This is a genomic window from Vibrio paracholerae, assembly GCF_037672085.1.
Lineage (GTDB): Bacteria > Pseudomonadota > Gammaproteobacteria > Enterobacterales > Vibrionaceae > Vibrio > Vibrio cholerae.
The window spans coordinates 173,015-288,357 of the sequence record NZ_JBBHLM010000001.1; the positions used below are offsets into that span (position 1 = coordinate 173,015).

A 115,343-nucleotide genomic window follows, 5' to 3' on the forward strand; every position below is an offset into this window, starting at 1 on the left:
TGGGGATAAGAAGAGAGGGAATGGACGTAGGAGGGTGAATCAATGGCAATCCTTTGCCATCTGAGACAGTCTTGATCGACTTAGTCGCGATTGCTTTCACGAGTTTTGTATTGGTAGTCAACCTTAACAATCGAACGATACTCAACGACACCTGGCTGTTTCGCAAAAGATTGAACCACAACTTCAGTACCATCAATCTTGACACTCTTTGGCACAACGCTGTTTTGCCATACTGAAAGTTCATTCGCTAATTTGTTGCTGGGCAGAGCTTGTAACTGCTCGATTTTCTTAAATCCAGCGGCGTAAGCTTGTTCTTGGCTCGCGTAAACACCCGCATTGATTGAGCGTGCTTTGTGGTTGGTATCGATAGACGCAAACGCACCAGCGCTAAGAGTAAGAGCGGTAACGGCGAGAATAATCTTTTTCATAAGTTTTCCTTATTGAGTTTGAAAGCTGTAATGAGTTTCTAAAAGTAATTTGTTTTCTCTTATTGAGAGAGGTCTTCATACTATCAATGGTTATGTAAAGAGTCCGTCAAGCAGGGTAAAGCTTTTGAAAAGGTATGGTTGGGTTTCTTTACATAAACTGACTTAAGCTGGGTTTTCATGACACTGTTAAGTCTCCATTAGCCTCAGTTTTCTGATTTAGCATCGTTACACAGGGCTCTGGCTAAGGGAGTTTGAAGTGCCTCGAAGAGCCCAAGTAAGCCAAGACTGTTGCATGTCGTTACTGGAAAGTAGGCGGCAAATTGACGATTTCACGCGTGGCTTTGTGCCGAAATTGACACGTTATTTTGGGGTTATTGCTAGCTTTTGTTGGCCATTTTTAAACAGAAATGGCGAATAACAAGAGTCACAATCAAGAAGGAATAACCATGAAATACGGATTAAAAATCAGTGCGCTAGGCTCAGTCATACTCGGGGCTTTGGCGGCTCCGCAGGTACAAGCGCATGGTTGGGTGGAATTCCCAAGCGCAAGACAAAACACCTGTTATCTCGACGGCGGTTTTTGGGATAACGCGATTCCAAATCAGGCTTGTCAGGCGGCCTATGATGTTTCCGGTGCTTTTCCGTTTGTGCAGCGCAATGAAATATCGGCCAATGTGCAGAAGTATCGGGATATGGGCGCAGTAAAAGCGGTGGTGAAAGATGGCGAGCTCTGTTCGGCGGGCGATAAAGCCAAAGCGGGCTTGAATGTGCCTTCTGCCCATTGGCAAAAAACCGGAATCACCCTAGATGCCAATGGTCAAATTGAGGTCGTGTTCCATGCGGCAACCCCTCACAATCCCTCGTATTGGCAATTTTATTTAAGTAAAGCGACTTACGACCACACCAAGCCACTGACGTGGGATGACTTGGAATTGGTTGGCAGCTCGGATGATGTCGCCGCGGGAAGAGATAAGAAATACCGTTTTAAAGTCACCTTGCCACAAGATCGCAGCGGTGATGCGATTCTTTACACGCGCTGGCAGCGGGTTGATGCAGGTGGTGAAGGCTTTTATAACTGCAGTGACATCACCTTTGGCGGCACTACCACGCCACCAGATCCGACGGACCCGACCGATCCGGTTAAGCTCACCGCTTTGGGTTACTACGTACCGCAAGGGTTTGGCCCTGTTGAAGTCGGAGATAGTGTTCGCTTGCGAACATTTGATGCGACAGGTATGGAAACGACAGATATTGCCTTGCCAATCCGTGCCAACAATTTGGAGACTTGGCCTGCCGAGCTCGCTGGTCAGTTTAATCAACTCAAAAACGGCGAATGGTTTATTGGTATTTGGCACCAAGAGATGAACCACTACATGTTTGATACGCAAAATCTGTACGCCAACCAAGTCTTTGCGCCAAACAGTAACCTCACTTACCGTTTATCGCTCACCAAAGGAGATACCACTCCACCGACTCAACCCGAAAATGCATGGGATAAGAGCAAGACTTATACCGCAGGCGCGGTAGTCACTCATAAAGGTAAGAGCTGGACTGCCCAGTGGTGGACACAAGGTGAAGAGCCGGGAACCACAGGCGAATGGGGTGTGTGGCGCTAAGCGTGCTGCCTCTTTGACGAACTGAGCGTTTATATGCAGTCAAAAGGGCTGTCACTCGCCAAAACAGGTTGTCTCGCACAACCTGTTTTTCTTTTTAACCAAGCAGGTTGCCGCTATTGGGCGGCACGCAAGCGGATCTCAAAGCTCATGCCCGCATCAGGATTATTCGTTGCCACGATACTGCCTTGCATATCTCGCAGGCTATTGGCGACAATCGCTAGGCCAAGCCCTAATCCTTCGCCCATTTTCTTGCTGGTTTGAAACGGCTCAAACATGGTGGTGAGAAGCTCAGGGGCAATCCCACAACCGTTGTCACTTACGCGCACGATCACTTGATCTTCTTCACTCACGGCGCTAATGCTGAGCTTCGGTTCTAAGGTTTGACTCATCGCATCTAACGCGTTCGACACCAAGTTACCGAGCACTTGGCGCAAGCGTTGCTCTTCTCCCATCACCAACGGCAGATCGCTAGAAAGCCGAACTCGAACATCCACCGGAGTTAAGCGTGCTTGATGAATGCGCAAAATCTCCTGTAACGCATCGGGCAGCGAGATGGCTTGCAAAGCGTCGGGTCGATTGAACGCGAAGGATTTGAGTTGGGAGGTCATCGCCGCCATGCGATCAATCAAAGAATGCACCAGCTTGGTATTGGCTTTCAGTAGTTGAGTTTCACCGCGTTCAAGGAGTAATTCGTTGCTAGAAAGTAGGGTGCGCAAACCGGTGAGGGGCTGATTGAGCTCATGGGTGATCGCACTCGACATACGCCCCAGTGCGGCCATTTTGCTCGCTTCAATCAACTCTTGTTGAGCGGATTTCAGTGCTGCGGTGCGCTCTTCTACTCGCTGTTGCAAATCGCGGTTGGCATTCTGAAGTGCGATTTCCGCTTTCTTGCGTTTACTGATATCAATCAGTGTCACCAAATAGTGGCGGCGATCTTTCCAACTGACCGCAATCAGGGAGAACAGCACCGGAAACAAACTGCCATCACTGCGCCGCGCGACCGTTTCCACGTTGGTGATGTCGGCCAGCTCTTGATGCTCGGTGAGATTTTTCAGCAGCAGTGGCACGGTGGCATTTGGGTTTCCAGTATCAAACAGCGACCACGCTTGTAGCTGACGCACCATACTTTCCGAGAGGCTAAAATAGCGCTTCGCCATCGGATTGATCTCTTCAATGCGGCCTTGTCCATCGATCAGCAGCAGTCCAACATGAGTTTTGTTGATCATATTGCGTTGGCGCTCTTCGGCCTCAAACAACACGTGTTGAATCTTGGCTTCACTGAGGCGTTTTTGATACTGCTCGTAACGCAGACGCATCAGTAATAGCAGCAATAATACGCCGACCATGGCACTGGTGCTGATCCAGTTAACCGTGGCATTAAGATTTTTCAGCGGCGTGAGGTAAGTGAGCGTCCAATTTAGATCATCCAGCGTGACGGATTGAGCAAGATAAGGCGCTTGTTCAACTTGCCACAGTGTTAGGCGCGTACCATTAAATAGACTACGTTTTTGCGCCGCCGCGACCACTTCGGGGTGAGTCGCTATCCAGTCTGCGCTGTAAACTGAACTGCTGGAGAGAAAAAAATGGCGTTGAGCATTTTGAAAAAGGATCAACTCATCACTGGCAAACCATTGATCGGCAAGCACGTTTAAATCCACTTGTACGGCAACCGCGCCGACGATCTCGACATCCAGATAAACTGGCGCAGCAACAAAATAGGTCGGTGTGCTGCCAACGGATTTGGTGACAATCGAAATCCCTTCGCGCTGCTGCAAAATCTTATGGATGATGGCTTTGCCATCAGAGAGCTTCCAGTTTTCAGCATTTTTACTGGCCGTTACCAGTGAGCCGGAAAGCGTCAGTATGTACCAACCTTTGGTATTCGCTGCTTTATCGAGTTGCGCCAATTGTTGCTGTAATTGGGCTTGCGGGCGATCATCGCCCTGAAACAGTTTGAGTGTGTTGGCTTCATTGGTCATCAAGTAGGGCAAATGATAAAAGCGGCTTAGGGTGCGCCTCACATCACTGATGTAATCGAGCAAACGCTGCTCGCCGTGACGCTGCGCTTGCCCCAGTTGCCAGTTTTCACTGACAGCATGCGAACCCCATCGCACCGCGATCAGCAGTAAAATTACCAACACTATCCAACTTGCTTTATTGAGCTTCAAAGCATTTCCCTATTTAAAACGATCACCGAGCTTGACGGTTCAACTTAGCAACGAAAGCGATAAATGTTAATGACGGGTAACTCAGAAGTGAGAGGCGGCTCCTTTCCAAGCTCGACAAATTTGCTTACTTTAGCCGCACTATAAATAGAACAGAGAATAAAGCGTGGAAAGCCAACGGATTGCATTGATTGAGGACGACGACATTGTGCGTCAAGCCACAGGCCAGTGGTTACAACTGGCGGGGTTTGACGTGGCGATGTTTGCTGATGGCGCATCCGCGTTAGCGGCGATTGAGCAGCAGAGTTTCGCCGCCGTGGTGAGTGATGTACGCTTGCCCGATACCGATGGGTTGAGTCTTTTGGTGGCGTTGAAAAATGTGCAGCCGCTAACGCCAGTAATTTTGATCACTGGACATGGCGATGTCGATATGGCGGTGAAAGCGCTGCATCAAGGCGCGTTCGATTTTATCGAGAAGCCATTTCAACCAGAACGCCTTGCCAACACGGTGGCGCAAGCGGTCAGTCAGTACCAAAACGCGTTGTCATCACAATCGCGTGCCCACTATCTTGCCTCTGCCAAAGGGTTAGAGCAGATCTTGATTGGGCAGTGTAAGTCGATTCAACTGCTGCGCGAGCAAATCGCCAAAGTCGCAGCGATGGATACCAACGTGATCATTTACGGCGAAACCGGCTGTGGCAAAGAACTGGTGGCGCAGTGTCTGCATCAAGCCAGCGAGCGTCAGCGTGGTCAGTTTGTGGCGATCAACTGTGGCGCGATCCCAGAAAACCTGTTTGAAAGCGAACTGTTCGGCCATGAAGCGGGCGCGTTTACCGGTGCGGTGAAGCGGCGGATTGGCAAGCTGGAACTGGCCGATAAAGGCACGCTGTTTCTGGATGAAATCGAGAGCATGCCGCTGGCCATGCAAGTGAAAGTGCTCCGCGTGCTGCAAGATCATGTGGTGGAGCGGGTGGGCAGTAATCAGCCGAACACCATTGATTTACGTGTGATTGCGGCGGCTAAGGAAGAGCTGCGGCAGCACGCGGAATTTCGCCAAGATCTGTTCTATCGTCTCAATGTCGCGCAGTTGTATTTACCGCCGCTGCGTGAGCGAGGCGACGATATTTTGCTGCTGTTTGAACACTTCTGCGTACAAGTGAAACCGACTTGGCGCAGCCTGAGTGAAGCGGATCGGTTGGCGCTGCTCACTTATCGTTGGCCGGGCAACGTGCGCGAGCTGCGTAATGTCGCGCTGCGTTATGCGCTGGATGACAGCATCAGTGTTGGGGAAATTCTGGCTTCACGTCCGGGAATGACTGAAGAAGAAGCCTCGGCGGGGTTACCGCTGGCGATTCAAGTACACAATTTTGAACGTAAAGTGATCGCTCAGGCGCTGCATCGCCATCAAGGTAATATCAGTGAAGTGATGAAAGAGCTGGATTTGCCAAGGCGCACCCTAAATCAGAAAATGCAGAAGTTTGGTTTGCTTCGCGGTGATTTTACTGCGCAGGAGGAATGAGCAAAATTTTGCTCATCACTTTTCAATGGTTTTTATTAACATCGATCACATTTAGTTAACCTTGCGTGATCGCTCTCCTGATTTTTGAGCCTAAAACACGCGCGATGATCGGCGGTTTTTTGCTGATGTACTTGAGGCTCAATCAGCAAAATTTTGCTCATTGTTATCTGTGTTGAAAATTAATAACTTATAAAACAATGAATTAATTTTTGGCATCTTCTTTGCTGTTAGTGATATTGCCAATGCTGTACGCCAGCCGTATTTGGAAACGGTGCAGCATCGAAAAATAATCACAACATGGAGAGTCACGATGAAACAAAAGCGCCTTACGCAAACCCTATTAGCCGCCATCACTTCGTTTGGCCTAATTAGTGGTGCTTACGCAGCCGAAGAACGCAGCTACATTCTTGCCACCGCGTCAACCGGAGGAACCTATTACCCCGTAGGTGTCGCTCTGGCGACCCTGACCAAAGTCAAACTCACCCCGAGCTACCACTTTTCACTCTCCGCGATTAGCTCGGCCGGATCGGGTGAAAACGTGAAGTTGATGAACGATAACGAAGCGCAGTTCGCGATTTTGCAAGGTTTGTACGGTGCTTGGGCATGGGCGGGCGAAGGCCCGTATGCGGAGCGTCAAAACCAATTACGTTCGGTCTCTATGCTGTGGCAGAACGTGGAGCACTTTATTGTGCGCTCTGATCTCGCGCCAACTGGCACCATTGCCGATCTGGCCAGCATGAAAGGGAAAAAGTTCTCGATTGGTTCGAAAAATTCGGGCACGGAATTTTCGGGTCGGCAGATCATGCAAGGGATTGGCGTTGACCCTGATACCTTTAATCTGGCTTATTTGGGCTACGGAGGCAGTGCTAGTGCGCTGCAAAACGGCACCATTGATGGCATGAACACGCCAGCGGGTGTGCCAGTGGGCGCGGTGACTCAAGCTTTTGCAGCGATGGGCAACGACATCAAGATCCTCTCTTTTACCGATGAGCAGATTAAACAAGCCAACGGTAACTACAACTTATGGACCAAGTTTGATATTCCGGCGAACACCTATCCGGGCGTCGATAAAACCATCACCACCATTGCTCAGCCGAACTTCCTCGCGGTGCGCACCGACATTTCGGAAGAGGATGTATATCAGCTCACTAAAGCCATGTACGAGAACTTAGCTTTCCTACAAGGCATCCACAAAGCGACCAAAGATATGGCGATTGAAAAAGCCATCGAAGGTTTGCCCATGCCCCTGCATGCCGGTGCGGCGCGTTACTACCAAGAAGTGGGGATTAAAATTCCAGCCCACTTGATGCCACAGTAAGTTCGGCGAACGCGAAAGACTGCTCGGGAGCGGGCAGTCTTGCCCTTTCAACATGAAGTCAATCTAAAGAAAGGGCATCTCTGTTTTCTTCGTCTATCCCCAAACCGCTGGAAGTAGTTGCAATACGGCCGCTTCCTGGGGATATGGCTTAGTTGTCTCGCTGTTGGAGTAACGCAATGAGCAATTCAGTAGAACAAGAACTGGAAAAGTTCGAAGTGCCGACCCGTACCCGTTTTAGCTGGGTAACGCGCACGATTTCCGTATTGTGTGTGCTGCTGTCACTGGCGCACATTTGGTTTAATACGTTATCCACGTGGTCAGAATTGTGGATTTCGGCTATCCACTTCGCGGGGTTCGCGATGATTTGCGCGCTGTGGTATCCCGCCTTACCTCGTTGGCGTGAGAGCAAAGTTGCGCTGGCGTTTGATGTGTTGTTAGCGCTGCTGGCGCTGGCGTGCTTGATCTATTTGATGCTGGCAGAAGATGCACTCTATGAGCGCGGCGTGAAATTTGTCACCAGCGATTGGGTGTTCTCAATTCTCGCGATCTTGATTGTGATGGAGATGATCCGCCGCACTATGGGTTGGTTTATTCCCACGCTGATTTTGATCTGTCTGACCTATGTCTCGGTTTGGGGCAAATGGGCAGGCGGCATTTTCCATTTTCCCGGCTTAAGTGCCGAAACCCTGCTGTATCGCAGTTTCTATTCCTCGGAAGGCATGTTCGGTTCGATTGCAGCGATCAGCTGGAGCTTCGTGTTCATGTTCATCCTGTTTGGTGCCTTCTTAGTGCGCTCTGGTGTCGGCGATTACATTATGGACGTGTCACGCGCTGCGGCAGGTAAAGTGGTGGGGGGGCCTGGTTTTATTGCTGTGCTGGCTTCGGGTTTGATGGGGTCGGTTTCAGGCTCTAGTGTCGCGAATACAGTATCTACGGGCGTTATTACTATTCCCATGATGAAGAAAGCCGGCTTTCCTGCACGCTTCGCCGCAGGGGTGGAAGCCGCGGCTTCGACGGGTGGGCAACTCATGCCGCCGGTGATGGGGGCTGGTGCGTTCATCATGGCGTCGTACACGCAGATCCCGTATGTGGATATTGTTGCGGTGTCGTTTATTCCGGCGCTCATCTATTTCCTTTCCGTCGCGTTTTTCGTGCGGATTGAAGCCAAACGTATGGGCGTACAGATTGTCACTACGAGCCAAGAGCCGTTTATGAAAGTGCTGCTGTCGGGTTGGCATAACTTGATCCCACTCGCCGTGTTAGTGACCTTGTTGGTGGTAGGCTTTACCCCAACGTACGCGGCGGGCTTGTCGATTCTGTCGGTGATTGTTGCTTCGTGGTTTTCCAAAAATCACAAAATGGGTCCTAAAGCGATCATTGAAGCGTTGGAGCAAGGGGCGAAAAACATGGCGACCACCGCGGTATTGCTGGTCGGTATCGGCTTGGTGATTAACGTGATTAGCACAACGGGCATCGGCAATACCTTCTCATTGATGATCAACAACTGGGCAAATGGCGATCTGCTGACCATGCTGGTGTTGATCACTTTGGCCTCTTTAGTGCTGGGGATGGGGCTGCCAGTAACGGCGGCGTACATTGTGCTGGGTACGCTTTCGGCTCCTGCGCTGTACAAACTGCTGGCCGAAAGCCAGTTGGTGGATTTGATGGTTTCGGGGCAATTGCCGGAACAAGCCAAAGCGATTTTCATGCTGGCGGCACCGGATCAACTCAGTTTGCTCAATGCGCCTATGGCGGCGGAAAATGCCCATGAGCTGATTAGCCTTGTGCCCGCGGATTTTGTGGAAACCTTGCTACAACAAAGCTTAGGGTTAGAAGCGATTGGTCTGGCTCTGCTTTCGGCGCACCTTATTATCTTCTGGCTCTCGCAAGACAGTAACGTGACGCCACCGGTGTGTTTGACGGCATTTGCCGCGGCCACCATCGCCAAAACCCCGCCGATGCGCACCGGATTTACCGCGTGGAAAATTGCTAAAGGCTTGTATTTGGTTCCCGTGTTGATTGCCTATACCCAACTCATCAGTTGGGATGCGACCACGGTTGTCACCATCGGCATCTTTGCGATTTTTGGCACTTACGCCATGATTGGCGCGATTGAAGGCTATCTGGAAGGGCGGCTGAATCTCTTATGGCGTTTGCTGTTGGCGGTGATCGGTGTGCTGCTGGTGTGGCCAAGTTTGCCGATTTGGATCCGTTTAGTCTGTGTGGCGCTGTTTGTGGTGATTTTTATCTACACACGAAAATCTTCAACTCGCGTTGAGCGAGCAAATTCGGCGGTGCAGGAGGCGAAATCTGCATGATTTATGATTACGTGATTGTCGGAGGCGGCATTGTCGGCGTCTCCACCGCTTGGCAACTGAAACTGCGTTATCCGAAAAAATCGGTGCTGTTGATTGAGAAAGAGGCGGGGTTTTCCCGCCATCAAACTGGTCACAACAGCGGGGTGATCCATGCGGGAGTTTATTATGCTCCCGGCAGTTTGAAGGCTGATTTTTGTAAACGCGGAGTCGAACGCACTTTGGCGTTTTGCGCGCAACACAATATTCCAGTGGAAAACTGCGGCAAGTTACTGGTGGCCACCAATGAGCCAGAACTCGAACGCATGCACGCACTCTATGATCGCTGCTTACAAAATCAGATCGACGTTGAAAAACTGGATGCCGCACAGTTGAAGCTGGCGGAGCCCAATATTCGTGGCTTGGGGGCGATCTTGGTGAAAGCGACCAGTATCGTCAATTATCGTCTGGTGACTGAGAAAATGGCCGAAGCCTTTATGCAGTTGGGTGGGGATGTGAAAATAGGCACGGAAGTGGTGGGCTTGGAAGAAACGCCATCCTCGGTCACGCTAACTTGCCAACAGAAGAACCAACGCGTGAGTTATCAGGCCAAATTTCTGGTCACCTGTTCAGGCTTAATGGCCGATCGCTTAACCAAGATGCTCGGTTTGCCGACCGATTTTCAGATCATCCCTTATCGTGGCGAATACTACCGTTTGGCACCCAAGCATAACCAAGTGGTGCGTCATCTTATCTACCCGATTCCGGATCCTGAATTGCCGTTTCTCGGCGTGCATTTAACCCGCATGATTGATGGCAGCGTGACCGTTGGCCCCAATGCCGTACAAGGTTTTAAGCGTGAAGGTTATGGTAAATGGAATGTTAGCCTGCGCGATGTGTGGGAGATGGTTTGCTTCCCCGGCTTTTGGAAAGTGAGTGCCCAGCACTTTAATACGGGTATGGTCGAAATGAAAAACTCATGGTGGAAAGCGGGCTACTTACAATTGGTACGTAAATACTGCCCAAGTATCGAACTCTCGGATCTTGAGCCTTACCCTGCAGGCATTCGTGCCCAAGCGGTATTAAGTGATGGTACGCTGGTGCACGATTTTCTGTTTGCCGAAAGTCCGCGCAGTTTGCATGTGTGTAACGCCCCTTCTCCAGCGGCCACTTCCGCAATGCCAATCGGCGAATATCTGTGCGACAAAATCGCGGAAAAATCGCTCGCTTGAGCCTCTCAATGCCCATCAATGAAGGTGGGCATCTTCTTCACCTCGAATTGTAAAGTACTTACATATCATCATCTTTAATTGATTGTTGTGTAACTATTTGCTGATTTTATGTGTGATCATTTGCATATTTTTTGGCACAGAGTCTCATTTCCAAGAAGCCATCTTCACAGAGTTGGAACCCTTATCTCGTTGTGGAAGCAGCGATTCTACCGAAATGCCATTCGGTAACTAATAATAAATCCGTAACTCGGTTGTCTATGTCCGGAACCTATTGTGGTGTGAATACCCTAGGTTTCGAGGGTTACTGCGGCCGAAATTCAGGTCGCATCACGCACGCTAACCACAAGAAAAACAAAATGAGAAATCCAATCATGAACAAGAAACCATTAACGCTTCTGATAGCTGGGCTATTGGGAAGCACATCGGCGTGGGCGCAACATGAGCTCACGCTAGTGCAGATCGGCGAAAAAACCGTTGAGCGGCTAGAATCGATTAAAGCGATGGCCGAACGCGGAGAAGGGGTATTTGAGCGCAATGGCGAACGCTGGATCCGTTACAAAGGGACGGACTATCGCCTGAGCTACAAAAATGATCTGCAGTTCCCTTTTCTGCCTTATCAAGGCGGCGATGATACGCCTTATCGCAACGTGATTGACTTTGTCGATCAGAGTTGGGAATTCATGATGTATGACGGCGGTTTTTATCTCATGAGCCGCGAATTTGGTGTTTACGAATCAGACGAGCAAGGCTGCTTTATTGAATACATTCCTGCGTCACACGGCTCTAAGCGTGCCGATGGCAGCTACATTTGGGAGCGCGATGCCATCTATCGCACCGAAACCAATGATTGCGGTACGTTAGTCAAACCAGAGATTAGTTCGTTAACCGTTTCGAGCCTGTCTGATGTCGGTGTGTCATTTGACTGGCTTGGGCAAAACGAAACGGACTCAGTGACACTCACGGTTACCAACCTCAGTGATCACAGTGATGTTCGTCGTTATGACCATGTTTCCGCGGGATTCTTTGTGGGTGGGCTTAAGCCAGAAACCCAGTATGAAATTGCCCTCAGTTCCTGCAATCAGGTCGATTGCGCTGAGCCGAAAGTGGTGCGCTTCACGACTCAGGAAGCTCGAGTTGGTTTTGCTGATGAGATCCCAACCCCGAACCATTTGCAAGGCAGTTTAGAAGGCGGGTTGAGCATCACGCAAACCCATACTTCGGTTGCGCCCAAGGGCAATGAGCTGACTGGGCAAGGCCATCTCGATGCGATCATGAACCGTGAAGCTTTACTGCTGTTTACGCCGCAGCAAGGTGAGGAGATTAACCAAGTCCGCGCCGAAGTGTTCCTCGATGGCGAAGTAGTGCAAACCATCTTGATGCTGCCGCCAAGTGCTTTGGCCGCATCGGATCAGCCAGAGAATGGTCGCATGAAAGTGGTGTTTTCGCATCATGCATGGTCGCTGCCCCTGCAATGGGATTGGATGAAGCCGGGACTATCGCTGCGCCTGACTGACAACTTAGGCCGTGAGGGGGGGCTCAGCCAAGGTGAAATCCAGTTTGGCGGTGCGCCTGAGTTGGTGATCCAGAACATCGATATCGGCATGTTAATGCCACCACGGGATCGCAACACCATGATCCAAAACTTGCCTACGCTTGCGGCGGATTATTTCCAGAAAATTCCTGCCTCTAAACTGGTGATGGCCGATTATACCCCTGCGCATTTCCCCGTCGTGACCATGCCAAATGGTGTGGTGTATACCGATAAGAGCGCAAGTACGGGCGGTTGGCACAGCGGTGATATGCGTGAAGCGATCGGTAAAGCCATGGTCTCTACGGGTATCAACAATGCCAACGTCGGTATTGTGAGCAGTGCGGGTTATTCGCAGCAGTACAATCGACGTTTTAACCACATCACTGCCCATACCAATGTGGGCATCTACACCAAAAAAGACACGGATTTACCGCAAGTCGTGGTGCATGGCGGCAGTGGTGGCGGCGGCATCGTGACACTGGAAGCGACGACCGGTAACGAGTGGTCTCATGAGCTTGGGCATAACTATGGCTTAGGTCATTGGCCGTACATGGCCTCGATTCACGATCTGGAGTCCGGTTGGGGGTGGGATGCGTTCCACCAACGCTTTATTGGTAACTTACACTGGAAAGGCGATGTTTATACTCAACAGCAAGGTGATGATATTGTGCCACCGTTTAAAGATGCCTTCCGTTTCTTACGTGATGCGCAAAATGGCGGAGAGCAAGAGTACGTTGGCACCATCAGCCGCTTTACCTTGGAGCATCCGGCTCAGTCGCGCAAAGCACAGCGTTGGATGAACAACGGCTTCAACCTAGATAGCCACAGCCCAAGCGGCTATGTGCAATGGGATCAGGCGACGCAACGTTATAAAGCCGTCGAAACGGATACAGCCAAACCCCAGCAAGTGGGTGTGCCGGTAGTGACCTTATTGGGGATTTACGATCCGCAGAATGAGAACCCTAGCCAAATCTATCCTCTGGTTTATTCAAATTATGGCAACGTGTTTGAACTGCCACAGCCAGAGCAAGGTGAGTATCAGCTAGAAGGTTGGCAAGCAGCCGAGCACTTGACGCAGGCACAGCTCGATAGCGATATTTGGCAAACATTGCGCATGGATGGTGAGCAGCAACGTGTGTGTAAGTTTACCTTCCAAGCGGCAAACGGTGACAGTGCTGTCTTTGTTGGCGGCGTGGATCAGAGCACCGATCGTTGTTCATCTGGACGTGATATGAAGTGGAATATCAATATGAACATGACTTCTGCGCCTGGCGATTATGAGCTGCTCTCTAAATATGGTCGTGGTGCGGTGACGTACACCCCGACGGCCGATGTTGGTGAAGTCAACCTATGCACACTCAATAAGTCAGGACAGGATCACGATGGTGCCGGATTTGTTGTCGGTAACCAATGTGAACAGATCGCAGGGGTGATGCATAAAAATGGTCAAACGTGGCGATATGCGCTCCGTGGCAATGAGGTGTTGCGTCCAACTTATCAGGCTCAGGGCCAGTGTCAATTAGATGTTGAGTTTGCTGGCGGCGTGCGTGAGCAAGTGCAATTGAGTGCCTCTCGTCATGCTGGTAATGAAAGTAACAAGTTCCACGTTAACTTATCGATGGAGCATGGGGTTCCCACACAAGTGAGCCTGCACTGTTCTAAGCGCGAGGGTGAGACGGAGTTGACTCGAATGACGCCAGATCAGAATCCGCCGCTGGATAAGCTCAAAGGGCCAATCATCATCGGTCAGGAATACGGTTACAGCCAAGTCATCGATATGACGAAAACCTTCGCCCAGAACCAGACTTTGCTGAACACGGATTTTGCGACCATCGCTGAGTTTGATGCCTTTGTGGCCGAACACTATGGGCGCGGCGTGCTCAACAATGGTGTGACAAAAGCGGAGCGCCGTGCAGGGGCGTTGTATGTTTACCCGAATCCAGAAACGGGCACGCGCGACTACTTTGTGATGCGAACGCTTGAAGCTGGGGCGTTCCCGACCGACCAAACCAGTGATCAAGGTTGGAAATACCTTGGCTCGGCAGATGACCACATTAACTTTGCTTTCAACCCAATCAAGCTCAACAGAGCCGAGGGTGTGAGCGTTGAAGCACGCGTTAAAAGCTACTTTGGTGTGTCACGCTTGCTGACATGGGATGAACGCTCCTCAACCACGTGGGACAACGCTTCTAGCGAGGTGTTTGTTGGTCAAATCGAGGGGGAAAACCATTACTTCATCCAAAAGCGTCCGGGCGAAGGGGAGACATTCCCAACGCGCGGAGCGTCAAACCAAGATTGGATTTGGCTAGGCAGTGACTCTTCAATTCAAGAGACTCTTACTGAGCTCAATCGCGATCTGGCTAGCTTTGAACGGATGCTGCTGGAATGGTATCAACAAGATGCGATGGGCGTGTGGGGCAGTGATGGCCAGCGTGGCAACGTGAACGATATTTATCAATATGCGTTTAGAGGTGGCTACCACTACTACCGCTTAAAAGTGACGAAATACGGTTATTTTCCTTACCCAACCGATCCCAATCCAACCAATGGACACTGGGAATATATAGGCCAGTTTTAAACCTCGCTCAAGCTCAAAGCCAGTCAAACGACTGGCTTTATTTTTTCGCCAAACATTGTTTTTGCAACTATCGGCCTTGGTTTACAACTGGGAGAGAAAACACTATCTTACGCCGCGTTATTTTTATTCAACTAATGCTCCAAGGAAACCATGGCTGTTCTAGAGATTCTTACTGCACCCGATCCAAGACTTCGTGTTCAATCCAAACAGGTCACGGATGTGGCCTCAGTACAAACCTTAATTGACGACCTGCTTGATACCCTGTACGCCACGGACAACGGTATTGGTCTGGCAGCGCCGCAAGTGGGCCGCGAAGAAGCGATTGTGGTGATTGATTTGTCAGATAATCGTGACCAGCCACTGGTGCTGATCAACCCAAAAGTGGTCAGTGGCAGCAATAAAGAGATGGGTCAAGAAGGTTGCCTATCGGTGCCAGACTACTACGCGGATGTGGAGCGTTATACTTCTGTCGTGGTGGAAGCGCTGGATCGTGAGGGTAAGCCACTGCGCATCGAAACGAGCGATTTCCTTGCCATTGTCATGCAACACGAAATTGACCACCTTTCTGGCAATCTGTTTATCGACTATCTATCACCACTAAAACAGCAAATGGCGATGAAAAAAGTCAAAAAACATGTGAAAAATCGCGTACGTTAATCACGACATACCGATTGTTTCAAAATAGAAAGGCCGCCTGTATAACGGGCGGCCTTTTTGATCTTTACTCAACTTTACCCTTCTGCGACAGCGCTTTACAGTAGTCTTTTAATCTAAAACAGGTTAACAACATCATCACTGACGGTAAGAGATGGCTTGGCAGCAAACTACTTCTGCGCCTTTTTCTGTTTGGTCGAGTCTTGATTACGCCAGAAAGTATAGCCGGCTTGTTGTGTGACTTTACCCAGTAAATGAGCCGCAACGGGAGCGGTCAGAAAAATAAACAGCATGATGCCAACCAGTCGTGATATTACGCCAATCTCAGGCATACAGAGCGCGACAGCAAGGAGCAATAAAGACAAGCCTGCGGTACCGGCTTTGGTGGCGGCGTGCATGCGAGTATAGAGATCGGGCATGCGCAAAATGCCTAGGCTCGCAAATAGCGTGAATAAGGTGCCGAGAACCAGTAAGAGGGCCGCTAACATCGACATTAAAGTTCTCCTTTTCGTTTAGCGATAAATCGTGCAAATGCTATGGTGCCAAGGAAAGCCACTAAGCCTAGGGTTAAGGCAATATCCAATAGCGTTTGCTGACCACTGTCTAAGCTATAAACGACAATAAAGCCTATGGTGATAAAGGAAATTAAATCGAGAGCGACCACGCGATCGGCGAGCGATGGGCCTAACACTAAGCGGATAAACGCCATTGCCAAGCTAAGCAAAAGCCCTAGATAGGCGAAGTGAATCGCCAGCGGTAATGAATTATCCACGAGTGACCTCCAGTATCCGTTTTTCAAGACCATTTTTGATGTCGTTGATCACCGTTTGGTGCTCTGGTGCAAACATCGCGTGAACGATTAAATATTGTCTATCTTCGCTAACATCGAGACTTAAAGTGCCGGGAGTGAGCGAAACCATGTTGGCCAAAAGGGTAATCTCAAGATCGCTGCGGGCATCTAATGGCACGTAGACAATATCAGGATCGCTCAGATGCTTTGGCGTCACGACATCCCATGCGACTCGTGCGACAGAGACGATCATCTCGTAGATGAAATAGAGAATTAAAGTGGTGATGGCTCTAAAACGGCGAAAGTAAGTGGTTTTTAAGCCAAATGGCTGGCTGAGGCGCAATGCCCAAAAACCCACCACGAATCCCAATAAGAATTGCAAGCTGGAGTAGTCACCATTGAGCAGCATCCACGCTGTGGCAAGAAAGAGGTTGAGGAAGAGATAAATCATTTTGAGCCTCCCAAAACAGCATGGATATAAGCGGTTGGCGTTAATAATTGTTCTGCCGCTAAGGTTGCAAATTGGTAAAACGGCTGCGCAGCCAAACCAATCACTAGGCTAAACAGAGTGAGCACGAGGATCGGCAGTGCATAAAGACCGAGTGTTGAGCGGGCTAACGTCTCCTGCGGTAGAGCGGTAGGAGCATCTTTCCAAAACACTTCATTCCAAATTTTGGTCATCGAGAAAATCGTTAGCAGGCCAACCAATAGCGCAATTGCGGCAAGCCAATACAGCTCAGCAGCCAAACTCGCTTTGATGACTAGAAACTTACCCCAGAAACCCGACAGAGGAGGGAAGCCCGCCAAAGAGAATGCGGCGAGCAAGAAGCCAAAGGTAAGCCAAGGCATCGCGCGATAGACTCCACCAAGCTGCGTCAATTGTGTAGTGCCGTACTTTCTGCCAATCAGGCCACCAATCAGAAATAGGTTCCCCTTTACTAAGATATGGTGAATAACATAAAAAATCGCTCCTGTGATGGCCAAAGGGGTATAAATGGCCAGTCCCATAATCATGTAGCCAATTTGGCTAATGATATGAAAAGAAAGAATCTTTTTAATGTCATATTGGCTTGCTGCACCGAGTACGCCAGTGAGCATGGTCAGCGCCGCAATCCCCAGTAGGATCGGTTGCCAACCACTGGCATCGAGCGGAAACACCAGAGTGAAGACTCGCAGCAAAGCGTAGACACCGACTTTGGTGAGTAAAGCGGCAAACAGGGCAACAATGGCGCTCGGCAAGGTGTGGTAAGACGCCGGTAGCCAAGCAAACAGAGGAAACAGCGCTGCTTTGATAGAAAACGCGAACAATAGCAATCCAGCGAGCATGGTTTTCATCTCAGGAGCGAGGGATTGAGCTTTGTCATGTAAATCTGCGAGGTTTAAGGTTCCTGTGGCACCGTAAAGCAGTCCTATCGAAAGTAAAAATACCAAGGTAGAGATAAGATTGAGCAGCACATATTTGATGGCGCCATCGATTTGCTGCTGGTTTGCATCCAACACCATCAAGCCGAAAGAAGCGATCAGCATGACTTCAAACCAGACATAAAGGTTGAAAATATCCCCCGTTAAGAAAGCGCCATACACACCAGCCAGTAGAACATGCAACAGCGCGTGGTAGCGCGCGTATGAGGGTTTGGCGCTTAAATCGGCAATCGCATAGATAACGCTAACCAAACCAATAATGGCCGTCACCATGACCATAGCGACGCTCAATAAATCAGCGACAAAAACGATGCCAAAGGGGGCAGGCCATTGCCCAAAGGCAATAGATGCTGGGCCATGAGTGTAAATAGTGATCGTGAGTAGAGCGCCAGTAAAGAGATTGATGACACTGCAGAACACACTCAAACCGTTGGTCAGCCAACGATTACGCCCCGCTAAAAAGATCGCAACTGCGGTGAGCAGTGAGATCACAACGGGTAAGGTCAACCCAATCGCGGTCATTCTTCCTCCTCTGAGCGACGCATCTCATCGACGTCCGCGCTACGAGTCTCAAAATAAGCTCGGTAAAACAGCATCAAAGCAAAAACCAGTAAGCCAAAACCGATCACAATGGCGGTTAAAATCAGCGCTTGTGGCAGCGGGTTAGCCGCACCTTCTGCTGGTAACAAGGCTCCTACCTCAATTAATGGTGGAGAGGCGGGGGTTAAGCGTCCTGCGGTAAAAATGGCCAAATTCACCGCACTACTGAGGAGGATCAGCCCAAACAATAAGCGCAGTAAGTGTCGCTCTAGCATTAAGTAGATACCGGCGGCGACAAAAACACCGACAACAATGCTCCATAATTCTTCCATTAGTCGAGTTCCTCCTTAACGCGCAGCAACATACTCATGACACCGCCGATGATCGCCAGATAGATGCCGACATCAAAGAGCAGTGGGGTGCCAAGCGGTAAAATTTCTTTCCACCATAATCCAGTTAGGAAAGGTAAACCGACCGCGACACTCATGGCTCCTGCCATAAAACTGAGCAGAATGCCAAACAGAGCAATATTGAGTGGTGAGAAGTGGAGACGATCTCTCACGTATTGGGGCGATTCGGCGAAAAGGAGCAGCGAAAAGCCGATCACCGCGATCAATGCGCCGATAAAGCCCCCGCCGGGAGCATTGTGTCCTCGCAGCAGTAGATAGAGGGAGAACATCAGCATCAAGGCAGTCACAATATGTGCGGTAGTGGCAAAGATTAGAGAATGAATCTTCTGTGGTTGCTCGGTTCGTTTAGGCAAGAGGCTAATCGCGACAAGGCTCGCCATGACGACCACAATGACTTCTCCCAAGGTATCAAAGGCACGAAAATCGACCAAAATGACATTGACGATATTGCGGCCATGACCGCCGGGAACGCTCTGCTGCGCAAAATAGTCAGACAAAGTGGTATCGATAGGATGCGCCGTGATATTGAGCAGGATTAAGGTTACGGATGCACCAATCACAATGGCTATCACCGCATTCAATGTGCGACGCGGTACAGAATGGCGAGCGACCGTCGACAAATAGGGCATATGGCGCATCAAAAGCACCACAAACACCACCATCAGCGTTTCGACCAGCAAGAGGGTTTTGGCAACATCAGGAGCGCTGTAAATCATAAAGACCAGCGTCGTCATGAATCCAGCCATACCGAGCGCTAATACCGACAGCAAACGTGACGTGCTCAGCACACACAACAGCGCAGAAGCGATGAGCGCGAGCGCAATTGCGGCTTCATAAAAATGCACATCAAACAGCGAGGCGCTGAAAGTGGCTGGTAAAGGTAGCGGCTGATAGAGCAGCATTAAGGCTAAAACGGCAAAAAATAGCAGCATATAACCGCTTGAGCGTTTTTGTTGCAGCATTTGCGTTTGCCAGCTTGCCAATGTCGCTAAATAAGCCAGCACGGCATCAAACATTTGCTCAGCTTTGGGCAGCGGCTTCACTAGGCGTGTGAGCCATGTGACTAGGGTTGCGGAGTTCAGATACAGCACGCCCCCTAACACAAGCGTGATACCACTCAAAGCCAGCGGGATATTGAAGCCTTGCCATAATTTTGCGGCTTGTGGAACGCTGTTTGGATCCATCGCCATGACTGCTGGTATGACTAAATGCTGGTTAATCCAATCCAGGGCAAAAACAGGCAGTAGGAAACTGGCGATAGCCAATCCCATCGCAGGTAGCCAAAGGGATTTTTTCTGTTCGATCGCTTTGGGTGGGTGGCTTTCACTCTCCTTGGTCGCTTGGCCAAAAAAGGGTTTGTAAAGTAGTGCGATGGCTAACGCCACCATCAGCGCATTAATCAGTAATAAGACCAGCGAAATCCACGCAATGCCAGATTCCACACTGGATTTGTACATGTACTCCTTGCTCAAAAATCCGAGCATAGGCGCAACACCAGATTTGGATAAAGCGGCAATAACCGCAGCAATAAGGCTCAGCAGCAAGACGGATTTTAAGTTGCTGAGCTTTTCTCGCTCTCGAGTGCCCGTCGCTTTATCAATATTGCCGACCACCATAAAGAGTGCGGCTTTGTAAAATGAGTGGGCGAAAATAAACAACACAGCAGCGGTCAGCGCGACCTCGGTACCTAATCCCAGCAGCAGGGTCAATTTGCCTAATGCAACATTGGTGCTGTAGGCCAACATCAGTTTTAGATCGGTTTGCTTGAACGCCAGTAGCGCGCACCAAAGTGCCGTTACCGCGCCCACAATGGTTAAGCAGTAGAACCAAAAATCACTACTGGCATAAATCGGTGATAAGCGGGCCAAAAGATAGATTCCCGCCTTAACCATAGTCGCGGAATGCAAGTAAGCGCTCACCGGTGTCGGTGCGGCCATGGCATTGGGTAACCAGAAATGGAATGGAAATTGCGCAGATTTAGTGAATGCACCGAGTAAAACTAAAATCAGCGAAGACATAAACCACGGATGTTGCGCGATGTGATCCGCGTGTTCAATGATGACGCTGATTTGATAACTATTGGCCATCAAGCCAAGTAAAATCAGTCCGGCTAACAGCGCGAGTCCTCCGGCCCCCGTGACTAAAAGTGACTGTAGGGCATTTTTGCGTGAAACCGGTTTGTCATGATTAAAACCAATCAGCAGATAGGAAGTGATGGTGGTCAGTTCCCAGAAGATGAACAGCAGTAAAATATTGTCGCTTACCACCACGCCAAGCATGGCGAGCATGAAGAGAGTGAGGTAGAGATGAAATGAGAAGCGCGCTGCTTTCTCTTTCATATAAGCGAGGGCATAGATTTGAATCAAGGCACCGATGCCTGTGATCAGCGAGGCAAAAAGAAAAGAGAGCCCGTCAAGTCGGAAACTGAGATTCAGATCCAGCCCAGGAACCCAAGTGACTTGCCAAGCGTTACCGCCGGTTTGATGCCAATAAAACACCCACCCAAATAGAAGGATGGGTAAAACGGCGAAAGGAAGTAATCTCGCCGACACTGTATTTGGGGTGAGGGATGTATGCTTATCGAGTCCTGTCTTCAAGATGGCAGCCTCTTCGATGTCATATTAACGCCGCTCAGTGCGTCCTTGTTGCGACGTCCTGAGCGGGTACAGGTATCTACTACTTTGAAAAGTATAGGCTAATTGTTGATAGCGTCGAGTTCGTTGGTGGAAGCGTGACGCATGATCTACTTTGATTGTGAGTCAAAGGGTGTAGGTCGCTCATCAAAATGGCTGCGTTCTGAGTCAAAAGGCAGGCTGACGAGAGGCAGCTCATTCGTGAGCATGGCGTCGTAAACACAATCACCGATCGCATTTCTTGGGCAGATATAGAGGTTGGCACGCTCCAACATTTCACAGTGGCAGTGTGGGCAGAACTTTTTCATCACATCCTCCTTAGACTAAGGATCACAACGGTCTCGCCAACAGATGAAGGTCGGTTGACCCAATGTGGCATTACTTACTCGTTTTTGATCGGCGAAACGAATCCTTCTGGTTTAAGAGCGACTAAAGAGCACTCAATCGACTGAACGATGTTTTCTGCCGTATTGCCAATCACAAAGCCTGCAATACCGGTTCTAGCGAGAGTCCCCATCACTAGAATATCGATATTCTCTTGCGTGACCCATTCGGGGATCAGTTCATCGGGTTTACCGTGCAGATGGTGTATCACCAACTCGCCTGTAATGCCTGATTCATCAATCAGTTGACGTAAGGCTTGCTCATGTCTGATTTTTGCTTGTGCGATTTCTTCTGCTATTTGCTCCTGCTCAACTTGAATCCATACCTGATCATGCAGGTAGTTTTCTAAATAGTATTCCCAGCAGGAAACAATATGCAGGCGACTGTCACACGTGTTGGCAATTGAGCGTGATAATTCGAGTAAACGCAATGCTAGGGCCTTTTGCTGCTCGGTCGTGGTGATAGGGTCGATAGCCACCGCAACACGCCGATTGGCTTTTGGCTTGGCTAACGGGCGATGCAACCAAAGTGGGCAAGGGCATTTTCTCAGCAGTGTCATATCCAAAGCTTTAAAACCTTGCTGACTATGAGTCATAGGTTCCGCTTCTTTGATCAACAGGTCGATATGATGGTTGAGTGCTGACTTAATGATTGCGACCGCGGGTTGCTCGCTGTGCTCAACCATTAAAGGAAAAGGAACCTCATCTTTATGGATGTGGTGCTGTGAACGGCACGCCTCTACGGTTTCCATCAAAGTGTTCAGATAGGATTGCTCGTAGGGTTCTTGATAGCGTTGTAGATCGGCAGGAAATGCTGGAAATGCAATCAAACCAGCAAGTTGACCGCGGTTATTGTAAGCAAGTTGAATCGCTTGCTCCAATGCGTCACTGTGTCCGGGTAAGCCTTGAGTTGCAAATAAGAGATTCTTAAATTTTTTCATAGCCAGCTCCTTGGTTGATTAAAGATTAGTCATATTGCTGGCCTATGTCATAGCGAGTAATTGTAAGGGTTTATGTAATGCTGAGATTAGATCTCATCGATATGCTTGTCTGCGCTATAAAATAGGGAAGCCGCAGCGATACGTAAGAAATTGTTTCGCTGCGGCTTCTTTGTATTGATGGCCGCTTTTGAGGTTATCCCTTAAACGCAGGTAACAAATTGGCCATCGCCATCATATGAAAAACCGCGGTAAGCACACCAAAGATCAGAACAAGTCCAAGAGCTAGATTGCCTCCCGGTACGACAAACCCCTGCGCACCATTGGCTAAAGTGCGCGATTTACGCGCAAGCAGTACAGGGATAATACAAGCCCAAATGGTTGCGGCTGCGCCTGCGTAACCGATCGCAATGATAAAGCCGAATGGGAACAATAAAGAGAGAATGAGAGGCGGCAAAAAGGTCACCAGCCAAGTTTTGGTACGCCCTTGTTTGCAGTTACTGAACTGGAATAAATCGGCCAGAAAATCAAACACACCTAAACCCACACCAATAAAAGAAGAGAGGATAGCCGCCATCGAAAAGGCGTTGATCGCTTGTGAGACTGTCTCTGATTCCACCACAGAACTTAAGGCTTTTAAAAGTACATCCACATTCCCACCTTGTTGTATGACGGGCGCAAAATCGGTGCGAGGTAAATTGCCAAAGATGCTAAACAGCCAAAGCGCATAAAGGCTCAAAGCAATCACTGTTCCCCCCAAAATAGCGTACTTGGCTTTACGTTCTTCGCCGTAATAGGCACGCATGGATGAGACGGAGTGATGGTAACCAAAAGACGTCAGCGCAACGGGCAGCATTGCCATCGCATAAGGTGCGTACTCACCACTTTGATTTAGGGTGTCAAATAGGATGGATGTTTTCACATTGATCGCTAATCCTGAAACACCAAAAATAAAACTCAGAACCATAAATACGATCAAAATAACTGAGATGCGATCCACTGCGCGAGTCGAATGCCAAACGAAAGCGGAAAATACCGCCACGAACAGTATCGAGGCTATTTTGCTATTGATATGCAGTAAATCCTGCAAAATCAAACCAGAAGAGGTGATGTAGGCGTACAACAAAATGCCGCCGACAAAGTAAACGGTCAGGTTGTTAAAGCGATTGATATGGCTGCCTAGCATATCTTTGGTCACGGTATTAAACGAGACTCGAAGATCATAGTGTTTAAAGGCTTCAAGTAGCATCCAGCCTGAAAGCGTCATGACCGCCATGGTTAAAGCGAGCGCCAACATAGACCAGAGAGTCCATGCTCCGGCACCTGCGCTGGGGAGACCAAGCATACCAGCACCTACGCAGACGCTGGCAATAATGCAGGCTCCCCCAAACAGTGAGGGTTGTTTCGACATGATAAAATCCTTGAGTTTCACATTATTGTTGATTTTGTTGTTATGTTTTTCAGGTCAAAAAAAGGCAGCCTATGCAGGCTGCACTTTTTCAATACCGTATTAGGCTTTTTCTTTTAAGCGAGCCGTAAAGTGGCGTAGCACAGGTGGCTCGTAAGTAAACTCCAATCCTTTGACGTTACGAGCATTGGCTTTCACCTTCTCAAATGCTTCGATGATGAAATCCATGTGCGTTTGCGTATAAGTCGCGCGTGGAATGGTTAAACGGAGCAACTCGGCTGGGCAAGGATGCTGTTTTCCGGTTGCAGGATCGCGTCCTAATAGTAATGAGCCAATTTCTACCGCGCGGATCCCAGCCACTTTATAGAGCTCACAAGCTAAAGCGTGAGCAGGGAATTGATCTGCTGGGATGTGAGGCAGCAGTTTACCCGCATCGACAAACGCAGCATGGCCGCCGGCTTGTTGACAAATAACCCCAATCGCTTCTAAACCATTGACCAGATACTCAACTTGGTTAATGCGATAAGCGAGCCAATCTTGGCGCATACCGTCATACAAGCCAACCGCTAAACGCTCCATCGCGCCGCCTTCTAAGCCACCGTAAGTTGGGAAGCCTTCTTGCACCACACACAGGGTTCGGCATTCGGTGTACACGTCAAAGAAGCTTTCGTCTTTGAAGCAGAGTAAGCCGCCCATTTGCACCATGGCATCCTTTTTAGCCGACATCGCGAGTCCATCGGCGTATTTGTAAGCTTCACGCGTGATTTCTTCGATACTCCAGTTGCGGTAATCGCGCTCACGTTGCTGAATAAAATACGCATTTTCAGCAAAACGAGCAGAATCCATGATTACGGGAATGTCGTAACGCTGAGCAATCTCATACACAGCTTTTAAGTTGGCAATCGAAACCGGTTGACCACCTGCAGAGTTACAGGTGATGGTACTGACAATATATGGGACGTTAGCAGGACCCGCTTCAAGGATGGCTTGTTCGAGTTTTTCTAAGTCGAAATTGCCTTTAAAATCGGCTTTGACACCGGTATCAAACGCTTCCTCGGTGTACACGTTTTTAGCAACACAGCAGTTAATTTGGGTATGACCTTGAGTGGTATCGAAAAAGTAGTTAGATAAGGCGACCATTTTATTGCGATCGAGTCCTTTTTCTTTTTCACGCTTTTTAATCAAAATAGGAATATAAATCTGCTCTGCACCACGTCCTTGGTGAGTCGGAATCGTGTATTCATAACCAAAAATATCTTTAACCGCTCTAGCGAGTGCGTGGTAGCTGCGGCTGCCGCTGTAGGCTTCATCACCACGGAACATCGCTGCTTGCATCTCCTGCGTGATAGCGCCAGTACCGCTGTCTGTGAGCAGGTCAATAAATACGTCTTCACTATCGAGTAAAAAGGGGTTCATTCCGGCATTTAAAATCGCCTTTTCACGATATTCTCGTGTGGTACGTTTTACGGGTTCAATAACACGAATACGGAAAGGTTCTGGTAAGTGTTTAAAGTTTTCCATGCTGGGTATTCCTAAAAATTAAAATATAAAGTATTGCAAGGAATGAATTAAATTCCTTGTGCTGAAATTTATTCACTATGCAGCTATGACATAAATAATATCCACGTCGAAGCGAATGCATATTTAATGCTTACAAGGCTTAAAACGCATATTTATATTTTCTTCAATAGCTTAACTAAACACAGATAAACACCAATATAAGTCATTAGATAGACTTAAAATTGTCGATATCTGGCAGTAAGCGATATCCACTTCCTACTTGCAATTCCAAGTAGTTTGGGTATATAAAGCCATGCGTCAAGTGAGTAAGAAAGCGGAATAACAAAACCGGATTGCAGTCGATTGACTGAAAAAGCATGCCTAGTCATCCACGCGAGAAGGGATTACGCAGGAAAGAAGAAAGCGATTTTATAATCGAGGGTAAACCAGATACTAGAGTTGTTGTGCGTTCTCATATTTTCACCTATTTGAAATGATTCATTTCAAACCCACTTTGATTATGAATGAAAATAGCCATTCGTCATCTGATATATGAATAAATTGAGAATGCGCTAACAAAAAATAAAACAGTGGGTGGTGAATCACATTTATTCCGCTATTTTCTCTGCATCCAGATGCAGGATCATATTTACTTTTCTCACGCTTCGCTTTAGTCTGCCCGCTGAGTTATCGACGATATTCAATATTACAATGTTTGAAAAAGCCCATCTTATAAAATTGGCGAAAATGAAAATGCCATTTGGTAAATACTCAGGTCGAGTTTTGATTGATTTGCCAGAACCTTATTTACTTTGGTTTCAAAAACAAGGTTTTCCAGAAGGGGAGCTAGGCGTGTTACTGGAGCTCTGTCTAGCGCTCAAAATTGAGGGGTTAGAATCCTTAGTCAAACCCCTAAAGTAGTCAACGAGCTCATTGCTGCATTCAGCGGTGGCGATCTGCTTGTCTGCTTTTCAGCCTTGACCAACCAACTTACCACTCTATATGGATGGGTACGCCGGGCTGAACTAGGCTTAAAAATTCATCCATTTCTTGATTGGTGATCGCAATGCAGCCATTCGTCCAATCAAAGCTTTGCACAAAGATTGGGTCTCTCTCATCACCATTTTTTAAGCCATGAATCTTAATATCACCACCGGGATTTACGCCGCGCAATTGAGCGAGCTGCTGATCGCGAGTATTGGGGTAGCTAATGTGTATCGAACGGTAAAAACTCGAATCTTCAATAATAAAGTCTAAAAGATAGTGCCCCTCTGGTGTGCGTTGATCGCCTTCTTGCTGCTTATGCCCTTTAGGGGATTTTCCTAGAGCAATACGATACTCACGAATGACTTCATTGCCTTGGAGCAGATACATACGCCGTTTTGATTTATCCACTTTGACTAAATCGACTTGTGCATAACTCAAGTTAGGGAAAATCAGCAATAACAGCAGCACGGCAGAGAAAAGACGCATAGGAGGCCCAAGATGGAAACAAACTGTGCCTAATTCTAGCAGATATCTTCTTGCTACTTGAAGCTATGGTTGTGGTTAGCCATGCTGACTTCACACTTAGCACAGCGCTTAAGAGAGAGCGTCTACCTCAATGTCCAAATCGTTCGGGAAAGGATATGAAAAAAGCTATTACAAGAAACAGTAACCACACAAAACTGACTCATTAATGAGAAAACCTTCAAAAAGGCATGCTATTGATGTAATAAATGGAAACAACCTCGCAAAAATGCTGGCTGTGCCGAGGATGCGATCAGTTATCTAAAAAAAGTGCGGCGTAGTTAACAGCCAGAAGGATAACCAATTGATTGCTTATCAGAATTTCGGCCATGATTTCGCATAAAACAAAGATTAAGTCAGGCTGCGCATGTTTCCTCGAACCCTACTCAAAAGAGTTACCTCAAGTCGTAATTATCGAATGTTGGCCGAGACCACGTTTGAGTACTTAACGACATTTTTATTATCGCAATCAGCAGGGATCGTACGAGCACCATCTCAAGACGTGGCAGGTCACACCTTACTCTCTTCCAACACATTTACGCCGCTAGAAGCGTACCCTGAAGCCTTTTGGGCATGGGCTGCGCAGTTTGATACTTCCGATGGCTTGATCCCTTTTGCCATCAATACCTGTCGCTGGAACTATTTGCCAGTGATGGGCGGCGAGTCGTTTATTTTTATGCTGGATAATCATCCTCAGCATCGGACTTATCTGATCATTCAAGCGGCATGCGTCGATAAAGTACACCTGAGCACTCAATCCGGTGAGTTGGATTTTTTACAGTTAATTGCAGCGAAATGGCAATGCTTACGAGCGGAAATTGAAGCATCGAAAGAGTTTAAAAATCGTGATTTACGTGAGGCGCAGTACCTTAGTGAAATTCGTCAGCGAGAGCAGTTTATTGACAACATGAAGCTGGTGCATCAAGTCGCGCTCGAGTTATCCAACCCCGCCAATCTTGATGAGCTACACCGCGCATCGGTCGAGGCTATGCGACATCGTCTCGGGTTTGATCGCTCCGCGCTCTTGTTGCTTGATATGAAAAAGCGTTGCTTCAGTGGTACTTATGGTACCGATGAGCACGGTAATACGATTGATGAACAGCACACCCAGTATGATCTGCACCAATTAGAACCTCAATATCTCGAAGCTTTATCCAATGAAGAGTGTACCTTGATGGTGGTGGAGGATGTCCCGCTATACACTGTGGGACAGGTGGTGGGACAAGGCTGGAATGCCATGCTGATTTTGCGTGATGGTAATGACACCATAGGTTGGATTGCCATCGACAACTATATCAATCGACAACCGATCACTGAGTACCAAAAGCAGATGCTCGAATCGTTTGGCTCACTGCTCGCGCAAATTTATATTCGTAAAAAGCAGGAACAAAACGTACGTATGCTGCATGCCAGCATGGTCGAACTGTCTCGCTGTATGACAGTCAGTGAAGTGTGTAAATCGGCGGTCACTTTTGCGATTAACCGAATGGGGATTGATCGCATGGCGGTGTTTTTGACGGATGAAGCTTGTTCTTACATTCAGGGGACGTGGGGGACGGATATTCAAGGCAACATCGTCGATGAATCCTATTTCCATGGTTCAACCCATGAAAACGATATTGTTGATCTCGCCAAAGTTTACCCAAACGAAGTGGTGTTTAAAGAGAGTGTTCCCATCTATCACGACTGTAAAATTGTCGGTTATGGTTGGACGGCGATGACCATGCTCACCGACAAAGGCACCCCGATTGCCTTTATTGCGGCGGATAATTTGATCAGGCGTTCTCCCTTGACTTCACAACTGCGCGAAGTGATTCGCATGTTTGCCTCAAACCTCACCGAAGTCTTGATGCGAGCCAAAGCACAGGAAGCGATCTCGGTACTCAATGAAACGTTAGAGCTTGAGGTACGCAATCGCACTCGTGATTTACAAAAAGCCAACGAAAAACTCGACTTAATGGCGAAATTAGATCCGCTGACTCGTTTAGGTAATCGCCGTATGCTTGAACATCAACTTGAGCAAACTTGTGAACAGACCATCAAAGAGGTAGTCAATTATGGTGTTATCTTGCTTGATATTGACCATTTCGGGCTATTCAACAACTGCTATGGGCATCTTGAAGGCGATATTGCTCTGATGCGGATTGGTAATATCCTCAGTCGACATGCGCAATCTGAGCATGAACTGTTCTGTCGTATTGGGGGGGAAGAGTTTCTGCTCTTGGTGGCGAATCGCAGCGCCGAGGCGATTCGGTTACTGGCCGAAAATATTCGTAAAAGTATCGAAGCGGAATGCATTGAACACTGTGAAAATCCCAGTGGTGGGCTGCTCACAGTGTCGGTCGGTTATGCCGCGTCTCGCTACAAACCACGAGAGATTCAATTTGATCAGCTCTACGCAGAAGCAGATAAAGCTTTGTACAGAGCGAAAAGCCAAGGACGTAATCAGGTTGTTGGCGTTATTGTTGAAAATATCGACTGTATCGGGGTGGAAATGTAGAGTTATCCGGCAGATTTCTCACTCTTTGGCAAATAACACAAATAAATGTAGCGTTTCGAAAAAATACGTGTATAGTTTACCTCGGCTCTTAGGTAAGAGTTGTTAATGTTAAATTCAGTGAAAGTTCAATCTCAGATCGTTATCGATTTCTCGTTAAACCTGCGTCAACTTTGTCTTGATATACCATTCAATAGCTTTCGTTATCAGCCAAATAAACTCATAGCAAATATATATCAGAGGTTACTATGTCTCAGAAAATGACTGGTTCAGTAAAATGGTTCAACGAAACTAAAGGTTTTGGTTTCATCTCTCAAGACAACGGCGGTCAAGACGTGTTCGTACACTTCAAGTCAATCGTTTCTGAAGGCTTCAAAACTCTGGCTGAAGGCCAGCGTGTAAGCTTCACCGTTGAGCAAGGCAAAAAAGGCCCACAAGCTGCTCAAGTTACTGCGCTGTAATTAGCTCAGATTGATTCTAAAAGGGGCGTGGTGAAAACCACGCCCCTTTTTACTTTTAATAGATTGTTTTCTAACATTTTTTTCTAACAAAAATTGCTTTCTAAAAAATGAATTTCTAATGAATGGCTTTCCATTCATTTTTTGCTTTCGATGAATGCGCTCTTATCCCAAACACCCTAGTGTTGCTGGTCAGTGAGTTCATCCCCATCAGCCTCATCCCTATCAGCATAGACAAGACGTGATTCTCATCTTGCCCACACTGTTGCTGCGATAAGTGGTTAGGGTGTATCAATCGGACAGGTAATACTCAACGGTGGTGACCACGCGTACATTTTTGATGTATGGCGTATTGTTATCACGATCAGTAATGGAAAACTGTCCTTGTGAAGCCGTTTTGATCTTGCCTAGGGTGCTTTGCGAATCTTTTGCAAACTTCTGCGCGACTTCTCTTGCCTGCTTCGTCGCCTCTTCAATCATGTCTGGTTTGATGTCATTTAGCCCGGTGAAGCTAAATTCAACGCGATTGTTGTAAGGATCTTGGTTAAAAACCACGCCTTGCTTACCCAACTGACCAATTTCGCTAATGATTTTGCGTACTTGATCGACTTGTTTGCTGTACACGGTCAAGGTTTGAGTCGCTAAATAGCGAAACTCAGCGCGGTCTTCACCATATTGTTGAGCTTTTTTATCGATCACTGCAGGTGCTGAAAGGGAAATCGCTGCGCGATCCACGCCTTTTTCCACTAAGAATTGGGTAATAAGCTGAGTTTGCTGATCCACAGTGGTAAACAGAGAAGAGAGTTGATTATCCGCAACGGTAAACTGAATGGGCCAGATGACGGTATCGGCCACCACTTCACGTTCAGACAGCCCTTTCACCGCCACAACGCGCTCGTACTCTTTAAACTTAACCGCCATTTGTTGTACCAAGAAGCCCAGTGCGGAAAGCCCGATAATCAGGCTTAGTCCGAGCACAGTGGCGGCTTTGGTATTGATATTGGTCATGGATGTCCTCCCAGTGATTGACCTTAACCGACAATAGAGAAGTGCCATGTTTGGTCACATTCTCCACCATTTTTCATCGCGCTCTAAATTACTCTTACCACGCTTAACAAGCTATCCCTCGAGGACATGAAATTGTCAGCCTCCTGTCAAAGCCAAGGTTATAACGGCGGTAACGTGGATGAACGGCTACGCTGCATTTTTCCTTGCTGTTTCTGTTTAGCCACAAACCAATTTTTCAAGGGATTGAAATCCGGTTGCTCTGTCCGCTCCGAGAAACAAGCTTGCTGTAATGTATGGACAAGAGCCGTCAGGGTTTGCTCCTCTTCTTGATTCAGCATCACTTCCTTTTGCCAAGTACGTAACGCTGGGCTCAGAGCCAGTAAGTCTTGTTGCTCGATAGCTTGTAGCACGGCTTGATAGGCGCAAGACGGTGCGTTAGAGGCCGCTTTCGTTTTATGGTTCACCTGAGAGTCGGTGTGCTTGTGACGCCACAACATCCAAGCCAAGAAGGCCGTACTGAGCCACAGCAGCGCAAACAGCAGAGTGATATATGGCCAATAGCCAGCGTTGACGACCTGCTGGATCTCAGGAGTACTCGGCTGGCTCGGCGTGGGTAATACAGGCGTTTCTTCGCTGGGTTTGACTTGCAAAGTCATGCCTGCCACTTGGCTGGTCTGCTCCGCTTGTGTTTGAGTGTTCCACCAGTTGAGGCTGAACTCGGGTAAGTGAATATCTCCTGCCTGACGCGGGATCAGCACTTGCTTGAAGGTCATTACGGTATCGCCATTATCCAGCGTACTAAATTGCGGCTTCTCAGCATAGACGCTGATGCTCTCTGGGTATGGGATGTGTATGTTTGGCAATTGTTGTTGAGTCAACCCACTGACTTGCAGACGAATCTCGCGAGTAATGGCATGGCCAACTTGAGTCGAGTAGGCAGTGGTTGAGTCGAGCTTTTGTTGCCCATCCTGCCACTCTTGAGTCAGGCTCAGCTTGGCGGTGGGCAGCCAAGTGCCCTGATAGTGTTTGGGTTTTTCTAATACTTGGATTGAGTAGTTTTTGGCCTTAGTCAGTATTGGGATTAAGCGAGTATTGCCACTGTATTGGTTACCATGCAATACGCCGGCCTTAAGCACAGGCTCACTTAAGGTAAACTGGCCGGCCTGCTCAGCGGTGATGCGAAAGGATTGTTCGACAATCGTCACTTCTACCCCATTGAGCACACTCGGATACTGTTTCGGCTCGCTCGCCGATTTTAAACTCATGCCCTCGACTTTCGGTGGGGTAATCTTGGGGTCGCGCAGGCGACGAATGTCTTCCTTAATGATCAACTGCGCGTGGAATAGTGTGCTTTCACCAGGATAAAGCTCTGTTCGTTCTAAACGGCTGCGTACCTCCGCCAACTCTTCCTGGGCGGGTTGGTCTTGATCTTCAGTCACTTGGATCGCGATGGGGGAGGTTTGGTGACTCCCTAACTGGAAACTTGGGATAGTCACTATGCCTACTTTTTGCGCCGCAAGAGCAACGGTCCATTCACTGCGTTGTGAGTAGTTGCCATTGATGATATTGGTCGAGGAGGCAAAACTCGGCTGGCCAACGAAAAAGTCAGGCTCTAGTTGGGAAAAATCGAGGGCATCAGCAGAGACTTTGTCATGGCTGACAATTCGCAGCTGAAATACTTCATTTTTGACCACTTTATTTTTGCTGACACTGGCCACTAAATCAGCGGAATGCGCGGGAAGTGCCAGCAAACCTACCAACAGCGTTAGCCAAAAAAGTACGGATTGAAACGGTGCGTGTATCTTTACCATGGCTGATCGGGTTCCGTGGGTTGAGGTTTACGTTGGGCTTGCAGAATAAATTGCGCGCGCAGTAGTGCGCTCGGATCGCGAGCACTCTCGACTTGCTCCAACTTACGTAACATAGGGTCAAGATTGGGATCAGAAGAGGTGGTGACCGACGCGGAGGACTGAGCTGCATTGGCTTTGTCACTCTGCTCATCGTTTTGCTCGGTTCCACTTGGCTGCCCATTTTGCGGATCTTTTGATTGCTCCTGGTGCGCGCTGGGTTCCCCAGCTTGCACATCATCCACAGTGCTTGGTTGCTCCTGTGGTTTTGCATTCGCTTTGGGCTCAGTACTCTCTTGTAGATCCTGCTGTGGGTCAGGCGCCGATGCGCCTTTTGTGTGAGAGCTCGCTTCTTGCTCCTGAGCTGTATTTGAGGGATTTGCTGATGAGCCTTCTTGCGCTTCTTGACCGGAGGAGCCAGATGACGAATCCTGCTGTTGCTGTTGCTGTTGCTGTTGCTGTTGCTGTTGCTGTGCAGCTTTGACCACGTCTAAATTGTGTCGTGCATCTTGATGATTCGGCTCTTGCTTGAGAACTTGTTCGTACAAATCTTGCGCTTTTTGTAACTCTCCTGCTTGCGCATAAGCATTGGCGAGATTGTACTGCGTGGCAGTATCAGGGTTAGCGATTTGGGAATAGGCGTCAATTGCCCCTTGGTAATCTTTGGCATAGTAACGAGCCGCACCTTGCCAGCGTGGATCGCGAAAGGCTTCAGCGGCTTGCGCATATTGCTCATTGTTGAACATGCGCATCGCTTGCTGATCTTGATTTAACCATGCAGAGGCCCAAGCCTGCTGGTTGGGCAAACTCACACCGAAAAGCAGCAGTAAGCTGAAAATCACCCCACGGCGAAATAGGCATAAAGCGGCGATCAGGAGGGGTAATACTAACCAGTAACCGTTATTGACGCGCTCCGTGATGGCTTGACGAGAAGTCGATTCGGCAATATCAATCGGCTGCTGAGTCAGGCTGAGGATGTGCGCCACATCTGCGCCATCCGCACGATACGCGGTCAGCACGCCTTGAACGCGTTGTGAGAGCTGCTGTAATTGGTCAAATGCGGTTTTGGCAATCACGGTCTGGCCTTGACGATCTTTTAGCAGGCTACCATCACCTAAAGGAATAGGTGCGCCGCTAGGAGTACCAATCGCAAGCGTCACCAAACGCCATGGGCTACCTTGTAACAACGAGATCAATTTTTCTCGTTCTGTAACACTCATATCATCGGTGATAAGAATAAGATCCCCTTGCTGATGACCCGATTGCTGGAGCATGGTGATCGCTAAACTCACTGCGGCAGCGGCATCTGAGCCTTGATAGGGCATGATGTCTGGGGAGAGATTCGGCAGCAGATTGGCGAGCGTTGCACTGTCACTCGTCAGTGGGCTCACCACATAGGCATCGGCAGCGTAAGCCACTAAGCCCGTGCTGCCTTCTTGCCAACCTTTTAGGAGATCAAGTGCCTTATAACGCGCCTGGGTTAAACGGTTTGGCGTTAGGTCGGTTGCGTACATTGAGCGTGACATATCCATAATTAACACACGTGCGGCGCTATTTTGCACACTCGGACGTTCAGCGGATTGCCAGCTTGGGCCCGCCATCGCAATGGTAGCGACGATCCAACTGAGTGCCAATACCCCCCAAAAAGAGCGCCGCGTGCGAGTTTCAATCCCCAACGCTTGCGCGAGATGAGGGGCAATCAATCCCCGTTGGTTTTGGCGCAGCCCTCGCCAAGCGGCGAGCAACAACAGAGGCACCAACAACCCTAACCAGTGTGGGTAGAGAAAAATCAACGATGACATGTTATCTCCTCACGATAACCAAAATGACCGAGAGCAGCAGTGCCAAACCCAGTGGATAGAAAAACCACTCGGTTTGTGGACGCCAAGTTTGATTGGATTGGCTAATTGGCTCCAGTTGGTTAATGGTGTCATAGATGTTTTGCAAATCTTGTTGATTACGGGCGCGGAAATAGTGTCCACCTGTGTTGGTCGCGATGGTTTGCAGTGTCTTTTCATCCAGATCTTGCGCGGTATTCACCTTACGACTGAACAGAAAATCTTTGACCACCATTTCACCTGCACCGACGCCGACGGTATAAATCGTGGTGTGGTACTGTTTGGCGATGTCGGCGGCTTCAAGCGGGTCAAGCACTCCCGCGGTATTGCTGCCATCACTGAGCAAAATCATCACGCGTTGCGGCGCATTACTGTCGATAAAGGTTTTGGTCGCAAGTCCAATCCCTTCACCAATCGCGGTTTGAGTGCCGATAAGTTTAAGTACCGCTTGATTAAGCTGGTTAGCGACGGTTTGTCTATCCAACGTCAAAGGCGTTTGCAGATAGGCGTGATCGGCAAACAGGATCAGTCCGATACGATCGCCTTCGCGCTTGGCGATAAATTCAGACAATACCTGTTTGACTGCAGTTAACCTATCCACCATCTGCTGGCCGGACTGCATATCCTCTTGACTCATCGAGTAGGAGAGGTCGACCACCAGCATTAGGTCGCGATGTGACGTACTGGTGCTGATGGGATCTCCGTACCACACGGGTCTTGCCGCAGCGGTGAGCAGCAAAAACCATACACCAACCGCGAGTAATCGAGGAAGCCAAGTCGCGGGGCGTGAACCTGATGTGCTGGGAAGGTAGGGCAGCTTAATCGCCGCCCGAGGTTTGAGGGCTGGAGTAAAAAAATAGATAACCCAAGGCAGTGGTAGAAAAAACAGCATCCACCACCAAATAAACTCAAAACTTGCCAATGCCTGATTTTCTCCGCTTTTTCGGCGGCAAGGCGCTTTCTACCCAAAGGTAACAGTGGTGAACCAGCTCATCAGCATTATTCACTTTTTGTTTCTGGTATAAGGCTTGCTGCCACAAGGTTTCGTTGGGTACGAAGAGTGGATGACCCACTTGGGTATCTAAAAAGGCGTACCAATCTGTACCGGTTAAATGCGCAATCTCCTCGCGAGGGTAGTAGCACAGCGCCGCCTGACGAACCAATTCAATAGCAGAAGAGGGCGTTTGCGGAGTCACTGTCAAACTCAAAAGGCGTAATGCGGTTTTTTTAGGGGCCAGCCGACGGCGATGCCAACGCACTGCCAATCCGATAATAAGCATCACGATAAGAATGCCGGCTAAACTTGCCCACCATCCCCAAGCCAATGGAAACCAGCTAGGGAGTTCAGGCAGATGTAGGCCGTTGAGATCCAGTGATGTGGTTGACGATTCCTTCATTTCTTATGGTCCGATAATTGTTGCAGCAAAGGTATCCCGCTTGAAACTGAGCGGTAGTCCATTTCCAATAATAGACAGAGTGATTTTAGTTTTTCTTTTTGAGTTTCAAAGGCTTTTTTGATACCTGCCCGCGTACTATTTATCGAAAAGTTGAGCCAGCGCGTCTCTTGGTTATTTTGTACTTGCTCAATACCACGAAATGAGGTGTCTCCTTGCTCTAAAGGATCATGAATCTGTACCAGCCGCACGCGATTGTGGCGACAGAGTTGACGCAGCGATAGTGCGTGTTGCTCGGTATCCAAATCGACAAAATCGCTGATCAGCACCACGTCACTGCCTTTCGGGCACAAACGGTTAAGGGTACTGAGCACCTCATGCAGCGCCAGTGTGCGCGTCGTGGGTTGTGTGGGTAGAGTTTGCTGCGCTTCAATGCATGCTGCTAAGATGGCGAGCACGCCACGCTGACGGCTACCGGGTTTGATTTCGATCAGCCGATGCCCCAAATCAATCACTGCACCAACTCGGTCTTGTTGTTTCACGGCAAGCCAGCTTAGCAAGCTTGCCAAATGCGCCGCTTGCACCGATTTCAGCAGTAAACAGGAGCCAAACTGCATCGAGGGACTGAGATCGATATAGAGCACCACCGTTCTTTCGCGCTCTTCACTGAACAGCTTAGTATGGGGTTTACCTGTTCGTGCAGTAACTCGCCAATCAATCGAACGAATATCATCACCCGCTTGATATTGGCGCACTTCCGAGAAATCCATCCCACGTCCTAAACGCCGACTCTGATGCTGGCCGACGCGCTGTGACCAAATTTGACGTGCCGGGGGTAAAAAATGCACGGTCTGCTGCTCATAAGCGAGCAACTCCTCCAAACACAAAGACACCCCATTAGCATGTAAGGGGAGGGCGTGCGGCATCGTCATGATTTATGCACTACCAACCAGTGACAACAGGTGCGAGATGATTTGATTTGGGTGAATTCCTTCCGCTTGCGCCTGATAGCTGAGCAACAGTCGATGGCGCAGCACAGAGAATGCCATTACTTGTACATCATCCGGCGTGACAAAATCGCGTCCTTGTAACCAAGCGCGAGCACGGGCGCAGCGATCCAGCGCAATCGTCGCGCGTGGGCTGACTCCCATCGTCAGCCATTGTGCCAGTTTGGCATCGTAGTTGACAGGATGGCGCGTCGCCATCACCAGTCGTACGAGGTAGTTTTCAATCGCTTCAGCCATATGCACATTGAGCACCTCTTGGCGAGCACTAAACACCTGCTGCTGGGTTAGCAAAGGTTTATTGATGGCTTGTTGCCCTTTTGCCTCACCTCGGTTGAGGCGCAAAATCGCCAACTCATCTTCCGCATTGGGGTAGTTCACCTCTAAATGCAGTAAAAAGCGGTCGAGCTGAGCCTCGGGAAGCGGATAAGTCCCCTCTTGCTCAATCGGGTTTTGGGTTGCCATCACCAAAAAAAGTTCAGGTAAACGATAGGTTTTACGGCCTGCAGAAATCTGTTTCTCCGCCATCGCTTCGAGCATTGCCGCCTGCACTTTGGCGGGGGCACGGTTTATCTCATCGGCCAGCACCAAGGCGTTAAAAATGGGGCCAGATTGAAAGACAAATTCGCCCGTTTCTGGACGATACACATCGCTGCCAGTTAGATCGGCTGGGAGTAAGTCAGGGGTAAATTGAATGCGGTGAAAATCACCTTCAATACAATCAGCCAGTGATTTGACGGCACGTGTTTTCGCCAGCCCCGGCGGGCCTTCCACCAGAATATGTCCATCAGCCAGCAGAGCAATCAGCAGTTGGTTGATTAAATCCGTTTGACCTATGACTTGTTGGTTTAGGTAGTGCTGCAAAGTTTGAAAGGATTGAAACGACATGAAAACTTCTACTCCTAGATTTCTCAGCGATTAGTGTTGCGTAACATCCAGAAAGTTCCACAAAAAATCCCACAGCTAGCATGGGTGTTGAAAAAATGCGCATTTGTATGTGGTTGAACATAAAAAGCGACTATTTTAGTGAATGCTATACCCTTCCTACTTGAAGCTGCAGCGGTGTTGGCTACGTTCGTTCACCCCAATCACATAGTGTATCTATGCTCATGGGGATGAACTCACTTGCCGCCTACCTGCAACTCCAAGTAGTTTGGGTATAAGCAGCGATTTATAAACGACACTTGGGTATTTTCAGTCGAAAGTGTGATGTATAGCAACTTTGAATCTGGGTTTTGTGAGAATTTTCTTAAGTGGCGTGATCTTAAGTCGATAATGTAGAGGTTTCGTAGATAGCCATGATTAGGCGGAGAATATGTTCAAACTGCATCAGATGAGTATTAAGCAAAAGGTTGTGTTAGGGGTCACTCTCGCCGTACTGGCATCCACCCTGATTGTGGGTGTGATGGCACAGCGCCAAGCGCGGGAGGTGCTAGAGCATCGCTTAGTCGATTTAGAGCTACCCAATATTTTGAAGTTGATTAAAAGCGATATTGACCATGAAGTGCTACAACTGCTTGCTTCTGCCCAGCAAATTGCCAGCAATGAGTTTGTGCAGCAAGCAATTGCTACCACAGAAAGAGATCCGGCAACAGAAGCGTTATTAGTGAAGCAGTTGAACAACTTACGCGATCAATACCGCTTGAATGATGCGTCGGTAGCCAACCGAAAAACGGCGTATTACTGGAACCAAAACGGTTTTCTGCGCGAGCTGAATCAGCAGCAAGACGGGTGGTTTTTTGGCTTTATCGGCTCAGGAAAGCCGACCATGGTCAGCATGTTCCAAGAGGCGAATGGCGAAGTCAAAATGTTTGCCAACTACCAGTTGGTGAATGGCAATACCATGTCTGGTATGTCTAAGTCGATGGATGACATGGTGCGTCTGCTTAACAGTTTTAAAATCGAAGACACCGGTTTTGTGTTTTTGACCAATGCACAGGGTGAGGTACAAATCCATCGGCAGAAAGAGCAAGTGAAATCGAGCTTGCAGCAAATTTATGGTTCAGGGGCGAGTGCGCTGCTGAACAAATCCGGCTTCAACTTGATTTCGACGGACTATCAAGGTGAAGAAGTCATGGTAGCGAGCATTTACATCGAGAGCATGGACTGGTTCTTGGTCGGCACCGTGCCTGTGCATGAGGTGTTTGCGGAATTGGATGCCGTAGCACAGCGTATGATGCTCACGACGCTGGCGGTAGCTGCCATCTTTATTTTTATGGGGATTTTCCTGGCTAACAGTATCGCTATGCCGATCAATCAGATAGCCAAACGCTTTACCGATTTGGGCAGAGGGGATGGTGATCTCTCGCAGCGTATTGAAGTGAAAGGGAATGATGAAATCGCTCAGCTTTCCAAAGGCTTTAATGGTTTTATTGAGAAGATCCATCAATCGATAAAAGACGTTGCCCAAACCAGCCGCGAGTTGCAAGTGGCCGCCGAAGGGGTATCACGCAAAGCGTTAGTCACCCACGACAATAGCCAGCAGCAGCGCGATCAAACGATCCAAGTGGTTACCGCCATCAACCAAATGGGGGCGACGATCAGTGAAATCGCCTCTAATGCGGCGACTGCGGCCGAAACGGCGAATCAAGCGTCTGGTAATGCGGATCAAGGGCGCAATGTCGTCAATAAAGCCAAAGAGGCGATCAGCCGCTTAGCTCACGATATTGAAAACACGGGCAAAGTGGTGGAGCAATTGGCGTCGACCACTCAAGAGATTGGGTCGATCTTGGATGCGATCCGCGGTATTTCAGAGCAAACCAACTTGCTGGCACTCAACGCGGCGATTGAAGCCGCCCGTGCTGGCGATCAAGGCCGTGGTTTTGCGGTGGTGGCCGATGAAGTGCGTAACTTAGCGAGTCGTACGGCATCCTCGACGGAAGAAATTCAGAAGATGATTAACCAGCTGCAAAATGATGCTAAGAATGCTGTATCGGCAATGGATGCGGGTAAAACGGTGACTCACCAAGGGGTTGCCGCTTCTGATGAGGCAGTACAGGTGCTGATGAGTATTTCGGATCGAATCCACGATATTTCAGATCGCAACACACAAGTCGCTACAGCAACCGAAGAGCAATCGACCGTTGTGCACACCATTAACCAAAATATCGAAGAGATTAACGCGATTAATGCAGTGACCACCTCAACGGCAGAAGAGCTGGCTGATGCGAGCAAATCATTGCGTGAACTCTCTGGCCGCTTAGATAAATTGGTGGGCAACTTTAAACTCTAGAAACCTTGCCGGGAGTTCGTTACACTTCCGGCCAGTAAAAACCAAGTAGGTAATGAGTGATGAACGATTTCGAAAAAGAGCTGGAGTTGATGTCTCAGCAAGTTGCAGAAGAGCCAGAAACGCAACTGCCCAGTCTGGATGAGCAAAAAGCGATTGCAGAAAAACTCAAACAGTTGGAAGCCGAAGGCAAATTGACCCCAGAAGTGCTTGAAGCCTATTTTGGTCAGTACTACGCGAAAACGGAAACGCCTATTCACTAAGGTGGATAGCGAGTTAGTCCAGATGTCATCATCGAGCCGCTTAGTGCTCGCGATCCGTTTTTGTGGTCAGGCGCTGCAACACATCCAGCAAAATATCGCTGGTTTGTGCACCTGAGATTAAATATTTCTGCTCAATGATCAAGGTCGGCACGGCATGAATGCCTGCTTGTAGCCACTGTTGCTCAGTATTGGCTACTGCGTTCGCCCATGATTCATCGGCGAGGATCTGCTGGCAGGCGGTACGGTCTAAACCCACCGTCTGCGCGATTTCCAGCAGTACCTCATGCTCATCTATCGCTTTGCCTTGCTGAAAATAGGCTGACCAGAGGGCTAAGGTGAGAGGCAACTGCTTGTCTTGCTGATGAGCCCACAGCAGTAACTGGTGGGCTTTGCGTGTGTTGTAGATGCGCATTTCATCAAAAAAGTGAAACGCAAATCCCACGTCGTTTCCAAGCTCAGTCAGCGTTTTACGTGCTTGCTGGCTCGCCTCAAGGCTGGTGCCATATTTTTTATTCAGGTGCTCGCGCAGGTTTTCTCCGCCCATGGCTAACCTTGGGTTCAGTTCATAAGGATGCCACCTGAGTGTGACATCGACCTCTGGCAGCCGAGCGAGGGCATGGCGCAATCTTAAATAGCCAATCACGCACCAAGGGCAGACGATGTCTGAGACAAGATCTATCGTTAGCTTGTGCATCGTTTCCTCCTTAATCAGTGCTAATGAAAAGTATAGGCTTTCTGATTAAATGTACAGCGAGTGACGGTGTGAGTGACTTGCAACTCCGAGTCATGGGGATAGCGCTGAAAAAACGCCTCACGGCTTCTTTGAAACACGTGAGGCGTTGACACTGACGTTGTTAGTAATGGTTATTCAGAATAATCAAATTGAATTAAAGCTAGGCTGCTTCGCACTTTTATGCCAGCTTGTTTTTCGACCAATCGATAAAAGAATGCAACTTTGTGATATGTGTTCCATTCAATAAGTAACAAGTTCTTGAACTGTCATGATAAAGAGCCATTTTTGTAAAGCGCTGCATGCCTAGTGAGCGATGAGATAAAAAATACCCGAAATAAACGTTTGCGCGAAAAAATGTGATGAAACTCATTTTTTTATCGTTATACTTTGCGCCCGGCTAAGAGCCGGTTGCTCTGCCAGTACAAGCCGTCACAAGGAAATGTGAATGACCCCAAGGACAGGACCAGCTATTTCCCAGCTTGTATCTGTTGATGTTGATGGCCTGTGAGCAATAAAACTTTATTCCCTCCTTTTGAGGTTGCCTCTGCCTACACACTGATCAAGCCATGGGTTTCCCTGTTTTTACTCACATTTTTCTAGGTAAATTATGGCGATTTTGTTTGGAATCATCGGTGTTACGGTACTGATCTTATGCGCGTATCTGCTCTCTGAAAGCCGCAGTGCGATTAATTGGAAAACCATTTCCCGAGCCTTGTTGTTGCAAATTGGTTTTGCGGCTCTTGTGCTTTATTTCCCATTGGGGCAAACCGCGCTAAGCAGCTTGAGTAATGGGGTTTCTGGTTTGCTCGGTTTTGCCGATGTCGGCATTCGCTTTCTGTTTGGTGATCTTGCCGATACGGGCTTTATTTTTGCTGTTCGTGTATTACCTATCATCATCTTCTTCAGTGCGCTGATTTCTGCCCTTTATTACCTCGGTGTGATGCAAAAAGTGATCGCCCTGATCGGCGGTGGCATTCAACGCTTCTTAGGCACCAGTAAGGCGGAATCACTGGTCGCGACAGGCAATATTTTCCTATCACAAGGCGAATCGCCACTTTTGGTGCGCCCCTTCCTTGCCAATATGACACGCTCTGAACTGTTTGCGGTCATGGCGGGCGGTATGGCATCGGTAGCAGGCTCTGTGCTGGGTGGTTACGCAGGTTTAGGGGTTGAGCTGAAATACCTGATTGCAGCGAGTTTCATGGCGGCGCCGGGCAGTTTAATGATGGCGAAAATCATTGTTCCTGAGCGTGGTGTGCCAATCGATCAAAGCCAAGTCGAGTTGGATAAAGCGCAAGACAGCAACTTGATTGATGCTCTCGCTAGTGGTGCGATGAATGGTATGAAAGTCGCCGTTGCAGTGGGCACTATGTTGATTGCGTTCGTCAGCGTGATCGCTATGGTCAACACTGGCCTTGAAAATCTGGGCGATCTGGTTGGGTTTAGCGGCATTACCTTACAAGCCATGTTCGGTTATCTGTTTGCTCCTCTAGCATGGGTGATTGGTATTCCAAGTCACGAAGTGCTGGCGGCAGGTTCCTACATCGGTCAGAAAGTGGTGATGAACGAATTTGTGGCTTTCATTGACTTTGTTGAGCATAAAGCGCTGCTTTCTGAGCATAGCCAAGTCATCATCACGTTTGCATTGTGTGGCTTTGCCAACATTGGCTCTATCGCGATCCAATTAGGCTCCATTGGCGTGATAGCCCCTGAGCGCCGCTCGGAAGTGGCGAACCTAGGCATAAAAGCGGTCATTGCTGGCACTTTAGCCAACCTAATGAGCGCTTGCTTAGCGGGGATTTTCATCTCGCTATAATCGCTTCAACAAGCAACCTATTGAGCCTATCCTATCGGATAGGCTTTTTTATTTGCTAAGCCGTTTGGTTGCTAACTCGTTTAGGTATCGCTGATTTTGATTAATCGGTGAAAAACTGATTTGTAACAACTCATCGGCGCTGAGAATACGTAGTATGGGGTGCAATTCACTGCTTATGCTCCCTTTCAGCGAGGTTAAATCAACGCTGCGTATTTGAATGATGAGTGCTTGTTTATGAAAAATCTTGTTGGGCGCTTTATGCGCTATGTCACTTTTGATACTCAATCTAAACCGAAAAACCATCACTGCCCAAGCTCTACGGGTCAGAAAGTCTTTGCCCAAGCGCTGTATGAAGAGCTACTTGAATTAGGCTTAAGTGATGTTTCGCTGGATGATCATGGCTATGTGATGGCCAAACTCCCATCGAATGTGAACTATCCAGTGCCCGCGATTGGCTTTATTGCCCACATGGACACCTCTCCAGATGCTTGCGGTAAGCATGTTAAACCGCAAATCGTTGAAGATTATCAAGGTGGTGATATTGCCCTTGGTAAAGGGGACGAAGTGTTGTCGCCCATTCAATACCCTGACTTGCATCTGCTGCATGGCTATAACCTCATCACGACCGATGGCACAACCTTATTGGGTGCAGATAATAAAGCGGGGATTGCAGAAATCATCACCGCGATGGAAATCTTGCTTGCTGATCCTTCGATTCCCCATGGCGATATCTCGATTGCATTCACGCCAGATGAAGAGATTGGCCGCGGTGCCAATCATTTTGATGTGGCGAAATTTGCGGCGCAGTGGGCATATACCATCGATGGCGGCCCGATTGGAGAGCTGGAGTATGAGAACTTCAACGCCGCCACAGCGACGGTTGTTTGTCATGGAGTGAATGTGCATCCGGGGACAGCCAAAGACAAAATGGTCAACGCTATGCACATTGCAGCGCAGTTTATTTTGATGATGCCAGAAAACGAAACGCCTCAGCATACCGAAGGCTATCAAGGTTTCTACCATCTTTCTGGCGCGACCATGAGTGTTGCCAAATCAGAGCTCAAATACATTTTGCGTGACTTTGAGGCGAGCGGTTTACAAGCTCGCCAAGCGTTAATGCAAGCTAAAGTAGCCGAGCTCAATCAGCAGCTTAAAAAAGGTCGTGTCGAGGTGAGTTTCGAGCAGAGCTACTCCAATATGAAGGAGAAGGTGGAGCCGCATCCACATATTATTGAGTTGGCCAAACAGGCGATGGTGGCTTGCGATGTTGAGCCGAAAATTAAACCGATCCGTGGTGGGACGGATGGGGCGCGGCTGTCATTTATGGGATTGCCTTGTCCAAACATTTTCACTGGTGGCTATAATTTCCACGGCATTCATGAGTTCATCACCATTGAAGGGATGGAAGCCGCGGTACAAGTGATTGTGAAACTTGCACAGAAAACGGCACTGCATTATCGGCAATAACCGTTTTTCCTTTGAAAAGCCGCATTAAGCGGCTTTTTTTATGATGAAATTTGCCGAGCAGCCAAGAGTTTGGGGATAGCGCTTGTCAGGCAAGGGGATTCAATGTTGAAATTGCGCGACACGCAACACCACGAGATAAAGCGGCGGGTTAAGCCGTAGTAGGAGAAAGAGATGGAACATCTGAGCATAGCGGTCGATTTTTTGCTCACCCATAAGTTGCTGCTGACAGCGTTGATTTTATTGGGCGTGATTTCAGTGCGCCGCCTTGTTTTAGAACATATTCGTGGTGATGCGGCGCTCATCACCGAAAAGCAACGCAAATGGATGTCACGTACCAAAAACGGCGTATTTACGGTCACTTTGCTTGCCCTGTTCATGCTTTGGCAATCGGAAATTAGCGAATTTGCACTCTCGGTGACGGCGATTGCAGTAGCGATTGTGGTGGCCTCAAAAGAGATCATTTTGTGTTTCACCGGATCGATTCAGCGCGCGAGTTCTCGTTCATTTCGGATCGGGGACTGGATTGAAGTAGGGAGTGTGTGTGGCGAGGTGATTGAGCACAACCTCATGGCGACTGTGATCCAAGAGATCGATTTACACCACGGCCAGTATAACTACACCGGAAAAACCGCGACGTTACCGAACAGTATGTTTTTCTCTTATCCGGTGAAAAACCTCAATTTTATGAAGCGCTATGTGTTCCATAACTTCAAAATTGTGGTGCCCGAATTTGTGAATCTTTTCCCACTGGTGCCGATATTGCACGAAAGGATTGAAGGGCATTTTGCCCACTTTATGGAAGTGGCACGCCGCTACAATACGGTGATTGAGCGCCATGCTGGGGTGGATTTGCCCAGTGCTGAGCCGCACATTGAAATCAGCAGTTCATCAACGGGAGAGCAAGTGGTGCACGTGATGATTTTCTGCCCGACCGAACGCGCGAACCAACTTGAACAACTGATCCGGCGTGATTTTATGCAGGAGTATGAGCGTGCATTTCCGCGCTCAACTCCCACGCCGATAGTGCCTGTGCCTAGCGCCAGTTAACGAGACCTTTCTATTGAGTGGCTACGGGATACAGTAATGCCGAGCCGTTTGGCCAGCCGTGTCAGGTTGGCTCTGTCGGTCTGGAGGCGGCGTGCCGCCTCTGCCCAATTAAAGTCAGCTTGGGTGAGGGTTTCGCTGATCAAATGGCGTTGAAATTCATCCGTCGCGTCACGTAAACCCAATTCACCAATCCATTCACCCAACATAGGTTCATCTTGCGCTGTCGATTCAACCATCGCTGCTCTTGGCCCTTGTAATTCCCCTAAGTCTTCAACTTTTAATGTCGTGACTGGGCGCCCCCGCTGGCGTGCTTTGGCTTTGAGTGCCGCGCGGTTAATTACATGCTCTAGCTCTCGCACATTCCCCGGCCAAGGGTATTGGATAAGCTGACTTAACACATCGCCATGCAGCTTTAGTTGAGTGATACCGAGTTTACGTCGCGCTTGTTCTACGAAGTATCCCGCGAGTAGGGAGAGATCGCCTTTGCGTTCACGCAGTGGCGGCACGTAGATCGGATACACGCTCAATCTGTGATAGAGATCGGCTCGAAAACGGCCAGCTTCGACCTCTTTTTTCAAATCACGGTTGGTGGCCGCTAGAATCCGCACATCGACGGTTTGTACTCGATCTTGGCCAACAGGTTGAATTTCATGGTTTTGCAGTGCGCGCAGAATTTTGCTTTGCGCACTGAGGGGTAATTCACCTATCTCATCGAGAAACAGTGTGCCGCCATCCGCCAGAGCAAACTTACCCATTCGCGCGCGGTCAGCTCCGGTAAACGCCCCTTTAACATGGCCAAACAGTTCGCTTTCCAACAGGTTTTCAGGGATAGCGGCGCAGTTGACATACACCAGAGGCTGCCGTTTGCGATTTGAGCGCTGGTGTATGGTACGAGCAACCAGCTCCTTACCTACACCGGTTTCACCGTGGATCAGAATATTGAATTGCGAGGGTGCAACCACATCAATATCCGCTTTCATGGCGAGCATGGGGCCGCTATTACCAATAATTTCGACACTGTCACGGCTCCATGCTTCTTGGTTAAGCTCTTCCAGGCGTAATTGTGTCTGTTTGGCTTGGTTTTCCAGCTCAGAAAAGGTGAGCGCCATTTTCAACGTTGCTGCCGCAATGGCCGCAAGTATTTCTAAACTGCGAGGTGAGAGATGATCAAACGCATCGGGCTTTAAGCTATCGAGCGTCAATATACCCAGTAACTGCTCGCCAAAATGGAGGGGTAAGCCCATACATGAGTGCATAGGCAGATCGTCTTCGCTGTCGAGTAGCAGTCCATCAAAAGGGTCGGGGAGTGGGCAATCCGCCGCAAAACGGACGGGTAAATCCGCGCTGCAAATTTGAGCCAATCTAGGATGTTCACTGACTACGAAACGGCGGCCTAGGGTGTCGCGAGTTAATCCCTGCATCGCCAGAGGAGTTAAGGTGTCGTTGTGCAGAGACATCAGAACGACGCAGTCACAGATCACCGCTTTGCGTACTGCATCCAGTAGGCGATGAAAACGCTCTTCGTTGTTGGCTCCGCTGGCGAGCCCGACGGTCATTTCTAACAAAGTACTCAAGCAGAATTCTTGCATCTTGGCTTCTTAGGTTCGGATTTTTTGATATTGTAGTGTCAAATCGACACTGTGAGAAGAGTTAAATTGACCTGTTAAAAAATGGCTTATTGTTATTTTTCAATAAATTAGGTTTTGGCATGCAATCTGCTCATTAAGAAGGCTTGTGTAGAGTGGCTCAAGCCACCGTTTTGCCTATCGAGGAGAAGTTATGCTCACCCAAGAACACATCAATATCATTAAAAGCACCATTCCTTTACTAGAGTCAGCAGGTCCTGCGCTGACGCAACATTTTTACCAACGTATGTTCAGCCATAATCCAGAGCTGAAGCATATTTTTAATATGACCCACCAGAAAACAGGACGTCAAAGTGTTGCGCTGTTTGAAGCCATTGCGGCTTATGCCAAGCATATCGATAATTTAGCCGCATTAACCAGTGCCGTTGAGCGTATCGCCCATAAACACACCAGTTTTAATATTCAGCCAGAGCATTATCAGATTGTCGGGCATCATCTGCTGGAGACTTTGCGTGAATTAGCCTCAGATGCCTTTACCCAACCGGTTGAAGAGGCTTGGACCGCCGCGTATTTCTTTTTGGCTCAAGTTTTTATCGACCGCGAAGGCGCACTCTATTTAGAGCGCAAACAAGCTTTAGGTGGATGGCGTGATGGCCGAACCTTTGTTGTACGCGAGAAACAGGTAGAGTCTGCTTACGTGACCAGTTTTGTGCTTGTACCCGCTGATGGTGGTGCGGTACTGGATTATCAACCAGGGCAATACATTGGGATTGAAGTGACGCCAGAGGGAAGTGATTATCGAGAAATTCGTCAATACTCCTTGTCGCATGCATCGAATGGTCGTGAGTATCGCATTTCGGTTAAGCGCGAAGGGGGGGGCAGTGATAATCCAGGGCTGGTTTCTCACTATCTGCACAACAACGTCAAAGTTGGGGATAGCCTTAAACTCAATGCTCCCGCCGGAGATTTTTTCTATGTTGAGCGTGAGCGGCCTGTGGTTCTGATTTCGGCTGGTGTTGGCGCGACGCCCATGCAGGCTATCCTGCACACCTTAGCCAAGCAAAATAAGCCTGGAGTGACTTATCTTTATGCGTGTAATTCTGCTAAGGAACATACTTTTGCTCAGGAAACCGCGCAGCTCATTGCGCAACAGGGATGGATGCAGCAAGTGTGGTACCGTGATGAAAGTGCAGATGATGTCTTACAAGGTGAAATGCAGTTAGCCGAGCTTACTCTGCCGATTGAGGATGGAGATTTCTATTTGTGTGGTCCGATCGGTTTTATGCAGTATGTGGTCAAGCAGTTGCTGGCGCTTGGTGTGGATAAGACGCGAATTCATTATGAAGTGTTTGGTCCACATGCACAGCTTGCGGCGTAAGAGTCTCTGTCTTTTGGAGCATCTAAGCCATTAAGTCACGGCCGATGTCCCTTTTCTCATCGGAGCTTTTGTAAAATCGATATATTTGTAAAATCGATATAAAAGAAGCATAAAAATAGCCAGCCTAGTGAGGCTGGCTATTAAAATCTTTGGCAAGTCTATTACAGAACTTTGATGCTTTCAGCTTGTGGACCTTTCTGGCCTTGAGTGATCACGAATTCCACTTTTTGACCTTCAGCCAGAGTGCGGAAACCGTCACCTTGGATTGCGCTGAAGTGAGCAAAAACGTCAGGACCGTTTTCTTGCTTGATGAAACCAAAGCCTTTAGTTTCGTTGAACCATTTCACGGTACCAGTAACTGGAGTAGACATAATAAATATCCTAAAAACATTTTTTAACGTAGGCCGATTACGGCGCGGATAGCGTGGAAAAGTAGCTTGCTATTGCGTACGACACGGACGGTTACGAATAATCCAACCAAGCGATGTGTATACAAAGAACTCTTTCTAGCCGCGATCGAGTCTAGAGTAAACCATTGGCTTGTCAATCGAATCTTGAACAGAGTCGAAACCCGTTAACAAAAATAGTCCAAAATTTTGCACTGAATGCCATTTCTATGTAACTAAGTTTTCTCTTTGTTCCGCTCATTTATGAGTTGACACTGCTTAAATTGCCTACAAAATGTCGTGACTGCCGAAATGTGGCAGTAAATTGTATGGAGCTCTATCAATGAAAAACAAACCAGAAGTAATACCAGTATCGACGTCATCCGTAGGAGATACGGAGTGTGGGCGTGGTGTAGTGAAAGACAATGCTTTGAAAGCCGTCGTCACCAGTACCTTATTTCGCTGCCGAGTGGAAAAGGCGAAAAAAGGTAAAGGTAGCTATTCACGTAAAATGAAGTACAAAGGCAAAGAGCCTTACGCAAACCTTACGGATTTCGTTGTGTTTGCGTAAGGCTTTTGAGCCTATATCCCGCCCTGTATTCGTCTACCGCTTCCCCATCCCTTTTTAGTCAGTTTTCGCTGATAAAGCACACCAATAAAGATGCTGTGAAACAGCTTTTACATCTCAGAATAGAGAAAATCTGGCAAGTCCAAATGTAACTTTTTTGTTTCAAATGTTTCATTTTGTTGCTTTTGATGCTTTGTCTTCTCTTTTGCCTAGTATTTCAGGTCATTTACATTTAACCATTGTGTAACAATAGGTTTCATTAAAATTTGGATATAAATTCTGTATGTTTTTTGAGCTTGAAATAATTTTTTGAAGGTTCAAAATTAACTAGAAATGAGTTTTCAAAAATGAATGGATGCTTTTAGTGGTAATTTAAGGTAGGTGCATCATGAAACTGTTTTTAATTCTCATGCTTTCTGTATTGGGTGGTATCGCATCAGCGGATCACATCCAATCATTTATTCTCGGTTTCGGTGTGGCTTCCTTAGCCGTTGGCAGCTGTTACTGGCTTGCGTTTCGTAGTACGCGTTTTCCACAACTCGCCGTTTTTCTGCTCCTGTGCGGTTTCCTTGCTAAGGTTGCTGTGACCGTCGTGGGCGTGATGTGGGGAATTTCAAATGAACTGATCACCTCGCCGTTTGTCTTTGCGTTGTCTTATCTCTTCTTCTCGATTGTCGCGACTTATTTCTGGTTCCGCTATCGTGAGTTGGCAACAAAACTCAAAGACAAAATTACCGCAACACAGCACCAATCGCACTCTCATTAACCATTAGCTTTTTAATTAACAGCACTTACCAAACAATTAATCAAAGCCACTGAGCTCTGCTTTTTGCTTTGCGTAGCGATTCTATGGATTGTCTATTCTCTTTCGACGCCGACTTGAAACTGTCGCCACGCTTACCGGCTTGGCTCATCTTAATCACCTCACTTTGTTCATCTCACCATCAGGTCAAGGTGGCGTAAGCCTTAGACTTTTGTACAACAGCCAAATCTCAGCACAATGATTACACTGAGGAAAAGTGAATCAGAGGGAATGATCATGGAGATTGTGCTGTTTTGGGTTGAGAAACTGATTCTGGTTAGTGGAATTTTGCTCGTTTTGACTGGTGTGATGCGTTACGGCCGTCGCAGTCAAGATTGGAAAGGGGTGGTGACTATGTTTTATAAACGCATCCCAATGACGATTGAAGAGTATAAGTGGTATCGGCTCGGAGTGAGTTGTATTGTGTTTGCCATTATCTTACGAATTGCCCTGTTGACTTTCTGGCCCGCCATTTGATTTACGATCCCACCACCTTTTACCTAGCTGTAGTGTGAATTTTGGGTATACACTTTAGTTACTGATAAAACAAATAAGGTGGTGGCATGTCTTTCCCTGTTCTCATCTGTGATGACTCTCCACTCGCGCGCAAACAGATGGCGCGTTCGCTTCCCGCATCGCTTAACGCAGACATTACCTTTGCGGTACATGGTTTGGATGCGATGGGCATTTTAGAGAAGCAAAGTTTCAAGCTCATGTTTTTGGATCTCACAATGCCGGAGTTAGACGGCTTCGAGACATTAGAAGCAATGGGGAAAAAAGGCTACACGACGCCTGTAGTGGTGGTATCGGGGGATATTCAACCGAAAGCCAAAGAGCGGGTGTTAGCGCTCGGAGCCAAAGCCTTCATTCAAAAGCCCATCGATAAGAATGTGCTCAATGATGTGCTGAAAATGTTGGTGGAGCCACCCACTCAGCCACGCATTGTCACTCCGGTTTCGGTTGAGTTGCCGATTTTAAAACGGCGCGATATTTACATGGAAGTCGCCAACGTGTCGATTGGTCGAGCCGCTGATGCCTTGGCGCGCCATTTTGATGTGTTTGTTGAGTTGCCTTTGCCTAATGTGAACATCTTTGAGGTGAGTGAGTTACACATGGCACTGCGTGATTTGGCTGAAAACAGTCAAGTCTCGGGGGTGTGTCAGGGTTTTAGCGGCGAAGGAATTGCTGGTGAAGCACTGGTGTTATTGAGTGACTCTAGTGTGGCGGATCTCAAAAAATTAATGAAGGTTCCGGTCGATAGTGAAGACTTGCAAGAGTTAGAGCTGCTGATGGATGTCTCTAATATTCTGGTGGGCTCATTTCTAAATGGTTTAGGCCACCAAGCGGAAGTGCGTTTTTTCCAAAGTTCGCCCGTTTTATTGGGGCAGCATATCTCTATTGATTCTGTGATTCAGTCGACCGAAGGGGCATTTAAGAAAACCATGACCTTTGAGGTGAGTTATAGCATTGAGGGCAGCTCGATTCGTTGTGATTTACTGTTTATGTTTGTTGATGAGTCACTGCCGTTACTTGATAACAAGCTTTCCTATTTAATGGGGGATTGATGATGCAAGGTTTCTCAACGGATTTTGAGCAATTCCATTGGATGGTCGATATGGTTCAGAATGTCGATATGGGATTGATTGTGATTAACCGAGACTACAACGTGCAAGTGTGGAATGGGTTTATGACCCATCATAGCGGTAAGCAAGCTCATGATGTTATTGGTAAATCTCTGTTCGAGATTTTTCCAGAGATCCCTGTGGAGTGGTTTAAGTTAAAAACCAAACCGGTGTACGATCTGGGTTGCCGTAGTTTTATTACTTGGCAGCAGCGCCCTTATTTGTTCCATTGCCGTAATGTGCGTCCAGTGACTCAGCAAGCCAAATTTATGTATCAAAACGTCACGCTTAACCCAATGCGTACGCCGACAGGCGCGATAAATTCACTCTTCTTATCTATTCAAGATGCAACAAGTGAAGCCCTTGTTTCTCTACAGGCTTCTTCTCAATAAATATGAAACGGCCATCTGATGGCCGTTTTGTCAGCTGTTGGACACCATTATGCCGTTACCCACTCATTTTTATACTACGCAGCAGCTCAAACAAGGCGAACAAGATGCCGCGAGTGAGCGAGGTCTTGAACTCTTTCATTTAATGGAACGCGCAGGACAAGCGGTATTCACCATCGCTTTTGCTCAGTATCCCACCAGCCATCACTGGTTAATTTGTTGCGGTGGCGGAAATAATGGTGGGGACGGTTATATTGTCGCGGTATTAGCCAGACATATGGGGATGGATGTTACCGTATGGCAGTTAGGCGATCCTGAAAAACTGCCAGCCGATGCCCATCGTGCTTATCTGCAATGGAAAGAGTTGGGTGGTGCGGTCTACGCTCCACAGTCTGAATTGCCCGAATCGACGGATGTCATTATTGATGCGCTGTTTGGCATTGGTTTAAAAGAGGCGTTACGCCCGCAGGTGGTACCGCTCGTCGAGTTACTCAACCAAAGTGGCAAGCCGATTGTGGCGGTCGATGTGCCTTCAGGGCTGTGTGCCGATACCGGTCAAGTGATGGGGACATGCATTAAAGCGCAGCATACGGTGAGTTTGATTGGGTTAAAACAAGGCTTGGTGACTGGCCAAGCCCGCTGTTATGTTGGAACGTTACACTATGCCGGGCTTGGGGTTGAAGAAATATTTGCCCAGCACAATACGCCATCCTTAGTCTCCATCGATGGCAAGCTAAGACACAGTTTATTGCCGCCACGTCAAGCTTGTACTCACAAAGGCCAAAATGGCAAAGCTTTGATCGTTGGAGGCAATGAAGGTATGGGCGGAGCCTTGATTTTGTGTGCTTCCGCTTGTGCTCGTTCGGGAGCTGGGCTGAGCGCGGCAATGACCCATCCCGATAACGTTACCGCTATGCTGACGATTACACCGGAAGTGATGAGCACGAGCTGGAACAAACAGCATTTATTTGAAGAGCGCATTGAATGGTGTGATGCCCTTGCTTTGGGGCCCGGATTAGGGCGAGATGCGCAAGCGCAGCAGATTATGCAGCGCTTAAGTAGCTTGAAGGTTCCGAAAGTGTGGGATGCGGATGCACTCTATTTTCTAGCGCATAACCCCAGCTATGATGCGCAGCGGATCATTACACCGCATCCCGTCGAAGCGGCGCGTTTATTGGGCTGTGAAGTGGAAGAGGTGGAGCAAGATCGTTTTGCGGCGATTCGCCAGCTTCAGCAACGCTATGGAGGCGTTGTCGTGCTCAAAGGTGCGGGGACTTTAGTGGATGATGGGAAAGAGATCGCGGTCTGCTTACAGGGGAATCCTGGAATGGCCAGTGGGGGGATGGGCGATGTACTTACTGGCATTATTGTGGCGCTATTAGCGCAAAAAATTCCCTTAGCGGATGCGGCAAAACTCGGGGTTTGGCTACACAGTAGCGCTGCGGATCTCAATACCAAATCGCATGGCCAGAGAGGACTTCTGGCCAGCGATTTATTGCCTCACCTGCGTGAGTTATTGAATTAATTCATTACCCGATGCTTGATTGTCAAAAAAGAGCTGGATGTTATTGAGCGTAGTTTGCGCAATATTGTTCAGTGCATCTTCGGTCAAAAAGGCTTGGTGGCCAGTGAACAGCACGTTATGACAAGCAGAAAGGCGGCGGAATACGTCATCAACGATCACATCGTTGGACTTGTCTTGGAAGAACAGATCTTTCTCATTGTCATACACATCCAAGCCGAGCGCGCCGATTCTGCCTCGTTTCAATGCTTCAATTGCGGCCACAGAATCAAGCAATTCCCCACGGCTGGTATTAATGATCATCACTCCATCTTTCATCTGATCGAACGCTGACTCATTGAGCAAATGATAGTTCTCTTTGCTCATCGGGCAGTGCAGGGTGATCACATCACTTTGCGCGAAAAGTTCGGACAACTCTACATAGCGCGCACCCAGTGCAATAGCATCGGGATTGGGATAAGGGTCAAAACAGAGGATCTGCATACCGAGCCCTTTCAAAACACGCATGGTTGCCACCCCGATTTTGCCTGAGCCGATCACCCCGACCGTTTTGCCGTGGAAGTTAAAACCGACCAAGCCATCAAGAGAGAAGTTGGCATCACGGGTACGCTGATACGCTTTATGGAAGCGGCGATTCAAGCACAGCATCATCCCCACCGTATGTTCGGCCACCGCTTCTGGCGAATAGGCTGGCACTCTGACGACTTGCATTCCAAGTCGCTTCGCCGCTTCAAGGTCGACTTTATCAAAGCCAGCACAGCGCATGGCAATAAGACGAGTTCCCCCTTGGTAAAGCTGTTCTAATACGCTGGCGTGAAGCTCATCATTGACAAAAGCGCAGACCACTTCGCAGCCTTTTGCCATCTGGGCCGTTTTATCGGTCAATCGGAAATCATGAAAGTGCAAAGACAGCTGGGTTGGGTCAACCAATTTGCTGAAAGAGGCGATATCGTAGTGCTTTGCACTAAAAAAAATGACGTTGAGCATAGTAATTCCTGTCTCTTAGAGTATCTGGCCTATAGATATACCCATTAATGGGAAAAATAAACCCCAAAATCATTAGGTATAAATGTGCAACAAATGGATGTTTGGACGTCTAGACTGTTGACATGCATCCGGCTTACCTTTAGGCTTTGCGCCCAATTTCGTCACCATGATTTGATATTTGCATGCACTACACTTCGTCTTCAAAGCCTCAACAACCGAATGCCTTTGCCCTATTACCACTTATGGTTTTCTTACTGCTTTTTATGGGCGTAGGGAGCTATCTCACTTGGCAAGGGGTTGAGTTTGCGTTCTATCAACTGCCGGCCCCTGTTGCTGTTCTGCCCGCGGTCGTTTTGGCGATTGCCTTGAGCAAAGAGCCGCTCAATCGAGCCATCGAGCAGTTTTTACGTGGTGTGGGTCACAGCGATATTATGGCGATGTGTATCATTTATCTGCTTGCCGGAGCCTTTGCCGCCGTCGCCAAAGCCACCGGTGGCGTGGATGCCACAGTGAATCTTGGTTTAGCACTGCTGCCAGCGAGTCTCATTCTGCCGGGGCTGTTTGTTATTTCAGCCTTTGTTGCCACAGCAATGGGCACCTCAATGGGGACGATTGCGGCGATTGCTCCCGTGGCGTTAGGTATTGCCCAAGCGGCGGATTTGAATCTTGGTTTAACGGCTGGGGTCGTGCTGAGCGGGGCCATGTTTGGTGATAATCTTTCGATCATTTCGGATACCACCATTGCGGCAACTCGTTCACAAGGCTGCCATATGCGTGACAAATTTAAAGAGAATATCCGCATTGCTTTGCCAGCGGCGCTGTTGGCGCTTGTGGTGTTCACCTTCAGCAGCCAAACGGCACAATCACCGCAAACCAGTGACATTGAATGGCTAAAAGTGCTGCCTTACCTCACCATTCTCGTGTTGGCCGTGATGGGGTTGAATGTGTTTCTTGTACTGCTGGTGGGCATTTTAATGGCTGCGGGTGTCGGTGGTTTAAGTGACGGTTACTCCTTGTCGGCATTAACCAAAGATGTTTACGCGGGTTTTGGCAACATGCAGGAGATTTTCCTGTTATCGATGCTGATTGGTGGCATGGGTGAACTGATGAAACAGCAAGGCGGATTGGCGTTTCTCACTCATCACATTAGCCGAATGATCGATAAATTTGCTCGTTCACACAGTGATGTACAAAAAATGCGAGCCAGTGAATTGGGGATTGCAGGCTTGGTGGCACTGACCAATGTGTGCACGGCGAACAACACGGTTGCCATCATTGTGAGTGGCGGAGTGGCTAAAGAGCTGGCTGAACACAATGGCGTGACAGCAAAGCGCTCTGCCAGCTTGTTGGATATCTTCTCGTGCATCATGCAAGGAGTGTTGCCTTATGGTGCACAAGCGTTATTGCTTGGCTCTATTTTTCAAATGTCTCCATTGAGCGTGGTGAGTTACTCTTATTACTGCTTCTTTTTGGCGGTTGCCGCATTAGTGGCGGTATTTCGCCGCCACACCATGCGCAACGCCTGAATTAGGCTTTGCGATTGTCTTGCGACGGAAGTTTTATTCGACGACGCTTTGGTTTCTGATTTTTCCGTTCTGTTTCACGTTCTGCGAGTTGCCGACGGTAGCTCGCTAGATGAAAACGCTTTCTAGGCTGCTGAGTTTCAACCAATTGATTCAACTGTGTTTCCAACTGCTGGTTTTTTTCAAGCAAGAGATTGAGGGAGAGATGATCTTGTTTGGCCGTATCATCCTCAACAAAAAAAGAAGCCACACTCGCGGTTAATAGACCAAACAGAGTGATCCCTGTCAGCATCAAAAATACCGCGACTCCACGCCCAAACCCTGTGACCGGGTACATATCCCCATAACCGACCGTAGTAATGGTCGACATCGCCCACCACAGCGCATCGGCATAGCTATTGATGGGGCTAGGGGTTCCTTTCTCTACCAGATAGACAAACGCCGCAGAGAGAAGCACAGTAGAAAGACTCGTCAGACCGATAAAGCTGAAAGTTTTTTGGCGCAGAACCGATTTGGTTTGTCTCCACGCTTTGGGTAGCACCAACAAAATACGTAGGAAACGCAGGGGACGCAGAAACGGCATCGCCACGATAAGTACGTCCGGCCAATTTTGCATCATATATTGCAGTGGTTTAGGGCTGACGAAGATTTTGACTAACAGCTCTGTCGCAAAAATGCCCCACACAATCCAGAGTAAGCCATCAAGAAACTCAAGATCATCGGGAGATAAAACGGCAATGTCAGGCAGCAACGCGACGACAACATAAACGACAGAAAGGATCAGCATCGGAGTTTCTGTCGTGTTTTCTACTTTTTCTAACAGCTTTTTGCGAAGGGTGAGTTTCATAAAACGAAAGTGATAAATAGCAAATCGTGGCCTTAGCCTATCAAAAAATGCTGTCTAAGTGTCGCTTAAAAACGATATTGCCCGCCTACGGTGAAGGAAAGACTTGAATAATCTTGCTCTAAGGGGTAGTAACTGAGCTCCATAGTCAGCGCCAAACTTTTGTCGATGCTCGATTGCACTTTCGTACCGATGCCGATATAGGGATTGGTTCCTGAAAATTGACGGTTATCGCCAATCGCACCCAATTCATAGCGCTCTTTCACTTTGAATTGCGATAGCCCGCCGCGAGCGTAAAGAACCGTCAGGTTATTGATAGGCTGTTCGAAAAAAGCGCCAAAATAAAAACCTTCAACTTTGACATCAATCTTCTGTTTTTGCGTGTTTAACATTTCGGCTCCGTTGCCGATCATGCCTGAATAGCCGAGATCTAAGCCGATAAACGGCGAAAACTGGTAGTTATACCCAAACTGAGTAACCCAAGCTTCATCACTACTGGAAGGGCTATCGATACGGCTAAAGCCTGTGCTTAACGAAAAGGAATAAGGGCTATTTCCCGCATAAGCAGGAAGTGCAAAGCAACAAAAAACCATTAACCAGCCGCAAAAACGTACCATAGCCCACCTGTTTCATTCCCTGAAAGGATTAATATTTCCTCCTACTTGAAGCTGCAGCGGTGTCTGTTACCTTCGTTTACCCCAATCACATAGCCTGTCTATGTCATGAAGATTGTCATGAAGATTCACTCACTGACTGCGCATCTACAAATCCAAGTAGTTTGGATGCCGAATGCAAGAATAGATTTAAAGTTAAGCAATAAATGCGCCGAATGGATAAGCGTGGTGAATTATTTATACGTGATGTGAGCTTGATCGACTTCGAAAACGGAGCTTGTGAGTTGCTGGAATTTTGCTCTGCAAAAAGGTGATCAAAGTCTAATTTATGGCAATTTAAAGCGAGTGCAATCGATTGTTCAGCAAAAAGCGATATGTCGGTAATTTGACAAAATAGAACTAACGCACTGTTTGGTAAGCAATTTAAGAGTTGAGTGTTACAGAGGGGATTGTCTAGGTATGAAAACTTCGGCAGGGTAACACAAAAAAAAGTCAAATATCAGTCTTGAGAGAAAAAAAACGCGGCCTATAATGCTGAAAACCGGAGCGTCTGCCAACGCTCCGGTTTTTTTGTGTCCGAAATGTACTGACGTCTGCCAACGAAGGTACTACGCACTCTGCTAAGAGACACAAATGGTCAATTAATCAAGGAATTACACAATGCGTATCGAACAAGAACTTAAGTTAGGTTTTAAAGATGTCCTGTTTCGCCCGAAACGTTCAACCCTGAAAAGCCGTTCTCAAGTAAATTTAACCCGCGAGTTTACTTTCAAACATAGTGGTCGTCAATGGTCAGGCGTACCTGTGATTGCCGCCAATATGGACTCGGTAGGCAGTTTTGCCATGGCTAAAGCCTTGGCTGAGCATCGTGTTATGACCGCAGTGCACAAACATTACACTGTGTCGGATTGGGCTGAGTTTGTGAAAAGTGCCGACAAAGCGACGCTGAACAATGTTATGGTTTCAACCGGCACATCGGAAGCAGATTTCCAAAAAACCAAAGATGTGATGGCACTGTCTGATGAACTGATTTTCATCTGTATCGATATCGCGAACGGCTATTCTGAGCACCTTGTTGAGTACGTGCAAAGAGTGCGCGCTGCATTTCCTGACAAAGTGATTTCTGCGGGTAACGTCGTAACAGGCGATATGGTAGAAGAGCTTATCCTTGCGGGTGCCGACATTGTTAAAGTAGGCATTGGCCCGGGCTCTGTGTGTACGACACGCGTAAAAACCGGTGTCGGCTACCCACAACTGTCCGCGATTATCGAATGTGCGGATGCTGCGCACGGCCTCGGTGGTCGCATCATCGGTGACGGCGGCTGTACGTGTCCGGGAGATGTCGCGAAAGCCTTCGGCGGCGGCGCGGATTTCGTGATGCTTGGCGGTATGCTGGCAGGTCATGAAGAAGCAGGCGGTGAACTCATCGTAAAAGATGGTGAAACCTTAATGAAATTTTACGGCATGTCATCGAAGAGCGCGATGGACAAGCATTCTGGTGGTGTAGCAGGTTACCGTGCAGCCGAAGGAAAAACCGTACTATTGCCATACCGTGGCAGCGTACACGGCACCATTCAAGACATCCTCGGCGGCGTGCGCTCAACCTGTACCTATGTAGGCGCGGCCGAGCTTCGTGAGCTAACTAAGCGTACAACGTTTATCCGAGTTCAAGAGCAAGAGAACAACGTTTACGGGCGTGAGTAAGCGTATCGATTTACTCTAATCCACCGAAAAGAGTCGCCAAGAGCGGCTCTTTTTATATCCTGTGAGTGGCTGCGAATCTTTTACGCAGTCGCTTGCCTTCGCGGCCTTGCGGGTAGCACTCGCAAAGCCAAGGTTTTTTACTACCGTCTTTTAGGTTTCGTATAGTCATAATATTTGTATTTTATACTGTATTTATATACAGTATTTATGCTGTGGGAAAAAAGCAATGTAGGAAATCATAAGAATCAAACACTACTCAATATCAAAATTAGTGATTTCACATTCAGATAGCTGATCTTAAATGATAAATTTGTAGTTTATGAGTGCGATTTTATTGGTTTTATCCACAATTACTGTGTTACTTAAGGAGATAGGATCTTGTAAAGATTAACCGATCACAGCTGAGAAAGTATGATGTAGCTTATTAATGTTTGATAGGCGCACAATATATGTACCAGTCCGTTATCGGTCCATTAGATGGAGACACTTGGGAAGGTTTAATTCAGGCTGTTTTCAAAAAAAAATATGACAGCTATCAGGAAATGGTGGCATCTCCTGGAGACCTTGGCATAGAAGGTTTTGTCTTAAATGAAGGGATTTTGATCCAATGCTACTGTCCTGATGAAAACTATGACAGCAAGACATTATACGAAAAGCAGAGAGACAAACTTACTAAGGATATTGGTAAGCTTATCAGCAATGAAAAAGCACTTGAGGGCTACTTTGGAGATAGCATAATTCATCAATGGATTTTTATAACTCCTAGGATAGCTAAACATGAAATACACGCCCACGCTCGAATAAAAGAACAAGAAATAATTGATGCTAAACTATCATTCATAGCACCAGATTTTAGAATTTTGGTCAAAGATCTTGGTGCCTATCAAAAGGAAATAACATATCAGCAACAATTAGATACGGGCTGTCTGAGATTCTCTGAATATAACGGAGAGAATATTAGCAAGCCTGAATTAAAGACTGATTATGACAAGAATATTGTCGAGAAGAATCTGGTTCGAAGCAAAGTGAAAAATGTATATAAGCCACAAATACACGAAATGCTAAACGCCAAGACGAAAAAACACTATTTAGAAGGTTATGGAATCTTTGACACGATTTTTGTGCGATCTCCCGAGTCATACCAGAGAATTGCAAAAATAATAAATAACTTTGAAGATGATGTTGAAATTATGTCATCTATGTGGGAGGACAAACCACAAAGTTTGATTGAAAAGGTTGAGGCAATGTTAATAGAAAGATTAAAGATGGATCCTCATGTGTCTTTGATTCAGCATGAAGACTTAGCTTTGATTTCAAGACACATGGTTGCTAAGTGGATAGCAGAGTGTCCAATGAGGATTGAAGAATGAGCAAGCTTAGCTTTTCTCGTCGAAGATCGTCTGTAATTCCAGAACTGAGACCGATGTATAAAATCGGAAAAATATTAATGATATTAAAACTCTGTTGTTCTGGTGGCAAGGCAAGTTTATTGAAACTACATCTATTTAATTGGGCTATGTTAGAATCTAAACGTATGCAGGCATTGCAGTTATCAGCAGAAAGAAAGGAACTAATAATAGGAGTATGGGGCATTGATCCGTCTTTGAATATGGCATTAGCACATGCAATTTCAGAGGGTTTAGTAGCTAGGCAGTCAAATGGCTCATTCATATTAACTACGAAAGGAGATAATTTTATTGTAGGATCTAAGCTTCTTGAATTATTTGATAAGGAAGTTTTTGAATTAAAGGTTGTTTCTAAGAAAATTACAGAAAAAATGGTTACTGATGCTGCAAAAAGGTGGGCAAATGAAATTTAATCAATTATATGTTCGGATTACTGCGGCTGATGGCCTTGACTATGGATATCGTATTGAATTTAAACGCGGATTAAATGTCATTCGAGGAGCAAATTCATCAGGGAAAAGTACATTTGTTAATTCGTTGATATATGCCCTTGGCATGGAAGAGATCATTGGGGCAAAAGGTAATAGTACTTTGCCTTATGCACTGAAAGATCGTTTTGATTTTCGTAATCAAGTAAAAAAAGTAGTAAACTCAACGGTTTTTTTAGAAATTGAAAATAATATTGGTAATATAATTACATTAAAAAGAGCCATTAAATCTGATGATGTAGATACAAAATTGATTCAGATTATTGAAGGAGCATATTTATCTAGCTCTTCAGAAGAAAATTTCGGAAGTAGTTATACATTTGTACATGATCCAGGTTCAGCACAGGATCAAAAGAAAGGATTTTATGCATATCTTGAAAAATTCTTAGGATTAAATTTACCGAGACTTTCAGATAATCAAGGTAGAGAAACAAAATTATACCTTCAAAGTGTTTTTTCTGCATTATTAATTGAGCAGAAACGTGGTTGGACAGATTATATAGCAAACATTCCTTACTACGGTGTTAGTGGGATGCGTGAAAAAGTAGCTAACTTTTTACTAGATCTAGATAGTTTTCGGAATGCTAAAAAATTAAATGAGCTTCAAAGCGAGAGAAACAAGATTATTAATGAATGGTCAGAACTGGCTACAGAAGCTAAGTTAGTAGTTGAAGGAAAACTATTTAGTATATCTGGAATAACAAAGACACCATCTACCGATTTTGACCCAAAATTGATAGAAATAAAACAAATAAGCTCGGATGCAACTAAAACTTTGTCAGAGGTGAAATCTGAACTATTTGAAGCTAGCATTGTAATCATGAAGGCAGAGAAAGCCCCACTTAATGGACAAGAAGAAAATCTAATATTATCGATTGAGCAGGTTCAAAATAGAATTGATGAATTGCTGACATTCCAAGCAATATGTGGACGTCAAATAAAAGTAGATGAATCTCAGTTAAGTCAATACTTAGAAACTCTAGAGAGTATACAAAAAGATTTATTAGATAATAAACGCACTCAGAAATTAGTAAATTATGGAGCTAATGAAGCAGATTTAGATATTGCAAAAGGGCGATGCCATACTTGTTTAACTATAATCGATGATATTTTGGTCTCTCCAGATACTATTGCAATGCCGATGACTATAGAGGAAAATATTATTCATCTCGATAGTCAACGAAAAATGACAGAATCTCTTTTAGAAGGTTTGCGGAAAAATATCGAAAGAAATAAAGGTCAGCTTCTTACTATTAACAGAGAAGTATTAGAAAAGAAAAAAGAACTTGCGGCTCTTAAAAGAGATATAAAGTCTACATCAGATGTCAAAGAAACTGATATTAGAAAAAAAATCCTGTTGGAAAATCGTCAAGAAGAGATTAGGCAATTAGAAGAAAAAATTGAAATTATAATAAATAAGTTTGTTGATTTATCTGCTCACTTTAAAGAACTAAATGCAAGTATTACTAACTTATCTAAGTATCAGTTTACTTTATCTGATTTAGCTAAAATTAAAGCATTTTCTACATCATTTAAGCAATATGCAGTGAATTTTGGATATCGAAGTGCAGACGTTGAAGAGATTGAAGTTAAGAGTGAAAACTTATTACCTTATTTACAAGGTATAGAGCTCCGTGAACAAATTGATACTCCAACAGAGCGTAAACAAAAAGAAGCTACAAGTACTACGGATTTAAAATCAGATTCTTCTGCGAGTGATTTTGTTCGCCTTATCTGGTCGTATTTAATCGCGTTATATAAAGCATCTCATGAAACTGGTGGAAATCATCCTGGCATCATTCTTTTCGATGAGCCAGCACAACACTCTATGAGTACGAAAAGTGTAAATAAAATGCTAAGTACATTGGCAGATGAAGATGGGCTTCAGAGTATTATAGCAGCATCGTTTGACGAAAATGAAGAAACCTATGCGGCATCGATTGATGGAATTGATAACTTCACATTAATTCACTTGCCGAGCAAAATAATAACATTAATTTAGTTTTTTAAGATAAAGGTATCACTGATGCCTTTATCTATTCCTGATTTTTAAAAGTTTACTATATAGAATTTCGAATTCTCTAAATATACCACCTTCCCCTAACTGCTCTTCTCGTGCAACAATTAAAGGTATATATGCAATATATGAATCAATTATCATTTTTCCAGCCAATTTATTTAGCACATTTAAATCATACACGTCTAAATTGATACCAGTTGCTAGACGCTCAAAAGCGTTAAGCCCCTTCACTATAATGTTTAAGTTAGAGGACTCAAGATGAATCAAAGCATCCTCTTTAGTCCAATCTCCTTTATGAATCTCATTAAGTTCCTTTCTTGCCTGAATTAATGATGGTTGAATTGTTTCCCAATAATCAAGAGTTTTTACACGTCTTTCTCGACGTGTCGTTTGAATATAAATTGAGGTGCTTACAATAAATGTTATGCAAGCAATAATTGCTGCCGTAATAGTAGCAATATCTGCTGGAGTAATTGCTTTGTCTGACATTAGCACTTCTCCAACGTCACAGCCACACGGCCAATCACTTTGATATTTTCCTCTGAAACTTCAACTGTCGAGTTACCGAACACTACAGCTAATTTGTTTGGTAGTCGCTGAATGTGGTTTAAAGATAGCCGACCATTGATATCAATAATGTATTCATCACTAATTACATCGTTAAGCTTTTTATCTACTAGAAAACGACCTTCGCTTGTTTCGATTTCAATAGTGTTACTTGCTTCTAAATCCCATGAGTTAAAAATGCGTTGTGCATATGGGATTTCTCCAGTTGCTACGAGCTGTCTGCTCGTAAGGCAGAAAGACTTTAGGATGACAATTTGATGCTGGGGATTTATCCGTTTTTTCCGATCATGAAGGCCTTCGCTTGTCTTAGAAGCCTCTTGTTTTTCCTGTTCCTTCATCGTTACAGCCAACGTTCCCACTTTCATCCTTCGCTATTCAATCGCTTTTTTTGAATTTCAGACAAATCTCTCTGTATTTCGTCGATTACGACAGCCGAGAAAGATTGTAGCGGGAGCGATGATATCATCATGCTTGCATATTCGGTACTTTCGAGTAGTTCTTATATGACGATGGCGTAATATCACATATTCAAAGGATTAGCGATTAGCGTTTCGAAGATGGTTGAACAAAAAGAGCCACATGATGTGGCTCTTTTGCTATTGGTTTAACACCTAAATCGTTTTAGCCGATGATGACTTTGTCACTGGCTTTGAAGAACTGCGACGAGGGCGGTTTGCGGGTTTTTTCGGCGCTGAATGAGTGCCGCCTTTTTTCGCTGTGCGAGCTTGTCCTGTAGGCTGGCCTCGGTGGCCAGCTTTAGGTTTGTTTTCAGCTGCGCTGCCTTTGTTTTCTCCAGCTCCCTCTACCTTTTTAGGCTTTTTGGGCTTTTTCGGTTTCAAAGGTCGAGTGTCTAACTTTGACTCAGGGAGTTGGTTGGTTGGCTCAAATCCCGCTAAATTTACACGGGGCAGTAAGGCTTGCGTTAAACGCTCAATCGCAAATAATTCCGGTGCTTCAATGGCACTCACCAAAGAAATCGCTTTACCGACTTCACCCGCTCGGCCTGTTCGGCCAATTCGGTGCACGTAATCTTCAGCAATTTTCGGCAATTCAAAATTCACCACTTGAGGCAGTTGCGGGATATCAATGCCACGCGCCGCAATATCTGTTGCGACCAGAATACGTACCTCTCCCGCTTTAAAATCCGCCAGTGCTCGGGTGCGTGCGCCTTGGCTCTTATTGCCGTGAATCGCGGCCGCGGTTAAACCTTGCTCGTTGAGATAGGTCGCTAAACGGTTGGCACCATGCTTGGTACGCATAAAGACCAGCACTTGTTGCCAATTCCCCTCTTTGACCAATTTCACCAACATGTCCGGTTTCTTTTTCACATCAGCAGGATAAATGCACTGCTCAACGGTTCTTGCCGTTGAGTTGGCTGGGCTGACTGAAATTTCGACGGGGTTATTCACCAAGCCTTTGGCAAGCTCACGGATTTCGGTCGAGAAGGTAGCTGAAAACAGTAGGTTTTGGCGCTTTGCAGGCAATAATTTCAGTATTTTACGAATGTCACGAATAAAGCCCATGTCGAGCATGCGATCTGCTTCGTCAAGTACCAAAATTTCCAACTGATCAAATTTGACCGCATTTTGGTTATAAAGATCCATTAAGCGGCCTGGGGTTGCCACTAAGATATCCGCACCTTTACACATTCGTTGCATTTGTGGGTTAATTTTCACACCACCAAACACAACCGCGCTCTTGAGCGGTAGATGGCGGCCATAGAGCATGACATTGTCTTGGATTTGTGCGGCCAGTTCACGCGTTGGGGTAAGGATTAAAGCACGAACTTGATTGGCGCGAACTTTTGGCCCTTTTGCCAGCAATTCTAAAATAGGTAGCGTAAAGCCAGCCGTTTTTCCTGTGCCAGTTTGAGCTGCGGCCATCACGTCTTTGCCTGCTAAAACCGCAGGAATAGCCTGTAACTGAATCGGTGAAGGCGTGTTGTATCCTTTCTCTTCAATAGCTTTAAGGATTGGCGCAGACAGACCGAGCGAGGTAAAACCCATATATCATTCTCAACAGTAATCAAATAACGCGGGAAGTCCGCGCAAAGCCCGCCATTCTGAGGCCTTTAGTGATTAGTAGCAACAGCTATCTACAATGCCAAGTCAATTGGGTAGAGAGAGCATGAAGATTGGTCGTAAATAAAAAGAGCCACATTCAGTGGCTCTTTGGCTATTGGTTACAAGCTTTGTTTAGCCGATGATGATTTTGCTGAGCACAAATCCCACACAGCAGGCTGAGATCACGGAAATCAGACCGACAGCCATAAAGGAGTGGTTGAAATACCACTTACCGATCTTGGTGGTGCCTGTGTTATCGAAGTTGACGGTGGCAATATCCGATGGATAGTTTGGAATAAAGAAATAACCGTACAGCGCTGGCATCAAGCCAATCAGCAGTGCGGGTTCTAAACCTAACCCTAAACCAACTGGGAGCATCATCCGTGCGACTGCGGCTTGTGAGTTCACCACCACCGACACAATGAACAGCGCCAGAGCAAACGTCCAAGGGTAGTTGGTCACCATCTCCACGATGCCAGATTTAAATTGTGGCATCGCGTATTGGAAGTAGGTGTCAGACATCCACGCGATACCGAAGATGGCAATCGCAGCCACCATGCCAGACTTGAACACCACACCGTTTGGTACAGAGCGTGGGTCTGTTTTGGTGGCGAGCAAAATGATACCGCCGAAACAGAGCATGATCATTTGAATCACCATGTCCATGCCAATTGGCTTAGTGCCTTCTTGAATGGTGCGGATCTCCGGCCACATTGCAATCACCACGATCACTAAAATCGAGGAGATAAACAGCAGCACGGAGTTACGCGCGGATGCTGGCAAGGTTTCATCGAGTGAGGTGGCGGTGGTGTTGAGGATTTTCTCGCGCCAGACGGGGTCTTGCAGTCTTGCTTGGTACTCAGGATCGTTCTCCAGCTCTTTACCGCGTCTCAAACTGTACAGCGACATTAAAAGCGTACCAAACAGGGTGGCGGGAATCGTCACCATCAAAATAGAGAGCAAGGTAATGTTGTGGTTGATATTGGCGAGTTCGGCTAGGTAGTAGACCACGGCAGCCGAAATCGGCGAGGCGGTAATGGCGATTTGTGACGCAACGGATGCTGCTGCCATCGGGCGCTCAGGACGAATGCCATTTTTCAGGGCAACGTCACCAATGATTGGCATGATCGAGTAAACCGCATGGCCTGTACCCAGCATAAACGTCATGGTGTAAGTGACAAAAGGGGCAATTAACGTGACACGTTTTGGGTTTTTGCGCAGCATGCGCTCCGCCACTTGCAGCATGTATTTTAAGCCGCCAGCGGCTTCAAGAATCGAGGCACAGGTGACAACCGCGAGGATAATTAACATCACTGTGATTGGTGGTGAGGTCGGTGGCATCTTGAAGACGAAAACTTCGATAACCAAACCAATCCCCGAAACGACCCCAAGCCCGATACCGCCGTATCGTGAGCCGATATACAACATCAGCAGTAGAAAAAGAAATTCTACATATAGCATCCCATGTTCCCTATATTGAAATGAAGTTATATGTATTGTCGGATTTCATTTGCAAAAATTATGAAGCAGAGTTCACAGAATTCTAGCTGGAATAAATGAGATCTCGTTATTCAGGTGGGAGTCACACTATCGGGCTGAAAAGTAAAGATTTTTAGTGATTTTTTGTAACGAGTTTGTTGCGTCAGACAAGGCGATATTTTGACTATCAAGCCAAGCGAAAGGCTTGGCTTGATGTAGGTCAATAAGGCGTCTAGTCGTAAATGGTCGGAATAGGCTGGCGCTTATGCTGAGTTGCATGATAAATCGCGATTAAACGTTCACTCACGTGTGCTGGAACGGGTTTTCCTTCCAGAAAATCGTCGATTTGCTCATAAGTCAGATTCAAGGCTGCTTCATCGGCTTTTTGCGGCGCAAGTTCTTCAAGATCCGCGGTGGGTGTTTTGTGTACCAGTTGTGTGGGAGCTCCCAAGGTTTCTGCAAGCAAACGCACTTGGCGTTTATTGAGGCCGTAAAGGGGGGCGAGGTCACACGCGCCATCCCCAAACTTGGTATAAAAACCGGTGATGTTTTCTGCAGAATGATCGGTACCTAGCACTAGACCGCCGACATAGCCGGCAATTTCATACTGCGCGACCATGCGCGCACGCGCTTTCACGTTGCCTTTGATGAAATCAACTTTAGCCGGATCGCTTGGGATAAGTCCGGTATTCGCCAGTGCGTGGTGAGAGGCAGCATGCAAACCATCGACTCCGGCTTTGATGTTGACGGAAACCGAGTGAGTTGGGCGAATAAAGGAGAGTGCGAGTTGCGCTTCATCTTCATCTTTTTGCTCGCCGTAAGGTAAACGCACCGCGATAAATTGGTACTCCGTCGTATTGTGTTGCTGGTTGAGTTCTTCAACCGCAAGTTGAGCCAAGCGACCACAGGTTGTGGAATCGACGCCACCACTGATGCCCAATACGAGGGATTTGCAGCGCGCTTCGGTGAGCTTACGCTTAATAAAAGCTACGCGGCGTTCGATTTCAAACTGTGGATCGATCGAAGGCAGTACGCGCATTTCTTCACGGATCTTGTGTTCCATAGGTTCCTTTCCTGCAAGCAATGTCAATTTTTCGGTGTATGATACCGCAATCGTTGAATTAGAAAACCGAGAAAGGGCATTTCCTGATCGGCAAGGTGCACAATGAAAAAGATTGCGGTGTTTGGCAGCGCCTTTAATCCGCCGACCTTAGGCCACAAAAGTATTATTGATTCGCTTGGTCATTTTGATTTGGTTTTGTTAGTACCGAGCATTGCCCACGCTTGGGGGAAAACCATGCTTGAATACGAGTTGCGCAGTCAACTGGTGGATCAATTCATCCAAGATATTGGCTCAAATAAAGTGCAGCGCTCTGATGTCGAACAAGCCTTATATGCTCCGCCAGAGGCCGTCACTACTTATGCGGTGTTGACGCGCTTGCAAGCTCTGTATCCGCAGGATGAGTTGACGTTTGTGATCGGGCCGGACAATTTGCTTCACTTTGGAAAATTCTACAAAGCGGATGAAATACTGCAGCGTTGGGCAGTGATGGCTTGCCCTGAAAGGTTGCCGATCCGTAGTACCGCGATTCGCGATGCTCTGCAAAATGGACAACCGATTACAGACATGACCACATCAGGGGTTGAGCGCCTTTTGCATCAGCAGCAGCTTTACACTAGCCCAAGCTTCTAAATTTTCACTGGCTGAGGATTCAGCCAGTGGATGCTCCATCGTAGCTATTTCATTCATGTTGCGGCACCTCGAGCTGCTCAATCTAGGACGCGAGCTCTACTGCACGCGTATTAACGGTGGAATGAGGCGCTGAATATGACTTTATGATGGCCCAGTCACAAACATATTCACGAATTTATCATTGAAAATAGTGCCCATACCTCTCGGACTTCAAGCTATTGTGCTAAACCTAAAGAAGGTTGAAGTGGTTTAAATATGGAGATGGCATGGATCTGTTTGCAGATATGCGCCAAGAGGCCGCAGGGGAAAAAGAACGGGTAGTCATGCATAGCCAAGAGCCTTGGTGTGTGTTGTTAGTCGATGATGATGAGCAGATGCACCAAATCACACGTTTAGCATTGACGGGGTTCAAGTTTCAAAATCGTCCCCTTGAATTAATTTCGGTTCTTTCTGGCCTAGAAGCGCGAAAAGTGATGGCGGAGCGCTCGGATATCGCACTGGCGCTGGTTGATGTGGTGATGGAAACCGAACATGCGGGCTTAGACTTGGTGCGTTACATCCGCGAAGAACTCCAGAACCGTCAAGTGCGTTTAGTACTGCGCACCGGACAAGCAGGGCAGGCTCCTGAAGATAGGGTCATCAAAGAGTATGAGATTGATGATTACAAAGAAAAAACAGAGTTGACGACTCAAAAACTGCGCACCTTGCTCTATTCTATGCTGCGTGCTTACCGAGATTTGTGCTTGATTGAAGATCAGAAGCTCGGTTTAAGTCATGTGATTGAAGCTTCTGCGAATGTTCAAAATACGAAAAGTCTCCAGTCTTACGCTACTGCGGTTTTGAACCAATTGACTTCATTGCTGAAATTGCACGCTTCAGCTTTTTATTGCGTGGCGACACCTTGTCCCGATAGTGAAAAATGTAACGCTTTAACCGTGGCAACAACTGCTGAACGGGTTGAGTTATACGTTGAATCTCCCTTTAAAGGTTTACCGGAAGACGTGCAGCGTCGTTGCAAAGAAGTGTTGAGTCAGCGCACGACTCGCGACTACGGCGATGCTTACGTGTTCTTTAAACAAGATGAACGAGGTGTTGATAGCGTTCTGTATGTAGGTTTTGAGCAGGAGCTTTCTGAACTGGATAGAAAATTGCTTGAGATCTACATGTACAACATCGGTCTTACCTTTGAAAACATTAACTTGATGGTGGACTTGCGTGAGACGTCGAAAGAGTTGGTATACAACTTAGCCAATGCCGTGGAAGCACGTAGCCGAGAAACCGGCGCACATGTACAACGTGTTGCCTTGTACTGTGAGCGATTAGCCCATTTATACGGTTTAGCTGAATCTGAGGCGGACATGATCAAAAATGCCTCACCTTTGCATGATGTTGGCAAAGTCGCCATTCCAGACAGTATCTTGCATAAGCCTGGTAAACTTGATGCCCAAGAATGGGCGATCATGCAAAAGCATGTGGAGTATGGGGTCGAAATCCTTAACCGTTCTAAACGGCGATTAATGCAAGTGGCGAAAGAAATTGCCGCCACTCATCATGAAAAATGGGATGGCAGTGGTTATCCGAACCGCTTACAAGGCGATGATATTCCCATTTCAGGCCGTATTACTGCGATAGCCGATGTCTTTGATGCTTTAGGCGCGAAACGTTCTTATAAAGATCCGTGGACAGACGAACAGATCCGAGAAGAGTTAATAGCGCAAAAAGGGCGTCACTTTGAGCCGAAACTGGTTGAATTGTTGCTGGAGCATTGGGAGGAGTTTGTGGCAATTCGGAACCAACATCCGGATTAAGCTCTTAGAAACACGAAAGATATCACTAGGTAGCTTGGAGTCAGAGTACATGAAAAGTCGATTGATCAAGCAGATCTGTGGGTGCTATTTACCAAGCTTAACGCTGGTTTATACCCCTTTTATTCATGCATCCGATGAGCCTTCGAATTCTGTAGAAATAAAGCATAACGAGAGCAAACCGCGAGTTGCTCATCTTGGAGAGCTTCCGGGATTAATTAATGCTGATGGTACCGGTCCATTTGTTGATTTAGTAAAGTTTATGGATAAAGTCGATCCTGAAGTCGAGATTGCTATTGAAGTGTTTCCTTTGCATCGCGCGGTGCATGGTGTGGTGAATCAACAAGCGGATTTTGCATTACCTGCCATTTATGTTGATGATCCGCAAGGAAAGCTTCCGTTTCGTTTTAGTTCTAAATCATTTGGCCTAGTTACGCATGTGCTTTATACAAATATCAGTCATCCGTTCTCCTCTGAACAGCTCTGGAGTAACCCAGAAAAATATGTGATTGAAGCCGTGCCAGACTACATGCCTTTTAAAGTTGAACGATCGAATAGTATTGATTCATCACTACAAAAATTGGCAGCCGGACGGATTGATGGGTTTGTATGGGCACAGGAAGAAGCAGATATTTCGCTTCGAAATCTGGGGATAAAGAATATTTCACGCCAACATTTTGCCGATTTTAAGGATGTATTTGTGATTCCCCTTGGCCCGAAAGGGGACGAAATAGATCAGTATTTAACAAAAATCATTTCTCAGCTTGAAGCGAGTGGGGAATTAAAAATACTCTATGAAGCTATTCATCTCCCCTATGATAACTGGCAACCTTAGACCTCTTATCTAATATCACCTTCCTACTTGAAGCTGCAGCGGTGTTGGCTACGTTCGTTCACCCCAATCACATAGTTTATCTATGCTCATGGGGATTCACTCTCTTGCCGCCTAGCTGCAACTCCAAGTAGTTTTGGTATATCACCTTATCGTGGTAGCTTTCTAATAACCAATAACCAATAACCAATAACGCTTATATTTCATCATCCGCATCGATGACAGGCTTATTAAGGACTCTCGGGAATATGAAAACATAATGTACACCCTCACCAACGTTTGAGCTAAAGTGGAGCTTGCCCATTAACTTTTGCGTCGCAAGATTAAAAACAAGATTTAGGCCTAACCCAGAACCTCCTCGGCCTCTTTTGGTTGTGAAAAATGGCTCGAAAATTTTATGGTGTAATTTCTGCTCAACGCCACAGCCATTATCTTTATAGTCTAAAATAATATCTTCATCTTGTTGATAAAAGCTGATGACGATAGTTGGATTTGGTGTATTACTAAAAGCATGATTAATACTATTCATCACTAAATTCGAAACAATTTGTGTGAGTACCCCAGGCAAACTATTCATCATTAGACGTTCATCACCTTCAAGTTGCGGAACGACAGGAACTTTCCTTGTCTCTGGATGAAGGCTGGCAATCAGAGCACTTAACACTTGGTAAATAGAGAATTGGCTTCGGCTTTCGGAGACTTGGTCGACGGCGGTTTGTTTGAAATCTCTGATGAGCTTTGCCGCTCTATTCAAATTATTTTCCAACATCGTATTGGTGTCATTTAATCTCTGCATCAGTTCTGAAAACTGCTGGCTGGTTAGGGTTTGGTTAGCAAAAGCGTCATTTAATTCTTTGGTTGTTTCAATGATAACTGAGCTTGCTGTAACGGCGATGCCGAGTGGCGTGTTCACCTCATGCGCCACACCAGCCACCAACCCCCCGAGAGCAGCCAGTTTTTCAGATTCAATCAATTGATTTTGAGTCGCTTTTAACTGCGCTATACTATTTTCTAGATCGAGTGTCCGCTTCGCGACTTCACTCTCTAGGTTTTGGTTTAGTGTCTGGAGCTCAAGTTGAGCGAGTTTTAATTCAGAGATATTAATCGCAGTTCCTCGATAGCCGAGAAACTCTGTTTTGTTGTAACGAGCAACTGCCTGAAACATTAAATATTGTGGATGACCATTAACAGTAATGGTTTCCTCACACATCGAAAATGAACATTGTTGTTCTATAAGTTTTGGTAACGTGTTGAAGCTTTTTAGTGATTTAATTTCTGAAATCATTAGTTTGCTGTTTTCAGGAATATCTAAAGCTTGTCGCATTGCTTCAGAAATAAACACTAATTTCATCTTCGAATCTGTCTCCCATAGCCAATCTGAAGAGACATTAGTAAAGTCAGCTAAGCGCTCTTGCTCATGTTTTATATTATTATATAAGAGAGTGACGTTGTGAGTTATTTTGTTGGTTTCATCGGCTAGCCAAGTGAGTTCATCGATTTTTCCCATTATCCAAGCAGTATGGGGAAGTGTTAATGATTCAGGTGGATGCCTAGGATTGTATTTTCTTAAATACTGAGCAATTAAAAAAACTCTTCGATTCACACTTATATGAAATATCATCAAAATAACACAGCAAATAAATGTGGTTTTGAGTGCATTAATGATCAATATAATTAAAAACTGTCTGATTAACTGGTTGTATATTTCTTGTGCATTCGATTCCACATAAATATCACCAATCTTTACAGGTGCTTCCGTTTGGGGGGATTGGTAGAAAATAGGATATTGATTTGAGACTCGCTCTCCAGTGACTTTTTCCCCAGCACTGAATTTGTAATTGTCAGAAGTGATCTCAAGGTAATCAATTTTAGGCAGATTAACTAAACCGTCTAAACGTTGTTGGAGAAGCCGTAAGTCATAATGCCATAGTGAACTTGCAAGTAACTCGGCATGGACGGATTCTATTTCACGATGACGCTGGGCGACTTCATTGAACTCTCGGTCATAGTCAAAATAAGTCTGTGTCAGTGTGGTCATCAATGTCACTGAGCCACTCAGAACCACGAGGAAAAAAATAATTCTGCGCCCGATGCGGCTGGAGAACGGGTTACGACTATTGATACTGAATATTTGATCTCTACTCATCCTGAGCCTCGTTGCTTTTGGTGCCCCATCCATTGTGAAGAAGTATTAGCGTTAATGCGGCCCGCCACTCCAAGTCGTTTCGTCGTAGTCTGAGGATGGGAGCGACTTCTATAACAAAAGCTTAGTACATAATCGCTAATCGCAATGCGTTGAGTCAGCGACAAGTGATATGACATGGTAGGCTGAACGTGAATGTTAAGCCGTGTCGGTGTTGAGGGAGAACATCAACTACACTTGCTATACCCTTCCCACTGTAAACAGCAGCGGTTGGTTGGCTACGCGAGTGCACCTCAATCGCATAGAATCTATGTACTGTGAATGGACTCACTACAGCTTGCCTCTCACTCCCAGTGGTTTGGGAATCAAAAACGCGGAGGAAGCCATATGCGTTGGTGGGGAGTTTTATTGTGGTTATTGAGTGGCCAAGCATGGACAGCCAATGTGTTGGTGATTCAAAGTTATCACTCGGGTTATGCTTGGGATGCAGCCTACACAACAGGATTGAAAGAGGGGATTAACACCCAACATCAATTACATTTTTTTGAAATGAATACTAAACGGATTCCCGCTCGAGAATACAGCGTGGCCGCCGAGCGTGCATTTCAAGCTTATCAGCAATTGAAACCTGATTTGGTGGTATTGGGCGATGACAATGCGCTCTATTACCTGTTACCTAAGCTGTATAACGAACCCATCTCGATTGTTTTCCTTGGGATTAATGCCAATCCAAGAGCGTTGTTGGATGAGTATTCGGGAATTGCTCAAGTGACGGGCATCTTAGAGCAACCCTTGTTTGTAAAAAACATGGCTGAAATCGGTCGTCTATTACCAAAAGAAAAACACCGAGTTCTCGTGTTATTTGATTCAGGGAATACCTCAAAAATTGCCTTGGATTATATGCAAGATCAATACAAGCTGATTAAGGAAAACTTGGGGATAGAGGTGGATATTCGTTCTATTAAGAGTGAACAAGAATGGAAACATGCGGTTGAGTACGCGAATCAAGAAGGTTTTGGAGCCATAGTGGTGGGTTTGTATCAAACCCTTGTCAATATTGATGGGCTACATGTCTCACCCGAAAATATTATGAGTTGGACGAATCAACATTCTCAACTGCCGCTGTTTGGTTTTTGGGATTTCTCGATCGGCAAAGGTAAAGCCGCGGGTGGGGTTGCGTTATTTGGATTAGAGCAGGGACAAATGGCCGCCGAGCTAGTGACGCGTATTTTGGATAAGCAAGAGCTTGCCAAATATATTCCGATTCAAATAAATCGCCAAGGTAGAGGCCTTTATCAGCCAGAAGAGTTTGCGCGCTGGGGGTTAACGCCGCCGAAAGATTGGACACCTATCGATGAATAAGCGTTGCACTTAGTTTATAAGTCGAAGGTATGTTGTAGATAAAAACACCGCCCATAAAGGGCGGTGTGAGAAAGAACTTAGGCTTCAACAGGTTCTTGCTGCCAACGTTTCTGGCGTAGGTTGAAGGCACAAAACAGCACAAACCATACACTGCTGGCGGCCAAACCAGCCCAAACGGAGTGCAATAAGCCCATTGCCAAATAACCCAGTAGTGCGCCCATTGCTGCGCTGATCGCGTAAGGAAGCTGAGTCACGACATGGTCAATATGATGGCTACCTGCGCCGGTTGCTGACAAGATACTGGTGCTGGAAATCGGTGAGGCGTGATCGCCAAACACTGCGCCGGCCAATACGGCGGAGAGAGTCGGTAGCATTAGGCTGATGTCTGATGCCGCAGCGATATCACCCGCGAGTGGCAGCATAATCCCAAAGGTGCCCCAACTGGTGCCAGTGGCGAATGCCATTAAGCAAGAAAGTACAAACACCAAGGCGGGGAGCAGTTCAACCGGTAGATTGCCTTGAGTCAGAGACGCGAGATAAATGCCGGTTTGCAGATCGCGCACCACACCACCAATCGTCCACGCAAACAGCAGAATGATGATTGCTGGCATCATCGCCATAACCCCTTTGGGAGCCGTGGATAGCCACGTTTGCGCCGAGAGTTTTAAGCGCAGTGACAGAACTATCGAGACCGCCAAGCTACACAGCGCCGCATAAACCAGTGATTGAGCCACATTGGTATTTTCGAGTGCGCCAATCAAAGAGAACGCCTCACCGTTAGCAGATAAGACGGCGTTACCGGTTTGGATCATGAAAATCAAGGTGGTGATGGTCAGTACTGCGATGGGCAACACCATATCAATCATGGTACCACGAGCGGTTTCTCCACCTTCCATATCTAAGCCCGCAGGGCGGCCTTTGCTTTCGTCCCACAATTTACCTTCACGAGCCCACGCTTCGTGTTGGCGCATGGGGCCAATATCCATCGGCAGGAAAATCACCGCGAGCACCATAAGCAGGGTAAAAACGGCGTACAGATTCATCGGGATCATCTGTACAAATGCTGAAATCGCACTGATTTCCGTCATTTCGTGTGCCGCTAAAATGCCGCCAATGAGAGCGATGATGTAAGCGCCCCAAGAGGAAATCGGTGTAATCACACACACGGGAGCTGCGGTAGAGTCGAGCAAATAGGCGAGTTTCGCGCGCGAGATTTGGAAGCGATCCGTTACTGGGCGGCAAATCGCACCCACAGACAGGCTATGGAAAAAGTCGTCAATGAAAAAAGCAAATACCATCAAACCCGTCAGAGCTTTTGCACTGCGGCGATCTTTGCATTTGCGCTCAGCCCATACCGCGAAAGCACGCGTTGCGCCTGAGGCCGTCATTAAGCTTATCAAACCACCCAGCAGCAGCATAAACAGCAGCATATTGATGTTATCGCTGTTGGCTGCACCTTCTGCCCAAAACAGACCGCTGATCTTTCCAAACAGGTATTGTACTGTACTCAGCGGGGAAAAATGGTTAAGCATAACCGCACCAGCAATAATGCCAGCGCCTAAAGAGAGTAATACTCGGCGTGTGGTAATCGCGAGCAGCACCGCGAGTAGCGGTGGGATGACCGAGTAAATCGAGTCAGAATAAGGGGCTAAATTCATGGATCTCACATCACCTTTTCAGGTGGAGATCTACCAGCAGGATAAAAAACACATTTCAGCGAAATAACACTTCTTATCCTTCAAGGTAGCGCTCCATAGACAACACACTATGGCAGTCCGGCATTTGTTCAATGCTGGCCCAGCGAACGTTGATGACGCAACGCTCACTTCGGCGCTGTACCCTTTAACCAGTCATCATCGGGGTCAACCTACGACTGGCGACTCATGAACAGCGCGCCTCTACTTAAAGGAACTTGTGTCAGTTGAAGAGCTAGGCTCAAAAACTGTGACACGCAACGTATATTACTGCCTTTTCAGGTGACGACAAGATTTAATTTCCCCATTTCTGCAGTGAAATTGATCTCATCCGGTATATTCGCTAAAGGGTCAGAATTTTCTCACCTCAGATCGCAATCGGCATCTCATCTGAAGGTGGCTGTTTGGTGTAAACGCGTTTAAGTCCCCACAACGCCAGTACTGACATCAGAAGCATAATAATACCGAGTGGTAGTTGATCGGAGGCTGGGAACATGGCGGCAAACAGCGTAGCCAGACCTGCCCCTAAATTTTGCATGCCACCTAAAATTGCACCGCCCGTTCCTGCGTGATAAGGGAAAGGAGAAAGTGCACCTGTGGTAGCGGCTGGGAATAAAATACCAGCCCCTAAGAAGTAAATGGTTGCGCCGCCAATCAGTGATAAGGCCGTGGTCATACCCAATAAGCCGGGCAGCATAATGACCAGTGAGCCCGTTAAGATCGCGAGTAAGCCGACATACATCGCGGTTTTTTCACGCAAGTGGCGAGCAATCACGTTAGAGAGCCAAGCGCCGGCCAAATAGCCGGGGATGGGTAACACAAACAGCAAGCTCACGGTCGTTGCAGGTAGGCCTAATACACCGCCTAATAACACGCCAGCCGCTGCTTCGAACACGGCTAAGCCTGCAAAGGTCGCGACAAGACAGATTAAGTAACCTTGGAAGCGACGATCCGACAGCACGTAATGATAACTGCGCAGCACGGGCTCTTTTTTACGCGCTGTCGCTGGCAAGGTTTCTACCATGCTCGTCATCATGGTGATCACTACGGCAATGGCAAAGAGTGACAGAAACAAATAGCTTGAACGCCAACCAAAACTTTCGGTTAAGTAGCCACCTAAGACCGGCGCGATCAAAGGTGAGAAAATCAGGCACATACTGATTAAGCTGTTGACTTTATGCAGCTCAGCGCCTTCGAAACAGTCACGAGAAAGCGTACGAGACATCGCGCCGCCACAACCAATCCCAAGACCTTGTACAAAGCTACCGATCAAAAACCATGAATACTGATGGGCGAAGAGCGCAATCAAAGAACCGATAATGTAGATAGCCAATCCAGCCATAATGATCGGTTTGCGACCAATACGATCAGAGAGGGTACCGTAGACAAATTGCGATAAACCGTAAGGGATCAGGTAGCACGCCATCACAGCTTGCAGCGCTGCTGGTGAAACTAAAAACTCTTGCGCCATATAACCAATAGAAGGCACATACATGGTTTGTGTCGCTTGGCCGACAGCAGCCAGAATAGCGATAAAGAAGGTCAGTTTTGCGACAGAAAGTGAGGCAGACATCGTTATCTCCAGATAAAAACAATATCTTATTAAAATCATCTAATGAAAATTCTTGAAAGAGCTTAGCTCTCGGCGCGAGATGTTATTGCTGTAGGCCTTATCTAGCAAACGATTATTGCTGTTTTGCTCACGATAAATATCTATGGCTTTGATTATTTTTTCTAATGCAAATTTTGGTTTTATTGTGCCTTGAACCAAAACTCAAGGCAGACTATTATAAATGAGAATTAATATCATAAAGATGCCGTAAACATGTTGTCACTTGCTGTACCACTACTTTTCATGAGTTTGCTCGGATTTAAATTAAAACTGCCTTATGGGTTGTTGATTGGATTAATCATACTGACGCTATTGTTAGGCTGGCTTGGTAACGTCAGCTTATTGCCAGTGTTGGTGGTGCTGTTCTTTATGTCTCCGCTCTTGCTGGCAACAAAACGAGCGCCATGGCAGAGCATATTGTTCGGTGTTGGTTGCTTGTTGCCCCAACTAGTGCAATTCGTGATGTTAAATCAGCGATGATTGACCTTGTATGCCAATGTTCTTTATTGAATTTCTCATTTGAGCTGAGGTTTATTATCACTGCATGAGTGAGGATAGAACTTGGCTCTATCCTCAGAGGGCAAAGAATTTTACAGCGGAAATTGTGCCATTTCGGTGGCCAAAATCTGCTCTGCAAGATAGTGATGAATCGCAGTGGTGGGATGAGTCACTTCCCAAAACACAAAGCGATCTGAGCCTTGCTTGGCGCACTCCGCAGAGAGTGAATGTGACAGTAGGTAATCAGCGGCAGAGTTGCGTCGAATATCTAAGCAAGGGGAGTTCGCATTGGTAAATCCATGTTGCTCTGGCTGAGTGGTGATACTGTCAAACAGGGTATAAGCATCAAACAGTACGATGCGAATACCTTGCATTTGGTAGTAACGAGCTTGCTCGCGAATAAAGGCATTCATGCCGATGATTTTGCTGCGTACAGTATCAATTTGTTCTTGTGTGGCATATTGAAACTGTGGAGCTCGCGTTGCGTCCGGCAAGGTCATTAGGACAAGATTTTTTGCTCCCGCATCAATAAGACGGATCAGCGCGGAACTATAATCGGCTTTCACATCGGCCAAGGAACGGTTGTAGTTCATAAAGTCGTTCAGACCAAATTCCAAGGTAAACAAGCTGTTTTCTGGCTGATAGTTTTTAGCCAGTCGCACATAAGACAGATAAGAGCTGACCTGCTCATAAACGCCCGTTAATGCCACATACTGGTTACGCCCTGCCGCGCCACCGACGGCCCAGTTATACAGAGGTACATTCAAACCTTGTGCTAGGTATTCAGTCCAGACGAATCCATTCGAGAAATGGCCTAGGAACCATGAGTCAGGGTTGGGGAAGCGCCACTGTGAGGCATTGAAAATGTTGCCTGTATCGGAAAGGCTATCGCCAAACGCGATCACTTTGCTGATGCGGTTGGACTGAACCTCCGGATCATTGCTCCAAATAGTGTGGTTGTATGAAAAGCGATGATCGGCTGCGAAATAGGTAATATCGGCAAACTCGTGGTTGACACCAAGCGTCTCTTCACAGCGTTCTAACAGGGTTTCTGGCTGAACTGTCGTGTAAAACATGTTTTTTTGTCGAATACTCGACCACCAATAACCTTGGATAGTGTAATAGCTACCATCCGCATTCTTTGCCCACTCCCAAGTGGTGTAGGGGTCATCATGAGTGGCTGCAGGACGATACCAACAACGTACATAGGTATAGGTTTGTTTACCTTGCACTTGTTGAATTTGCGCGCGGCTAAGCACTTCTACCTCAGGAGGAGCCCATGGTTCAGTGGCTGCATTAACCGATAAGCTAGCTAAGCCAGCGATTAGGATAGAGAGTCTTTTTTTCATCGTTTACTTCTTATCATTGAGTAATCAGAGTGAGGATCTGGTCAGATCACTTTTTATTGTGGATGACACATTCATTTCGTCAATGAAAGGTGGGGTTTTATTCTCTAGCTTTGGGAGTAAGATCAACCTCATGTTGATGAAAATATCTATAGCACTATTTTTTGGTAATAGTACAAATTGAAATATTAAATCTCTTTAATCTCTAAAATTAATCTTGATATTATTGTCAATAGATTAACTCAGTCTAAATTAGTTCAATTTAAATTAGAGTCATTCAATGATGTAAATATCAGGGATTATTATTTTAGGAAGAAATTATTTTACGGTAAATAAAAAGTCTTTAGAGGGTGAAATCTGTGATCTGCTGTGAATTTTTTATTTTACCGTATTTTACATTTAGAAATATAAGTGATATTTCAGTAAGTATGTGGTGGCAGAAATTATATATACCAAAACTCCTTGGAGTTGCAGGTAGTCGGCAAGAGAGCGAATCCCAACGAGCATAGATAAACTGTGTGATTGGGGTGCATGAATGTAGCCAACACCACTGCCGTTTCAAGTAGGAAGGGGATATATATTTCTGCTAAAAGGATACGCGGTAAGCCGTAGCAGTACAGCCACACGCAAACTCAAGGATGACGAGGGTAACCCATGAGACACATTCAAAATGGGTATGTTCTAATTACTTGAAAATATAAGAATATTACTCAATTCGACTCAGAATATAGAAGATGGTTTATTAGCAACTATTAATTTGGGTGTTTGGTATATTTCTCGTTATTTCAGTAATTTGAGTATAAGTCACTTTGTTTGGAAATCTCTCTTGTAATAACACAAAAAATAACAGAATCAGTGAGGTTTATATGCCAAAACTCAATCGTTGCGCAATCGCGATATTCACGATATTAAGTGCAATATCCAGTCCAACCCTGTTGGCAAATATCAATGAACCAAGTGGTGAAGCGGCGGATATTATTAGTCAAGTCGCTGATAGTCATGCAATAAAATATTATAATGCTGCTGATTGGCAAGCAGAAGACAACGCATTACCGAGCTTAGCTGAGCTGCGCGATTTGGTGATTAACCAGCAAAAACGCGTTTTGGTTGATTTCAGTCAGATCAGTGATGCTGAAGGTCAAGCAGAGATGCAAGCCCAATTCAGAAAGGCTTATGGGGTGGGTTTTGCTAATCAATTTATTGTCATCACTGAACATAAAGGGGAACTGCTGTTTACACCTTTTGATCGGACGGAAGAGATTGATCCGGCTTTGTTAGAGGCACCACGCACTGCGCGCTTGTTAGGTCGTTCAGGCTTTGCAAGTCCAGCACCGGCAAACAGCGAGACAAATACCTTACCGCATGTCGCTTTCTACATCAGTGTCAACCGTGCAATCAGCGATGAAGAATGTACCTTCAACAACTCTTGGTTGTGGAAAAACGAAAAGGGCAGTCGTCCGTTCTGTAAAGATGCCAATATCTCATTGATTTATCGGGTTAACCTAGAGCGTTCATTGCAATACGGCATTGTGGGTTCCGCGACACCGGATGCCAAAATTGTGCGTATCAGCCTAGATGATGACAGCACGGGAGCCGGCATTCATCTGAATGATCAACTCGGTTATCGTCAGTTTGGAGCCAGTTATACGACGTTAGATGCCTATTTCCGTGAGTGGTCAACCGATGCGATTGCCCAAGATTATCGCTTCGTGTTTAACGCATCGAACAATAAAGCGCAGATCCTGAAAACCTTTCCTGTCGATAACATTAACGAGAAATTTGAGCGCAAAGAGGTTTCAGGTTTTGAGCTTGGGGTGACTGGTGGGGTTGAAGTCAGTGGAGATGGCCCGAAAGCTAAACTCGAGGCGAGAGCAAGTTATACCCAGAGTCGCTGGTTAACCTACAACACACAAGACTATCGTATTGAGCGTAATGCGAAGAATGCGCAAGCGGTTAGCTTTACGTGGAATCGTCAACAATACGCGACAGCAGAATCGCTACTCAATCGTTCGACCGATGCTTTGTGGGTGAATACCTACCCGGTAGACGTGAACCGTATTAGCCCACTGAGTTACGCGAGTTTTGTGCCGAAAATGGATGTGATTTATAAAGCCTCTGCCACAGAGACAGGCAGTACGGATTTTATCATCGACTCTTCGGTCAATATCCGCCCAATCTATAACGGTGCTTATAAGCACTACTATGTGGTCGGTGCTCATCAGTCCTATCATGGCTTTGAAGATACCCCACGTCGTCGAATCACGAAATCGGCAAGCTTTACGGTCGATTGGGATCACCCTGTATTCACGGGTGGCCGCCCGGTCAATCTACAACTTGCCAGCTTTAACAACCGCTGTATTCAAGTCGATGCTCAAGGTCGCTTGGCGGCCAATACGTGCGATAGCCAGCAATCAGCGCAATCTTTCATCTATGATCAGCTTGGTCGTTATGTGAGTGCGAGTAACACTAAGCTCTGTCTTGATGGTGCGGCATTAGACGCGTTGCAAACCTGTAACCAAAACCTGACTCAGCGTTGGGAGTGGCGTAAAGGCACAGATGAATTGACCAATGTCTACAGCGGCGAGTCCCTTGGACATGACAAACAAACCGGTGAGCTTGGTTTGTATGCGAGCAGCAACGATGCAATAAGTTTACGTACCATCACCGCTTATACCGATGTGTTTAATGCGCAAGAAAGTTCGCCGATTCTGGGTTACACACAAGGGAAAATGAATCAGCAGCGTGTGGGACAAGATAATCGTTTGTATGTGCGAGCGGGTGCTGCGATTGATGCATTAGGGTCCGCCTCCGATTTATTGGTTGGTGGCAATGGTGGTAGCTTGAGTTCGGTGGATCTGTCCGGAGTGAAATCCATCACGGCAACCTCTGGTGATTTCCAATATGGCGGTCAGCAGTTGGTGGCGCTGACATTCACCTACCAAGATGGACGTCAGCAAACGGTAGGCTCGAAAGCGTATGTCACCAATGCTCATGAAGATCGTTTCGATTTACCGGCTGCCGCTAAGATCACTCAACTGAAAATTTGGGCTGACGATTGGTTGGTGAAAGGGGTTCAATTTGATTTGAACTAAAAATAAACGTTAAAGATGGAAGCATGCCCTGAAATTTCAGGGCATTTAATGCACTTAATGTTTTTTATTTACTTATTGGTCGACTTAACAATTCAGAAACATAATAATTTTGCCATACTACTCCAAAGGTTGATTTTCTTTGGGTGATGAGCCTGCCCTTTCACATTAGGGTAAACATACGCAATAACAAGATAAGGCGCGATCCACGCGCTTTTGATGTTTGTCGATGTTCCTACACCCTGACATATCGGCAAACACGATAACTTCTGAACGATAGGTACGAGACATGATCATCAATAAATTTTCTCTGAAATGGATGCTCGCAATTGCAGTGGCGATCCCTGCGATTGCGCTGCTGTTTGTGGCTTTCACCAGTCTAAACACCATGTCAGTGATGCAAGCGCAGTCCAACAGCTTGTATGCCAACACAGCTGCACCAATGCGTGCCATGGCAGAGGCGACGTCGCGTATTCCTCGGATGCGGGTTGGAATTGATATGATGTTGCTGCAAGAGACGGCGCTCAAGGATGCGAAAGGGGTTCTCAAACGAGTCGAAGAGGCAAGAACCGAAGATATCCCAGAAATGCGTCAAGCAATGCAAGTTGCGGTTGATTCTCAGGTTAATCCGGAACTCAAAGAGCAGGCACGCAAACTTCAAGCTCGTTTTGAACAAATGGTGCGTGAAGAGTTAGAGCCTATGCTGCAAGCCTTCGCCAATAACGATATGACCACGGCGCAAAACATTTACCGCGATAAATACGCACCGACCTATGGTGAAATGCGCAAACAAGCTAACCAGATCCTCGATACGCTTTTGCAGCAAGCGGAGCAGCAAAACCATGCCAGTGTGGAAAGTTTCGAAGCAGGACGCACCAAGCAAATGGTGATCATTGCAGCAGGCTTGATCATTTCATTCATCACTTCACTGGTCATCATAACGAACTTACGTAGCCGAGTGGCTTACCTGAAAGATCGTATGAGTTCTGCGGCGGCGAATCTTTCACTGCGTACTCGATTGGAGTTGGATGGTAACGATGAACTGTGTGACATCGGTAAAAGCTTCAATGCTTTCATTGATAAAGTGCATCACTCGATTGAAGAAGTGGCAGAAAACTCAAAAGAGCTGGCGACGATGGCCTCTAGTGTGTCGCAGCGCGCGCACATGACGCAATCTAACTGTGCTTCGCAGCGAGATAGAACAGTGCAAGTTGCGACGGCGATTCATGAGCTTGGTGCAACCGTATCCGAAATCGCTTCCAATGCGGCCATGGCTGCCGATGTCGCGAAGCAAGCGACGCTGCATTCTGGTGAAGGGAAAAAAGTGGTAGGCGAAGTGCAAAATCGGATCCAAACACTGGTCAATGAACTCGATAATGCCACTCAAGTTGTCTCATCACTGGCGACCCAAATTAACGGTATTAGCTCAACACTCGATACCATTCGCAGTATTTCTGAGCAAACGAACCTATTGGCGCTCAACGCTGCGATTGAAGCTGCGCGAGCGGGTGAACAAGGTCGTGGTTTTGCGGTGGTGGCGGATGAAGTTCGCACATTAGCAAGTCGTTCAGCGGCATCGACGGAAGAGATCCAGCAAGTCATTAATCGCCTTCAAACGGAGTCAACTCGCGCAGTAGAAGCAATGGAAAAAGGTCGCTCGCAAAGTGATGTGGTGGTTGAGTTTTCCGCTAAAGCGAACCAATCTCTCACAGAGATCAACAGCCAAATTGATCAGATTAATGATCAAAATATTCAAGTTGCGACCGCGACAGAGGAACAATCAACCGTGGTGGAAGACATTAATCGCAACGTTGAAGACATCAACCAACTGACGACAGAAACCTCGCATGTTGCGGATGAGTTAAGCCGAGCCAGTGCAAGCTTGCAACGTCTCTCTTCGCAACTGGATAAACTGGTGGGCAGTTTTGAACTTTAACCAATGACTACGCTAAGCAAGCATTCATGTCGCTTGCTGATGACGTTGATATTCTATTTCTCACTTAAGCGGCCTTTCTAGGCCGCTTTTTTATCGCTCTTCGCCTTTTTTATGTTGCCTTAACCAAAGTTGGAGCTGTACACATTTTGTGTTAATGAAATGTTATTAATTTTATGTTTTGTTCACATTTTGACCTTTTGAGATTCGGCAATCCGCCACTTCTCTTCTAGCTTAATTAACGGTAAGAGGTCTGACTTCTACCGAGTAATGACCCTGTTTTCAGTTAATGAGACTCACGCCACTTCGTGTGATTCCAAGACTGAAGACAAGAACGAGAAGGAATATCCCTTGAATAAAATCATTATATTAATCGCTCTCTCACTGTTTTCTTCCTCAATCTGGGCCGGGACCAGTGCTCACGCGTTATCGCAACAAGGCTATACCCAAACCCGTTATCCGATTGTCTTAGTTCATGGTCTATTTGGCTTCGACACCTTGGCGGGGATGGATTACTTTCACGGCATTCCACAATCACTGACCCGAGATGGCGCTCAAGTGTATGTGGCACAGGTTTCAGCGACCAACAGCTCTGAGCGCCGAGGTGAGCAGTTGTTGGCTCAGGTGGAATCGCTACTGGCGGTAACCGGAGCGAAAAAAGTGAACTTGATTGGCCATAGTCATGGTGGCCCCACCATTCGCTATGTGGCGTCAGTGCGCCCTGATTTAGTTGCCTCAGTGACCAGTATTGGCGGAGTGCATAAAGGCTCAGCCGTTGCCGACTTAGTGCGTGGTGCGGTTCCATCGGGGTCCGTGAGTGAGCAGGTAGCGGTTGGGTTAACCCAAGGCTTGGCGGCTTTGATTGATCTGCTCTCTGGCGGAAAAGCGCATCCACAAGATCCCCTTGCTTCGCTCGCGGCGCTCACCACCGAAGGATCGCTGAAATTCAATCAGTATTATCCTGAAGGTGTTCCGACATCAGCGTGTGGAGAGGGGGCGTACCAAGTGAATGGGGTGCGTTACTACTCATGGAGTGGCGCTGCGACCGTCACCAATATTCTTGATCCAAGCGATGTGGCGATGGGGTTGATTGGGCTTGTCTTTAATGAGCCGAATGATGGCTTGGTCGCAACCTGCAGTACTCATCTTGGCAAAGTGATCCGTGATGACTACCGTATGAACCACTTGGATGAGATCAACGGTCTGCTTGGTATCCACTCCCTGTTTGAAACCGATCCGGTGACGTTATATCGCCAGCATGCGAATCGTCTCAAACAAGCTGGATTGTAGGAGCTTGCCATGAAAAAAATCGCATGGAGTTTGGGAATTGTGGTGACCATAGGGGCACTCTGTGCGATTGTTTGGCCATCTTGGTATCCCTCTCAGCCTTTAGTGACCACGCCATCGCAGGCGGATATACAAGTAGATCAATCGAGTCCGCGCGATCTCTTGGAATATTTTCTCTCAGGCTTGGGTGAAACGTCTTTACCCGTGATTCAGCAGCAAGTGCAGCGTTATGAGCAGGAAAACCAAGGCTTGCTTATTGATAGCAGTCTGTTTGCACAATATGTGCAGTATAAAGCGGCGTTATCTGAGCTGACACTGCCGCAAGCCAGCGGGGGGCTCTCGACCCAAGAGTGGTGGCAATTGCACCAAAGCTTGTTAGATCTGCAAGCTCGTTATTTTTCTGCTGAGCAGCAAGCGCTGTTTGCGGAGGAGAATCGGCTGCGCGAATTGGCGATCGAAAAGCGCCGAATTTATGAGCAGTATGGGCAAAGTGAAGAGGCGCAGCGAGCTTGGCAAGCGCTGTTGGTCGACCAGCCCGATTTTATTCAGCGCAGTGAAGCGACAGCGCAGCTATTGCCGCAGTTAACTCAAGCGGGGCAGGGGGATGCGCAGCAACGCTATTTAGCTCGCGTTGCCTTGGTGGGCGAGCAAGGGGCGCAGCGTTTAGCTGAGATCGATGATTCCCGTGCGACGTTTGAACATCAGTTTCAGGACTATTATCAAGCGCGGGCCGCTATATTAGTTCGCAACGAGCTCTCGGCCAGTGAGCAGCAAACCCAAATTCAGCAGTTACGAGAGCAGCACTTTGCGCCTGAGCAGTGGCGGCGTATTGATGCGTTAGAGCGGCTGAAAGATAACGGAGAATAAGGCTTTTTGCATTGGCATGAGCCTTAAAAAAGGGGCACCCGAAGGTGCCCAAATCCATGGAAGGAGAAGGAAGAATTACAGTTTGACTTTGATGGTGGTGGTGGTGACTGCGCCGCGGTCATCCATCACTTTGAGCTGCACATCATGGTGCCCATAGCTTGGGAAAATCGCAGTAAACATACGACCCCGCTTAATTTTACCATTCGGCAGTGTCCATTCGGTGTCGACAATGCGGCCATCACTGTCGGTACTGGTTGACCACATGGTGACCCAGCGACCTAAATGGATATAGTTGGCACTGGCTTGTGGTAACGCATTCGGTGTGTCCACTTTAATGGTTTGCTGATGAGTATCGCTATCGCCTTTGTCATCCGTCACCGTTAAAGTGACAGAGTAACTGCCTGCTTTGGTATAAGACCAAGTTGGAGCGGCTTCGCTACTGGTTTGATCGTTACCAAAATCCCACAAATAGCTGACGATATTGCCATCGCTATCACTACTGGTGTTTTGTGACGTCACAGAGAGCCCTTCGACTTTCAGTTCAAAGCGAGCCACAGGCGCGATATTTTCCGTGGTGACTTTCGACAAGCGAACAACACCGTACTCATTCTCTTTACTTTGTGAGAGCAGGTCGATCTTCAAACCAAATGGCATCACTTTGCGGCCAGAATCTGGAGCTTGAGGCGAGCTGTAATCTTGATCGTCCGAGAACGAGGCATTCGCGGTTAAGTTCATATCTTCCAGCGTGTTGCCATCAGCCGTGACCAGTTTGAGCGGCGCTTGATCAAACAGTGAGAAGGTTGCATCACGCACTTGGAAACGTGTTTGTGCCACTTCCCCCGTTTTTGACCAGACCAAGGCATTTTGGTCGGCATCGACAACGCCTAGCCAGCCTTCACCCGGATGTTTGCCAACCCAGTTATCCGCGTAAGATTCGTCCACATACCACACCAGCAAGCCCGGTTCGAATGACATCAATTGGCCAAAACGTTTTATGTTTGCTAAGCCTTGGTCAACGTCATTGTGGCTGCGCCATTGCAGCAAGTAATAGTGATTGGCTTCGTGGAAGCCCCCGTTTTTGGTGAAACCTTGGAACGCAAAGCTGGATGTGCCTTCTGCGTTATCGATCAAGCTCTGATTGCCATCCACCTCAAGGCGTAAGTCATCGACATACAGACCTTCCATGGCCAGACCGCCATCGGTCAAGTAATCAAATGCCAGTTCAACGGTTTGGCCCGCCCAAGCAGAAAGATTAAATTGCGCATCTACCCAGCCATCAGATTGACCTGAGATGGCAGGTACTAAACCTGATTTAAACGGATCATCCATCGTCGTGATATTACCGGCAATCGGTTTGCCGTTAATCAGCACACGCGCGTAGTCATAATCTTTTTCAATCTGGAACCACGCTTTAAAACGAAGAGTCGCACGCGTACCGGCAGGAATGTCCAGCTGTCGACTCATGCGATTTTTCAAATTATCGCCACGGTTCGAGTAGAAGGAGAACTCACCTTCAGCAGGTTTAATGCCTTCAACCCGTTTCATCGGCAGAGTCACTTTCACCATGTTCGGGCGTGAGTTATCTGTGGTTTGGAACAGCGTAACCACGCGCGGTTTGGCTTCTAACTCATTAATCGAAAGCTGCTCATGGTTAATCCAGCGTCCGCCAAGTGAGTTTTGTAAGAACTGCTTAGCCCATGAACTGAAAGCGGTGGGCTGTGTACCGCCAATTTTGCCCGCCCAGCTGCCAGATGACATGATTGACCAATAAGAGACAGGCTCTCCCGTACCTGTGTACTGGGTGTCATATTCATCGGGCAGACCTAAATCGTGACCATATTCGTGGGCACACACGCCGGCAGCCGCATCAATCGGTTGAATGGTGTAATCAAAGGCAGCGAATTGGCCATTGAAGCGTCCAGGAACGTTGCTTTTCGTGCCTTCAAGAACATGGTACCGGCCGAGGTTAAAACGGTGTGACCAAATCGCATCCGCGCCCAACACACCGCCACCCGCTTCTTCACCCACAGAGGCATGGAAAATCATCAAGTGATCTATCACGCCATCTGGCTCACGGAAATTACCGTTACCGTTGTAGTCATAGCGATCTTCGATATCGTAATCGGCAAGGTTAATGTTTGGATCGCGCGCAAGTTGATCCAGTGCTTCGCGAACCAGCTCCCGAGCATTCATATCATTATTGGTACCGGGAGAGTTGCCACCGTAATAAGCCGCATTCTTTGAGGCACGATACCATCCTGCTGCTTGGCCGGAGACACTGTAGCTGTTGCCAGATTCACTCTCGTAATACTGACGCATTGAGATAAAGTTTTCGCCGTTTGGACCGGTATAGCCTTTGTCCGAGAACAGCAAATCTTGGTAATGAGAAGGCTCATAACGATCGTAGAGCATCTCAGTATGCTCTTTAGTCAGGCGGTTATCATCCCAAGGGAGATCGGGGAAATCGATCAATAGCGCGAGCACTTTGTCCGTGCGCTTTTGACCAACATCTAAAGCAAAAACACGCGCCTTGTGCGGGCCTTTTTGCTTATCGATCACTTTAAGAATTTTCGCACGCTGCTCGAGCGCTTTCTTACCAAATTGCGCATCACCTTTGAATCCGGAGCGAATTTTCTCCTCCAGATAACGTTCTAGCGCAATACGTTTATCAACGTCAGAGGCATCGGCAGGAATTTGTCCGGTGCGGACTAACATTTCAATTAATTTATCCTCATTCACCACGCCTAAATCAATGGGTGTTTGAGCGTATAATCCACTGCTGAAAAAACTGGCTACGGCGGCAGCTAATAGCGTTTTTTTGATCGTTTTCATTTTATTTCCTTAATATTTCCTTATTTAAGGTGTGAAAAGGCCAGCCGAAAATAACAATCTTCGGTTAACCAGATTGGGTGATGGCTATGGCGACTCTGGATTAATACAGCGTGGCTTTAATTCAGGGTTTTCACCTGAAGAAGAGGATTCGCTATCAGCTTTGATATCGTTATTCTTATTATTAAACCTTTGCTGTAAGTAGAGGGATAATGCTTTTTGTTGCTGCTCATAAGAAAGCCCTTTGCAGATAATTCCTTGTTCAATCAAGGTATTAATTAGCTTTTCATCATTAGGCTGAGCATTGGCAAATAATAAGGTGGAATAGCAGATTACCCATAATCCAAATAGGGTGCGCATAGTACATATCCATATGTAAAGTATTTGTAACAATTTATGGCTGGCGATAATTCATAGCAAGCCTGAATTATTCATTGTTTGGCATGGCATCACATTTGCAACACATTCAGTAAACAAATCATCAATCGAATAAATGACTAATAAGACAATTAACTATGCACAATAACGACATGGATAAATGATATCTATGTCGATATAAAATATCGTAATTGTTAGTTAGGTCTGGTAAATAAAACAATTAAAGCACAATAAATAATCAGTGAAATTAAACATGCTATCAATATATGCGAAATCCCATCACTCGATTGACGATAAAATAAAGGGAAATAATTTGATCTCGCTTCATTGATTTAGTTTCGATTTGACGCTGTCGTGGTGTGAGCGATTTTGGTGCACTCTATCCCCTTCCTACTTGACGCCGCAGCGGTGTTGAACTGTCACAAAGAGGGGATAGGGAGACGAATCGAGAGCGGATTGAAGCCTTATACTGCAAGCGTTGGCTAGAATTCAGTTATATTTTTCACCCCGTATTGCACCCTGTAACTAAACATGCTTTATTGAAATCAGAAATACTTTTTTACAGGACGTGGTTATGTGTCGCTGGCTGGCTTATCAAGGGAGCCCCATCTATTTAGAGCAGTTGGTTTATCAACCAGAGCATTCGTTAGTTCACCAAAGTCTGGAAGCGCGTAAAGCGGTAACTCGAGTCAACGCGGATGGGTTTGGTCTAGGTTGGTACACAGAGCGCAGTACGCCGGGGCGCTTCCACGAAGTGTTACCGGCTTGGGGCGATGAGAATTTACGCTCATTGGCTCACCATATTCGTTCACATCGCTTTATGGCTCACGTTCGTTCATCGACGGGCACGCAAGTATCGCGTTCAAACTGTCATCCCTTCATGTATAACCACTGGATGTTTCTGCATAACGGCCAAATTGGTGACTATTGTGCGGTGAAATATGATCTGGAGCGCTCACTGCCTGAGCATTTATACATTCGGCGCATCGGTACGACGGATAGCGAATTGATTTTCCTATTGATGCTCAAAAATGGTTTAGAGCGAGATCCAGTGGCCGCTATTCGCCAAACCATTGCGGAAATAGAAGCCTTGATGGTCGTAAAAAGTGTCGTGTTACCGTTTAAAGCCTCTATTTGTCTCTCTGATGGTCAACAGTTTTGGCTGGTTCGTTACAGTACCGATGGTCAACCGCCGACGGTTTACCGCAAACCTTGGCAAGATGGAATCATCTTAGCTTCCGAGCCCTTGGATGCTTGTCCTAATTGGTTATTGGTGGAGCCGCAAACCATTACGCATGTGCTTGGGGCAGAGTGTCAGTCATACCTTATTTAAGCTATACCCTTCCTACTTGAAGCTGCAGCGGTGTTGGCTACGTTCGTTCACCCCAATCACATAGTCTCTCTATGCTCATGGGGGCTCACTCACTTGCCGCCTACCTGCAACTCCAAGTTGTTTGGGTATAAATCAAATTCATTAAATGAATCTTGTAGACCCTTGCTATTGATAAGAATTGGCGAGGGTTTGTGCATTTCTAAATTGTTCAACGATATCTTCCCTCACACAGTTGCATTGCCAAGTTGGTTTTGATTATAGTACGCACTCTCTTAATGAGAATAAGTATCAAAATGATTCCACTTGCTTATCTCAACCACCTTCGGAAGGAACATATGAAATCTCGTATTCATTGGGCTGCATTAGGATTATTGGCTGCGTTTGCTGTACAAGCTGAGACAGTAACGATTGAACATCGCTTGGGTAAAACCACCCTTGAGCAGAAACCGCAACGTGTAGTGGTTATTGGTGTGGGTGCTCTGGACGCTGTCGACAGTTTCGGTATTGAGCCGGTTGCTGTTTCAAAATTTGATGGCATGCCGGACTATTTAGCCAAATATAAAAGCAGCAAATATCCAACAGCCGGTTCATTATTCGAACCTGACTTTGAGAGTATTTACACTCAGAAACCTGACTTAATTATTGTCGGTGCCCGAGCTGCGAAAAGTTATGACGAGTTATCAAAAATTGCGCCGACCATCGTTTTTGCTGCTGAAGCTGACCAAGGCTATTGGGAAAGCACTCAACAGCAGTGGCGTAATCTAGGCAAAGTGTTTGCCATTGAACCTGCTGTCGAAGCCAAAATTGAGCAAGTTGACGCGCAATTTAAATCCATCATGCAATACAACCAACAACATAAAAGTGATGCGATGTTGGTCATGAGTTCAGGTGGTAATTTGACGACCTTTGGTGCGACTTCTCGTTTCTCCGCGGTATATAAAGATTTTGGTTTTACTGAGACTGCACCAGTGAATAAAGAGAGTAACCACGGTGATTTGATCTCTTATGAATATATTCGCCAACATAACCCTAAGACCTTGTTAGTACTTGATCGTGATAAAGTCGTTAGCAAAGAGGCAAGTGATATTCGTCAAGCATTCGACAACGATCTGATTAAAGCGACCAGTGCATATAAGAATGGTCATATCGCTTATCTTGATGTCAATGCATGGTATATCGCCATTTCTGGGGTCAAGGCCACAGAGCAAATGGTAGCTGATATGAAAGCATCAGTAGGTTTGCAGTAATAAACTAGGGAGGGGAAACCCTCCTTTGGCTTACAAGCTGAGGTTAGCTTTGAAAAAGTTATTGCTTGTTTTAGTTATTGCCAGTTTGGCTTCGTTATTTGTTGGGGTGGGGCAGTTATCACTGTTTGACCTTATTCAAGGTGATGAAAACGCTTGGCAACTACTCCTGACCAGCCGAGTATCAAGATTATTAGCGATTCTTCTCTCTGGTGCTGGGTTAAGTATTGCTGGCCTTATCATGCAACAGGTTAGCCAAAACCGTTTTGCCGCGCCTTCGACTTCCGGTACGGTTGAGTGTGCCATGCTTGGTTATGTTCTTAGCTTGGTGCTGTTTGGTCATGGTCAAAATTTATGGTTGATTTTCGGCGTTTCCATGTTGGGTACGCTGGTGTTTGTGTTTTTTATTCAGCGTATTCAGTTTAAAAATGTCATTTTTGTCCCGTTGATTGGGATTATTTTTGGCAACGTTATCGACTCTCTTGCTACTTTCATTGCTTACAAATACGACGCAATCCAAAACTTATCTGGTTGGGCCGTGGCTAATTTTGCCAATTTGCTCAAAGGAGATTTTGAACTGCTCTATTTAGCCGTTCCGGTTGCCATATTCAGCTATCTGTATGCTGCGCGAATTTCAGCTGTGGGTATGGGTAAAGATTTTGCAACCAATCTCGGCCTTAATTATCAGCAGGTTATGATCATTGGTGTGGCATTAGTCTCTATTATGACGGCAACAGTAGTGATGATTGTGGGTCAGTTACCTTTCCTTGGGCTGATTGTGCCCAATTTAGTCAGCCTGTATTACGGCGATAATTTGCGCAAAAACATCCCATTAACCGCAATTTTCGGCGCGTTATTCGTATTGGTGTGTGATTTGGTAGGGCGGGTGATTATCTTCCCTTATGAAGTCCCTATTTCCATGATCATCAGTATCTTGGGTGGTTCAGTGTTCATTGCCTTGATTTTACGGGGGCAGCGTCATGCAGGATAGGACCAAATTATTGCTGTTGATTGCGCTTTCCTTATTGTTTGCCGCTCTATTTATTGGCGTCGGATTAAACGCAAACAACTACCAATACTTTTTGTCGCGTCGCGTGCCAAAAGTGTTGGCGATGATATTTGCGGGGATAGCCATTGCGCAATCGTCACTGGTATTCCAAACCATCACTCATAACCGGATCCTGACACCGAGTATTATGGGTTTTGATGCTTTATATATGTTTACTCAGGTGCTCGTCGTTGTTCTATTCGGCGGTCTGAGTAGTATCGCGATGAACGTATATTGGAATTTCTCGCTGTCCGTCGCGGCGATGCTCAGTTTCTCAACTTTGTTGTTTACCTTTTACTTTCGCACCGGGCATCGCAATCTTATCGTATTGTTACTGCTTGGTGTGATCCTTGGACAACTGTTCTCCAGCATTGCTTCATTTTTTATCATGCTGATGGATCCAAATGACTTTGCTTCTGTGCAAGGGAATATGTTTGCCAGCTTTAATAACGTGAACACCAAGCTCGTGTATGTTGTGTCACCTTTGCTACTTTTGGCCTGCGTATTCTTGTTTCGCCATCATCGAGTGTTGGATGTGTTCTGGCTTGATAAAGATAATGCGATTAGCTTAGGGGTGGATGTGAAAAAGGTGACGCGAAATGTGCTGCTTATCAGTGCTCTTTTGATATCCATTTCTACCGCTTTGGTTGGGCCCATCATGTTTTTTGGGCTTTTAGTCACCAACCTGACTCGTGAGTGGTTTCGCTCCTATCACCATTCGACTTTGTTATTGGCAACGTCGGCGATGTCGGTGTGCACCTTACTTTCGGGTCAATGGATAATCGAAAAGGTGTTCCATTTCGGTACCACCTTGAGTGTGGTGATCAACTTTATCGGCGGCATCTACTTTTTGTCGCTGTTACTTCGTAATAAAGTGGTTTAGCAATGATTAAACTGGAAAAACTCACGAAACATTTTGGTACTAAGCGCGTAGTGAAAGAGGCTAGCGCCCAGTTTGATAAAGGGCAGGTCACGGCAATTATTGGTCCGAATGGGGCAGGGAAAAGTACCCTGCTTTCAATGGCGAGCCGTTTGGTCAATCGTGATGCGGGTAAAGTGTGGATTGAGCAGCGTGAGCTGGTTGATTGGAATACCAAGGCATTAGCACAAAAACTGGCGGTACTGCGTCAGTCCAATGTGCTGAATATGCGCTTTACGGTGCGAGAGCTGACCGCTTTTGGCCGTTTCCCTTACAGCCAAGGAAAATTGACCGCGCAAGATGAGCAGATCATCAACCAAGCGATTGAGTATCTCGATCTCGAAACCATTCAGTATCAGTATCTGGATGAGCTGAGTGGTGGTCAGCGTCAACTCGCGTTTATCGCCATGGTGATGGCACAAGATACCGATTACATCTTCCTCGACGAGCCGTTAAACAATCTGGATATCAAGCATTCGTTGCAAATCATGTCTACGCTGCGCCGTTTAGCCCATGAGCTAAATAAAGCGGTGGTGGTGGTTATTCATGATATTAACTTTGCCTCTTGCTACTCGGATAAAATCATCGCGTTGAAAAAAGGTGAAGTGGTAGCGACAGGCTCAGTCTCTGAGGTGATTCAATCTGAGGTACTGAGTCAAATTTATGAAACGCCGTTTAATGTAATCGAGATGCAGGGACAGCGCCTGTGTCTATACACACTTCCAAGTTGATTGCGCCCAATACTTACCAGATACGGCCACGATGTTGGAACCTCAATCCTATGTTCATGAGGATAATTTACCGAGTTACCACACTCGGGCAACGTCACGTCATTTTGGAATAGTGTCTGAGCTGTGCTGCTCTAGAAAAGCCTGCGGAGAGATACCAAAGGCTTTTTTAAACGCTGCGGTAAAATTCGAAGGATGCAAATACCCAGCCTCATAGGCGGCTTCGGTTATTGAGACTAAACCTCGCTCTAGCTGTTGGCGTGCCAGTTGTAATCGGCGATGTCGGATATAGTGTGCGACAGTCATATTAAAACGAGCTTTAAATTTACGTTGTAAGTTTGAAACACTCATCGCGTGTTGTTCAGCGAGTTTTTCTAAACAAATCTCATCATGCAAGTGCTGGTCGATGTAGTGCAATAACTGATGAATCCATTGCTCAGATTGCCCATCCTGATGCTGAAACGAAGGTGTTACCTGTTCAGGGCATTGCAACACCGCTTCTTCAACTAAGCGCCACACTGTCGCTTCACGGGTAATATGCGCACTTACCGTTGGTGTGATACGGTGAGCGAGCAATGCTTCAACGGCTTGCCAACTATCCTTGGTCAACGAGAGTGGTACAACCGCTTTATCTTGTTGTAAAAAATGATGCAGTGGACACGTTTGCTGTGCAAACTTTTGTAATGTATCTGGTGTTAGCACTATGTTGAGTTTACGTACTGTCATTCCTTGGTGGAAACGACGATGAAAAATACAGGGTTGTTGCAAATTGACCATCAAAGCTTGTGGTTGTTGATCTGCGCACAGTTTGAGTTTCAAGTCATCATAGGAAAAGCATAATGTACCTTCAAGCAACAGAATAATGATCAAAGCGGGAGGGCTGGTGGTCATGACATCGCAGTCTGTTAGTTCATGACAGCAGCCTCCATGCAAACTAAATCCACTAGGGCTGGTGTATTCAATAAACTTGCCTTGCGCCATAACAGGTTGGTTGAGGTTAGAGTTAATAATCTGTTCATCAAGATCCTGTATTACATGACGTGACAACGTGACGGTTTGCCGTGGGGGTTGTTTTACGGCAGACAAAGCACTCTGCGTGTTTTCCATAACTGATGTGCGATTTTGCATAATCAATTCAACTTCTCTATTGGTTGAGCTCAATTTAACATGTATGCGAATCGTTATCATTTGTATTTTTGAGGAATTGAGTCAGTATGGATATTTGCAAGAAGTCTGCGTTATGGCTTGCGATCACTGCCGCGATGTCGGCCAACGCGGTTGCTGAGCAGAAAGCGACACCGGAGCAAGAAAATGTTGTGGTCTGGGGTACGAAAGTATCGAGCAACTCGGAATCCCTTAGCACGGACGACCTATCACTCAAACAAGCCGATCATATGTCGGATTTGTTGCGTGATATTCCCGGGGTTGATGTAGGCGGAACGCACTCGGTTAACCAACGAATTAACATTCGCGGATTGGGTGAAACTAACCTTGATATTCGCTTGGACGGTGCTTCACAGCACGCCAATATGTTCCACCATATCGGTAACTTAACGCTTAACCCAGACATTTTGAAATCAGCCGATGTGCAAGTAGGTAACAATTCGGTGACACAAAGTGGTCTTGGTGGTGCGGTCTATTTTGAAACCAAAAATGCCAAAGATCTTTTGCGTGGTAGTGAACAATTTGGTGCGCGAATCTTCGGTGGTTATTCATCAAATGATAGCCAACAAGGCTCACTGACCGTTTATGGTCAATTGAGCGAAACGGTTGACGCTATGGTTTATGGGCAAGGTATCTCGCGCGGTAACTTTGAAGATGGCGCTGGTAAAGAAACCTTTGGTGTCAAAGGGGATACTTACAACGTTCTTGCAAAAGTCGGCTTTGAACCGGCTGATGGTCATCGATTCCAAGTTTCTTATGATGTCTACCGTGACAAAGGTGACTATAGCCCGCGCCCTGATATGGCAGGCAGCGCCAACGAAGGTTTGACCAAAAAACTTTTGATCCCGACCCATTATGATCGCGATACCATCACTGGCTCTTATGAGCTCAAGCAAGAACAGCACCGTGGTAAAGTCACCCTCTACAGTAGCCAAACCGAAATTGATCGTGATGAAAGTGTGATGGCGGGTGTTTGGCCGGACAACCGCCTTTCACGCAATACGGCGACAAACCGCAATGTTGGCATTAATGCGCTCTTCCAATCTGACTACGAACTGGCCGCGCACCGTAACCAAGTAAGCTATGGTATGGATTATGTCGATCAAACCAGCAAAGCGACCTACGGCAGCACGCCATTTATGGAAGAATCTGCAGTTTCTACCGCTGTGTTTGCGGAGAACAAACTGTATGTGAATGATGTTTGGTCAGTGACCGCCGGTCTGCGTTTTGATGATTTCAAACGTAAAGCCATGACAGGCACGAAAGATTTTGATGAGGTGACTTGGTCACTCGGTACGGAATGGGATGTGACCAGTGATTGGACGCTGTTTGCCAACGCCCGCTCGCTATTCAAAGGCCCAGAGCTGCTGGAAACCTTTGTTCGTTACCAAGATCAAGCTCGCTTAGCGGATAACATCAAACCTGAAACGGGCTTAAACACTCAAGGTGGTGTGCGCTTTGATAAAACTTATGGCGATCACTTTGTGGGTGCCAACTTCACCCTGTTTAAAACCCAGATTGATGACCATATTCGTACTAGTAACAGTTACCTGATCAGTAACGTTGGGGATATGGAAATCAAAGGTTTTGAACTGAGCACAACCTACGCTTACCAAGCCGCGAGCGCCAAGCTCTCTTACGCGCACTCAGATGCGAATGATGTTACAAAGGGTGGCCCAATGCTCAATTCCGTTGGTAACAGCGCCGATATGGGTGACAGCATCGCGCTCAGCTTAGGTTATCAAGCGGATTCGATTGATACCCTGTTTGGCTGGACTTCAATAGTGGTTCTGGATGAAGACAACGTAGTGGCTGGCGCCCCCAAGAAAGAAGGCTATGACGTGCATAACCTTTACGCTCAGTGGACGCCATATTCCGTCCCGAACCTAGTGCTGACGTTCGGCGTGGATAACGTGTTTGATGAGCTTTATGTGTCTCATGCTTCACGTGTTGGCTTAGCGAAAAGCTTTGTAGCCGATGATTACGAGCCGGGACGCAGCTATAAGCTATCCGCCGCTTACCAATTCTAATCATTCTTACTCTATTTAAGCCCGCTTTGTGCGGGCTTTTGCACTGGAGATTTTGTTATGTCGTCTCAATTTCAAGCGTTGTACCAATCCCAAGCCACGTTGCACTCTGAGCATGTGGTCAAATATTTAGTCACCTTATGTCGCCATTTTGCCCGCAAAGTCCCTGCGACTTGGGATGAAACACAAGGGCAAATCGAGTTTCCTGTGGGAGTGACCACCTTAACCGTGTGTGAGAAAAACCAAACGCTGACGTTTGTTTGTCAGGGGGACAGCGAGCAAAATGTGGCCGCACAACGCGCGGTGATCGATTCGCATATCGATATGTTTTCACGCCGAGAATCCATTGCACTGGAATGGCAAAAGACACCGATTGCATAGTGGCTCTGCATCATCTTGCCTCTCGGCATTCATCCCTTACTGCATCAGCGTTCGTTATGACTGACGAGCGCTTTTTTCTTTCATGAAAAATTGAAATATTTCTCGGCTAAAAAGAAATCTCTTCTTGCTTAAGATCAACAAAAAAACGTTTCTATTGCACAAAAAACTAAAACAAAGTTGAAAGATTAAAAAAATATTGAATAATGCTAGTTCTATAATGACGAAGCAAAAATGCTTCCCCTTAACGTCTGAAACAGGATACAGCCCCGATGTCGAACTCGTATGTGTTGGTCATAAACTCTGGTAGCTCATCATTGAAATTTGCAGTGATTGATTCCCAAACGGGGGAAGCGCTGATCTCAGGCCTTGGCGAATGCTTCGGCATGCCTGAAGCTGTAATCGGTTGGAAATATCAGGGTGAGAAAACGCAAGAGGCGATTACCGCCGCCGATCATCATCACCAACATGCGATCAACCGCATTGTGGGCTTAATGGAAAGCTTGGGCTTCGCTCAAGACTTAGTAGCGGTAGGACACCGTATTGTGCACGGCGGTGAGAAATTCACCTCGACCGTTCGTATCGATGAAGAAGTACTGGCAGAAATCGAAAGCTTGTCCGATCTTGCTCCGCTCCACAACCCGGCCGGTGCGAAAGGTATCCAAGCGGCGATGGCGGCTTTCCCAAGCTTGCCACAGTTCGCTGTGTTTGATACCGCCTTCCACCAGACGATGCCGAAAAAGGCATTCACTGGTGCTATCTCTCATGAACTGTACAAACAATACGGTATCCGCCGCTACGGTTTCCACGGCACCAGCCATTACTACGTTAGCCGTGAAGCGGCCAAAATGCTCAACAAGCCGATTGAGCAAGCGAGCTTCATCTCGGTTCACTTGGGCAACGGCGCTTCAGTTTGTGCGATCAGCAACGGTCAATCGGTCGATACATCTATGGGCTTCACGCCATTGGCAGGTCTGATGATGGGTACACGTTCTGGCGACTTAGATCCCGGCATCATCGAATTTTTGATGAAAAAAGGCTGGAGCCAAGAGAAAGTCTTTGAAACCCTGAACAAGAAATCCGGTTTCTTGGGTGTCTCCGGCCTGACTTCAGATGCTCGCGGTATTTTGGAAGCGATGGAAAACGGTCACGAAGGGGCGAAACTGGCGTTTGAAGTGTTTACTTACCGTGTTGCCAAATACATCGGCTCTTACCTGATCCCGCTAGATCATCTGGATGCAATCATCTTCACTGGTGGTATTGGTGAAAACTCACTGCCGATTCGCCGTGAAATTCTCGGCAACCTAAAACTGCTTGGTTTCGTTGAAGACGAAAAAGGCAACGAAGCAGCGCGTTTTGGTAAAGCGGGCATCATCGCGAAATCTGAGTTGCTTAACGCCGTAGCCATGGTGATCCCGACCAACGAAGAATTCGTGATTGCCCAGCAGTCGGTTGAGATGCTGTAATTTTTATTAAAATCAAATAGATAAAAGCGAGCTTCATGCTCGCTTTTTTAATTCTTTATGTTGGATAGACCATAGGTAAGTGGCCCTATCTCAAGATAGTCATAACTCACTCTATTGATTTTTGGCAAGCCATATGACTGACAGGGGTAGTGGTGGAGTGTTTGTGCTCCATCTCCTGACAGTAATCAATAGTAAGACGCTAGTTTCTTATCGTTATCGGTTTAATTTTCTTAATCTGTCTAGATGATCTTGAGTTACAAGTTGACATATGTGTAATTTCATATATATGATATTTCGTATGTGTTACCTGTGGGTTCTACTCAACGCTATGTTTGATCCAATCCTTCTTTACAAAGCACTTTCTGAAGAAACTCGGCTTAAATCTCTGCTGTTAATGCAGAAAAAAGGGGAGTTGTGTGTCTGTGACCTCATGCAGGCGCTTAATCTCAGTCAGCCCAAAGTCTCTCGGCATCTTGCCGAGTTGAGAAAACATGAACTTGTTCTTGATGAACGCCGTGGTAAATGGGTTTACTACCGTATCAACCCCGCGCTAGTTCCTTGGGTCAAGCAAGTGCTGGAGATCACCCTTAATCATAATAGGCCGCTCATTGACGTTGAGCTGCAGTCCATGAAGGGTAAGTCGTGTTCAATTGAAGTGAGTGAATAGTTTATGCCCTGTTTCTTCAACCGTTTCAACTTAAAGAGGTCTGTATGACTAATATATCTAGCTGTGTCGAAACCAGCGCATCTGAAAAAATGAGTTTTCTTGACCGATACCTAACCGTATGGATTTTTCTTGCAATGGCCGTTGGCGTTGGGATTGGAGTATTCTTCCCTCAGGCGGCTCAGTGGAACGAAAGCCTATCTGTTGGTTCAACCAATATCCCACTTGCCATTGGCTTAATCTTAATGATGTACCCACCGTTGGCGAAAGTGAACTATAGCCTTTTAGGTGAGGTAACTCGTGACAAACGCGCGATAACACTTTCATTAGTGATGAACTGGCTCGTGGGACCGATTCTTATGTTCACATTAGCCATCATTTTCTTACGCGATCAACCTGGTTATATGGTAGGACTCATTCTGATTGGCCTTGCTCGATGCATCGCAATGGTGTTGGTTTGGAATGATATCAGCGGCGGAAACAAAGAGTACGGGGCAACCTTAGTTGCTTTAAATAGTGCGTTTCAAATTGTCACGTACAGTATTATGGCATGGCTGTTTATTACTGTGTTACCCCCTTACTTTGGTCTTGAAAGTTTCGTTGTTGACATCACTATCTGGGATATTGCACAAAGCGTCTTAATTTATTTAGGCATCCCTTTCTTAGCGGGTTTCCTAAGCCGTAAGCTATTGGTCTCAGCAAAAGGTGAACAGTGGTATAACGAAGTCTTCATCCCTCGTATTTCGCCAATCACCCTGATTGCACTTTTGGCAACCATCGTTTTGATGTTTAGTTTGAAAGGTGAAATGATCATCGAGTTACCGATGGATGTGTTCCGTATTGCAGTACCACTGATCATCTATTTTATGGTGATGTTTTTTGCGAGCTTCTACATCGGGAAACGTATGGGGATCCCTTACGACCAAAATGCTTCTATCGCGTTTACTTCAACGGGCAATAACTTCGAACTGGCTATTGCCGTATCAATCGCTGTATTTGGGTTAAACTCTGATCAAGCGTTTGCTGGTGTGATTGGACCTTTGGTAGAAGTGCCTGTCTTAATCGCTTTGGTTAACGTCGCCTTGAGAATGAAGCGTAAATATTATGCCTAAGAGCCGTATTTCGAAACAAACTTCAGCAGTGCCATGTCTCATTGAGACATGGCATCTTTCCGAGTCCGAGCTTTACTACTGGCTGCTTAAGCAAACAGGTGATCCTGAGCTGAGCTTTGATTTACTACAAGATACCTTCTTGAAGGCGTTACAGCAGAAGCAAGCGTTTTGCGATATTCAAAACCAAAGAGCATGGCTATATCGGGTAGCACGGAATATGCTCATTGATAAGCAACGTAAGGCGAATCAAGAACAAGTTCAGGATCTGAGAGATAATGAGCCGATATTGGAAGAGCATGAACTTCCCGCCGTCGATAGCCTTGCGCAATGCCTACCTAAAGCGCTATCAAAACTGACTGAGTCTGAAAGCGAAATTATCAAACAGTGCGACCTACAAGGTCTTACTCAACAGCAGTTTGCCGAGAAAAATGGACTCACTTTAGTGGCAACCAAATCACGCATTCAACGCGCTAGACAAAAACTTAAACACATTTTGCAAACGCAATGTCACATACGTTTCGACGAACAGCAGCGTGTTTGCTGCTTTTTCAAAGACAGCGATAGTCTCTAAAATCGAGTGAATTCGAACTTGCTAAGTCGATCAATACAGCCTTTTCCTATTCTTCATCACTACAGCACTCTTGCCGTAAGAAATTGATCACTGTCTCCAAGCAATCATATTCCGCTACGCAATATAGGGTACGCCCCTCACGACGTTGAGAGATTAAACCTGCTGAGGCCAAGCTAGATATATGATGTGAAAGTGTAGACGCAGGAACGCCAAGTGTCTCTTGTATCACTCCCACCGCTATCCCTTGATGGCCCGCTTTAACCACAACCTTGTAGATACTTAACCGAGTGATATGTCCTAACTCTTTAAGCGCTTTCGCTACCGCTTCTAGTTCCATTGTAGTCTCTTTAAATAATCGTATCGAAAATACTTCCATGATAATGGAATCATTAATATCTGACAAACAGGATCAGGCTGATTTCGATACAGTGAAAAACGACACACCCAATATTTCTATATTTTTATAAATATAGGATTGACTAAAATCCTCTCTGAAAACTATAATTCCAGAACTGTCGAAATAAAGCATGTAACTGGTTGACCCAGATGCCGCAAAGAATGTGATTCGGAGATTTAAAATGAACCAAGAAATTGCCACCATGGTAAATGAAGCACTTGATATGTTTGCATTTTTAGCGATAGAGCTAACCATACTTTTCCTAGTAATTAGTTATATTGTAGGTGCGTTGCAAGAAGTACTTACACCAGAAAAGATTCAATCAATCCTTAGCTCTAAAGGAGGGAAAGGGTGGTTCATCGCGGCCTTACTAGGTTCGATTACACCATTCTGTTCCTGCTCTACAATCCCCTTCTTAAAAGGGTTGTTAAGAGCGAGAGCTGGTTTTGGCCCTATGATGGTGTTTTTATTTGCAAGCCCATTGCTTAACCCTGTGATCATTGGCTTGTTTGTCATCACCTTTGGGTGGAAAGTTGCAGTGTTCTATTTCGTGATTGCAATGACAGTGTCTGTGGTTTCGGGATATGTGCTTGAAAAATTGGGGTTTGAGCGCTATGTAAAACCTGAGGCGTATGAAGCAGCAGGTGGATCTTCATGTGGCATATCCTGTGGGGAGCCAAGTAAGCAAGATGAAGAGGAATTAGCATCAAGCTGTAGTCCTCGTTCTTGTTGTGAACCAACACCAGTTGTCGCCACAAAATCATGTTGTGGTGAGCGTACGTTAAAAGCTGAGCCTAAAATGGAAATATCTTGTTGCTCTGCCAATGGCAGTTCAAGTGCGATGTTCGTTGAAACAAAGCAACCAAGTCGTTGGATACGAGTCTGGCATTCTACTTGGAAAGATTTTAAACAAGTGTTTCCATACCTCATGATGGGGATTGCAATTGGCTCCATTATTTATGGTTTTGTGCCAACAGATTTCATTGCGAAATACGCGGGTGAAACCAAATGGTATGCGATCCCAGTCGCTGCAATTATCGGTATTCCGTTGTATATCCGAGCGGAAGCGGTAATACCGTTAAGTGCGGCTTTAGTGCAAAAAGGTATGGCTCTCGGTTCAGTAATGGCACTTATCATAGGTAGTGCTGGTGCAAGCCTCACAGAGGTGGTTTTGTTGAAATCTATCTTTAAGAACCAAATGATTGCCGCGTTTTTGTTTGTCATTCTCAGTATGGCAATCTCTGCGGGCTATTTGTATAGCTACTTTTTCATTTAAACATCAAGCTATTCCTTAGATTTAGAGGAAGGCACTAAAGAAAAATTACCACGGCTCTAGGCAAGCCGTGGTCAACCTAACAATAAGCTTCATCACACCATCCCCCACTTATAACTTAAACATAGCTAAATCACTTTTCCCAAGCACAAAGATAATAAAAAATTCTTTGCATCCTTTCGGCACCAACTTCGTCTTAGTCTACAAAAGCGATAAATAACGAGGTTGAAGGAGCCGATATGTTTGAAGTCTTTACCCATCTTGCTGATTGGATGACCTACCAGTTATTTGCTATGCAGCAAGGTACTAAGCTGGCAGATACTATTCACTTTTTTATAGAAGACACTAGTAAAATCATGGCGTTGCTGGTCATCATGATTTATGTCATTGCTTTGTTCCGCGCTTCTTTAAATGTTGAAAAAGTACGCCACTATCTTGCGGGAAAGCGCCGCCTTTTTGGCTATGTGACGGGGAGTGTCTTCGGTGCAATCACCCCATTTTGCTCATGTTCAAGTATTCCCGTTTTTCTTGGCTTTACATCAGCAGGTATCCCACTTGGGATCACCATGGCATTTTTGATTACCTCGCCATTGATCAATGAAATCGCAGTATTGCTTCTGTTTAGCTTACTGGGATGGAAGTTCACCATCATATATGTCCTGATTGGAATGCTTATCGGGATGTTGAGTGGCTGGTTGCTGGATCTGATAGGAGCAGAGCGTTGGTTACAGCCATTTGCCGCAAAAGCCATGCAGAAAGCCCAAGCCCAACAGCATACTCAGGGAAATCACGTTAGTAACGAAGAGGCTGCAATCACACTTTCATATCGACATCAGTTTGCCAAACAAGAGATGGTTGAAATCATCGGTCGGGTTTGGAAATGGGTGTTTATTGGCGTGGGTATAGGCGCAGGCTTACATGGCTTTGTACCCGATGGCTGGATAGAAGCCCACTTAGGCGCAGGTCAGTGGTGGTCGGTTCCAGCTTCGGTATTGATTGGTATCCCCTTGTATTCCAATGCGACGGGGGTGATCCCCATCATGGAGAGTTTATTGAGAAATGGTCTTCCCATTGGTACGACATTAGCATTTTGTATGAGCACAGTCGCTGCAAGCGTGCCTGAATTCGTCATGCTAAAACAAGTGATGCAATGGCGCTTGTTGGGGCTTCTTTTTGGTCTGCTACTGACAGCATTTACTGTTATGGGGTGGATATTTAACTTACCGTTCTGGCAATTTTAGGAGATAAACATGAAAGCATTTAAAGTACTAGGGTCAGGTTGTGCCAACTGCATTAATACCGCGAAACTGATTGAGAAAATTGCGGCAGAGCAAGGTGTTGATGTTTCGGTTGAAAAAGTAACCGACCTTGAAACGATCATGAATTATGGCGTGATGTCTACTCCAGGCGTCGTCATGGATGAAGAAGTGGTTCACGCAGGTGGGATCCCAAGCTCTGAGAGCGTGATTCATTGGTTATCTCGCTAACTCAATATGAATGATAAAAGCCTTCCGTGAGGAAGGCTTTAGATTCTATCGTATCAGTAACAGAGGGACCGTTGTATCGGTAATAATCCTCGTCGTATTACTGCCGACAAAGAACTGGCGAAGTTTAGAATGCCCGTAAGCCCCCATCACAATCATGCCAATCTTTTGCTGCTGCTGATAGGTCAAGATAGCAGAATGCACTTCGCCTTGTAATTGGGCTTCAACAACGTTGATACCATTGGTCTTGAGTTTTTGCGCGGCATTTGAAAACGCATCGGATTTGCTATCAGAATCTTCAACCATCACAAGATGACAGGTCATGCCTTTTAGAAGCGGAGTGTTGATCGACTTATCAACCAGTTTCTCGCTGATCGTACTGCCGTCGAAGGCAAGTATGTAACTATCTGGCTGAGAAAAATGACCTGAGGCAATCAGGATATGAGCCTTAATCGAACGCACAACACTTTCTAACTGTGAGCCAATGGTTTTAGTATCATTCTGATGAAGCTCACCAGACTTACCCATAACTAAAACACGAATGTCTTGCTCCATATCGATTAAGGTTTCAACGAGATTGCCATGCTTTTGTAGCTTTTGAATATCGTGGTGACCCTGTTCATTCAAGTGACTTTCTAGTTCACTTAATAGCGCTTTTCCGTGCTTAAGTGCAATTTTTGCTCGTTGCTCATCAAGTTCAACAAGCTCTGCCAGTAACTGCTCTCTCGCACCTAAGCCAATATTGCCACTTAATTCACTGTCCGCTTCTTGTGACGATTTATCTAATACATGAAGTAGCGTCAGGGGGGCAGATAGTTTTTTTGATGTCCATGCGCCAATGTCGGCAACCGCTTTAGAATAGCTTGAACCATCGATACACGCGATTATGTTTGTCATATTTGGCTCCTTAGTGTCCGCCCATCAGTTTTTCAACTTCTTCTGGTTTATCGTGGATACCAAACTTATCAACGATGGTGCTGGTTGCTTCATTCATGCCAATCAAATTGACATCGGTGCCTTCACGTCTGAATTTAATCACAACACGATCGAGAGAAGAAACCGAGGTAATATCCCAGAAATGTGCATTTGAGAGATCAATCGTGACACGCTCAAGCGCTTCTTTAAAGTCAAACGCTCTTAAAAATTGATCCGACGAAGCAAAAAAGACTTGTCCCACAACACGATACGTACGCTCTTCACCACTTTCAGACAAATCGCTTTTCACCACCATGAAACGACCAATCTTGTTGGCAAAAAATAGCGAAGCCAGTAAAACACCGACAAAGACACCAATGGCGAGGTTGTGAGTCGCGACCACTACCACCACTGTCGCAATCATCACGATACTGGTTGATAAAGGATGAGACTTCAGATCTTTAATCGAACTCCAAGAGAAAGTACCAATAGAGACCATGATCATCACGGCAACTAATGCAGCCATTGGAATAAGTTTCAGCCAATCACTGAGGAAAACCACCATAATCAATAAGAAAATACCCGCACAAAGCGTAGAAAGACGACCACGACCGCCCGATTTGATATTGATGATGGACTGACCAATCATGGCACAGCCTGCCATACCACCAATAAAGCCTGTTGCGATATTGGCAATACCTTGGCCTTTACACTCACGGTTCTTATCGCTGCTCGTATCCGTTAAATCATCCACAATCGTGGCCGTCATCATAGATTCAAGCAAGCCTACAATCGCAAGACCGAATGAATAAGGCAAAATAATCCAAAGTGTTTCAAGGTTAAGCGGGACATCAGGCCATAAGAAAACAGGCAAAGTGTCAGGGAGCTGTCCCATATCGCCTACCGTACGAATGTCGATATTAAAGACAATCGCGACAGCCGTCAGCGAGATAATACACACAAGTGGTGATGGTAAAAGTTTTCCGACATAAGGGAGATAAGGGAACAAGTAGATAATCGCAAGACCCGCAGCCGTCATCGCATAAACATGCCAGGTCACGTTGGTTAACTCTGGCAGTTGCGCCATAAAAATCAAAATCGCTAACGCATTCACAAAGCCAGTGACCACCGACCGAGAGACAAAGCGCATTAAATCCCCTAGCTTGAGATAACCTGCTGCGATTTGGATGATGCCCGTCAACACGGTTGCGGCTAATAGGTATTGTAAGCCATGCTCTTTAACGAGCGTGACCATCAATAAAGCCATCGCTCCTGTAGCCGCTGATATCATTCCTGGACGTCCGCCGACAATGGATATGATAAAAGCAATACTAAATGAGGCGTACAGACCCACTTTAGGGTCAACACCAGCAATAATGGAGAACGCAATCGCCTCAGGGATCAAAGCTAATGCGACAACTAAGCCAGCCAGCACATCACCACGCACATTGGATAACCAATCACGTTTCATCGTTTCAATCATGAATTTACTCGTAAAATTAATAAATTAGTTAATGTATAGAAAGGAATTGAGAAAGGCGGGTGGTCTAAGGCGGCGTAATTGACATCGAGTCGCTCCATAAAAAATAAAAACGTGATCCTAACGACAGATTAAGAAACAGTCAAATTTCATTACGGCTATCAATAAGAGCACTATCGACCTAGTATATGGTGGTTAATTGGTTTACCTAGAATTAGTAGAGGCGTTTATTCTGGCTTTCTGCATGAACATAAACAGTATAAGGGTCTAAACAAGTTAAGACCCTTATTTACAGACAATACCCGTTTAAGCCCCATTCACCATAAACTGTACATCTGTGGCAATGTCACTGATATGATCGCCAGCTCGCTCTAGCCCTTTCGCAATAAACAATAGTTCAACTAGTTGTTGAGATGAAGTGGTTTGCTGGTTAAAGCCCTGAATGAGAAGTGTGTATACATCTCGATAATAGGCATCGAGCGTATCATCGCCTTCCCAGACAACATTCGCCTGAGTGGCATTTTTAGTATTGTATGCCTCAATGACGCTACGCAGCATTGTCACTAGGTGTAAATGCATCTGGTGAAATATCTCATTAAGTTCATCAGGAATGACTTGTTTGAACTGACTCGACTTTACCGCCATCGATTTTGCATAATCACCGACACGTTCTAACCTAGGTGCGATGCGCATTGATGAGAGGATAAAGCGCAGGTCATCGGCTACGGCATGTTGACGTGCTAATACTCTGGCTCCATGTTGCTCGATGTTGCTCAAGCACTGGTTGGCGATACGGTCTTGAGCAACAATGTTATCGGCTAGTTCGGTATTAGGTTTATCAAAGACATCAATCGCTTGCTCGAACTCTGTTAACACAATGTTGGCGAGTTCATTGAGTTCGTTTTTTATCTGTTCTAAGTCACGATCAAATTTCTTTAGAGTATGATTTTCCATTTTATCTTCCTAACCAAAACGGCCTGTGATGTAGTCGCGAGTCTTCTCTTTTGCTGGTGACGTAAACAAAGTATCTGTTGACGCAAATTCAACCATTTCGCCCATATGCATGTAAGCGGTATAGTGAGAGATACGCGCTGCTTGTTGCATGTTGTGCGTTACCATGACTACCGTAGTCTCTTTGTGCAAGTCGCTCAGTAGGTCTTCAATCTTGGCTGTCGCAATGGGATCTAATGCCGATGTCGGTTCATCCAGTAGCAATAAATCTGGCTTTGGCGCTAATGCTCGCGCGATACAAAGGCGTTGTTGTTGCCCTCCAGATAACCCATAGGCTGAGGTGTGGAGTCTGTCTTTAACTTCATCCCAAATCGCTGCACCTCGTAACGACTCTTCTGCACGAGCATCAAGCTCGGCCTTGTTACTGACACCGCGAATACGCAGTCCAGCCACCACGTTTTCATAAATGCTTTTCGGAAAAGGGTTAGGTTTTTGGAACACCATGCCGACCGTTAAACGAACTAGGCCTGGATCCATATCAATCAGATTATGAGCACCAGGATGCAACAGGATTTCTCCATCATAGCGATTGCCAGGATAGAGATCGTGCATTCGGTTAAAGCTACGCAGCAGCGTACTCTTGCCGCAGCCAGAAGGACCAATCAACGCGGTTATCTTCTTATCTGCAATCGGTAAATTGACATTGTGCAAAGCATGAACCTTACCGCCGTACCAGAAATTGAGGTTTTTGACTTCTGCACGAAGCGTCTCTTTCACTGAGGAAGCAGCCGATATCGCTGCGCTGCGTTTCACGCTATCTAGCTCAGTTGCCGCTGATTGGCTAGAGAAAGTTGAAATGGTTTGTGTCGTCATTGTTTGGTTCTCTCTTACTTCAGGTTACGACGCAGTCGGTATCGGATATAAATGGCAATGCCATTCATCAAGATTGTCATTGCCATGAGTACAACACCTGTCGCAGCAGCGTTGATGTGGAATTCAGCTTGAGGGCGAGACACCCAGTTAAATAGCTGGATAGGCATCAAAGTGAACGGACTGGACAACCACTCAAAATTGATAAATGGGAACTCACTTTGAAAAGGTGAACTGGGCAAAAAGGCAATAAAAGTTAATGCACCAATGGTAATAACAGGTGCAGCCTCACCAATGGCACGAGCTAGGCCAACAATGGTGCCAGTTAAAATACCAGGTCTAGCTGCGGGTAATATGTACATGCGCACGGTTTGCCATTGGTCTGCCCCGAGACCGTAGGCAGCTTCACGTAGCTCTAGGGGAATGCTGCGAATCGATTCTCGTGTCGATACGATGATGACAGGAAGGATCAGTAGCGCGAGTACTAATCCCGCGGTAATGATGCTTTCCCCTAAACCAAAACCATAAATAAACAAGCCTAAAGCAAGTAAGCCGTAGATAATGGAAGGCACACCCGCTAGGTTACTGACGTTGATTTCAATGATGTTCGTCAGCCAGTTCTTTGGTGCATATTCTTCAAGATACAACCCTGCCGCAACGCCAAATGGTATTGCTATACAGGCTGTTACCAACATGACAAGGCTCGTACCAACCCAAGCTGACAATATGCCAGCTTGTTCTGGGTGACGAGAAGGGAAGTTGGTATAAAATTTTGCATCAAAAAGTCGCGGTAGTCCTGAATAAATGAGATCTGCAAAGACACTGACCAGCAGAGACATCGCAATAAGCAGGATAATGATCCCTATCGTTGCTACGGTGAGATCAGCCTGTTTATTTTTACGGACGATTTGTTCGAGAGTTAACGGTGTATTTTGCATTAGTAAACCTCTCTGAATCGACGGCGTAGGTAGAAACCGAGGATGTTAAAAATCAGAGTGATGATGAAAAGCACTAGGCCTGCGGCAAAGACAGACTGATAGGCAATCGTGCCATGGGGTAAATCTCCCATTGCCATCTGGACGATAAATGATGTGATAGTGGCAGCACCTTCAGTTGGATCAAAGCCAAAGCGTGGGTTTTGCCCCGCAGCAATCGCCACAACCATGGTTTCACCAACTGCACGTGACATACCTAAAATACAAGCGGCCGTAATGCCAGATAAGGCAGCAGGTATTACGATGTGCGTCGCCACGCGAAAGCGAGAATAGCCCAGTGCATAGCCAGCTTCTCTTAAGTGCATAGGCACAGAGCGCATGGCATCTTCACTCACCGAGGCCGTATATGGCAGGATCATAATTCCCATCACAATACCAGGTGCCAGCAAATTAAAACCTGAAAGAGTTGGGATAATTGTTTGGAGTAAAGGTGTGACAAAAAGAAGTGCAAAAAAACCATACACAACGGTCGGCACACCTTCAAGAAGTTCTAAAAATGGTTTAACGGTTTCGCGGACGGAATTGCTCGCATATTCGCTAAGATAAATAGCTAAACCAATCCCAGCAGGGATTGCAACTCCGAGAGCGATACCTGCGACAGTGAGAGTTGCTGAGACTAACGTCATCACACCAAAATGCGCATTAGCAAACATCGGCGTCCACTGAGTGTCTGTGAGAAAGTCTACAATGGATACGTGTTCAAAAAAGGGTAATGATTCTGAGACAAGAACGTAGACTATCCCTACGGTAACAAAAATGGAAGCAACAGCCGCTACCATTAAAAGGTGCCTACTTAGTGCATTCCAAAATGCACGTCGCTTTAAAAAAGCTTCAGAGACCAAGAGGCTTGAAGAGCTAGATTGATTAGTATTCATATTCATTGCCTACGTAAAGAGAACAAGGAGGGCAGCAAAGCTCCCTCCATGAATCAATACAATAATGACTTACTTAGGAGTACGAGCTAACAGCTCTTCAATACCGATACCGACTTCAGCTCCGTGGAAAACAGAACCCGTACGACGTTGCTTAAAGTTTTCTTGCGCTAACTTGTAGGCTTTGTCAGGTAAAGGAACATATCCCACTTCTTTAACCAATTGAGGGGCATGAGTCGTGTCCATGTAGAAGTTTACAAAACGCTCAACGTGAGCTTTTTCATCGGCAGACTTTTTATTTACGTAGATGAAAATTGGACGAGATAGAGGTTGGTAGGTTGCATTCTTGGCATTTTCAACAGTGGGTTCAACAGGAGCGCTTCCTTTCCAACTAATCGGTGCTGCCTTCAGTTTGTCTTTATTTTCTTCGAAATAAGCAAGACCAAAGAAACCTAAAGCATCAACGTCGTTAGATACACCTTGAACAATAATGTTATCGTCTTCACTGGCGGTAAAATCACCTCGACTTGATTTGTCTTCAATAATTGCTTCAAGGAAATAATCGTAAGTGCCTGAATCGGTGCCTGGACCAAAAAGCTTTAATGGACGATCAGGGAAGGCTGGGTTCATTTGTTTCCATGTCATCACCTTGCCTTGAGCCGCTGGTTCCCAAGCCTTTTTCAAATCCTCAACATTCAGGTGTTTGACCCAGTCATTTTTCGGGTTAATTACTACGGTTAATGCGTCAAGTGCGGCGGGTAATTCGATGAATTCAACACCGTTTTCTTCGCACAGTTTCCGTTCTGAATCTTTAATTGGTCGAGAGGCATTCGAAATGTCCGTTTCGCCACGACAGAACTTTTTAAAGCCACCACCAGTACCAGAAATACCAACGGTGACCATAGTTTTGCCTTTTTCTGCATTCTGGAACTCTTCAGCCATTGCCTCTGTAATAGGAAAAACTGTACTAGAACCATCAATTTTAACCAGATCACGTGCGAATGCGCCTTGACTAGCTGCGAGTAACGTCGCGCCAACTAGGGCTGCTGACAAAGTATGTTTCATGACTTATCTCCATGTTTTGCGTCATTGATAACTTCGATGGTTACGTTACTACTCATTTGTGACACTTTCGTGTCAGTTTATTTAAATATGCATGCATGTATATGTACGAATCTAAAAATGTATTGTATGTTTTTACGACAGTGGGATCGTACTTATTGATGAGAATGCCAGGATGGATAAGAGAACTGTACATTTCATTAGCTACCCAACCTCCGATCTAGCCTGCATTGCTGCTCAGCTTCTTTTTAGTCGCTCTAGTGACCGATATCACATCAGTTATGAAAGGCTGCCCAACGAAGATGACTGCGGCGATACGCTGGATTGCTTTGGATATTTTGGTTATCTCTTTTTAGATGCCTCGGATGAGATAGAGCCAGGCTATGACTATGTAATTGACATCAACTACGCGATGCATCGAGTTGGAAGGCGTAGAGAGGCATATCAAAAAAACCTTTACTGGGAAGTGACTTGTAATCAAAACGCAATAGAAGAACTACAGAATCACATCAGCTATTTCTCTTCTCGTTGCGATGTCATCCTGTAATCTCCCTGCGTTTTTTGTTGACAGACGATATATATAAAATAATATATTCGCATATTCAGATAAGTGGGATTGAGCATGTTACCTCACCAGTTTTTTAAATTACTTTCAGATGAAACGCGGGTTCGTTGCTTGTTAATGATTGCCCGTGAAGAAAAGGTCTGTGTCGGGGAGTTGACAGAAGCCCTTAATGAAAGCCAACCCAAGATTTCTCGCCACCTTGCATTGCTCCGTTCGAGTGGTGTGGTGGTTGATACCCGTCAGGGGCAGTGGGTTTTCTACCGTTTATCGGATCAGCTTCCTGGTTGGATGAGAAAACAGATCCAAGGGTTAGTTGACTCTAACTGCCTGAAAGCAGAATACCAGCAAGATATTCAACGCTTATCCGAGATGAAATCTCGTCCAGAATGTTGTGTTTAAAGGAAAAATTAAGATGTCTATCAAAGTAGGAATTAATGGATTCGGTCGTATTGGACGTTTAGCGCTGAGAGCGTCGTTTGATTGGCCTGAAATTGAGTTCGTTCAGATTAACGATGTGGCAGGTGATGCGGCAACCTTAGCGCACCTGCTTGAGTTTGACTCAGTGCAAGGACGCTGGCACCACGAAGTGACGAGTGAAGGTAACGCCATCATCATCAACGGTAAAAGCATTGCTACCTCACAAGAGAAAGCCATCGATGCGGTAGATTGGTCAGGTTGTGACGTGGTGATTGAAGCAACGGGTAAGCACCGTAAATCTGAGTACTTAAATCTGTATCTGGCACAAGGTGTTAAACGTGTGGTGGTTTCCGCCCCAGTAAAAGAAGATGGGATTGCTAACATTGTTGTTGGTGTTAACGACCACATTTTTGACCCAGAAAAACACCAGATTGTGACCGCTGCCTCTTGTACCACAAACTGCATTGCACCTGTGGTGAAAGTGATTCATGAGAAGCTCGGTATTGAGCAGTCGTCATTTACAACGATCCACGACCTCACTAACACCCAAACTATTCTCGATGCTCCGCATAAAGACCTTCGCCGTGCGCGTGCTTGTGGTATGAGTTTGATCCCAACAACTA

The 115,343-nt window shown here is 46.5% G+C and carries 100 protein-coding genes and 1 riboswitch (1 of these 101 cut by a window edge); of the genes, 53 read left to right on the plus strand and 47 right to left on the minus strand.

The annotated features are described in order from the left end of the window. Positions 1-80 precede the first annotated feature (80 nt). A complete protein-coding gene (locus R4537_RS00715) occupies positions 81-428 on the minus strand; it encodes a DUF3316 domain-containing protein (RefSeq protein ID WP_000720501.1) in 348 nt (115 codons plus the stop codon). A 446-nt stretch (positions 429-874) separates the two neighbouring features. Here R4537_RS00715 and R4537_RS00720 point away from each other — a divergent pair, with 446 nt between their 5' ends. Continuing rightward, a complete protein-coding gene (locus R4537_RS00720) occupies positions 875-2,044 on the plus strand; it encodes a lytic polysaccharide monooxygenase (RefSeq protein WP_071178988.1) in 1,170 nt (389 codons plus the stop codon). Between the two features lie 113 nt (positions 2,045-2,157). Here the strand turns inward: R4537_RS00720 and R4537_RS00725 are convergent, their stop codons facing one another. Then, positions 2,158-4,212, minus strand: a complete 2,055-nt coding sequence (locus R4537_RS00725; protein WP_071178989.1) for a sensor histidine kinase — start codon at positions 4,210-4,212, stop codon at positions 2,158-2,160. Positions 4,213-4,375: 163 nt separating this feature from the next. Between R4537_RS00725 and R4537_RS00730 the strand changes: the two genes are divergently transcribed. The 6 genes from R4537_RS00730 (at position 4,376) to def (ending at position 15,338) form a co-directional block, all read left to right on the plus strand. After that, on the plus strand, positions 4,376-5,728 hold the full coding sequence (locus R4537_RS00730) for a sigma-54-dependent transcriptional regulator (protein WP_071178990.1): 1,353 nt from the start codon (positions 4,376-4,378) through the stop codon (positions 5,726-5,728). Between the two features lie 310 nt (positions 5,729-6,038). After that, complete coding sequence (locus R4537_RS00735) at positions 6,039-7,046, plus strand: TAXI family TRAP transporter solute-binding subunit (protein WP_002156696.1); 1,008 nt, start codon at positions 6,039-6,041, stop codon at positions 7,044-7,046. A gap of 176 nt (positions 7,047-7,222) precedes the next feature. Further along, the gene (locus R4537_RS00740; RefSeq protein ID WP_071178992.1) at positions 7,223-9,364 is read left to right on the plus strand and encodes a TRAP transporter permease; all 2,142 of its coding nucleotides are present in this window, start codon (positions 7,223-7,225) and stop codon (positions 9,362-9,364) included. Further along, positions 9,361-10,572, plus strand: a complete 1,212-nt coding sequence (gene lhgO / locus R4537_RS00745) for an L-2-hydroxyglutarate oxidase (RefSeq protein ID WP_071178993.1) — start codon at positions 9,361-9,363, stop codon at positions 10,570-10,572. Before R4537_RS00740 ends, lhgO begins: the two co-directional genes overlap by 4 nt. A gap of 371 nt (positions 10,573-10,943) precedes the next feature. Beyond that, positions 10,944-14,681 (plus strand): M66 family metalloprotease, encoded by a 3,738-nt coding sequence (locus R4537_RS00750; RefSeq protein WP_080483453.1) that lies wholly within the window; start codon positions 10,944-10,946, stop codon positions 14,679-14,681. A gap of 150 nt (positions 14,682-14,831) precedes the next feature. Continuing rightward, positions 14,832-15,338: a peptide deformylase gene (gene def / locus R4537_RS00755; RefSeq protein ID WP_071178995.1), complete on the plus strand. Its 507-nt coding sequence runs from the start codon at positions 14,832-14,834 to the stop codon at positions 15,336-15,338. 167 nt (positions 15,339-15,505) lie between these two features. On the opposite strand, the gene mnhG is transcribed toward def, so the two are convergent. The 11 genes from mnhG to tnaC all read right to left on the minus strand — a co-directional run bounded on the left by mnhG (position 15,506) and on the right by tnaC (position 25,835). Further along, complete coding sequence (gene mnhG / locus R4537_RS00760; protein WP_001887167.1) at positions 15,506-15,829, minus strand: monovalent cation/H(+) antiporter subunit G; 324 nt, start codon at positions 15,827-15,829, stop codon at positions 15,506-15,508. Continuing rightward, positions 15,829-16,107 (minus strand): cation:proton antiporter, encoded by a 279-nt coding sequence (locus tag R4537_RS00765; RefSeq protein ID WP_000370509.1) that lies wholly within the window; start codon positions 16,105-16,107, stop codon positions 15,829-15,831. The genes mnhG and R4537_RS00765 overlap by 1 nt, the downstream gene beginning before the upstream one ends. After that, the gene (locus tag R4537_RS00770; protein ID WP_019829505.1) at positions 16,100-16,576 is read right to left on the minus strand and encodes a Na+/H+ antiporter subunit E; all 477 of its coding nucleotides are present in this window, start codon (positions 16,574-16,576) and stop codon (positions 16,100-16,102) included. Before R4537_RS00770 ends, R4537_RS00765 begins: the two co-directional genes overlap by 8 nt. Continuing rightward, positions 16,573-18,069: a proton-conducting transporter transmembrane domain-containing protein gene (locus R4537_RS00775; protein WP_071178996.1), complete on the minus strand. Its 1,497-nt coding sequence runs from the start codon at positions 18,067-18,069 to the stop codon at positions 16,573-16,575. Before R4537_RS00775 ends, R4537_RS00770 begins: the two co-directional genes overlap by 4 nt. Beyond that, complete coding sequence (locus R4537_RS00780; protein WP_029628603.1) at positions 18,066-18,419, minus strand: Na+/H+ antiporter subunit C; 354 nt, start codon at positions 18,417-18,419, stop codon at positions 18,066-18,068. Before R4537_RS00780 ends, R4537_RS00775 begins: the two co-directional genes overlap by 4 nt. Beyond that, the gene (gene mbhE / locus R4537_RS00785) at positions 18,419-20,995 is read right to left on the minus strand and encodes a hydrogen gas-evolving membrane-bound hydrogenase subunit E (RefSeq protein WP_071178997.1); all 2,577 of its coding nucleotides are present in this window, start codon (positions 20,993-20,995) and stop codon (positions 18,419-18,421) included. Before mbhE ends, R4537_RS00780 begins: the two co-directional genes overlap by 1 nt. Before the next feature lie 245 nt (positions 20,996-21,240). Further along, a complete protein-coding gene (locus R4537_RS00790; protein WP_000712921.1) occupies positions 21,241-21,438 on the minus strand; it encodes a hypothetical protein in 198 nt (65 codons plus the stop codon). 74 nt (positions 21,439-21,512) lie between these two features. Next, on the minus strand, positions 21,513-22,454 hold the full coding sequence (locus R4537_RS00795) for a universal stress protein (protein ID WP_033932241.1): 942 nt from the start codon (positions 22,452-22,454) through the stop codon (positions 21,513-21,515). A 193-nt stretch (positions 22,455-22,647) separates the two neighbouring features. Continuing rightward, on the minus strand, positions 22,648-23,862 hold the full coding sequence (locus R4537_RS00800) for an aromatic amino acid transporter (protein WP_071178998.1): 1,215 nt from the start codon (positions 23,860-23,862) through the stop codon (positions 22,648-22,650). Positions 23,863-23,961: 99 nt separating this feature from the next. Further along, a complete protein-coding gene (gene tnaA / locus R4537_RS00805) occupies positions 23,962-25,380 on the minus strand; it encodes a tryptophanase (RefSeq protein ID WP_071178999.1) in 1,419 nt (472 codons plus the stop codon). Between the two features lie 383 nt (positions 25,381-25,763). After that, a complete protein-coding gene (tnaC, locus tag R4537_RS18665; protein ID WP_071908331.1) occupies positions 25,764-25,835 on the minus strand; it encodes a tryptophanase leader peptide in 72 nt (23 codons plus the stop codon). A 235-nt stretch (positions 25,836-26,070) separates the two neighbouring features. Between tnaC and R4537_RS00810 the strand changes: the two genes are divergently transcribed. Continuing rightward, positions 26,071-26,280, plus strand: a complete 210-nt coding sequence (locus tag R4537_RS00810) for a DUF3820 family protein (protein WP_071179000.1) — start codon at positions 26,071-26,073, stop codon at positions 26,278-26,280. 69 nt (positions 26,281-26,349) lie between these two features. On the opposite strand, the gene R4537_RS00815 is transcribed toward R4537_RS00810, so the two are convergent. Then, a complete protein-coding gene (locus R4537_RS00815; protein WP_071179001.1) occupies positions 26,350-26,832 on the minus strand; it encodes a L,D-transpeptidase family protein in 483 nt (160 codons plus the stop codon). 538 nt (positions 26,833-27,370) lie between these two features. Between R4537_RS00815 and R4537_RS00820 the strand changes: the two genes are divergently transcribed. Next, a complete protein-coding gene (locus tag R4537_RS00820; RefSeq protein WP_071179043.1) occupies positions 27,371-29,368 on the plus strand; it encodes a sensor domain-containing diguanylate cyclase in 1,998 nt (665 codons plus the stop codon). Positions 29,369-29,613: 245 nt separating this feature from the next. Next, positions 29,614-29,826 carry a transcription antiterminator/RNA stability regulator CspE gene (gene cspE / locus R4537_RS00825; RefSeq protein ID WP_000078819.1) on the plus strand — a complete coding sequence of 71 codons (213 nt, stop codon included), beginning with the start codon at positions 29,614-29,616 and terminating at the stop codon, positions 29,824-29,826. A 288-nt stretch (positions 29,827-30,114) separates the two neighbouring features. Here the strand turns inward: cspE and R4537_RS00830 are convergent, their stop codons facing one another. The 7 genes from R4537_RS00830 to R4537_RS00860 all read right to left on the minus strand — a co-directional run bounded on the left by R4537_RS00830 (position 30,115) and on the right by R4537_RS00860 (position 37,802). Then, positions 30,115-30,831: an SIMPL domain-containing protein gene (locus tag R4537_RS00830; protein WP_071179002.1), complete on the minus strand. Its 717-nt coding sequence runs from the start codon at positions 30,829-30,831 to the stop codon at positions 30,115-30,117. 158 nt (positions 30,832-30,989) lie between these two features. Next, entirely contained in the window at positions 30,990-32,642 is a 1,653-nt protein-coding gene (locus tag R4537_RS00835) for a BatD family protein (RefSeq protein ID WP_071179003.1), read from the minus strand. Continuing rightward, positions 32,636-34,480 (minus strand): vWA domain-containing protein, encoded by a 1,845-nt coding sequence (locus R4537_RS00840; RefSeq protein ID WP_071179004.1) that lies wholly within the window; start codon positions 34,478-34,480, stop codon positions 32,636-32,638. Before R4537_RS00840 ends, R4537_RS00835 begins: the two co-directional genes overlap by 7 nt. Position 34,481: 1 nt before the next feature. Continuing rightward, positions 34,482-35,408: a vWA domain-containing protein gene (locus R4537_RS00845; protein ID WP_406948277.1), complete on the minus strand. Its 927-nt coding sequence runs from the start codon at positions 35,406-35,408 to the stop codon at positions 34,482-34,484. Between the two features lie 16 nt (positions 35,409-35,424). After that, positions 35,425-35,913, minus strand: a complete 489-nt coding sequence (locus R4537_RS00850) for a DUF4381 domain-containing protein (RefSeq protein WP_000665197.1) — start codon at positions 35,911-35,913, stop codon at positions 35,425-35,427. Beyond that, positions 35,910-36,842 (minus strand): DUF58 domain-containing protein, encoded by a 933-nt coding sequence (locus R4537_RS00855; protein WP_071179006.1) that lies wholly within the window; start codon positions 36,840-36,842, stop codon positions 35,910-35,912. Before R4537_RS00855 ends, R4537_RS00850 begins: the two co-directional genes overlap by 4 nt. Before the next feature lie 3 nt (positions 36,843-36,845). Beyond that, complete coding sequence (locus R4537_RS00860; protein WP_071179007.1) at positions 36,846-37,802, minus strand: AAA family ATPase; 957 nt, start codon at positions 37,800-37,802, stop codon at positions 36,846-36,848. Positions 37,803-38,229: 427 nt separating this feature from the next. Here R4537_RS00860 and R4537_RS00865 point away from each other — a divergent pair, with 427 nt between their 5' ends. Together R4537_RS00865 and R4537_RS00870 are read left to right on the plus strand one after the other, a co-directional pair. Next, the gene (locus R4537_RS00865) at positions 38,230-40,146 is read left to right on the plus strand and encodes a methyl-accepting chemotaxis protein (RefSeq protein WP_071179008.1); all 1,917 of its coding nucleotides are present in this window, start codon (positions 38,230-38,232) and stop codon (positions 40,144-40,146) included. Between the two features lie 59 nt (positions 40,147-40,205). Then, complete coding sequence (locus R4537_RS00870) at positions 40,206-40,406, plus strand: chromosome segregation ATPase (protein WP_000997601.1); 201 nt, start codon at positions 40,206-40,208, stop codon at positions 40,404-40,406. A 40-nt stretch (positions 40,407-40,446) separates the two neighbouring features. Here the strand turns inward: R4537_RS00870 and R4537_RS00875 are convergent, their stop codons facing one another. Then, positions 40,447-41,100, minus strand: a complete 654-nt coding sequence (locus R4537_RS00875) for a DsbA family oxidoreductase (protein ID WP_044126834.1) — start codon at positions 41,098-41,100, stop codon at positions 40,447-40,449. 646 nt (positions 41,101-41,746) lie between these two features. Here R4537_RS00875 and R4537_RS00880 point away from each other — a divergent pair. The 3 genes from R4537_RS00880 to R4537_RS00890 all read left to right on the plus strand — a co-directional run bounded on the left by R4537_RS00880 (position 41,747) and on the right by R4537_RS00890 (position 45,469). Further along, positions 41,747-42,955, plus strand: coding sequence for a NupC/NupG family nucleoside CNT transporter (locus R4537_RS00880; protein WP_000986003.1), 1,209 nt, complete (start codon positions 41,747-41,749; stop codon positions 42,953-42,955). A 234-nt stretch (positions 42,956-43,189) separates the two neighbouring features. Further along, positions 43,190-44,422 (plus strand): peptidase T, encoded by a 1,233-nt coding sequence (gene pepT, locus R4537_RS00885; protein ID WP_071179009.1) that lies wholly within the window; start codon positions 43,190-43,192, stop codon positions 44,420-44,422. A gap of 171 nt (positions 44,423-44,593) precedes the next feature. After that, positions 44,594-45,469 (plus strand): mechanosensitive ion channel family protein, encoded by an 876-nt coding sequence (locus R4537_RS00890; RefSeq protein ID WP_000400695.1) that lies wholly within the window; start codon positions 44,594-44,596, stop codon positions 45,467-45,469. On the opposite strand, the gene norR is transcribed toward R4537_RS00890, so the two are convergent. Further along, entirely contained in the window at positions 45,466-47,058 is a 1,593-nt protein-coding gene (gene norR, locus R4537_RS00895) for a nitric oxide reductase transcriptional regulator NorR (protein WP_071179010.1), read from the minus strand. The genes R4537_RS00890 and norR overlap by 4 nt on opposite strands. Before the next feature lie 190 nt (positions 47,059-47,248). Here norR and hmpA point away from each other — a divergent pair, with 190 nt between their 5' ends. Further along, complete coding sequence (gene hmpA, locus R4537_RS00900; RefSeq protein WP_071179011.1) at positions 47,249-48,433, plus strand: NO-inducible flavohemoprotein; 1,185 nt, start codon at positions 47,249-47,251, stop codon at positions 48,431-48,433. 161 nt (positions 48,434-48,594) lie between these two features. On the opposite strand, the gene R4537_RS00905 is transcribed toward hmpA, so the two are convergent. Beyond that, on the minus strand, positions 48,595-48,804 hold the full coding sequence (locus R4537_RS00905) for a cold-shock protein (RefSeq protein WP_000106983.1): 210 nt from the start codon (positions 48,802-48,804) through the stop codon (positions 48,595-48,597). Between the two features lie 358 nt (positions 48,805-49,162). Between R4537_RS00905 and R4537_RS00910 the strand changes: the two genes are divergently transcribed. The 6 genes from R4537_RS00910 to R4537_RS00935 all read left to right on the plus strand — a co-directional run bounded on the left by R4537_RS00910 (position 49,163) and on the right by R4537_RS00935 (position 53,725). Then, positions 49,163-49,390 (plus strand): alternative ribosome-rescue factor A, encoded by a 228-nt coding sequence (locus tag R4537_RS00910; protein ID WP_000792012.1) that lies wholly within the window; start codon positions 49,163-49,165, stop codon positions 49,388-49,390. Between the two features lie 385 nt (positions 49,391-49,775). After that, positions 49,776-50,153, plus strand: coding sequence for an NADH:ubiquinone oxidoreductase (locus R4537_RS00915; protein ID WP_071179012.1), 378 nt, complete (start codon positions 49,776-49,778; stop codon positions 50,151-50,153). Positions 50,154-50,426: 273 nt separating this feature from the next. After that, positions 50,427-50,666, plus strand: coding sequence for a hypothetical protein (locus tag R4537_RS00920; protein ID WP_000407070.1), 240 nt, complete (start codon positions 50,427-50,429; stop codon positions 50,664-50,666). A gap of 86 nt (positions 50,667-50,752) precedes the next feature. Further along, entirely contained in the window at positions 50,753-51,754 is a 1,002-nt protein-coding gene (locus R4537_RS00925) for a response regulator (protein WP_071179013.1), read from the plus strand. 2 nt (positions 51,755-51,756) lie between these two features. Then, positions 51,757-52,203 (plus strand): PAS domain-containing protein, encoded by a 447-nt coding sequence (locus R4537_RS00930; RefSeq protein ID WP_071179014.1) that lies wholly within the window; start codon positions 51,757-51,759, stop codon positions 52,201-52,203. A gap of 49 nt (positions 52,204-52,252) precedes the next feature. Continuing rightward, the gene (locus tag R4537_RS00935; RefSeq protein ID WP_071179015.1) at positions 52,253-53,725 is read left to right on the plus strand and encodes a bifunctional ADP-dependent NAD(P)H-hydrate dehydratase/NAD(P)H-hydrate epimerase; all 1,473 of its coding nucleotides are present in this window, start codon (positions 52,253-52,255) and stop codon (positions 53,723-53,725) included. Here R4537_RS00935 and R4537_RS00940 read toward each other — a convergent pair. Further along, positions 53,714-54,709, minus strand: coding sequence for a 2-hydroxyacid dehydrogenase (locus R4537_RS00940; RefSeq protein WP_000935710.1), 996 nt, complete (start codon positions 54,707-54,709; stop codon positions 53,714-53,716). The genes R4537_RS00935 and R4537_RS00940 overlap by 12 nt on opposite strands. Before the next feature lie 242 nt (positions 54,710-54,951). Here R4537_RS00940 and R4537_RS00945 point away from each other — a divergent pair, with 242 nt between their 5' ends. Further along, entirely contained in the window at positions 54,952-56,235 is a 1,284-nt protein-coding gene (locus R4537_RS00945) for a Na+/H+ antiporter NhaC family protein (protein ID WP_170832543.1), read from the plus strand. 1 nt (position 56,236) lies between these two features. Here the strand turns inward: R4537_RS00945 and R4537_RS00950 are convergent, their stop codons facing one another. Together R4537_RS00950 and R4537_RS00955 are read right to left on the minus strand one after the other, a co-directional pair. Continuing rightward, positions 56,237-57,079: a potassium channel family protein gene (locus R4537_RS00950; RefSeq protein ID WP_044126844.1), complete on the minus strand. Its 843-nt coding sequence runs from the start codon at positions 57,077-57,079 to the stop codon at positions 56,237-56,239. Between the two features lie 65 nt (positions 57,080-57,144). Further along, on the minus strand, positions 57,145-57,693 hold the full coding sequence (locus R4537_RS00955; protein WP_071179016.1) for an outer membrane beta-barrel protein: 549 nt from the start codon (positions 57,691-57,693) through the stop codon (positions 57,145-57,147). A gap of 657 nt (positions 57,694-58,350) precedes the next feature. On the opposite strand from R4537_RS00955, the gene R4537_RS00960 reads away from it, so the two are divergent. The 4 genes from R4537_RS00960 to R4537_RS00975 all read left to right on the plus strand — a co-directional run bounded on the left by R4537_RS00960 (position 58,351) and on the right by R4537_RS00975 (position 63,290). Next, on the plus strand, positions 58,351-59,394 hold the full coding sequence (locus R4537_RS00960; protein ID WP_071179018.1) for a GMP reductase: 1,044 nt from the start codon (positions 58,351-58,353) through the stop codon (positions 59,392-59,394). A 449-nt stretch (positions 59,395-59,843) separates the two neighbouring features. Continuing rightward, a complete protein-coding gene (locus R4537_RS00965; protein ID WP_071179019.1) occupies positions 59,844-60,764 on the plus strand; it encodes a hypothetical protein in 921 nt (306 codons plus the stop codon). Continuing rightward, the gene (locus tag R4537_RS00970; RefSeq protein ID WP_032474940.1) at positions 60,761-61,213 is read left to right on the plus strand and encodes a hypothetical protein; all 453 of its coding nucleotides are present in this window, start codon (positions 60,761-60,763) and stop codon (positions 61,211-61,213) included. The genes R4537_RS00965 and R4537_RS00970 overlap by 4 nt, the downstream gene beginning before the upstream one ends. Beyond that, positions 61,203-63,290, plus strand: coding sequence for a hypothetical protein (locus R4537_RS00975; RefSeq protein ID WP_071179020.1), 2,088 nt, complete (start codon positions 61,203-61,205; stop codon positions 63,288-63,290). Before R4537_RS00970 ends, R4537_RS00975 begins: the two co-directional genes overlap by 11 nt. A 30-nt stretch (positions 63,291-63,320) precedes the next feature. On the opposite strand, the gene R4537_RS00980 is transcribed toward R4537_RS00975, so the two are convergent. From R4537_RS00980 to nadE, 5 genes are all read right to left on the minus strand, one after another. Then, a complete protein-coding gene (locus tag R4537_RS00980) occupies positions 63,321-63,797 on the minus strand; it encodes a DUF4760 domain-containing protein (RefSeq protein ID WP_032474942.1) in 477 nt (158 codons plus the stop codon). Continuing rightward, positions 63,797-64,240, minus strand: coding sequence for a S24/S26 family peptidase (locus R4537_RS00985; RefSeq protein WP_080483458.1), 444 nt, complete (start codon positions 64,238-64,240; stop codon positions 63,797-63,799). The genes R4537_RS00980 and R4537_RS00985 overlap by 1 nt, the downstream gene beginning before the upstream one ends. Positions 64,241-64,486: 246 nt before the next feature. Next, a complete protein-coding gene (locus R4537_RS00990) occupies positions 64,487-65,881 on the minus strand; it encodes a DEAD/DEAH box helicase (RefSeq protein WP_071179021.1) in 1,395 nt (464 codons plus the stop codon). A gap of 189 nt (positions 65,882-66,070) precedes the next feature. Continuing rightward, positions 66,071-67,399, minus strand: coding sequence for an anaerobic C4-dicarboxylate transporter (locus R4537_RS00995; protein ID WP_001887127.1), 1,329 nt, complete (start codon positions 67,397-67,399; stop codon positions 66,071-66,073). A gap of 250 nt (positions 67,400-67,649) precedes the next feature. Beyond that, positions 67,650-68,480, minus strand: coding sequence for an ammonia-dependent NAD(+) synthetase (gene nadE / locus R4537_RS01000; RefSeq protein WP_071179022.1), 831 nt, complete (start codon positions 68,478-68,480; stop codon positions 67,650-67,652). Between the two features lie 102 nt (positions 68,481-68,582). On the opposite strand from nadE, the gene R4537_RS01005 reads away from it, so the two are divergent. The 3 genes from R4537_RS01005 (at position 68,583) to R4537_RS01015 (ending at position 71,750) form a co-directional block, all read left to right on the plus strand. Then, the gene (locus R4537_RS01005; protein ID WP_001915154.1) at positions 68,583-69,110 is read left to right on the plus strand and encodes a nicotinate-nicotinamide nucleotide adenylyltransferase; all 528 of its coding nucleotides are present in this window, start codon (positions 68,583-68,585) and stop codon (positions 69,108-69,110) included. 266 nt (positions 69,111-69,376) lie between these two features. Further along, positions 69,377-70,918: a DUF3369 domain-containing protein gene (locus R4537_RS01010; RefSeq protein ID WP_071179023.1), complete on the plus strand. Its 1,542-nt coding sequence runs from the start codon at positions 69,377-69,379 to the stop codon at positions 70,916-70,918. Between the two features lie 49 nt (positions 70,919-70,967). Further along, on the plus strand, positions 70,968-71,750 hold the full coding sequence (locus tag R4537_RS01015; protein WP_071179024.1) for a type 2 periplasmic-binding domain-containing protein: 783 nt from the start codon (positions 70,968-70,970) through the stop codon (positions 71,748-71,750). Between the two features lie 193 nt (positions 71,751-71,943). Here R4537_RS01015 and R4537_RS01020 read toward each other — a convergent pair whose 3' ends face one another. Continuing rightward, positions 71,944-73,893 (minus strand): PAS domain-containing sensor histidine kinase, encoded by a 1,950-nt coding sequence (locus tag R4537_RS01020; RefSeq protein WP_175463855.1) that lies wholly within the window; start codon positions 73,891-73,893, stop codon positions 71,944-71,946. A gap of 384 nt (positions 73,894-74,277) precedes the next feature. On the opposite strand from R4537_RS01020, the gene R4537_RS01025 reads away from it, so the two are divergent. Further along, positions 74,278-75,252, plus strand: a complete 975-nt coding sequence (locus R4537_RS01025; protein WP_071179026.1) for an ABC transporter substrate-binding protein — start codon at positions 74,278-74,280, stop codon at positions 75,250-75,252. Between the two features lie 77 nt (positions 75,253-75,329). Here the strand turns inward: R4537_RS01025 and R4537_RS01030 are convergent, their stop codons facing one another. Together R4537_RS01030 and emrD are read right to left on the minus strand one after the other, a co-directional pair. After that, on the minus strand, positions 75,330-76,910 hold the full coding sequence (locus tag R4537_RS01030) for a Na+/H+ antiporter NhaC family protein (protein ID WP_071179027.1): 1,581 nt from the start codon (positions 76,908-76,910) through the stop codon (positions 75,330-75,332). Positions 76,911-76,988: 78 nt separating this feature from the next. Next, positions 76,989-77,161: riboswitch (Lysine riboswitch) on the minus strand. Between the two features lie 152 nt (positions 77,162-77,313). Next, the gene (gene emrD, locus R4537_RS01035; RefSeq protein ID WP_071179028.1) at positions 77,314-78,519 is read right to left on the minus strand and encodes a multidrug efflux MFS transporter EmrD; all 1,206 of its coding nucleotides are present in this window, start codon (positions 78,517-78,519) and stop codon (positions 77,314-77,316) included. Between the two features lie 252 nt (positions 78,520-78,771). Here emrD and R4537_RS01040 point away from each other — a divergent pair, with 252 nt between their 5' ends. Next, positions 78,772-79,038: a hypothetical protein gene (locus R4537_RS01040; RefSeq protein WP_000949606.1), complete on the plus strand. Its 267-nt coding sequence runs from the start codon at positions 78,772-78,774 to the stop codon at positions 79,036-79,038. Positions 79,039-79,148: 110 nt separating this feature from the next. Here the strand turns inward: R4537_RS01040 and R4537_RS01045 are convergent, their stop codons facing one another. Next, on the minus strand, positions 79,149-80,405 hold the full coding sequence (locus R4537_RS01045; protein ID WP_071179029.1) for an SGNH/GDSL hydrolase family protein: 1,257 nt from the start codon (positions 80,403-80,405) through the stop codon (positions 79,149-79,151). Positions 80,406-81,268: 863 nt separating this feature from the next. Here R4537_RS01045 and hlyA point away from each other — a divergent pair. From hlyA to R4537_RS01065, 4 genes are all read left to right on the plus strand, one after another. Next, the gene (gene hlyA, locus R4537_RS01050; protein ID WP_071179030.1) at positions 81,269-83,494 is read left to right on the plus strand and encodes a cytolysin VCC; all 2,226 of its coding nucleotides are present in this window, start codon (positions 81,269-81,271) and stop codon (positions 83,492-83,494) included. 286 nt (positions 83,495-83,780) lie between these two features. Beyond that, positions 83,781-85,427 (plus strand): methyl-accepting chemotaxis protein, encoded by a 1,647-nt coding sequence (locus R4537_RS01055; RefSeq protein WP_000586206.1) that lies wholly within the window; start codon positions 83,781-83,783, stop codon positions 85,425-85,427. A 348-nt stretch (positions 85,428-85,775) separates the two neighbouring features. After that, the gene (locus tag R4537_RS01060) at positions 85,776-86,714 is read left to right on the plus strand and encodes a lipase family alpha/beta hydrolase (protein ID WP_071179031.1); all 939 of its coding nucleotides are present in this window, start codon (positions 85,776-85,778) and stop codon (positions 86,712-86,714) included. A 9-nt stretch (positions 86,715-86,723) separates the two neighbouring features. Continuing rightward, positions 86,724-87,578, plus strand: a complete 855-nt coding sequence (locus R4537_RS01065; protein WP_071179032.1) for a lipase secretion chaperone — start codon at positions 86,724-86,726, stop codon at positions 87,576-87,578. A gap of 75 nt (positions 87,579-87,653) precedes the next feature. On the opposite strand, the gene prtV is transcribed toward R4537_RS01065, so the two are convergent. Next, positions 87,654-90,410, minus strand: coding sequence for a M6 family metalloprotease PrtV (gene prtV, locus R4537_RS01070; RefSeq protein WP_071179033.1), 2,757 nt, complete (start codon positions 90,408-90,410; stop codon positions 87,654-87,656). 84 nt (positions 90,411-90,494) lie between these two features. Then, complete coding sequence (locus R4537_RS01075; RefSeq protein ID WP_071179034.1) at positions 90,495-90,767, minus strand: hypothetical protein; 273 nt, start codon at positions 90,765-90,767, stop codon at positions 90,495-90,497. Between the two features lie 592 nt (positions 90,768-91,359). Between R4537_RS01075 and R4537_RS01080 the strand changes: the two genes are divergently transcribed. The 5 genes from R4537_RS01080 to vctC all read left to right on the plus strand — a co-directional run bounded on the left by R4537_RS01080 (position 91,360) and on the right by vctC (position 96,060). After that, positions 91,360-92,118 (plus strand): class II glutamine amidotransferase, encoded by a 759-nt coding sequence (locus R4537_RS01080; RefSeq protein ID WP_071179035.1) that lies wholly within the window; start codon positions 91,360-91,362, stop codon positions 92,116-92,118. 335 nt (positions 92,119-92,453) lie between these two features. Further along, entirely contained in the window at positions 92,454-93,365 is a 912-nt protein-coding gene (vctP, locus tag R4537_RS01085; protein WP_000842243.1) for an iron chelate ABC transporter substrate-binding protein VctP, read from the plus strand. 49 nt (positions 93,366-93,414) lie between these two features. Next, a complete protein-coding gene (vctD, locus tag R4537_RS01090) occupies positions 93,415-94,353 on the plus strand; it encodes an iron chelate uptake ABC transporter permease subunit VctD (RefSeq protein ID WP_001923794.1) in 939 nt (312 codons plus the stop codon). Next, a complete protein-coding gene (gene vctG / locus R4537_RS01095) occupies positions 94,343-95,293 on the plus strand; it encodes an iron chelate uptake ABC transporter permease subunit VctG (RefSeq protein WP_029627747.1) in 951 nt (316 codons plus the stop codon). Before vctD ends, vctG begins: the two co-directional genes overlap by 11 nt. Positions 95,294-95,295: 2 nt before the next feature. Then, positions 95,296-96,060, plus strand: coding sequence for an iron chelate ABC transporter ATP-binding protein VctC (gene vctC / locus R4537_RS01100; RefSeq protein ID WP_000593076.1), 765 nt, complete (start codon positions 95,296-95,298; stop codon positions 96,058-96,060). A gap of 99 nt (positions 96,061-96,159) precedes the next feature. Here vctC and R4537_RS01105 read toward each other — a convergent pair whose 3' ends face one another. Further along, entirely contained in the window at positions 96,160-97,185 is a 1,026-nt protein-coding gene (locus tag R4537_RS01105; RefSeq protein ID WP_071179036.1) for a helix-turn-helix transcriptional regulator, read from the minus strand. Between the two features lie 86 nt (positions 97,186-97,271). On the opposite strand from R4537_RS01105, the gene vctA reads away from it, so the two are divergent. The 6 genes from vctA to R4537_RS01135 all read left to right on the plus strand — a co-directional run bounded on the left by vctA (position 97,272) and on the right by R4537_RS01135 (position 103,439). Beyond that, the gene (vctA, locus tag R4537_RS01110) at positions 97,272-99,251 is read left to right on the plus strand and encodes a TonB-dependent iron chelate receptor VctA (protein ID WP_071179037.1); all 1,980 of its coding nucleotides are present in this window, start codon (positions 97,272-97,274) and stop codon (positions 99,249-99,251) included. 57 nt (positions 99,252-99,308) lie between these two features. Beyond that, positions 99,309-99,629: a DUF2218 domain-containing protein gene (locus R4537_RS01115; protein WP_071179038.1), complete on the plus strand. Its 321-nt coding sequence runs from the start codon at positions 99,309-99,311 to the stop codon at positions 99,627-99,629. Between the two features lie 269 nt (positions 99,630-99,898). After that, on the plus strand, positions 99,899-101,092 hold the full coding sequence (locus R4537_RS01120) for an acetate/propionate family kinase (protein ID WP_071179039.1): 1,194 nt from the start codon (positions 99,899-99,901) through the stop codon (positions 101,090-101,092). A 298-nt stretch (positions 101,093-101,390) separates the two neighbouring features. Beyond that, the gene (locus tag R4537_RS01125) at positions 101,391-101,759 is read left to right on the plus strand and encodes a metalloregulator ArsR/SmtB family transcription factor (RefSeq protein ID WP_235859118.1); all 369 of its coding nucleotides are present in this window, start codon (positions 101,391-101,393) and stop codon (positions 101,757-101,759) included. Positions 101,760-101,803: 44 nt separating this feature from the next. Continuing rightward, a complete protein-coding gene (gene arsB, locus R4537_RS01130) occupies positions 101,804-102,868 on the plus strand; it encodes an ACR3 family arsenite efflux transporter (RefSeq protein ID WP_148494978.1) in 1,065 nt (354 codons plus the stop codon). Continuing rightward, a complete protein-coding gene (locus R4537_RS01135; RefSeq protein WP_080483370.1) occupies positions 102,861-103,439 on the plus strand; it encodes a sigma-70 family RNA polymerase sigma factor in 579 nt (192 codons plus the stop codon). The genes arsB and R4537_RS01135 overlap by 8 nt, the downstream gene beginning before the upstream one ends. A gap of 46 nt (positions 103,440-103,485) precedes the next feature. Here the strand turns inward: R4537_RS01135 and R4537_RS01140 are convergent, their stop codons facing one another. Beyond that, entirely contained in the window at positions 103,486-103,776 is a 291-nt protein-coding gene (locus tag R4537_RS01140; protein ID WP_071178630.1) for an ArsR/SmtB family transcription factor, read from the minus strand. Between the two features lie 241 nt (positions 103,777-104,017). On the opposite strand from R4537_RS01140, the gene R4537_RS01145 reads away from it, so the two are divergent. From R4537_RS01145 to R4537_RS01155, 3 genes are all read left to right on the plus strand, one after another. Next, positions 104,018-105,112: a permease gene (locus tag R4537_RS01145; RefSeq protein ID WP_071178631.1), complete on the plus strand. Its 1,095-nt coding sequence runs from the start codon at positions 104,018-104,020 to the stop codon at positions 105,110-105,112. Between the two features lie 236 nt (positions 105,113-105,348). Next, positions 105,349-106,350 (plus strand): permease, encoded by a 1,002-nt coding sequence (locus tag R4537_RS01150; RefSeq protein WP_071178632.1) that lies wholly within the window; start codon positions 105,349-105,351, stop codon positions 106,348-106,350. A gap of 9 nt (positions 106,351-106,359) precedes the next feature. Continuing rightward, positions 106,360-106,596 (plus strand): thioredoxin family protein, encoded by a 237-nt coding sequence (locus tag R4537_RS01155; RefSeq protein ID WP_071178633.1) that lies wholly within the window; start codon positions 106,360-106,362, stop codon positions 106,594-106,596. Between the two features lie 45 nt (positions 106,597-106,641). On the opposite strand, the gene R4537_RS01160 is transcribed toward R4537_RS01155, so the two are convergent. The 7 genes from R4537_RS01160 to R4537_RS01190 form a co-directional block, all read right to left on the minus strand. Further along, the gene (locus R4537_RS01160) at positions 106,642-107,490 is read right to left on the minus strand and encodes a universal stress protein (RefSeq protein WP_071178634.1); all 849 of its coding nucleotides are present in this window, start codon (positions 107,488-107,490) and stop codon (positions 106,642-106,644) included. A gap of 10 nt (positions 107,491-107,500) precedes the next feature. Further along, entirely contained in the window at positions 107,501-108,991 is a 1,491-nt protein-coding gene (locus R4537_RS01165; protein ID WP_071178635.1) for a SulP family inorganic anion transporter, read from the minus strand. A 303-nt stretch (positions 108,992-109,294) separates the two neighbouring features. Next, the gene (gene phoU, locus R4537_RS01170) at positions 109,295-109,942 is read right to left on the minus strand and encodes a phosphate signaling complex protein PhoU (RefSeq protein WP_071178636.1); all 648 of its coding nucleotides are present in this window, start codon (positions 109,940-109,942) and stop codon (positions 109,295-109,297) included. A 9-nt stretch (positions 109,943-109,951) separates the two neighbouring features. Beyond that, positions 109,952-110,812, minus strand: coding sequence for a phosphate ABC transporter ATP-binding protein PstB (gene pstB, locus R4537_RS01175; RefSeq protein WP_080483371.1), 861 nt, complete (start codon positions 110,810-110,812; stop codon positions 109,952-109,954). Positions 110,813-110,826: 14 nt separating this feature from the next. Further along, the gene (gene pstA, locus R4537_RS01180) at positions 110,827-111,747 is read right to left on the minus strand and encodes a phosphate ABC transporter permease PstA (protein ID WP_071178637.1); all 921 of its coding nucleotides are present in this window, start codon (positions 111,745-111,747) and stop codon (positions 110,827-110,829) included. After that, the gene (pstC, locus tag R4537_RS01185) at positions 111,747-112,679 is read right to left on the minus strand and encodes a phosphate ABC transporter permease subunit PstC (protein WP_080483374.1); all 933 of its coding nucleotides are present in this window, start codon (positions 112,677-112,679) and stop codon (positions 111,747-111,749) included. The genes pstA and pstC overlap by 1 nt, the downstream gene beginning before the upstream one ends. A 69-nt stretch (positions 112,680-112,748) precedes the next feature. Next, the gene (locus tag R4537_RS01190) at positions 112,749-113,741 is read right to left on the minus strand and encodes a PstS family phosphate ABC transporter substrate-binding protein (protein ID WP_071178639.1); all 993 of its coding nucleotides are present in this window, start codon (positions 113,739-113,741) and stop codon (positions 112,749-112,751) included. 172 nt (positions 113,742-113,913) lie between these two features. Here R4537_RS01190 and R4537_RS01195 point away from each other — a divergent pair, with 172 nt between their 5' ends. The 3 genes from R4537_RS01195 to R4537_RS01205 form a co-directional block, all read left to right on the plus strand. Then, positions 113,914-114,285, plus strand: coding sequence for a hypothetical protein (locus R4537_RS01195; protein ID WP_071178640.1), 372 nt, complete (start codon positions 113,914-113,916; stop codon positions 114,283-114,285). A 75-nt stretch (positions 114,286-114,360) separates the two neighbouring features. Further along, a complete protein-coding gene (locus R4537_RS01200; RefSeq protein ID WP_071178641.1) occupies positions 114,361-114,702 on the plus strand; it encodes a metalloregulator ArsR/SmtB family transcription factor in 342 nt (113 codons plus the stop codon). A gap of 13 nt (positions 114,703-114,715) precedes the next feature. Continuing rightward, positions 114,716-115,343 carry the 5' portion of an ArsJ-associated glyceraldehyde-3-phosphate dehydrogenase gene (locus tag R4537_RS01205; protein ID WP_071178642.1) on the plus strand. Its footprint extends 374 nt past the window's final position, so the window shows 628 of its 1,002 coding nt (coding positions 1-628); its start codon is at positions 114,716-114,718; its stop codon lies off the right edge, out of view.

Bases quoted from the DNA above. Each gene is read 5' to 3' on its own strand.
- R4537_RS00715 (WP_000720501.1), bottom strand. From the start codon at position 428: ATGAAAAAGATTATTCTCGCCGTTACCGCTCTTACTCTTAGCGCTGGT.
- R4537_RS00720 (WP_071178988.1), top strand. From the start codon at position 875: ATGAAATACGGATTAAAAATCAGTGCGCTAGGCTCAGTCATACTCGGG.
- R4537_RS00735 (WP_002156696.1), top strand. From the start codon at position 6,039: ATGAAACAAAAGCGCCTTACGCAAACCCTATTAGCCGCCATCACTTCG.
- R4537_RS00740 (WP_071178992.1), top strand. From the start codon at position 7,223: ATGAGCAATTCAGTAGAACAAGAACTGGAAAAGTTCGAAGTGCCGACC.
- lhgO (WP_071178993.1), top strand. From the start codon at position 9,361: ATGATTTATGATTACGTGATTGTCGGAGGCGGCATTGTCGGCGTCTCC.
- R4537_RS00750 (WP_080483453.1), top strand. From the start codon at position 10,944: ATGAACAAGAAACCATTAACGCTTCTGATAGCTGGGCTATTGGGAAGC.
- def (WP_071178995.1), top strand. From the start codon at position 14,832: ATGGCTGTTCTAGAGATTCTTACTGCACCCGATCCAAGACTTCGTGTT.
- mnhG (WP_001887167.1), bottom strand. From the start codon at position 15,829: ATGTCGATGTTAGCGGCCCTCTTACTGGTTCTCGGCACCTTATTCACG.
- R4537_RS00770 (WP_019829505.1), bottom strand. From the start codon at position 16,576: ATGATTTATCTCTTCCTCAACCTCTTTCTTGCCACAGCGTGGATGCTG.
- R4537_RS00775 (WP_071178996.1), bottom strand. From the start codon at position 18,069: ATGACCGCGATTGGGTTGACCTTACCCGTTGTGATCTCACTGCTCACC.
- R4537_RS00780 (WP_029628603.1), bottom strand. From the start codon at position 18,419: ATGGAAGAATTATGGAGCATTGTTGTCGGTGTTTTTGTCGCCGCCGGT.
- R4537_RS00790 (WP_000712921.1), bottom strand. From the start codon at position 21,438: ATGAAAAAGTTCTGCCCACACTGCCACTGTGAAATGTTGGAGCGTGCC.
- R4537_RS00795 (WP_033932241.1), bottom strand. From the start codon at position 22,454: ATGAAAAAATTTAAGAATCTCTTATTTGCAACTCAAGGCTTACCCGGA.
- R4537_RS00800 (WP_071178998.1), bottom strand. From the start codon at position 23,862: ATGTCGAAACAACCCTCACTGTTTGGGGGAGCCTGCATTATTGCCAGC.
- tnaA (WP_071178999.1), bottom strand. From the start codon at position 25,380: ATGGAAAACTTTAAACACTTACCAGAACCTTTCCGTATTCGTGTTATT.
- R4537_RS00810 (WP_071179000.1), top strand. From the start codon at position 26,071: ATGTTTGAAAAAGCCCATCTTATAAAATTGGCGAAAATGAAAATGCCA.
- R4537_RS00815 (WP_071179001.1), bottom strand. From the start codon at position 26,832: ATGCGTCTTTTCTCTGCCGTGCTGCTGTTATTGCTGATTTTCCCTAAC.
- cspE (WP_000078819.1), top strand. From the start codon at position 29,614: ATGTCTCAGAAAATGACTGGTTCAGTAAAATGGTTCAACGAAACTAAA.
- R4537_RS00830 (WP_071179002.1), bottom strand. From the start codon at position 30,831: ATGACCAATATCAATACCAAAGCCGCCACTGTGCTCGGACTAAGCCTG.
- R4537_RS00835 (WP_071179003.1), bottom strand. From the start codon at position 32,642: ATGGTAAAGATACACGCACCGTTTCAATCCGTACTTTTTTGGCTAACG.
- R4537_RS00840 (WP_071179004.1), bottom strand. From the start codon at position 34,480: ATGTCATCGTTGATTTTTCTCTACCCACACTGGTTAGGGTTGTTGGTG.
- R4537_RS00845 (WP_406948277.1), bottom strand. From the start codon at position 35,408: ATGCTGTTTTTTCTACCACTGCCTTGGGTTATCTATTTTTTTACTCCA.
- R4537_RS00850 (WP_000665197.1), bottom strand. From the start codon at position 35,913: ATGAAGGAATCGTCAACCACATCACTGGATCTCAACGGCCTACATCTG.
- R4537_RS00855 (WP_071179006.1), bottom strand. From the start codon at position 36,842: ATGACGATGCCGCACGCCCTCCCCTTACATGCTAATGGGGTGTCTTTG.
- R4537_RS00860 (WP_071179007.1), bottom strand. From the start codon at position 37,802: ATGTCGTTTCAATCCTTTCAAACTTTGCAGCACTACCTAAACCAACAA.
- R4537_RS00865 (WP_071179008.1), top strand. From the start codon at position 38,230: ATGTTCAAACTGCATCAGATGAGTATTAAGCAAAAGGTTGTGTTAGGG.
- R4537_RS00870 (WP_000997601.1), top strand. From the start codon at position 40,206: ATGAACGATTTCGAAAAAGAGCTGGAGTTGATGTCTCAGCAAGTTGCA.
- R4537_RS00875 (WP_044126834.1), bottom strand. From the start codon at position 41,100: ATGCACAAGCTAACGATAGATCTTGTCTCAGACATCGTCTGCCCTTGG.
- R4537_RS00880 (WP_000986003.1), top strand. From the start codon at position 41,747: ATGGCGATTTTGTTTGGAATCATCGGTGTTACGGTACTGATCTTATGC.
- pepT (WP_071179009.1), top strand. From the start codon at position 43,190: ATGAAAAATCTTGTTGGGCGCTTTATGCGCTATGTCACTTTTGATACT.
- R4537_RS00890 (WP_000400695.1), top strand. From the start codon at position 44,594: ATGGAACATCTGAGCATAGCGGTCGATTTTTTGCTCACCCATAAGTTG.
- norR (WP_071179010.1), bottom strand. From the start codon at position 47,058: ATGCAAGAATTCTGCTTGAGTACTTTGTTAGAAATGACCGTCGGGCTC.
- hmpA (WP_071179011.1), top strand. From the start codon at position 47,249: ATGCTCACCCAAGAACACATCAATATCATTAAAAGCACCATTCCTTTA.
- R4537_RS00905 (WP_000106983.1), bottom strand. From the start codon at position 48,804: ATGTCTACTCCAGTTACTGGTACCGTGAAATGGTTCAACGAAACTAAA.
- R4537_RS00910 (WP_000792012.1), top strand. From the start codon at position 49,163: ATGAAAAACAAACCAGAAGTAATACCAGTATCGACGTCATCCGTAGGA.
- R4537_RS00915 (WP_071179012.1), top strand. From the start codon at position 49,776: ATGAAACTGTTTTTAATTCTCATGCTTTCTGTATTGGGTGGTATCGCA.
- R4537_RS00920 (WP_000407070.1), top strand. From the start codon at position 50,427: ATGGAGATTGTGCTGTTTTGGGTTGAGAAACTGATTCTGGTTAGTGGA.
- R4537_RS00925 (WP_071179013.1), top strand. From the start codon at position 50,753: ATGTCTTTCCCTGTTCTCATCTGTGATGACTCTCCACTCGCGCGCAAA.
- R4537_RS00930 (WP_071179014.1), top strand. From the start codon at position 51,757: ATGCAAGGTTTCTCAACGGATTTTGAGCAATTCCATTGGATGGTCGAT.
- R4537_RS00935 (WP_071179015.1), top strand. From the start codon at position 52,253: ATGCCGTTACCCACTCATTTTTATACTACGCAGCAGCTCAAACAAGGC.
- R4537_RS00940 (WP_000935710.1), bottom strand. From the start codon at position 54,709: ATGCTCAACGTCATTTTTTTTAGTGCAAAGCACTACGATATCGCCTCT.
- R4537_RS00945 (WP_170832543.1), top strand. From the start codon at position 54,952: ATGGTTTTCTTACTGCTTTTTATGGGCGTAGGGAGCTATCTCACTTGG.
- R4537_RS00950 (WP_044126844.1), bottom strand. From the start codon at position 57,079: ATGAAACTCACCCTTCGCAAAAAGCTGTTAGAAAAAGTAGAAAACACG.
- R4537_RS00955 (WP_071179016.1), bottom strand. From the start codon at position 57,693: ATGGTACGTTTTTGCGGCTGGTTAATGGTTTTTTGTTGCTTTGCACTT.
- R4537_RS00960 (WP_071179018.1), top strand. From the start codon at position 58,351: ATGCGTATCGAACAAGAACTTAAGTTAGGTTTTAAAGATGTCCTGTTT.
- R4537_RS00965 (WP_071179019.1), top strand. From the start codon at position 59,844: ATGTACCAGTCCGTTATCGGTCCATTAGATGGAGACACTTGGGAAGGT.
- R4537_RS00970 (WP_032474940.1), top strand. From the start codon at position 60,761: ATGAGCAAGCTTAGCTTTTCTCGTCGAAGATCGTCTGTAATTCCAGAA.
- R4537_RS00975 (WP_071179020.1), top strand. From the start codon at position 61,203: ATGAAATTTAATCAATTATATGTTCGGATTACTGCGGCTGATGGCCTT.
- R4537_RS00980 (WP_032474942.1), bottom strand. From the start codon at position 63,797: ATGTCAGACAAAGCAATTACTCCAGCAGATATTGCTACTATTACGGCA.
- R4537_RS00985 (WP_080483458.1), bottom strand. From the start codon at position 64,240: ATGAAAGTGGGAACGTTGGCTGTAACGATGAAGGAACAGGAAAAACAA.
- R4537_RS00990 (WP_071179021.1), bottom strand. From the start codon at position 65,881: ATGGGTTTTACCTCGCTCGGTCTGTCTGCGCCAATCCTTAAAGCTATT.
- R4537_RS00995 (WP_001887127.1), bottom strand. From the start codon at position 67,399: ATGCTATATGTAGAATTTCTTTTTCTACTGCTGATGTTGTATATCGGC.
- nadE (WP_071179022.1), bottom strand. From the start codon at position 68,480: ATGGAACACAAGATCCGTGAAGAAATGCGCGTACTGCCTTCGATCGAT.
- R4537_RS01005 (WP_001915154.1), top strand. From the start codon at position 68,583: ATGAAAAAGATTGCGGTGTTTGGCAGCGCCTTTAATCCGCCGACCTTA.
- R4537_RS01010 (WP_071179023.1), top strand. From the start codon at position 69,377: ATGGATCTGTTTGCAGATATGCGCCAAGAGGCCGCAGGGGAAAAAGAA.
- R4537_RS01015 (WP_071179024.1), top strand. From the start codon at position 70,968: ATGAAAAGTCGATTGATCAAGCAGATCTGTGGGTGCTATTTACCAAGC.
- R4537_RS01020 (WP_175463855.1), bottom strand. From the start codon at position 73,893: ATGAGTAGAGATCAAATATTCAGTATCAATAGTCGTAACCCGTTCTCC.
- R4537_RS01025 (WP_071179026.1), top strand. From the start codon at position 74,278: ATGCGTTGGTGGGGAGTTTTATTGTGGTTATTGAGTGGCCAAGCATGG.
- R4537_RS01030 (WP_071179027.1), bottom strand. From the start codon at position 76,910: ATGAATTTAGCCCCTTATTCTGACTCGATTTACTCGGTCATCCCACCG.
- emrD (WP_071179028.1), bottom strand. From the start codon at position 78,519: ATGTCTGCCTCACTTTCTGTCGCAAAACTGACCTTCTTTATCGCTATT.
- R4537_RS01040 (WP_000949606.1), top strand. From the start codon at position 78,772: ATGTTGTCACTTGCTGTACCACTACTTTTCATGAGTTTGCTCGGATTT.
- R4537_RS01045 (WP_071179029.1), bottom strand. From the start codon at position 80,405: ATGAAAAAAAGACTCTCTATCCTAATCGCTGGCTTAGCTAGCTTATCG.
- hlyA (WP_071179030.1), top strand. From the start codon at position 81,269: ATGCCAAAACTCAATCGTTGCGCAATCGCGATATTCACGATATTAAGT.
- R4537_RS01055 (WP_000586206.1), top strand. From the start codon at position 83,781: ATGATCATCAATAAATTTTCTCTGAAATGGATGCTCGCAATTGCAGTG.
- R4537_RS01065 (WP_071179032.1), top strand. From the start codon at position 86,724: ATGAAAAAAATCGCATGGAGTTTGGGAATTGTGGTGACCATAGGGGCA.
- prtV (WP_071179033.1), bottom strand. From the start codon at position 90,410: ATGAAAACGATCAAAAAAACGCTATTAGCTGCCGCCGTAGCCAGTTTT.
- R4537_RS01075 (WP_071179034.1), bottom strand. From the start codon at position 90,767: ATGCGCACCCTATTTGGATTATGGGTAATCTGCTATTCCACCTTATTA.
- R4537_RS01080 (WP_071179035.1), top strand. From the start codon at position 91,360: ATGTGTCGCTGGCTGGCTTATCAAGGGAGCCCCATCTATTTAGAGCAG.
- vctP (WP_000842243.1), top strand. From the start codon at position 92,454: ATGAAATCTCGTATTCATTGGGCTGCATTAGGATTATTGGCTGCGTTT.
- vctG (WP_029627747.1), top strand. From the start codon at position 94,343: ATGCAGGATAGGACCAAATTATTGCTGTTGATTGCGCTTTCCTTATTG.
- vctC (WP_000593076.1), top strand. From the start codon at position 95,296: ATGATTAAACTGGAAAAACTCACGAAACATTTTGGTACTAAGCGCGTA.
- R4537_RS01105 (WP_071179036.1), bottom strand. From the start codon at position 97,185: ATGCAAAATCGCACATCAGTTATGGAAAACACGCAGAGTGCTTTGTCT.
- vctA (WP_071179037.1), top strand. From the start codon at position 97,272: ATGGATATTTGCAAGAAGTCTGCGTTATGGCTTGCGATCACTGCCGCG.
- R4537_RS01115 (WP_071179038.1), top strand. From the start codon at position 99,309: ATGTCGTCTCAATTTCAAGCGTTGTACCAATCCCAAGCCACGTTGCAC.
- R4537_RS01120 (WP_071179039.1), top strand. From the start codon at position 99,899: ATGTCGAACTCGTATGTGTTGGTCATAAACTCTGGTAGCTCATCATTG.
- R4537_RS01125 (WP_235859118.1), top strand. From the start codon at position 101,391: ATGTGTTACCTGTGGGTTCTACTCAACGCTATGTTTGATCCAATCCTT.
- arsB (WP_148494978.1), top strand. From the start codon at position 101,804: ATGACTAATATATCTAGCTGTGTCGAAACCAGCGCATCTGAAAAAATG.
- R4537_RS01135 (WP_080483370.1), top strand. From the start codon at position 102,861: ATGCCTAAGAGCCGTATTTCGAAACAAACTTCAGCAGTGCCATGTCTC.
- R4537_RS01140 (WP_071178630.1), bottom strand. From the start codon at position 103,776: ATGGAACTAGAAGCGGTAGCGAAAGCGCTTAAAGAGTTAGGACATATC.
- R4537_RS01145 (WP_071178631.1), top strand. From the start codon at position 104,018: ATGAACCAAGAAATTGCCACCATGGTAAATGAAGCACTTGATATGTTT.
- R4537_RS01150 (WP_071178632.1), top strand. From the start codon at position 105,349: ATGTTTGAAGTCTTTACCCATCTTGCTGATTGGATGACCTACCAGTTA.
- R4537_RS01155 (WP_071178633.1), top strand. From the start codon at position 106,360: ATGAAAGCATTTAAAGTACTAGGGTCAGGTTGTGCCAACTGCATTAAT.
- R4537_RS01160 (WP_071178634.1), bottom strand. From the start codon at position 107,490: ATGACAAACATAATCGCGTGTATCGATGGTTCAAGCTATTCTAAAGCG.
- R4537_RS01165 (WP_071178635.1), bottom strand. From the start codon at position 108,991: ATGATTGAAACGATGAAACGTGATTGGTTATCCAATGTGCGTGGTGAT.
- phoU (WP_071178636.1), bottom strand. From the start codon at position 109,942: ATGGAAAATCATACTCTAAAGAAATTTGATCGTGACTTAGAACAGATA.
- pstB (WP_080483371.1), bottom strand. From the start codon at position 110,812: ATGACGACACAAACCATTTCAACTTTCTCTAGCCAATCAGCGGCAACT.
- pstA (WP_071178637.1), bottom strand. From the start codon at position 111,747: ATGCAAAATACACCGTTAACTCTCGAACAAATCGTCCGTAAAAATAAA.
- pstC (WP_080483374.1), bottom strand. From the start codon at position 112,679: ATGAATACTAATCAATCTAGCTCTTCAAGCCTCTTGGTCTCTGAAGCT.
- R4537_RS01190 (WP_071178639.1), bottom strand. From the start codon at position 113,741: ATGAAACATACTTTGTCAGCAGCCCTAGTTGGCGCGACGTTACTCGCA.
- R4537_RS01195 (WP_071178640.1), top strand. From the start codon at position 113,914: ATGGATAAGAGAACTGTACATTTCATTAGCTACCCAACCTCCGATCTA.
- R4537_RS01200 (WP_071178641.1), top strand. From the start codon at position 114,361: ATGTTACCTCACCAGTTTTTTAAATTACTTTCAGATGAAACGCGGGTT.